The following is a 115,343-nucleotide window of genomic DNA, read 5'->3' as shown; positions in this document are numbered from 1 at the left end:
ACAATGAACTAGGTATTGAACAATTATTGAAAATTATAAAAAAAGAGAATGTTGGCTCTGTTGTAATAGGTTTACCTAAAAATATGAACAATTCTATTGGATTTCGAGGCGAGGCTTCGTTACAATACAAGGAGCAACTTCAAGAAGCACTGCCATCTGTAGAGATAATTATGTGGGATGAACGATTAAGTACCATGGCTGCAGAACGTTCTTTACTGGAAGCAGATGTTTCTAGACAGAAACGAAAAAAAGTAATAGACAAAATGGCAGCAGTTTTTATATTGCAAGGCTATTTAGACTCTATTCAATAAAAAGGAGCGTTTAATAATGACAGAACAAAATAAAGATGCAGAATTAGAAATCAACAACGAAGAGGAATTATTAACACTATATGATGAAGAAGGTAATGAAGTTTTATACCGTAAAGTTCTAGAATTTTTCCACCCAGAATTCAAGAAAGAATATGTCATTCTTGCTGAAGAAGGCGCTGAATCTGATGATGAAGATTTAATTGAATTAGTACCAATGATCAACGAACCAGACGAAAATGGTGAAGGTGGTAAATTCTTACCAGTTGAAACAGATGAAGAATGGGATATGATTGAAGAAGTAGTTAATACTGAAATGGATGATCATGACCACGATCATAATCACGAATAAAATAATTATAGAGGCCACATATAGCCTTGTGTAGCGATAAAGAAAGGATGATTTCTAGTGAAATCATCCTTTCTTGCTGTCAACAAACGTGTGAGGTTTTGTTGACAGCTTTTATATTGTTGGCATAAGTACGAGTTCAGTTAATAGTCTAAACAAATGCTTTCAATGTTTAAAACAACAATATAAGTGTTGTACTACTTTAAAGCGCAATTTACACTTATATTTTGTGCGAGTTTATGGTAAAATATATAAAGTTAATTTCAATCGTACGTTTTGTATATTTATGGTATATCTATATAGAAATACTTGAACGCGTACCCTTATAAAAAGCTAGTAGCGATTACTTTTATTACAGACAATCAGTCAATTTATTCTGACTGATTTATTTTATTATTTAAATAAAAAGTGTCATTTTACAACAAAGGAAGTTATGAAAATGGATAATAATCAGTTATATTTATTAAATTTGCATAAGCAAACTGATAAAAATATTGAATCATTAAGAACCTATGCAGAGGAAAATCAAGTGCCCATCGTTGATAGGCTCACTTTAGAAATGATAAAACAAATTATTAGATTACATAAACCTATTAATATCTTAGAAATTGGAACTGCAATTGGTTATAGCGCAATGCAATTTGCTTCTATTTCTGAGAAAATTAATGTGACTACAATTGAGCGTAATGTAGAAATGCAAGATAAGGCGAAAGAAAATATTGAGTTATTTCAATATTATAACCAAATTAGATTAATTAAAGGCGATGCATTAGAGCAATTTGAAAATGTGAGCGATTGCAGTTATGATCTGATATTTATTGATGCAGCTAAGGCACAATCTAAAAAGTTTTTCGAACTATATACGCCGTTATTAAAAGTAGAGGGGATCGTTGTTACTGACAACGTACTTTACCACGGATTTGTATCTGACATCACTGTCGTTCGTAATAGAAATGTCCGACAAATGGTAAAGAAAGTGCAAGATTATAATGAATGGCTAATGAACCACCCGGGCTATACTACGAATTTTTTGAATATGGATGATGGTTTGGCAATTTCAATTAAAGGGGAATCAAAATGACAGAATTATTAGTAACACCAAAATCTGTTGAACATATTGAAACATTAATTGAAAAAGGTGCTGATGCTTTTGTAATTGGCGAACAAAAATTCGGCTTAAGGCTCGCAGGTGAATTTAATAAAGATGACATGATAAAAGCTGTGGATTTAATACATAGTCAAGGCAAAAAAGCTTATGCAGCTGTTAATGGCATTTTTCATAATTATCATCTGAACGCGTTAGAGTCTTATATTAATTTTTTGCATGAAATTAAAGTAGACCGTATTATATTTGGTGACCCAGCAGTGGTTATGTTTGTAAAACAGCAAGAACTTCCAATCCCTTTAAATTGGGCTGCTGAAGCACTAGTTACCAATTACTTTCAATGTAATTATTGGGGTGAAAAAGGTGCTCAACGTGCTCAATTAGCTAGAGAACTTAGTTTAGAAGAGATTATCAATATTAAAGAAAACGCTAATGTTGAGATTGAAGTTCAAGTGCATGGAATGACTTGCATGTTCCAATCCAAACGTATGTTATTAGGCAATTACTATATATTTCAAGAGCGACAAATGAAAATAGAAAGAAATAAAGAAGCAAATGAATTATTATTATACGATGAGGAACGTGATAATAAATATCCCGTTTATGAGGACTATAATGGCACGCATATCATGTCACCTAATGATATATGTCTAATTGAAGAGCTAGAACCACTTTTAGCAGCAGGTATAGATACATTGAAAATAGATGGTGTATTACAATCAGAAACATATATTAACGTATGTACAGAACAATATAGAGAAGCCATTGATTTATATAAAGAAGATCCTGAAGTTTATGAAGATGAAAAATTTATGCTTGTCGATCCAATTGAAGCTATACAACCAGAACATCGTCCATTTGACGAAGGCTTTTTATTTAAACAAACAGTATATTGATGGAGGTTTAACAGTGAAAGTTTTAGAAGAAGTTAAATTACATAATAAAACTAAAATGAATAAACCTGAACTTCTTGCTCCTGCTGGTAATTTGGAAAAATTAAAAATTGCAGTACACTATGGGGCAGATGCTGTGTTCCTTGGTGGACAAGAATATGGTTTAAGATCAAATGCAGATAATTTCACAATGGATGAAATTAAAGAAGGCGTTGAATTTGCACAACGCTATGGTGCTAAAATTTATGTCACTACGAATATCATTGCGCATGATGAGAATATAGATGGATTAGATACTTATTTGCGTAATATAGCCTTAACTGGTGCAACGGGCATTATCGTTGCTGATCCTCTTATTATTGAAACATGTAAACGTGTAGCACCTAAATTAGAAATACATTTATCTACACAGCAATCACTTTCAAATTATAAAGCTATTGAATTTTGGAAAGAAGAAGGATTAGATCGAGTGGTATTAGCCCGTGAAACTGGCGCAATGGAAATGAAAGAGATGAAAGAAAAAGTAAATATTGAAATCGAATCTTTTATACATGGTGCGATGTGTATTGCTTATTCAGGAAGGTGTACTTTAAGTAATCATATGACTGCGCGCGATTCCAATAGAGGTGGTTGTTGTCAAAGTTGTCGTTGGGATTATGACTTGTTACAAGTAGATCAAGACGGTGAGTTAGATTTATTTTATGGCGATAATGAAGTTGCACCATTTGCAATGAGTCCTAAAGATTTAAAACTAATCGAAGCTATACCAAAAATGATGGATATTGGCATTGATTCTTTAAAAATTGAAGGACGTATGAAATCGATTCATTATATTGCGACAGTTGTTTCTGTGTATCGTAAAGTTATCGATGCTTATGCGGAGGATCCAGAACATTTTAAAATCAAGCCAGATTGGTTAATCGAATTAGATAAATGTGCCAATAGAGATACAGCTTCCGCGTTTATTGAAGGCACGCCAGGATATGAAGAACAAATGTTTGGCCAACAAAATAAAAAGAATGCTTCATTTGACTTCTGTGGTTTAGTATTAGATTATGATAGTTCTACCCACATAGCCACAGTGCAACAACGTAATAAATTTGAACCTGGACAAGAAATCGAATTTTTTGGTCCTGAAATTGAAACATTTAGACAAGTTGTGGATACAATTTATGATGAAGAAGGTAATGAACTTGATGCTGCACGCCACCCATTGCAAATCGTGCAAATCAAAGTCGATCATCCAATTTATGCCAACAACATGATGAGAAAGGAAATTGGATAATGAATAGTACGACAATTATAGGAATTGCAGGCGGCTCCGGATCAGGGAAAACATCAGTAACAAATGAAATTATGAAGAATTTAGAAGGTCATAGTGTTGCACTATTGGCTCAAGACTATTATTATAAAGACCAATCACATTTAACTTTTGATGAACGCTTGGAAACCAATTATGACCATCCATTCGCATTTGATAATGATTTGCTAATCGAGAATTTGAATGATTTGAGAAACGGGAAACAAATTGAAGTGCCAACGTATGATTATTCAAATCATACGAGAAGTGATAAAACGATTGCATTTGAGCCAAAAGATGTTATTATCGTGGAAGGTATATTTGCGCTTGAAAACAAAACATTAAGAGATTTAATGGATGTCAAAATTTATGTTGATACTGATGCTGATTTGCGTATCTTAAGACGGTTACTTCGAGATACTGAAGAAAGAGGCCGTACTATGGATTCTGTTATAAATCAGTATTTAAATGTGGTGCGACCTATGCATAATCAATTTATAGAACCAACTAAAAGATATGCAGATATTATTATTCCAGAAGGTGGCAGTAATAAAGTAGCAATCGATATAATGACGACAAAGATTCAAACTTTAGTAAGTAAACAATAGTATGTATATGTAAAGGAAGATGACATAATGGAAAATCAAAAACAATATCCAATGACTCAAGAGGGTTTTGAGAAACTAGAACATGAGTTAGAAGAATTAAAAACAGTTAAACGACCAGAAGTCGTTGAAAAAATTAAGGTAGCACGTTCTTTTGGTGACTTATCTGAGAACTCAGAGTACGATGCTGCTAAAGACGAACAAGGATTCATCGAACAAGATATTCAACGTGTAGAACATATGTTACGTAATGCACAGATTATCGAAGATACTGGTGATAACAATGAAGTTAAAATTGGAAAAACAGTAACAATTGTAGAATTACCAGGTGAAGAAGAAGAAGAATACCAAATTGTTGGTTCAGCTGAATCTGATGCATTTAATGGTAAAATTTCTAATGAATCACCAATGGCTAAAAGTTTAATTGGTAAAAAATTAGAAGATGAAGTACGTGTCCCATTACCAAATGGTGGCGAAATAAACGTTATTATTAAAAATATTAAATAAAATGAATCCCCCTAAACATTTATATATGTTTAGGGGGATTTTACACTATATAAAAGCATTTATATACTTGTTAGTAATATTTTGTTAACTTTATGATAAGAATAAAATTTTAGAATAATATTGCTGTTTTATTTACTAATATACTTTGTTTAATAAACCTTTAGTTATTATTAGTAATAACTTTTTAGTATTAAACACAATTTTAAGATAAATGATATACTATCAATAGCATGTGCACAATATAGTTTATTTGAAGATAAACTGTGTTATAAATGTAATAAAGGGGGCATAATCTTTGAATTATAAATTAATTAATGAACAAACGATTATGATTTATTTTGAAGAGCGTATTGATCCTGATACGTTTCAAAAGGTACAACGCGTTGAACAATATATTAAATCACAAAGCAATCGAGCTATTATTGAAGTAGTTTCTTCATATCGTGCAATTATGTTAACCATTGATATCAGTAAAAGTGATTTATCTCAGATAATTAAAGAACTTAATTTAAATCAAATGGACATAACAAAATTTAAAAATCCAGCTACACAAACACAAACGGTTTATATACCAGTATTATATGGAGGTATTTATGGACAAGATATTCAAGAAGTTGCGTCACACAACCATTTAACTTCTAAAGAGGTTATACGTATACATACTGAAAATATTTATTTAATTTATATGCTAGGATTTATGCCTGGTTTTCCTTTCTTAGGAGGATTAGATAATCAATTACATACGCCAAGACGTCAAGAACCAAGAACAAGCATTCATGCTGGTTCTGTAGGTATTGCTAATAATCAAACAGGTCTATACCCAAAACAATCGCCTGGTGGTTGGCAAATTATAGGACGTACACCAATTAAAGTGTTTGATATTCATAGAGAACCTATGTGTCTATATGGCGCAGGAGACTATATAAAATTTTATGCTATTGAAGAAGAAACATACCATCATATATTAGATGAACAACAATATGACGATTTTGATATAGAAAAGTGGGTGAAAATTTAATATGTCTATAAAAATTTTAAATCCTGGATTATTTAGCACAATACAAGATCAAGGTAGAATTGGTTTTCAAAACCAAGGATTTTCGAATGCAGGCGTATTAGATCAATATGCATATAGATTAGGTCAAACACTTATTGGAAATGAAGGACCTGCAATTGAATGTACAATCATTGGTCCAACACTCCAATTTTTAGAAGATAATACTTTTATTATCACTGGTGCGCAATTTAATGCCAAGATAGATGGAAAGGTGATTGATGTTCAAACAGTAACTTCAGTGAAAAAGGGCGATGTATTGGAAATAGGTGCCGTAGTTAATGGTGCGAGAGGTTATATTTTGTTTGGTAAACCACTTGATGTCCCAATAGTAGCTGGTAGTTATGCTACTCATACACGCAGTCATATCGGAGGATATAAGGGACGTGCTTTGAAAGGAGATGATGTGATTTTGTGTAAACAAGATGATACATACCTTTCTAAAGTAGGGTACAGTTTAGAATTAAATCCTGAGTTATTTAATAAAGATATAATTCAAATAATCGAAGGGCCACAAATAAATCGTTTCACTCAAGATGCGCAAGATAATTTAATAGCAGTTGATTTTAAAATTTCAGAAAAATCAGACCGCATGGGGTATCGATTACAAGGTAAGACAATTTCACCAATAGATTCTGCTGATATCATTTCTGAGCCAGTAGCTTTAGGTAGCATTCAAGTTCCAAACGATGGTAATCCAATTATTTTATTGAATGATAAACAAACAGTCGGTGGTTATACAAAAATTGCTACAGTATGTGCTTCAGATTTACATATTTTAGCACAGAAACAACCGGGGGACTTGCTACATTTTGAATGGACAACGATTGATGAAGCAACAGAAAAATTAAAGAATCAAGAATTAGATTTCAAGAAAGTACTAGAAAATACAATCGATACACCTATTTATAATATGTCTCAATTCAGACCAACGGCTTCACGTATCAAAAAATTACTAAAAGGGGAATTATAATGAATTTTGAAAAAATCGAACAATTAATTAAATTAGTAAAAGAAAATGAAGTTAAAAAATTTGAATACAAAGATAGTAAAAGTGAAATATCTATAGACTTTAATGATAATAAAGTACATTCATTTCCTTCTGATAAAAATGTACAAACTGTAGCAAGCCAAGAATCTAATCAAAATCAAAGTGTGGAAGATGGTCAAACAAAGACCCATGACAACTTTAAAGAAGTCAAATCTCCAATGGTAGGTATGTTCTTCCTACAAGATGAAAAAGAGCTTACTGAGCCAATCATTAGTGTTGGGGATGAAATAAATAAAGGTGATACGATTGGTTTTATTGAAGCGATGAAAGTGATGAATGAAGTAAAAAGCGACGTAGATGGTGTAGTGAAAGAAATCATAGTAGAACATGGTGCGAATGTCGAATATAATCAGACGATTATTAAAATAAAATAAGTGGAAGAAAGGGGTGTTTGCTGTGTATCGTTGTTTAATAGCAAACAGAGGAGAGATAGCTGTTAGAATTATCCGAGCGTGTAGAGAGATGGATGTTGAAACAGTGGCTATATATGCATTAGGGGATGAAACGAGTTTACATGTCAGTTTAGCTGATCAGGCTATTTGTATTGGTGAAGCAAATCCACTGGAGAGTTATTTGAATCAGGAGAGAATTATTAGTGCCGCCAAAATCAGTGGCGCTACTGCAATACATCCAGGATATGGCTTTTTATCAGAGAGTACTTCTTTTGCACAAAAAGTAGAAGAAAATAATATAGATTTTATTGGTCCAACACGATTGACGATGGAAATGATGGGTGATAAAATCACCGCACGTCAAACAGTTGATGATGCGGGTGTGCCAATCATTCCAGGTTCTACGAATGCTGTGGAGTCAATTGACGAAGTGAAAAAAATATCACAAGATGTTGGTTTTCCACTAGTTTTAAAAGCCGCTAGCGGTGGCGGTGGTAAAGGCATTAGAATCGTTAAAACAATTGATGAATTGGCTAAAGCTTTTAAAGAAGCCAAGAGTGAAGGCGAGAAGTATTTTGGTGATAATCGTGTTTATGTTGAATCGTTTATTCCTGTAGCGAAACATGTAGAAGTTCAAGTCATTGGTGATGGTAAGAATAATTACATACATTTGGGAGAAAGAGATTGTTCTGTACAAAGAAAAAACCAAAAATTAATTGAAGAATCACCTTGTGCAGCAATATCTGAAGAGACGAGAAATGCAATGTGTAACGATGCTGTCAAAGTCGCAAAGGCTTCGAATTATAGAAGTGCAGGTACAATCGAATTTTTAGTAACAGACGAAGCATATTATTTCATTGAAATGAATGCTCGTATTCAAGTAGAACATACTGTGACTGAAATGAGAACGAACAGGGATTTACTACAAGATCAACTATACTTGATGATAAATGGTGAATTGCCTTTCACACAGGAAGATATAGTTTTTAATGGACATGTAATCGAAGCACGAATTAATGCAGAGAATCCAGAACGACAATTCCAACCTTCACCAGGCAAAGTAGAAGTATTACATTTACCACAAGGATTTAACGTACGTGTAGATAGCTTACTTTATCAAGGATATACTGTCTCCCCTTACTATGATTCTTTAGTAGCAAAAGTGATTGTAAAAGCACCCGATAGACAACGCGCAATCAAAAAATTACAAGTCACTTTAGATGAAATGGTGATAGACGGTTTTACAACAACTGCTGACTTTTTATATGCAGTATTATCTTATCCATTGTATGCAGATGGGGATGCAAAAGAAGTAGATATAAAATTCTTAGATAGGCACCAAATTATCAAGGGGGTATCTTAATGCAAGTAGACTTAAATTGTGATCTCGGTGAATCATTCGGTAATTACTCATTTGGAGGGGATGAACATATCATTCCGCTTATTACTTCAGCAAATATTGCTTGTGGTTTCCATGCTGGTGACCAACATGTAATGAATGAAACAATAAAATTAGCCAAAGCACATGGTGTAGGTATTGGTGCTCATCCAGGATTGCCGGACTTACAAGGATTTGGACGTAGAAACATGGATTTATCACCAAGTGAAATTTATGATATTGTTGTTTATCAAATTGGTGCGTTGAGTGGATTTTGTAAAATTCATAACGTGAAGATTAATCATGTAAAACCGCATGGTGCACTTTATCAAATGGGAGCAAGAGACAAAGATATAGCTCGTGCAATTGCACAAGCAGTATTTGATATTGACAAGACCCTAATATATGTGGGATTATCTAACACGTCATTAATTTCTGAAGCCAAATCAGTTGGTTTAACAACAGCCTCAGAAGTTTTTGCAGATAGACGTTACGAAGACGATGGCCAACTTGTAAGTAGGAAAGAGCACGATGCATTAATTACGGATATAAATGAAGCAATAGAGCAAGTAGTTAACATGGTGAAATCACAAACCGTTGTCGCAAAAAGCCAAAAGACCATTAGCATAGAAGCTGATACAATTTGTGTGCATGGAGATGGTGCACATGCTCTCGAGTTTGTAACACAAATTAGAGAAAGATTAACGAAAGAAGGCGTTTCTATAAAAAGTCTAGGGGGCTAACCTATGAAAGAAAGATTAGGTTCTGAAAAAAAAGATTTTGAGTTCACAAAAAACCATAAAAGATTATTATTAGGTTCGGTATTTTTAATGGCAACATCTGCTATAGGACCAGCGTTTTTAACTCAAACTGCGGTATTTACTGCACAATTCGCTTCAAGTTTTGCATTTGCTATTCTATTATCTATTATTATAGACATTGGTGCGCAAATAAATATTTGGAGAGTATTAGTAGTTACAGGTAAACGTGGTCAAGAAGTAGCAAATGAGATTTTCAATGGACTTGGTACAATTATTTCAATATTGATAGCCATTGGAGGATTAGCTTTTAATATCGGTAATATAGCAGGAGCTGGACTTGGTTTAAATGCCATTTTCGGTTTAGATGTGAAAATTGGTGCTGCAATTACAGCAGTCCTATCCATCGGTATCTTTATTAGTAAAAGTGGTCAAAAGGTTATGGACGTTGTCACAATGTTTTTAGGAATGCTCATGATTGTAGTCATAGCGTTTGTAATGTTTAAGGCAAACCCGCCATATGCAGAAGCGGCTAAGCATTTAGTCATGCCTGAACAACCATTTGCACTTGTATTGCCGATTATTACTTTAGTAGGTGGCACAGTTGGTGGTTACATTACTTTTGCTGGGGCACATAGAATTTTAGACTCTGGAATTAAAGGTAAAGAATATTTGCCATTTATAAACAAAGCCGCTATCTCTGGCATATTGACTACCGGCGTTTTAAGAAGTTTACTATTCTTAGCGGTCCTGGGTGTGGTTGTTACAGGTGTTACTTTAAGTTCAGAAAATCCACCAGCTTCAGTCTTTGAACATGTACTCGGACCAGTTGGACGTAGTATCTTTGGTGTCGTATTATTTGCAGCTGCAATGTCATCTGTGATTGGTTCTGCTTATACGAGTGCGACATTTTTAAAAACACTACATAAATCGGTATATAATAAAACCAATTTAATCGTAATTAGTTTTATTGTTGTTTCTACACTAGTATTTTTATTCATAGGTCAACCAGTTACTTTATTAATTGTTGCTGGAGCACTTAACGGTTTTATTCTACCAATCACTTTAGGTACGATTTTAATAGCGAGTAAACGAAAATCGATTGTCGGAGATTATCATCATCCGACATGGATGTTAGTCTTCGGTATAGTGGCAGTGATAGTTACAATTGCTGCAGCATTATTCTCACTACAAAGCTTATCAGGTTTATTTGGTAGCTAATATATCAATAATTTATCACTCTGAACGATACACAAGGATAATGTATTGTTCAGAGTTTTTATTTAGAAAAATAAGTAATTCAAATGTATAGAAAAAGTATTATTAATTACTTAAAAACAGGGAAAATATCATATAGAATTTAATATAAAAAGTTGAACAATGATCGAGCTATGAACATAAATGTGGTAGAATAACTAAGGCTAGGATTTTAATATGAGGTGAATTATAATGATAGGTATTATAGGTGCTATGGAAGAAGAAGTAGCAATCTTAAAAAGTAAACTTGTAACATTAGAAGAAATAAAAATTGCGCATGTAATATTTTATAAAGGTCGTTTACATGATAAAGAGGTAGTACTTTCACAAAGTGGTATTGGTAAAGTGAACGTTGCAATTTCTACGACATTATTAATTGAGAAATTCAGTCCTGATGTAATTATTAATACGGGATCTGCAGGAGCTTTAGACAAATCATTAAATGTTGGTGATATTGTTGTCAGTGATATGGTTTCTTATCATGATGCAGATGCAAGCGCATTTGGTTATCAATTAGGACAAATACCGCAAATGCCAGCACAATTTATTGCTGATGAGCATTTAATTAAAAAGGCAACAGATGCAATTAATGAACAACAACTTATTGCTAAAACTGGATTAATTGTGAGCGGAGATAGTTTTATTGGTACAACTGAGCAGCGTGCGACGATTAAAACGAATTTTCCACAAGCAATGGCTGCAGAAATGGAAGCTACTGCAATTGCACAAACCTGTTATCAATTTAATTTACCATTCATAATTACACGTGCAATTTCAGATTTAGCTGACGGCGATGCTGGTATTACGTTTGATGCATTTTTAGAAAAAGCAGCAATATCTTCTAGTGAAATTGTTGAGCGTTTAATTAAAACTATATAAAAAGGTGAAAATAAATAATGGGTATAATAAAAAACTATTTTATGCCAAATGAATATGTGCAGTCTGTTTTTCAAATCGACATTGATAAACTTGCAGCTTCTGGCGTGAAAGGAATTATTACAGATTTAGATAATACACTTGTAGGATGGGACGAAGCAGACCCCACTGCTGCAGTAAAACAATGGTTTGAGAAAGCAAATGCATTAGGTATTACAATTACGATTGTTTCTAATAATAATGAAAAACGTGTTGGTAGTTTCTCAAAATCATTGAATGTTGATTATATCTTCAAAGCCAAAAAACCAAGAGGTCGCGCTTTTAATCAAGCTGCACAATTAATGAACTTACAACCTGCTGAAATTGTAGTAATTGGTGACCAAATGCTTACAGATGTATTTGGAGGTAATAGACGTGGACTCTTCACAATTATGGTTGTACCGGTGAAACAAACAGATGGTTTTATTACGAAATTCAACCGAATGATTGAACGAAGATTACTACAACACTTTAGAAAAAAAGGCTATATTAAATGGGAGGAAAATTGATTGACTGAAATTTTAAAATGTATCGGATGTGGTGCACCACTACAATCTGAAGATCCAGATGCGGCAGGCTATGTGCCAGAGCATAATTTACATCGTGAAGATGTCATATGTAAAAGATGCTTTAGACTAAAAAATTATAATGAAGTTCAAGATGTTGGATTAGACAGTGAAGACTTTTTAAATTTGTTGAATGGTTTAGCAGATGAAAAAGGAATTGTAGTAAATGTCGTAGATGTTTTTGATTTTGAAGGATCTTTCATTAATGCAATCAAACGCATTGTAGGAAATAAAAAAATAATTTTAGTAGGCAATAAATTAGATTTATTGCCTAAACAGATTAATAAACGCCGTGTTAAAGAATGGTTGAAGAAAACAGCTAGAAAATATGGTTTAGAAACTGAAGATGTTGTATTAATATCTGCAGAAAAAAATGAAGGCATAGATGATTTATTAGCATCAATTAACACATTACGTAATAACGACAATGTGTATATTGTAGGAACTACAAATGTTGGTAAATCTACACTTATAAATAAATTGATTGAACGCAGTGTTGGTGAAAAAGATGTCGTTACTACTTCTAGATTCCCAGGAACAACGCTAGATATGATTGACATACCGTTAGATGATACATCATTTATGTTTGATACTCCAGGTGTAATCCAAGCACATCAAATGACACATGTGGTAACGGATGATGAACTTAAAACGATTATGCCTAAAAAAGAAGTTAAGCAGCGGGTATATCAATTGAATGAAGGTCAAACTTTGTTCTTTGGTGGGATAGCGCGTATTGACTATGTTAGTGGTGGCAGACGTTCATTAGTATGTCATTTTTCAAACGAACTCAATATCCATAGAACTAAAACTGAAAATGCCAATGAATTGTGGAAAAATCAGTTAGGTGCATTATTGTCACCACCTCATAACCCTGATAATTTTGAATTACAAAATGTTAAAGCAGTAAGATTAGAAACGGGTAAAGAGAAGCGAGATGTGATGATTTCAGGTTTAGGTTTTATCACGATTGATGAAGGTGCCAAGGTTATAGTTCGAGTACCTAAAAATGTAGATGTTGTATTAAGAAATTCAATAATGTAAGGTGTGTTTAATATGAAATATGCAGTAATAGGCAATCCTATAGATCATTCTTTGTCACCCGTTATGCATAATGCTAACTTTGAGACTTTAAATGATGCTTCGACATATGAAGCGATTAATATTCCTGAAGAACATTTTCATCTTATTAAAGAAATCATAGAAGACAAAATGCTTTCTGGATTTAATGTTACAATACCTCATAAAGAACGTATTTTACCTTATTTAGATGAGATTGATGACCAATCTAAAACGGTTGGTGCAGTTAATACAGTTAAAATTGAAGGCGGAAAATGGATAGGCTATAATACAGATGGCATAGGCTATGTTACAGGTCTTAAAGAGGCTTATACGGATTTACAAAATGCTTATATACTTATTTTAGGTGCAGGCGGTGCCAGTAAAGGTATTGCAAATGAACTAAATAAACACGTTCGACCTAAGTTAACCGTTGCTAATAGAACTATGAGTCGCTTTGATAACTGGGATTTAGATATAAATAAGATTAGTTTATCAGATGCAGAAAAATCATTGTCTGAATTCGACATTATTATTAATACTACACCTGCAGGTATGAATAAAAACAAAGATGTAGCCATAAGTCTCAATCAATTAGCGTCACATACATTAGTAAGTGACATTGTTTATATTCCTTTTAAAACGCCAATTTTAGAAATAGCAGAAAAAAATGGCAATCCTATACACAATGGATTGGACATGTTTGTATATCAAGGCGCAGAAAGTTTTGAGATTTGGACTGAACGAACACCAGATATTAAAGTAATGAAAGAAGCAGTACTAAAACATTTATAAAAGGAGCATATTATGCTAACAGGTAAACAAAAAAGATTTTTAAGAAGTAAAGCAAATAACGTAGATCCAACTTTTCAAATAGGAAAATCAGGTATTAATGATAATATGGTTAGTCAAATTAACGATATTTTAGAAAATAGAGAGTTAATTAAAGTACATGTTTTACAAAATAACTATGAAGATAAAAATGATTTAGCACAAAGCTTAAGTGATGCGACAAGAAGTGATGTCGTACAAGTAATCGGGTCTATGATTGTATTGTATAAAGAATCTCAAGACAATAAACAAATTCAATTACCATAATGACTGAGTCAATTGTATTATATGGTGGGCAATTTAACCCGATTCATACAGCTCACATGGTTGTTGCAAGTGAAGTGAATAATGTAATAAAACCAGATAAGTTCTATTTTATACCGAGCTATATGTCTCCATTAAAAGATCATAATGATTTTTTAGACGCACAGTTTAGAATAGATATGATTCAGTGTGCTATTAATGAACTTGGATTTGGTACAATTTGTCTTGATGAAATTGAACGTAAAGGGCAAAGCTACACTTATGATACAGTAGAGCATATTTTAAATCAGCATCCTCGATCTAAGCTATACTTTGTTATAGGTACTGACCAATACAATCAACTTGAAAAGTGGTATAAAATTGATGAGTTGAAATCATTAATTACTTTTATAATTGTTAATAGAGATAAATCAGCTCAAGAAGTGGAGCTTGGTATGTTAGCAATAAAGATACCGCGTATTGATATTAGTTCAACATTAATCAGGAATAGAATTAAAAACGATGAAAATATTCAAGTTTTAGTTCCTCCTAGTGTAGAACAATATATCCGAGAGGAAGGATTATATGAAAATTGATCAAGCAGTTACTTTAGTTAAAGATAAATTACCTGAGAAAAGGTTTGACCATTCATTGAGAGTTGCAAAAACTGCTGTGAAATTAGCAGAAATCTATGATGGTGACAAAGACAAGGCTGAACTTGCAGGTATACTACATGATTACTGTAAATATGATGATTTAGGATCAATGTATCAAATCGTTACACAGAATGAATTAGATAGTAATTTACTGAGTTATGGTTCTGAAATATTACATGGCCCAGTAGCAGCTATAATAATGAATCAACAGTTTAATGTCACTGATAAAGAAGTCTTGCTAGCGATTAAAAATCATACAACTGGACGCGCTCAAATGACAAAAACTGAGAAGTTGATATTCATAGCAGATTATATAGAGCCAGGTCGTCAGACCCCAGGCGTTGAAGAAATTAGAGATTTAGCATACAATCAAGGTAGCTTAGATAAAACCATTTATGAAATTTCTAAGCGAACAGTTCTATACTTAATTAATAAAGATATTAATGTTTATGAAGCAACGATTGCATGCTTGAATTATTACAACTACAGTGACGAAAGAGTAAAGGATGATTAAATGAATTCAGATCAATTATTAAACATTGCTGTCGAAGCAACAGAGAATAAAAAAGCAGAAGATATTATTTCTTTAAAAATGAAAGGCATTAGTGACATGACTGATTATTTTATAGTTTGTCATGGTAATAACGAAAAACAAGTTCAAGCTATTGCTCGTTCGGTAAAAGATGCAGCAGGCGAAGCTGAAATCGAAGTAAAACGAATGGAAGGTTTTAATGATGCCAGATGGATTCTTATTGATCTATCTAATGTAGTTGTTCACGTATTCCATAAAGATGAACGTGATTACTATAATATTGAGAAATTATATCGTGATGCGCCTCTTGAGAGTTATAGACAGGTTGTTTATTAATTATGGTGCAATATGAAGAAATGAGCTTGTTTTATGATCAACTAACGTTAGATCAACCCTATGAATCGTGGTTAGAAATTGTAAACCATTTTGCTGAAAATAGGACATCTATATTAGATATTGGTTGTGGCACAGGGAGTTTAACATCATTGCTAACAGACTTTGACCAAATCACAGGTATGGATTTAAGTGTTGATATGCTTTCGATAGCAACACAAAAATCTAACAAAGTGAATTGGATAGAAGGTGATATGACTGAATTTGAATTGAATCAGAAATTTGATGTAATTACAATTTTTTGTGATTCTTTAAATTATTTACCTGTAAAAGATAACGTCTTCACCACATTTAGTCATGTTTTTAACCATTTAGAAATAGAAGGTGTGTTTATGTTTGATGTTCATACACCTTTTAAAATGAATACATTATTTAATAACCAAAGTTATATCGATGAATCTGAAAAAGTTTTTCTTGGTTGGGAAGCCGTGCAAGGTGAGGAACCACTGAGCGTTTGGCATGATATGTCATTCTTTATTAAACAAGATGACAATCAATATGCAAGGTTCGATGAATCACACTATCAGCGTACTTACACAGAATCAGATTATATTGAAATGCTTAATAATGTAGGGTTTAGACAAATTACTACGTTTGTCGACTTTGATATTAAGAATAATAGTAATGAAGGACATCGACTGTTTTTCATTGTCAAAAAATAAAAAGTAAAATCACTCCCTTGTACGTGTATAGTACAAAGGAGTGATTTTTTATTGTTAGATCAGTGGAACAATCTAAAAGAAATCATTTGTAAGTACAAAGCAGTTGCTATAGCAATTTTAATTCTCGTGGTGTCTCTGATAGTTTGGTTGCTGCATAGTAGTTTTACAAACGAAAATAATCACAATATAATAAATTCGAATGACGACATTACCACAACTGCACAATCACAATTAGAGACCAATGTAAGGCATATGAAAAATAGTTCTGAACAACCAAAGAAGATTAAAACAGAAGACATTTTTGTGGACATCAAAGGTGCAGTGAAGCATCCTGATATTTATAAAATGAAATCTTCTGATAGAATTAAGCAGCTTCTAGATAGGGCAATTGTTACTGATGATGCTGATTTGTCGAAAATAAATTTAGCTGAAAAATTAGTAGATCAAAAATTAATTTATGTGCCGAAGAAAGAGGAAACAATAAATTTAAATCAACAAGCGAATGAAAATATTAATAATAGTACTAATAGAAGCACAAGTTCAAACTCAACAAAAGTTAATGACAATAGCACTAATAAGGAGAAAATAAATATTAATAGTGCTACAGAAACGGAGCTGTTAACCGTTCCGGGCATCGGTCCTACAAAAGCTAAATCTATTATAGAATATAGAGAACAAAATGGTGCTTTTGAATCTATCGAGCAATTAACAGAAGTTAAAGGAATTGGAGCAAAGACACTTGAAAAATTCGAAGCATATTTTACGATATAAATTTTTATTGCAATATAACTCAATACAAATTAACCTATAGATACTTATAAAATAAATAATTACTATTAATGGAGGTATAACATCATGGATCGCATTAAATGGGAAGAATACTTTATGGCTCAAAGTCATTTATTGGCGTTACGTTCCACTTGTCAACGATTATCTGTTGGCGCAACAATTGTTAAAGATAACAGAATCATCGCTGGTGGCTACAATGGCTCAGTTTCAGGAGAAGTTCATTGTATAGATGAGGATTGTTTATTAGAGGATGGTCATTGTATACGTACAATTCATGCTGAAATGAATGCGTTACTACAATGTGCTAAACAAGGGGTGTCCACAGACGGAGCAACGATATATGTTACACATTTCCCTTGCTTAAATTGTACGAAATCAATCATCCAAGCTGGTATTCAAACAATTTATTACGCTGAAGACTATCACAACCATTCATATGCGTTAAAGTTATTAAAGCAATCAGGTATCGATTATAAAAAAATACCATTTAATCAAGAACATGTAGCACAATACCTTACCAATAAATAATCACTGATTTACTATGCAATTGCCTATCTAGTCGGTATCCTATGGCTACATGTTAAATTATTATCGATATTTTTATGTGCTATTTTAATTTTTTTAGTAATACGCAAAAGATTAAAGTGGTTTCAAATTTTATTTCTTTTAATCGTACCATTCATTAGTTATTTGATGCTTCAGAGTAATTTAGTAAGTGAGAATAAAGCACGTGCAGCCTACTTAAATCAAAATATTGAAGTAGATGCACAATTTGTGACTAAACCTATTTTGAAACATCAAAAACTACAAGGTAAAGCAAAAATCAATAATAAAAAATATAACTATTACTTTTATGTTAATAACAACATTAACAGTAATAAATACATACAGTTCTATCAAAAGACATGTAATGTGAAAGCAATATTAAAACCGTTAAATCAGTCCCCATATAGCCCTATTTCACTTTTTATTAATACAATAGATTTCGAAAGTTGCAAACTAAACAATTCGAATTATTATGCTATTTTAGATAGGCATAAACAATATATTTTCGAACGTTTAGTTCATACCAAAGTCAAGCATCCAGAGAGAGTTATTGCATTAATTAATGGAGATACCTCGAAAATTAATAATAATGAATTAGATAAATTTAAAGAAATTGGCATATATCATTTATTAGCAGTAAGTGGCACACATATTGCAACGATTATAGGCATTTTAATATATGTATTAAACATTTTTAAGTGTCCGTTAGCTTATATCAAAATAGTATTATTTATCTTACTACCAATATATGCTTTTTATACTGATTTAGCTCCTAGTGCAGTAAGATCAATTTTAGCAGCTTTAATAATCATTTTAATTCCTAAAACAATTATAAAGAATTCAATGAATATACTCGCACTTTTATTTATAATATTAACGATTATATATCCTGCTTATGTCTATAATATAGGCTTCCAATTTTCATTTTTAATGACATTTTTCATACTTTTTTCATTACCATTAATAGCTCAATCCTCAATGGTAAAATCGCTTCTAATTATTACTATAATAGCTCAGTTAGGCTCATTTATGATTAGCGCTATTAACTTTAACCAGATCCAATGGATTGGTTTTTTAGCAAATCTTATTTTTGTTCCTTTTTATACCATAATACTCTTCCCACTCGCAATTTTATTTTTTATTGTAAGTCACTTTCCATTTGAAATCGTACCTTTAACTTATTTGCTTAATTTAATTTTAAAAATACATGATTTTATTTTGGATATGTTTGTTGATTTAAGCTCATACAAATGGTATATACCTGAGTTAAAGGATTTAAATATTACTTTAGGGTTTGCGCTTTTATTTGCGTGTTTAATATTATTTACGCATAAATTTTATAGCTTATTTATTTGTTCATTTCTTTTATTATATATAGTCGTTACGGTATTGCCATTATCTAATGATTATAAATTGACAATGCTTGATGTTGGTCAGGGAGATGCTATTTTATTTGAGACAAACAGACAAGAGAGTTTATTGATTGATACGGGGGGCAAGTTATTACAAGAAGGAGAATCAAGCCAACATAATATATCAAAATTTCATATATTACCGACTTTGAAAAAGCATGGTATTAAAAATATAGATTATTTAATTGTTACTCATCCACATATAGATCATATGGGAGAACTTAACTTTTTGATTGAGAATTTTTCTATAAAAAATCTAATAATTAATAAAAATAGTTACCACTTGAAAGAACTGAAATCATTAGTTAATATATGCAAAGGTTTTAACATAAAATTATTAGACTTTAAATCAATACAAAGTTTTTCACTTAACAAAGCGAAAATCAAATTATTAGATGCCACAATTACAGCATCGGATGATTTAAATGAACAATCAATTATTACATTAATTGAATATGATAAATTCAAGATTTTACTTATGGGTGATGTTTCAAAAAATAACGAACAGTTGTTGTTGAATAAGTATCGCATTGAAAATATTGATATTTTAAAAGTAGGACACCATGGTAGTAAAACAAGTTCTAGCGCATCTTTTATAAATACACTTCACCCGAAAATAAGTTTGATTTCTGTTGGTAAACATAACAGATATAAATTACCCAACGAAGAAATAGTAGATCGTTTGAAAAATATAAATTCTCAAGTTTTACAAACAAGTGAAGTTGGAGAAATTTCTATTACATTAAATTCAAATTTTAATCTTAGTGCTAATATAAATCAATGATTTTATGTAGAGAGATAAAGCACTGCATGATATAATGATTAAATGTGTAATAGTGATGAAAGGGTGCTACATATGAGCGATAATATAATTACAATATACGGAGAAGTGCCTGAATTAATTGAAAAGAAATCTACAGAAGTAATAGAAAAATATTTAGATACTCCAAAAGATGATTTCAATTTTGTTAAATACAACCTATATGAAAGCGATTTATCTCCAATAATAGAAGAAGCTTTAACGATGCCATTTTTTTCAGATAAAAAAGCAGTGTTAGTACAAAATGCATATGTATTCACTGGTGAAAAAGCGCCTAAAGATGTAAATCATAATATAGATCAACTCATGGAATTTATAGAAAAATACGATGGCGAGAGTATGATTGTATTCGAAGTTTACCATTCTAAACTTGATGAACGAAAAAAATTAGTGAAAACTTTGAAAAAGAATGCTCAATTGAAAAAAATTGAACAAATGTCTGAAGATGAAATTAAAAATTGGATTAAAAATGAATTACATGGAAATTATAAAGATATAAAACAAGATGCTTTAGATTTATTCATAGAATTAACAGGTATTAATTTCAATATAGTAAAACAAGAAATTGAAAAATTGATTCTTTTTCTAGGAGATAGACCAACGGTAAACAAACAAGATGTCCAACAAATTGTAAACAGGAGTCTTGAACAAAATGTGTTTTTACTGACAGAATACATCCAAAAAAATAATAAGGCTAAAGCAATGCGATTAGTGAAAGATTTGATTGCAATGAAGGAAGAGCCTATTAAATTATTAGCACTTATTACGAGTAATTATCGTTTATTTTATCAAAGCAAAATATTGAGTCAAAAGGGTTATAGTGGACAACAAATTGCAAAAACAATAAATGTACATCCTTATAGAGTGAAATTAGCATTGAATCAGGCAAGGCATTATCAGTTGGAAAGTTTATTGAATATTATTGATAACTGTGCGGAGACAGACTATAAATTAAAATCTTCTTATATGGATAAGCATTTAATATTGGAATTATTTATTCTATCACTTTAATTTTAAATGCTTGCATTAATATTTTTCGAAAGTTAATACAAATTTAAAATCATATAATAATACAAAAAGCCTGAAACCATAGTGGTCAGACTTTTTTGTTATACATATAATCATTTATTTATGTAAATAAAAAAAGTTCAAGCCAAGGCTTGAACTTTTTTATTATTTAGCAACTGTCATAAGTGAAGATTTGATACGACCAGCTTTGTTTGTGTGGATTAAGTTGCGTTGAGCAGCTTTATCTACTTTTTTCAAAGCGAAGTTTACTAAGTCAGCTTTGTTGTCAGCATTTGATTCAATTGCTGTGTGTGCTCTTTTTACTGCTGTACGCATTTCATTTTTTTGTGAAATGTTACGCTCTTCAGCAGTACGGTTTGTATTAACACGTTTAATTGCAGATTTGATGTTTGGCATGTGTGTCACCTCCTAATAATGATTTCGCTATCAAAATGAATTTGATTACAACAAGAAATATTTTATCAAAACGAGCGCCTTTCTGCAATCATTTATTTATCGCATGCGCATAGAATCGATGAAAATGGTACAATACTATTTGGAAAAGAAGAACATTCACTCTATAATGCAAAGTAGAATATAATATCAAGTATAGCAATGATTTATAGAAAATAGTAAAAAATCGTAGTAAGTTTGCAATTACCTAGTAAAAACGTTATTATATCAAAGAATGTCATACATATTTACGGGCTAGAATTATGAAAGTGAGAAGGATAATACATGGATAAACAAGACCGTTTCAATAAACGCGAAAATATTAGGAACTTTTCTATTATCGCACATATAGACCATGGTAAATCTACGTTAGCTGATAGGATTTTAGAAAATACGAAATCAGTTGAATCGAGAGAGATGCACGCACAATTGCTAGATTCCATGGATTTAGAACAAGAACGTGGTATTACAATTAAATTAAATGCAGTTCGCTTAAAGTATGAAGCTAAAGATGGTGAAATATACACATTCCATCTTATTGACACACCTGGACACGTAGATTTTACATACGAAGTGTCTAGATCATTAGCCGCATGTGAAGGTGCAATCTTAGTAGTTGATGCAGCGCAAGGTATTGAGGCACAAACATTAGCTAACGTATACTTAGCTCTAGATAACGAATTAGAGTTACTGCCTGTAGTTAACAAGATAGATTTACCTGCAGCAGAGCCAGAACGTGTGAAACAGGAATTAGAAGATGTCATCGGTATCGATAAAGAGGAGGTTGTGCTAGCAAGTGCAAAATCTAATATTGGTATAGAAGATATTCTTGAAAAAATTGTTGAGGTTGTCCCTCCACCACAAGGCGATCCTGAAGCACCTTTGAAAGCACTTATTTTTGATTCTGAATATGACCCTTATAGAGGCGTTATTTCATCTATAAGAGTTATGGAAGGTACGGTTAAACCTGGAGATCGCATTAAAATGATGGCTACAGATAAAGATTTCGAAGTTACTGAAGTTGGTATTAATACGCCAAAACAGTTAGCAGTTGAAGAACTTACAGTCGGCGATGTAGGATACATTATAGCTAGTATTAAAAATGTTGATGACTCACGTGTTGGTGATACAATCACGCATGTAAACCGCCCTGCAGAACAAGCACTACAAGGTTATAAAAAAATGAACCCGATGGTATTTTGTGGTTTATTCCCTATAGATAACAAAGATTACAATGATTTACGTGATGCATTAGAAAAATTACAGTTAAATGATGCCTCATTGGAATTCGAACCTGAATCATCACAGGCATTAGGCTTTGGTTATCGTACCGGTTTCTTAGGTATGCTTCATATGGAAATTATCCAAGAACGTATTGAACGTGAGTTTGGTATTGCACTTATCGCAACGGCACCGTCAGTAATCTATCAATGTATTATGAAAACAGGTGAAGAAGTTACTGTTGATAATCCAGCTAATATGCCTGAAAGAGATAAAATTGATACGATTTACGAACCATTTGTTAGAGCTACTATGATGGTACCTAATGATTATGTTGGTGCTGTAATGGAATTATGTCAGCGTAAACGTGGACAGTTTGTAAATATGGAGTACATGGATGATATTCGTGTAAATATTATTTATGAAATTCCATTATCAGAAGTGGTCTTTGATTTCTTCGATCAACTTAAATCTAATACAAAAGGTTATGCTTCTTTTGATTATGAATTTATTGATAACAAAGAAAGTGACTTAGTAAAAATGGACATATTGTTAAATGGCGAAAAAGTAGATGCTTTAAGCTTTATAGTACACAAAGAATTCGCATATGACCGTGGTAAAATGTTAGTCGAAAAATTAAAAACACTTATTCCAAGACAACAATTTGAGGTGCCTGTTCAAGCAGCAGTTGGCCAAAAGATTGTTGCACGTACAAATATTAAATCGATGGGCAAAAACGTATTATCTAAATGTTACGGCGGCGATATCAGTCGTAAGAAAAAATTACTAGAAAAACAAAAAGCAGGTAAAGCTAAAATGAAATCTGTAGGTAATGTTGAGATTCCTCAAGATGCATTCCTAGCAGTCCTTAAGATGGATGAAGATTAATATAAATTAAACATTGGGGCCTTAAATCCATTCGATTTATGCCCCAGTTTTTTGTTGTGTTCTCACATCTTCAAAAAAAGAAAGTAGGTGAACGCAATATGGAAGTGAAAAGTGCTTATATCCATATTCCTTTTTGCGTGAGGATTTGTACGTATTGTGATTTCAACAAGTACTTTATACAAAACCAACCAGTTGATACGTATTTAGATTGTTTAATCACAGAAATGAAGCAAAGTGAAGTAAGAAAATTAGAAACAGTTTTTGTTGGCGGTGGCACGCCTACAGCACTTGATTATCAACAACTCGAAAAATTATTAGTAGCTATTACAGATACTTTTGAAATTAAAGGTGAATTTAGCTTTGAAGCAAATCCCGATGAATTAACAATTGAAAAAGTTCAATTACTTAAAGATTACGGCGTCAATAGGTTATCTATGGGTGTTCAAACTTTTAAACCAGAATTATTAGAAATACTTGGTAGGACACACAAAACAGAAGATATTTATCAATCTGTTGCTAATGCTCGTCAGGTTGGCATTCCGTCTATTAGTTTAGATTTAATGTATCATTTACCGAACCAGACTCTAGAGGATTTTCAAGATAGCCTAGAAAAGGCTTTGTCGATGGATATTGATCATATATCTAGTTACGGTTTGATATTAGAACCCAAAACAAAATTTTATAATATGTATAGAAAAGGCCAATTGAAAGTTCCTAATGAAGATATTGGTGAAGAAATGTATGAATATCTATTAGGAAGAATGGAACAATCAGAGATGCATCAATATGAAATATCCAATTTTGGTAAAGTTGGACATGAATCCGAACACAATAAAGTATATTGGAAGAATGAAGGTTATTATGGCTTTGGTGCTGGTGCAAGTGGTTATGTAAATGGAGAGCGTTACAATAATGTAAATCCAGTAAATCATTATATTAAAAAAGTACAAAACAATGAAAGACCAGTATTAGATTCAACGTTTCCTACTGAAACAGAGCAAATGGAAGAAGAAATGTTTTTAAGATTAAGGATGAATGTTGGTGTTGATAAAGAAAATTTTTCACAAAAGTTTGGGAAAACCTTAGAAGAAGTATATGGTCAAACTATAGAAGACTTAATTCAACGAGAACTCTTAGTTGATCAAAACGGACATATCACGATGACTGAACGTGGAAAAGTCATTGGAAACATTGTCTTTGAATCGTTTTTATTAAATGTATAAAAAGTTTAAAATTTGAGTGCTTTAACATTGACTTACTTTGACCAATTTGATAAATTATAATTAGCACTTGGAACAAAAGAGTGCTAATGAGGTGAAAACATGATTAGCGATAGACAATTGAGCATACTTAATGCAATTGTTCAAGATTATGTTGATTTAGGTCATCCAATTGGTTCAAAAACACTGATTGAACGACACAAATTGAATTTTAGTCCTGCAACTATTCGAAACGAGATGAAACATCTCGAAGATCTTGAATTGATTGAGAAGACACATACTTCATCAGGGCGATCACCATCACAGTCAGGCATCAGATATTATGTGAATCAATTATTGCAACAAACATCTCATCAACAGCAAACAAAAATTCAACGTTTGAGTGATTTACTAATTGATAATCATTACGACATTTCCTCAGCACTGAGTGAATTTGCAAATGAACTTTCAATTGCGTCTCAATATACAACGTTGGTAATGCGCCCAAATCACAAAAAAGATATAATTAATAACATTCATTTGATTCGAGCAAATGCCTACTTGGTTATAATGGTAGTTGTGTTCACATCCGGTCATGTAGAACATCTGCATTTAGCATCCGAAGTTCCGTTATCTAATGACGAACTGACAAAAGTTTCGAATTTTGTTACTGCTAAATATGATGAATGGAATCATCATCGTTTTGAAAATGAGTTAGATGCTTTTGTTAATTCTGAATTAGAGAAGCATTTTATCAAAGATATGCTAAGCACAATCGAGATTCATTTTGATAATCAAAGTAATGGCATTTTTATGGGCGGAAAGGTTAAACTAATTGATGCGTTAAATGAAACGAACGTGTCATCGATTCAACCTATTTTGCAATATATAGAATCGAATAAAATCACACAATTGCTTGATGATATGTCTAATTCGGCAATAAACGTCAAAATTGGACATGAAATAGAATCAAGTTTGAGTGGTATTTCTATCGTCACAAGTCAATATCACATTGACGATAAATTAAAAGGTCAAATTGCGGTTATCGGACCAACAGCAATGAATTATCAGAACGTAATACGATTACTAAATACGATTTGGTAATTAAGTATTGTATTGGAGGGCGGAAAATGACAGAAAAAAATGAATCAGTATTTGATCAAGAAGCAAATGAAGATGTAACTGATAACGAGAAAAATACATCTTCTGTAAATACTGATGAAACTACAGAAGCATCACAAGATAATCTGCAGGAGAACGATTCACAAGAAACATCAGAAGACGTAGATCCTAAAGATGAAGAAATTCAACAATTAAAGCAAGATGTTCAAGAAAATGAAGAAAAGTATTTAAGATTATACGCAGAGTTTGAAAATTATAAGCGTAGAATCCAAAATGAAAATCAAACAATGAAAGCATATAAAGCGCAAGATGTGCTTAATGATATTTTACCAACAATTGATAACATTGAGCGTGCGCTACAAATTGAAGGCGAGAATGAACAATTCCAATCACTTAAAAAAGGTGTAGAAATGATTCATGAAAGCTTAATTAATGCATTAAAAGAAAATGGTTTAGAATTAATTGAAACAGAAGGTCATCAATTTGACCCGAACTTTCACCAAGCTGTAGTTCAAGATGACAATCCTGATTTTGAATCAGGCGAAATCACTCAAGAGCTACAAAAAGGTTATAAACTGAAAGAACGTGTATTAAGACCTTCAATGGTTAAAGTAAATCAATAGGATTTAACATTGATGAAAACACCAATTTATATAAACAAACAGGAGGAAATTATTTATGAGTAAAGTAATAGGTATTGACTTAGGTACAACAAATTCATGTATTTCAATTTTAGAAGGCGATGAGCCAAAAGTAATCCAAAACCCCGAAGGTGCTAGAACTACACCATCAGTAGTTGCATTTAAAAATGATGAAACTCAAGTAGGTGAAGTTGCTAAACGTCAAGCAATCACAAACCCTAATACGATTCAATCAATTAAGCGTCATATGGGTACGAATTACAAAGTTGATGTTGAAGGTAAATCATATACACCTCAAGAAATCTCAGCAATGGTATTACAAAACCTTAAAAGTACAGCTGAAGATTACCTTGGTGAAAAAGTAGAAAAAGCAGTTATTACTGTTCCTGCATATTTCAACGACAGTGAACGTCAAGCAACTAAAGATGCTGGTAAAATCGCTGGTTTAGAAGTAGAACGTATTATTAACGAACCAACTGCAGCAGCTTTAGCATATGGTTTAGACAAAACAGAACAAGAAGAAAAAGTATTAGTATTTGACTTAGGTGGCGGTACGTTTGACGTTTCAATCCTTGAATTAGGTGACGGCGTATTCGAAGTACTTTCTACTGCAGGTGACAACAAACTAGGCGGAGATGACTTTGACGAAGTAATCATTAACTATTTAGTTTCTGAATTCAAAAAAGAAAACAGCGTAGACTTATCTAAAGATAAAATGGCTTTACAACGTCTAAAAGACGCTGCTGAAAAAGCTAAAAAAGATTTGTCTGGCGTATCTCAAACTCAAATTTCACTACCATTTATTTCAGCTGGTGAAAATGGTCCATTACACTTAGAAATTAATTTAACTCGTGCTAAATTTGAAGAATTAGCTGATGATTTAATCAGAAGAACAATGGTACCAACTCGCCAAGCAATGAGCGATGCTGGCTTATCAAGTTCAGAAATTGATGAAGTTATCTTAGTTGGTGGTTCAACAAGAATCCCAGCAGTTCAAGAAGCTGTTAAAAAAGAAGTAGGTAAAGAGCCTAATAAAGGTGTTAACCCTGATGAAGTTGTTGCTATGGGTGCAGCGATTCAAGGTGGCGTAATCACTGGTGATGTTAAAGACGTAGTATTATTAGATGTTACACCATTATCATTAGGTATTGAAATTATGGGTGGACGTATGAATATACTTATCGAAAGAAATACAACAATCCCAACATCTAAATCACAAGTATACTCAACAGCAGCAGATAACCAACCAGCAGTTGATATTCACGTATTACAAGGTGAACGTCCAATGGCATCAGACAATAAAACACTTGGTAGATTCCAATTAACTGATATTCCAGCAGCTCCACGTGGTGTACCTCAAATCGAAGTTACTTTCGATATCGATAAAAATGGTATTGTAAACGTTACTGCTAAGGACTTAGGTACAAACAAAGAACAAAATATTACAATTCAATCTAGCTCTTCACTATCAGATGATGAAATCGATCGTATGGTTAAAGATGCTGAAGAAAATGCTGACGCTGACCAAAAACGTCGCGAAGAAAGTGATACAAGAAACGAAGCAGACAGCTTAGTATTCCAAGTTGAAAAAACGATCACTGATCTAGGCGAAAACATCAGCGAAGAAGATAAACAAAATGCTGAAGATAAAAAAGAAGCATTAAAATCAGCACTTGAAGGCGAAGATATTGAAGATATCAAAGCTAAAAAAGAAGAATTAGAAAAAGTAGTTCAAGACTTATCAACAAAAGTATATGAACAAGCTGCTCAAGCTCAACAACAAGCACAAGGTGAAGAAGCAAATGCTTCAGAAGATAGTGATGTTGAAGATGCTGATTTCAAAGAAGTAAAAGATGACGACAACCAAGACAACCAAAAATAAGTATAGTCATTGACTAATTAATTGTTATTAATAGAAAAATATGACACAATTGCTTAGCCAAATTAAGTCAAAGTCAATTGAACATTGGCTTTGACTTTTTCCTTTTTTTAAAATGATTTAATAATACAGTAAAAGGAGAGATATTAGTGGCCAAAAAAGATTATTATGAAGTCTTAGGTGTCAGCAAAGGCGCTTCTAAAGATGAAATTAAAAAGGCTTATCGTAAATTATCAAAGAAGTATCACCCAGATATTAATAAAGAAGAAGGTTCTGATGAGAAGTTTAAAGAAATCTCTGAAGCCTATGAAACATTAAGTGATGAGAATAAACGCGCAAATTATGATCAATTTGGTCATGATGGTCCTCAAGGCGGCTTTGGCGGTCAAGGATTCGGTGGACAAGACTTTAGTGGATTTGGTGGCGGCGGTTTCGAAGACATATTCAGTTCATTCTTCGGTGGCGGACGTCAACAACGTGATCCTAACGCCCCAAGAAAAGGCGATGACTTGCAGTATACGATGACAGTGACATTTGATGAAGCTGTCTTTGGTAGTGAAAAAGAAATTTCAATCCGTAAAGATGTGTCTTGTCACACTTGTGATGGTGCAGGCGCTAAACCAGGAACTAAAAAGAAAACTTGTCAATACTGTAGTGGTGCTGGACATGTGTCTGTAGAACAAAATACAATACTTGGCAGAGTTAGAACTGAAAAAGTTTGTCCAGTATGTAGTGGTTCTGGCCAAGAGTTTGAAGAACCATGTCCAACATGTAAGGGTAAAGGTACTGAGAACAAAAATGTTAAAATTAATGTCACAATACCTGAGGGTGTTGATAACGAACAACAAATTAGATTAGCTGGTGAAGGTGCTCCTGGAGAAAATGGTGGACCTCAAGGTGATTTATATATTGTATTTAGAGTTAAACCTTCGGAAAAATTCGAAAGAGATGGCGATGATATTTATTATTCACTTGATATCAGTATCGCTCAAGCATCACTAGGCGACGAGGTTAAAGTGCCGACGCTTAATAGTAGCGTAGTGTTAACAATTCCAGCAGGTACACAAACTGGAAAACAATTCCGTCTAAAAGAAAAAGGAATTAAGAATGTTCATGGCTACGGCTATGGTGACTTATTTATAAATATAAATGTTGTAACACCAAGTAAAATGAGCGATCGACAAAAAGAATTATTAAGAGAATTTGCCGAGATTGATGGCGAAGACATTTCTGAGCAAACATCAAATTTTAGAGACAAAGCTAAAAGATTCTTTAAAGGAGATTAGAATATGAACTGGACCGAGGTATCAATCATTGCTAATCATGAGGTAACGCCTATAATCACTAATATATTAGAAAATTTTGGTTCTAATGGTGTCGTTATAGAGGATTCCCAGGACTTAAATCATGACTTTGAGGATAAATATGGCGAACTATATGCGCTTAATGCCAATGATTATCCTAAACAAGGGGTTAGGATAAAAGCGTATTTTAATGAACTGAAATACACTGAAACGTTTAGAAAAGAGCTTTTAAATGAAATTTCGCAAGTTGAATCTATAGATAATATTATTTTCAACTGCGAAGAGCAAATGCTTCAAGAACAAGATTGGGAAAATGAGTGGAAAAATTATTTTCATCCATTTCGCGCATCAAAACAATTTACGATAGTCCCTAGTTGGGAAACGTACCAAAAAGAAGATGATAGTGAATTGTGCATAGAATTGGATCCAGGTATGGCATTCGGTACAGGCGACCATCCTACAACGAGCATGTGTTTAAAAGCAATTGAAACTTATGTGAAACCGAGTGATTCAGTCATAGATGTTGGTACAGGTTCAGGGATATTAAGTATTGCTTCACATCTTTTAGGTGTTAAACGTATTAAAGCATTAGACGTTGATGAAATGGCAGTAAAAGTTGCTAAAGAAAATTTTTCAAAAAATAATTGTGACAAGGCAATTGAAGCAGTTTCTGGTAACTTATTAACAGAGGAAACTGAAAAATTTGATGTTGTTGTCGCCAATATTTTAGCTCACATTATTGATGAAATGATCGAAGATGCCTATAATGTTTTAAACAAAGATGGTTATTTTATAACTTCTGGTATTATAGAAGAAAAATATGAGTCTATTGTAAATCATATGAAGCATAGTGGTTTTGAAATTATTTCTATTAATCACGATAACAGTTGGGTTTGTATCGTTGGACAGAAAGTGAGCGAATAACAATGCAAAGATACTTTATTGACCAAAACGCTGATGCAAATCAGCGTTTTTTCATTACTGATAAAGGTGACATACATCATATATCTAATGTGATGCGTCATCAGACTGGCGATAAAATAATCATTACATTTGTGGATCAGAACGTATATAAATGTGAAATTATCGATATAGCTACTGAAGGTGTTGAACTTTCATTGGTTGAAAAAATTGATATTGATACTGAATTGCCACAATATATTACAATTTGTAGTGGTTTAATTAAAGCTGATAAATATGAGTGGATGCTCCAAAAATCGACGGAATTAGGCGCAAATCATTTCATAGCTGCTGGTATGAAACGTTCAGTGGTTAAATTAAATGATAGTAAGATTGATAAAAAATTAGAGCGTTGGCAAAAGATTATTAAAGAGGCAGCTGAACAAAGCTACCGATTAGCTATACCATCCATAACTTATGAAACAAGTTTAAATGTAGTTTATAATTATATTGATGAATACGATTATGTACTCATCGCTTATGAAGATGCTGCCAAAACAGGTGAAACGTATAATTTTAAGTCTGTAGTTCGTGAAATGAAACCTAGTGCGCGTGTGTTAGTTATTTTTGGACCAGAAGGTGGCTTATCAGAGGAAGAAGTAGCATTGTTTGATGGTAAGGCATATCAAATTGGTCTAGGTCCTAGGATTTTAAGAGCAGAAACTGCACCACTTTACGTATTAAGTGCTGTAAGTTTTCAAAAAGACTTATTAGATTAATATTAAAAATGATAGTGTATTAAGTAATACAATACTTACATTTTAGTACAAATTTCGCTTTAAATTAAAAAAATGTAAATTTTACTAATTGACCGCTTTAATCAGATATATTATACTGATTAATACATGGTCATAACCATGAAATGATAATAAAGTTTCGTTGATATTTGGAGGGAGGGAAATACACATGTCTAAAACAACAGTTAAGAGTAATGAATCACTTGAAGATGCGTTACGTCGTTTCAAACGTACAGTTTCTAAAAGCGGTACAATTCAAGAAGTTCGTAAGCGTGAATATTACGAAAAACCTAGTGTTAAACGTAAGAAAAAATCAGAAGCTGCGCGTAAACGTAAATAGCATTTACTAACGGTAGCTTGCACGTAAACGAATATTCTAATAATTAATTGTGTCGTTGACTCCCTCAACACCAACATTAATTATAAATAGTAATAGCCTTAGTTGTTGAACAACTAAGGCTATTTTTTATAAATTCAGGTTCATGATTTGAAAAAAATTAATATAATTAACATTTATGCTATAAACGCTATAATCATACATTCATTTCATGTATAATTAAGTTGAGAGCGAGGTGATAGAGTGATTCCTTCGAGTAGTATACATACAATATTTTCAGTCAACTTTGTTGAAAAAGGAAATTGGATTGATAATGTTGCAAGCGTTATCGTCAGTCCGTTTGGGGCTTTGATTTTAACTTGTATTATCTTCCTAGGATTTTTATTTCAATTATACTCTAATAAGATAAATATTGTGGGTATTGTTGCCACATTAGCCTTATTGATACTCTTTTTAGGGTTTTTTGTAAAAGGCGATGTCAACTTGTATTCAATCATCTTATTTGGAATCGGTGTCATATTGGTAATAATAGAACTTTTTGTTGTTGGTGCGATTATCGGTATGATAGGTATGGGACTAATAATTTTTAGTATTATTACTTTAGGTGACAATTTAATTTATATGATTGCTAGTGTGGTTGTAGCATTGATATTATCAATCATAGAGTGGGTGATACTAGTGAAAATTTTCAAACGTAAGATACCGTTTTTAGATAAAGTAGTTTTGAAGGATTCTACAAATGCAGAGGCAGGCTACACTTCACATGAAGATCGCTCTCATTTAGTTGGTCTTACTGCTAATACATTAACAGATTTAAGACCAGCAGGAATCATTACCCTCAATAACGAGCGTATCGATGCAGTTTCTGATGGATCATTTATTTTGCGAAATAAATCAGTGACCATTTTAGAAGTTGAAGGTACGAGAGTTGTTGTTAGAGAAAACGAATCATAAAGGAGAGAAAGTATGATCGGATTAGTTGTTATCGTCGTCATAGTAGTAATAGCTTTGTTATTACTATTTTCATTTGTTCCAGTCGGATTATGGATTTCAGCAATAGCTGCAGGCGTTAAAGTAGGTATTGGAACATTAGTTGGTATGAGACTTCGTAGAGTTTCACCACGAAAAGTTATCTCGCCATTAATTAAGGCACATAAAGCTGGTTTGAATTTAACAACAAACCAACTTGAATCACATTACTTAGCAGGAGGAAACGTTGACCGAGTTGTTGATGCTAACATTGCAGCACAAAGAGCGGACATCAATTTACCATTTGAACGTGGTGCAGCTATTGATTTAGCTGGCCGTGACGTATTAGAAGCTGTTCAAATGTCAGTTAACCCTAAAGTAATAGAAACACCATTCATCGCAGGTGTAGCGATGAACGGTATCGAAGTAAAAGCTAAAGCGCGTATTACTGTTCGTGCTAACATCGCTCGTTTAGTAGGTGGTGCTGGTGAAGAAACAATTATTGCGCGTGTTGGTGAAGGTATCGTATCAACAATTGGTTCTAGTGAACACCATACACAAGTTTTAGAAAACCCAGATAATATTTCTAAAACAGTACTTAGCAAAGGTTTAGATTCTGGTACAGCGTTTGAAATCTTATCAATAGATATTGCTGACGTTGATATCAGCAAAAACATTGGTGCAGACTTACAAACTGAACAAGCACTTGCTGACAAAAACATTGCACAAGCTAAAGCAGAAGAACGTAGAGCAATGGCTGTAGCGCAAGAACAAGAAATGAAAGCTAAAGTTCAAGAAATGCGTTCTAAAGTTGTTGAAGCAGAAGCAGAAGTTCCGCTTGCTATGGCAGAAGCTTTACGTTCTGGTAACTTAGGCGTTAAAGATTATTATAATCTTAAAAATGTTGAAGCAGATACAGGCATGAGAAACTCAATCAACGAACGTACGAACCAAAAAGATGATGAATCACCGGAAAATTAATTAGGGGTGATTAAATGAATATAGCTATTATTATCTTTGTAATATCTGTGATTGTTACAATAGTCAGCGCTATTAGCGATAATAGTCATAAAGAAAGAAAAAACCAAAAACCACCAATTAACAATCAACCTAATCGAAATGGTCAGCCACCTAAAAAAGGCGGTTTTCTTGAAGAAATTGGTAAAGCATTCAAAGAAATCGAACAACAAATGAATGAAGGACCAACGAGTAAAGATATTGAACAACAACCGCAAAAACGTGCGGAACCTACAAGACCAGTTGAAACTAGAGTTGAAAAAATGGAATCGCCAAATCCTCAACAATCGACTCGAACAATGCGTACAGATAACGAGACTGAAGCAGAAAAGCTAAAGCGTTCGCAAGAGCAAAAAGAGGATAAACTGCGAAAAGAACTTGAAGCAGATTTAATGGGCGAATTACAAGATGTGCGTACAGAAATAGATCGTGAAAACGAGAAAAAACTGAAGAGAACTGAAAGACGAGCACGTGCTATTATTTCAGATAAATATTTATCTGAGAGAACAAAACGTTTTCGTTTAAAACAGTTAATGGATGCACAGTCAATTCAGATTCCAATTACCAATGAAAAATACAGGTTTGCAGAAGATGAAGTTGTAAATGGTATTATTTGGTCAGAAGTATTAGAAAGACCAAAAAGATTATAGCACAGTATAGTCTATAAATTAAACGCCTTATGGAGTCGATATATGATAACTCTGTAAGGCGTTTTTGTGTTTTTACAATAATTTCAATGAAAATATAACCATGATAAATTAAACTAATAGCTCACGACTAATAAAAATGTAAACTTCATGTAAAATTTGATAAATGAGTCTCTATTTTAATACACTTTGAAATAATATATAGTTAATTCGTGATACAATGATGGTGTAATCATCAATATATGATTGAATTGTTAAATGTTTAAAATAATATAGTGAATGATAATAATTTTTGTAAGTTAAAATCTAACAAGATAAAATAAGAGAAACGAATATATTTGTAAAGGAGCACCTATATGCCTGGAATTATTCAAATAGATGACATCAATGAAGCTCAAGCGCTCATTGGTAATAACGATGATCACCTTAAATTAATTGAGGAAGGGTTTGATGTCATTGTACATGCTCGAGGTCAAGAAATTTCCGTAAAAGGAGAGCAAGTAGAGCATGTTAAAAAAGCAGAATCAGTACTCATTAACCTTTTGAAAGTCATTCAACAAGGTATTTCAATCTCTTCAAAAGATGTTGAAGCAGCAGTGAAAATGGCGAATAATGGTACGATTCAATACTTATTAGATTTATATGAAGAAGAAATAACTAAAGATGCATATGGAAAGACCATCCGTGCAAAAACAATGGGACAACGTATGTATGTAAATGCTATGTATCACAATGATTTAGTGTTTGGCGTAGGACCAGCTGGTACTGGTAAAACCTTCTTAGCTGTTGTTTATGCTGCGAAACAGTTAAGAAAAGGAAATGTTAAACGTATTGTACTAACAAGACCTGCAGTGGAAGCAGGAGAGTCTCTAGGCTTCTTACCAGGAGATTTAAAGGAAAAGGTAGATCCATACTTAAGACCTCTATATGACGGTTTAAACACTGTTTTAGGAAGAGAACAAACAGCTCGCTTTATAGAAAGAGGCATCATAGAAATTGCGCCCCTAGCTTATATGCGCGGAAGAACATTAGATGATGCTTTTGTTATTTTAGATGAGGCACAAAATACTACACAAGCACAAATGAAAATGTTCTTAACGCGACTAGGTTTTGATTCGAAAATGGTAGTTACTGGAGACCAAACTCAAATAGACTTACCTAAAGGAGTTAAAAGTGGTCTTAAAGAAGCAGTTAAAAAATTAAAAGAAGTTAAAGGTTTAAGTGTGCATTATCTAGATCAAAGTGATGTTGTACGTCACCCATTAGTAAGTAAAATTATTGAACGCTATGAAGGAGAAGAGTAAATGTTTACAATAGACTTTAGTGATCACACTGAAATAGTTAAAAGTGAATGGTTAACTCAAATTGACAAACTCCTCACTTTTGCAAAAGAACAAGAACAAATTGATAGTGATGCGGAGTTATCCGTAACTTTTGTAGATAAAACTGAAATTCAAGAAATTAATAAAATATATCGTGATAAAGATAAAGTAACAGATGTTATCTCATTTGCTTTAGAAGAAGACGAACCAGAAATTATTGGTCTTGATATGCCAAGAGTATTAGGCGACATTATTATTTGTACTGACGTAGCTCAGGAACAAGCTGATTCTTATGGTCATTCTTTCGAAAGAGAATTAGGCTTCCTTGCGCTCCATGGTTTCTTACATCTATTAGGTTATGATCATATAGATGAACAGGACGAAAAAGAAATGTTTGGACTACAAGATCAAATTCTAAATGCTTATGGTTTAACAAGGGATTAGAGGTAGACATGAAACGTTTTAAATACGCTTTTCAAGGTATGTTAGTACTATTAAATAAAGACAGTAAATTTTTAATGCATCTTTTATTAGGGCTTGCCACTGTCATTTGTGGTGTTGTTTTTGGTATTAGTCAATTAGAGTGGCTTTTTATTATTATAGCGATAGGTATTGTACTTGCTTTTGAAGCTATCAATACAGCAGTAGAATATGTGGTTGATTTAGTTACAGGTGATTATAATATATTAGCAAAAAAGGCTAAAGATATCGCTGCTTTTAGTGTTGTGATAGCTTCTATTACTGCACTTGCTGTTGGACTCGTGGTTTTTTTACCATATGTGTTCTAAATTGTAGTGCAATTTTATAGAATTTGTTTATACTTAAAGAACAAAGTAATTAAACATTAAACAGATAATAAAGTGGATTTTTTTAAATAACACTTAATATTTGAATAGGAGCGTGTTAACTATGGCTTATCAATCACAATATTTTACAGAAGTAAGAAATGCTCAAGCCAATTCGTATTCACCATATAGTAATTTTAAAGTTGGTGCATATTTAAGAACTAAAGACGGTAAAGTTTATCATGGAGCAAATGTTGAAAACGCAGCATACTCAATGGCAATTTGTGCAGAGAGATCAAGCTTGGTTGCTGCAATATCAGATGGTTATAGACCAGGTGATTTTGAATCAATAACAGTTACTGTTGATGCAAGTTCGCCAGCTTCACCATGCGGCGAATGTCGTCAGGTGTTAAAAGAATTATGCGATGATGATATGCCAGTATATATGACTAATCATAAAGGCGATATGATAGAATCAACCGTAAATGACTTATTACCATTAGGATTTTCTGGAAAGGATTTAAATTAATGACAAGACATAAATCAGGATTTATATCAATTATAGGTAGACCCAATGTTGGGAAATCTACGTTTGTTAACCGTGTAATCGGACATAAGATAGCTATTATGTCTGATAAAGCACAAACCACTAGAAATAAAATTCAAGGCGTTATGACACAAGAAGATGCTCAAATCATTTTCTTAGATACACCTGGTATTCATAAACCGAAACATAAATTAGGAGACTATATGATGCGTGTCGCTACGAACACGTTATCTGAAATAGATGCTATTATGTTTATGGTAAATGTAAATGAAGATATAGGTCGTGGTGATGAGTATATTATGGATATGCTTAAAACGATTAAAACACCTGTCTTTTTAGTATTAAATAAAATTGATTTAGTACATCCAGATAAACTTATGCCAAGAATTGAAAAATACAAAAAATATATGGATTTCACTGAAATTGTACCGATTTCAGCACTAGAAGGTTTAAATGTAGATCATTTTATAAATGTAATAAAATCATATCTACCAGAAGGACCTAAGTACTATCCAGACGATCAAATCTCTGATCACCCAGAACAATTTGTTGTTGGAGAGTTAATTCGTGAAAAGATTTTACATTTAACGAGCGAAGAAATCCCTCATGCTATTGGTGTAAACGTAGATCGCATGGTTAAAGAAGATGAAGATAGAGTTCGAATTGAAGCAACGATATTTGTTGAACGAGATTCACAAAAAGGTATTGTTATTGGTAAAGGCGGTAAAAAACTTAAGGAAGTTGGTAAACGTGCACGCCAAGATATCGAGATGTTACTAGGATCTAAAGTTTATCTAGAACTTTGGGTGAAAGTTCAAAAAGATTGGCGCAATAAAGTTAACTTCATCCGTCAAATGGGTTATTTAGAAGATCGAGATTAATTTGGGAGTCGGTGAGCTAATGTGTTAATCAAGCAAAAAGGTATCATTATTAAAACGGTTGATTATGGCGAATCCGATAAAATTATCACAATTATAAATGAGCATGGTGCAAAAGTACCGCTAATGGTGCGAAGAGCTAAAAAAAGCAAAAGTGGTTTACAAGCTAATACACAATTATTTGTGTATGGCTTATTTATTTATTCTAAATGGAAGGGCATGGGAACACTGAGTTCTGTTGACGTAATAGACCAAAATTACAACCTTCGTTTAGACATTTATGAAAGTAGCTTTGCGAGTTTAAGCGCTGAAACAATTGACCGCTCGATTGAAAGTGATGAAATTTCTCAATATAGCTATGATTTATTACATTTTGTATTGTCGAAAATTAAAGATGGTGTATCTGCCCAACTCATGTCAGTCGTTGTTCTATTAAAATGTATGACAACATTTGGTTTCAATGCAATTTTTGACAAATGTGTAGTTACTGATAATAATGATCAATCTATTTTAATTGGTTATAGTTTTAAATTTGATGGTGCTATTTCCGCGAATGTACAACATCAAGATCCACATGCACTAATTTTAATGAATAAAACACTTTATCTATTGGATATATTGCAAAAATTGCCAATTAGTCAAATGAGTTCTTTGAGTATTCATGATGATGTGGTAGATGAAATGTCAGAATTAATGATTATGCTATATAGCGAATATGCAGGTATGTTTTTTAAAAGCCAAAAGTTAATTAACCAGCTGCATAGATTAGATAATAATCTGTAATTATCTATGTATTAGGAGAACGTAAATTTTAAAAAGAGTGCACCTTGGATTTTATTCAAGGTGCACTCTTTTTATATTGATAATATAAATTATTTCAGTTTGTTGAATACATGAAAAATGATGAATTCTATTGAATTAAAATAGAATTCATCATTTTATTATTTATCAGTTATATCACAGATGTGTATTTTATTATAAATTTAGAATTTCACTTTTTCTGTTAAGAATGCTTCTAATTCTGAAATTGGCATACGTACTTGTTCCATTGAATCACGGTCACGTACTGTAACTTGTTGATCTTCTAATGAATCAAAGTCAAATGTAATACAGTAAGGTGTACCGATTTCATCTTGACGGCGGTAACGTTTACCAATAGATTGTGATTCATCGAAATCTATTGCAAAGTTAGCACTGAGTTCTTCAAATATTTTAATTGCTTCACTAGATAATTTTTTACTTAATGGCAAGATAGCCGCTTTATATGGAGCTAGAGCAGGGTGGAAGTGTAATACAGTTCTAGAATCTTTACTTCCTTCAACGCCTTCCTCACTATATGCATCACATAAGAAAGCTAATGTAACACGATCAGCACCTAAAGAAGGTTCGATACAATATGGAATATATTTTTCGCCAGATTCTTGATCGTGGTATTGGAAATCTTCACCTGAATGTTCACTGTGTTGTTTCAAGTCGAAGTCTGTACGACTTGCGATTCCCCATAATTCACCCCAACCGAATGGGAAACGATATTCAATATCTGTTGTAGCATTAGAATAGTGAGATAATTCATCTGCGTCATGATCACGTAAACGTGTAGCTTCTTCGCTTAAATTCAAGTCTTTTAACCATTGACTTGCAAATGTTTTCCAATAGTTATACCATTCAATTTCTTCACCAGGCTTACAGAAGAATTCTAATTCCATTTGCTCGAATTCACGTGTTCTGAAAATGAAGTTACCAGGTGTAATTTCGTTACGGAATGATTTACCAACTTGACCAATACCAAATGGTAATTTTTTACGCATTGTACGTTGTACATTTTTATAGTTTACGAAAATACCTTGTGCAGTTTCTGGACGTAAGAAAATTTCATTTGTTGAACTTTCAGTTACGCCTTGGAACGTTTTGAACATTAAATTAAATTGACGAATATCAGTCCAATTGGCTGTACCACTTACAGAACAAACAATACCTTCTTCATCGATAATACGTTTCATTTCGTCAAAACTTAAACCATCAGCTACAAAGTTTTCATCGCCTTTAACATTTGCCATATGATCTTCAATAATTTTGTCAGCACGATAACGAATCTTGCTGTCTTTGTTATCGATCATAGGGTCATTAAAGTTACCTAAGTGACCTGAAGCTTCCCAAGTTTTTGGGTTCATTAAAATGGCTGCATCAATACCAACGTTATATGGTGATTGAGTGATGAATTTTTGCCACCAAGCTTTTTTAATATTGTTTTTTAATTCTACTCCTAGTGGACCGTAATCCCATGTATTTGATAAACCACCATAAATATCACTACCAGGGAATACAAAACCTCTATGTTTCGCTAATGAGACAATTGTTTCCATATCTTTTGTCATAAAAAACACTCCTTTTTAACATAAAAACGCCCCAAGACAAAGAAAAAGCCAAAAAAACTTAATCATTGTCTTGGGACGAGTTAATCATTTTTAATCACATATAAAATATACATGTTTACTTAAATTATTCTTGATAACCCGCGGTTCCACCCAACTTAGTGTGTACACTCGCTTTTATCTGTCATTTAATTGTGGCCAATGAGTCTTGTTAAGCTTTCACTATCCCTAACTCGCTTTGATTTTAATATTAATGTATTGTGTGCTTATTAGCAAGTAATTATACGTATTTGTAGCAATTAAAAATTCCATGTATAATTAAGAAGAATGAGTGAAGGGGTGAAGTACAATAGAACTAAGTAAAAGACAACAGCAAATAGTTGAAATTGTCAAAAACAACGGTCCTATAACTGGTGAGCATATAGCAGAAAGACTTAGTTTGACACGTGCAACATTAAGACCTGACTTAGCCATTTTAACAATGTCCGGTATTTTAGAAGCTAGACCACGTGTGGGTTATTATTATTCTGGTAAGCCAAAGAATAAATTGTTAGCTGATCAATTAAAACAATATATAGTGAAAGATTATGCATCGCATCCTGTTGTGGTTAAAAATGAGATGTCAGTTTATGATGCAATATGTACAATATTTTTAGAAGATGTCAGTACGTTATTCGTAATCAATAGTAATGGAGATTTTATTGGTGTTTGTTCGCGCAAGGATTTACTAAGAGCATCAATGATTGGTGAGGATATACACACAATGCCTGTAAATATTATGATGACACGTATGCCGAATTTAAGCTTTGTTCTTGAAGATGAAAGGGTCGTTTTTGCAGCCAATTTAATGATTGAAAAAGAAATTGATTCATTACCCATCGTAACAAAAAAAGAAAATGGAAAGTATGAGGTCAAAGGACGTATATCAAAAACTACAATCACAAAAATCTTTGTATCATTATTAAACGAATAGGTGGTATTTAACTTATGGAAAATATAAAAATGATAGTCGCATCAGACTCGGTAGGAGAAACAGCTGAACTTGTTGCAAGAGCGTGTATTTCACAATTTAATCCAAAACAATGCGATAGTGAAATTAATAGATATCCCTATATTGAGACTTTAGAAAATGTAGATGAAGTTATCCAAGTAGCCAAAGATACAGAAGCTATTGTTGTTTACACACTAGTTAAACCTGAAATAAGAAAATATATGGAATCAAAAATTAAAGAAGAGGAAATCAAATCTGTAGATATTATGGGTCCACTAATGAATATCCTCTTAGACAAAATTGATGAACAGCCTTATTTTGAACCAGGTTTAGTACATCAATTAGACGAAGCCTATTTCAAAAAAATTGATGCAATTGAATTTGCTGTAAAATACGATGATGGCAAAGATCCAAAAGGACTAACAAAAGCTGATATCGTGCTCCTAGGAATATCTAGAACTTCAAAAACCCCACTATCACAATATCTTGCTCACAAAAGTTATAAAGTGATGAATATACCTATCGTCCCAGAAGTAACACCACCCGATGATTTATTTAACGTGGACCCATCAAAATGCATTGCTTTAAAAATAAGTGAAGAAAAACTAAACCGTATTCGCAAAGAACGTTTAAAACAACTCGGTTTAGGTGACAGTGCTAGATATGCAACTGAGCAACGTATTGAAGAAGAATTAAATTACTTTCACGAACTCGTGGATAAGATAGGGTGTCCAGTTATTGATGTTTCTGATAAAGCGATAGAAGAAACTGCAAATGATATTATTAGCATTATTGAGCAAAATAGTTTCAAAAATCAATAAAAAAAGCTATAATGTTGTAATTAATGTCTAATAGGTGATTAAGTTGCGAATAGAACAATCAACAATAAATGAAATAAAAGATAAGACTGACATACTCGACTTAGTAAGCGAGTATGTCAAATTAGAAAAAAGGGGACGCAATTATATTGGTTTGTGTCCTTTTCATGATGAAAAAACACCGTCATTTACAGTGTCAGAAGACAAACAAATTTGTCATTGTTTTGGTTGTAAAAAAGGTGGGAATGTTTTTCAGTTTACTCAAGAAATTAAAGATATACCTTTTACAGAAGCAGTAAAAGAATTAGGTGAACGTGTAAACATTGAAGTTGAAACTGACCAAAGTGCTTCAGGGCAAGATGATACACATCAAGTCGCGTCTGAAGATTTGCAAATGATTGAAATGCATGAACTTATGCAAGAATATTATCACTATGCATTGAAGAAAACAGTTGAAGGTGAAGCAGCTTTAAATTATTTAAAAGAACGTGGATTTACAGATGCATTAATTGATGCAAGAAAAATTGGATATGCACCAAAGAATTCTCATTTCTGCCATGATTTTTTACAAAAGAAAGGTTACGACATTCAATTAGCTTATGAATCGGGTTTATTGTCTAGAAATGAAGAGAACTTTAGTTACTATGATCGATTTAGAGATCGAGTTATGTTTCCACTGATGAACGCTCAAGGTAGAACAGTAGGTTATTCCGGTAGAACATATACCAATCAAGAACCCAAGTATCTTAATAGTCCTGAAACACCCATCTTCCAGAAAAGAAGATTGTTATACAATGTTGATAAGGCTAGAAAGTCGATACGAAAAAATGATGAGATTATATTATTAGAAGGATTTATGGATGTTATTAAAGTTGACCAAGCAGGAATCAAACAAGTCGTTGCCAGCATGGGTACACAAATTTCACAAGAACATATTGCCTTCATAAAAAAACTTACATCTAATGTAACTTTAATGTTTGATGGCGACTTCGCAGGTAGCGAAGCAACATTGAAATCAGGTCAAGCATTATTAGAACAAGGGTTTAATGTTTTTGTGGTACAACTTCCAAAAGATATGGATCCAGATGAATATATTGGGAAACACGGCGCTGATGCATTTAACTATTATGTAGAACATGAAAAGAAATCATTTATTTTATATAAAGTGCATATACATCAAGATGAAATAGACAATAATGATTTATCTTATGAAAGATATTTAAAAGAGATAACAAATGACATATCACTCATGAAGTCATCGATACTTCGTAAAAAGATATTGCAAGAAGTATCGGAATTGTTTAAAGTTAGCTTGGATAGTCTAAATAATGAAGTAGGACAGCAACAAGATTATTATCAACCTCAAGTGTATCAATTACCAACAGTCCCACAATTTAATAACTTAAACAAAAACGAAAAAGCAGAACGTGCTTTATTAAAACATTTTATGAATGATAAAGACACTTTCTTGAATTATCACAAATTACTTCAAGTAGAAGACTTTACAAATGAGTATTTTAAGCGTATATTTAATATTTTACACCAGTTTTACTCTGAGAATGATATATTTAATATTAGTGACGTTTTACAGTACATTGATTCCAATGAAATCAAGGAAGCATTTATATCATTAGACAACTATATGATAAATGAAGAACCATTTGAATATGAAATTGATGACTATGTAAATACACTAACATCTAATAGAAATGAAGAAACGATAGAATCGCTTAATCATAAGCTACGGGAGGCTTCAAGGTTAGGTGATTTAGAATTGCAAAAATATTATTTAGAAAAAATTGTAAATCATAATAAAAATAGAATGAATTAATTCAATAATGAATGTATGTGTATATTAATAGGATTAACAGCCTGTATACTAAAATGTGATTTTAATTCAGTTTTATAAATTTTGACTATAAAATATTTTGGTATCAAGTTGATATTATATATTCGGGAGGCCTTTTCATGTCTGGAAATAAAGTTAAAGTTAAAAAACAAACCATCGACCCATCTCTAACTTTAGAAGATGTAAAAAAACAATTGATTGAAAAAGGTAAAAAGCAAGGACACTTGAGTCATGAAGAAATTGCTGAAAAAATGCAAAACTTCGAAATGGATTCTGATCAAATGGACGAACTTTTTGACCAGTTAACAGATAATGACATAAGTTTAGTTAACGAAAAAGATAGTTCAGACAAAGATTCAAAATTAAATCCCAATGATTTAAGTGCACCTCCAGGTGTGAAAATAAATGATCCAGTCCGTATGTATTTAAAAGAAATCGGACGAGTAAATTTATTGAACGCACAAGAAGAAGTTGAATTGGCTAAAAGAATTGAAAAAGGCGATGACATTGCTAAATCACGTTTAGCTGAAGCAAATTTACGTCTCGTAGTAAGTATAGCCAAAAGATATGTAGGCCGCGGTATGCTCTTCCTTGACCTGATACAAGAAGGTAATATGGGACTTATTAAAGCCGTGGAAAAATTCGATTTCAATAAAGGTTTTAAATTTTCAACATATGCAACATGGTGGATACGTCAAGCTATTACGCGTGCAATTGCTGACCAAGCACGTACGATTCGTATACCGGTTCACATGGTTGAAACAATTAATAAATTAATCCGTGTACAAAGACAATTATTACAAGATTTAGGCCGTGATCCAGCACCAGAAGAAATTGGTGAAGAAATGGATTTACCACCTGAAAAAGTAAGAGAAATACTGAAAATAGCTCAAGAGCCAGTTTCTTTAGAAACACCTATAGGTGAAGAAGATGACAGTCATTTAGGTGACTTCATAGAAGACCAAGAAGCCCAAAGCCCTTCAGATCATGCAGCTTATGAGTTGTTAAAAGAACAGTTAGAAGATGTGCTTGATACACTAACTGACCGTGAAGAAAATGTATTACGCTTACGTTTTGGATTAGATGACGGTAGAACTCGTACATTAGAAGAAGTTGGTAAAGTGTTTGGAGTAACTAGAGAACGTATTCGTCAAATCGAAGCTAAGGCACTTAGAAAATTAAGACACCCAAGCAGAAGTAAACGTCTAAAAGACTTTATGGACTAACTTTTTAGCTCTTTTGTACAACGTTGTACAAAAGAGCTTTTTACATATACATAGAGGAGAACTTTTATGATTCCATTAAATCAAAGATTAAAAAAAGTAAGTACTTATATACAAGGTTATTGTCTAGCGGACATCGGTTCAGACCATGCATATTTACCAATTTTTGCAATTGAAAATAACTTAACGCAAAAAGCAATTGCTGGTGAAGTAATCAAAGGACCGTTTGAAGCATCAAGGCGCAATGTCATTGAACAACAACTACATTCAGTTATTGATGTTAGACTCGGTGACGGTTTATCTGTAATTCAAACTAGTGATGATATTTCATCGATTACTATTTGTGGAATGGGGGGGCCTTTAATTGCTAAAATACTAGATGAAGGTTCTGAAAAATTAACAAATCAACCAAGATTAATTTTGCAAAGCAACATCCAATCTAGTGCTATACGAAAACAACTTATCAAAATGAATTACAGTATTATAGCTGAGGATATATTAGAAGAAAAGGGCCATATATATGAAATTATTGTTGCAGATTATTTAGAAGGTGTTGAACCTTTATCATCACAAGCATTGAAATTTGGTCCTGAATTATTAAAACATAAAAATAATTTGTTTTTTAAAAAATGGAAACGCGAACGAGAAGCATTATATACAATACAGCAGAATTTAAATCCGCAACATCACGCCGAACGCTTAAATGAAATCAATCATGAAATTAATTTAATCAATGAGGTGATATAAATGAATATTGAACAATTACTTCACAATATTAATAAGCATATACCATTGAATACGGCTGAATCATGGGATAATGTGGGCTTACTTATTGGTGATACATCTTCTACAGTTACAGGAGTTCTGACTGCGCTTGACTGTACTGATGATGTAGTTGAAGAAGCATTGACAAATCAATGTAATACAATAGTTTGCCATCACCCGCTTATATTTAAAGGCGTTAAAAGTATTACACAGCAAGATGGTTATGGTGCTATCATACGTAAGTTAATTCAAAATAACATTAACCTTATTGCCTTGCATACAAATTTAGACGTCTATCCAAAAGGTGTTAATGCGATGCTTGCCAATAAAATCGAATTAGGCAACCAACATATTTTAAATCCAGAAACAATTCCGTATTTTAAAGTCCAAGTGTTTATTCCAAAAGTGAATTTAGAAACTTTCAAAAAAAGTCTGAGTGAAGCTGGTTTAGCACAAGAAGGCGAATATGAGTATTGCTTCTTTGAAAGCCCGGGGGATGGACAATTTAAACCCATAGGTAATGCGAATCCACAAATTGGTGAATTAGGTTCTGTAGAACATGTTGAAGAGTATAAATTGGAATTTATGATTGAAGAAGATCAACGTGTTTTAGCACAACAATTAATCGCACAGTATCATCCATATGAAACACCGGTTTATGATTTTATAAAAATGGAAAAAGAGGCAAATTATGGTTTAGGTATGATTGGTGAACTTAAAGAATCTATATCAGCAGAATCATTTGTGAAGCACGTTAAAACAAAATTGAAAATGCCAAGTGTCCGATTTACTGGTGACTTAAATTCACACATCAAAACGGTCGCTGTTATTGGTGGATCGGGTATTGGTTTTGAGTATATTGCAGCTAATAAAGGCGCAGATATATTTGTGACTGGAGATATTAAACATCATGATGCTTTAGACGCTAAAATTGCAGGTGTTAATTTATTAGATATTAACCATTATAGTGAATATGTGATGAAAGATGGATTGCGTCAACTTTTAATAACATGGTTAAACGACGAAGAAATTGATTTCAATATAAACGCATCCCAATTAAATACTGATCCATTTGAATATATATAATACGTGAATAACTCGAATTTACTTATGACAAGTAGGTTCGAGCTATTATTATTTACAATAAATGATTACGATATGCAGTATGATTAAATAATTTAGTTCAAAATTATAAGCTAATGCTTTATAATAGATAAGATGAAGATTTAAGGAGGCCAAGACATGGCGAATCACCCATTTGAGAAATTTAATTTAGAACCAAGTCTATTAGACGCTGTGAAGGATTTGAATTTTACTCAACCAACTGAAATACAAAGTCGAGTAATTCCAAAAATATTGAAACAGGTAAATTTAATAGGTCAATCACAGACTGGTACAGGAAAATCCCATGCATTTTTATTACCATTAATGAATGCAATCAATACAGAATATAAAGAACCACAAGCAATTATCGTAGCCCCTACAAGAGAGCTAGCACAACAATTATTTGATGTAGCTAGTCACTTAGCCAAATTTAAAAATGAAGTCTCTGTAAAGCTATTTATTGGTGGTACAGATATAGAAAAAGACCGTAATCGAGCAAAAAACCAACCACAACTTATTATTGGCACGCCAACACGTATAAATGATTTAGCTAAAAATGGGGATTTACATGTTCATTTAGCTTCCTATTTGGTTATTGATGAAGCAGATTTAATGATTGATTTAGGTTTAATCGAAGAAGTAGATTATGTGGCTACAAGATTAGATGAGAATGCACATATTGCAGTTTTTAGCGCCACTATACCCAAATCATTACACCCATTTTTAAACAAATACTTAGAAAACCCTGAGTATGTTGAAATTGAAAATACTCAAAAAAATAAAAGGAATATAGAATTTTATTTAATTCCAACAAAAGGTGAAGCAAAAGTTGAAAAAACTTTAAAACTTATTGATATTTTAAACCCTTATCTATGTATAATTTTTTGTAATAGTCGTGATAGTGCGGACGAATTAGCAAAACAATTAGCTGCGTCTGGTTTGAAATTAGGGATGATTCACGGTGGTTTAACACCAAGAGAACGTAAGCAACAAATGAAACGTGTTAGAAACTTAGAATTTCAATTTGTTATAGCAAGTGATTTAGCTTCACGTGGTATAGACATCGACGGTGTGAGCCATGTAATTAACTTTGATGTGCCAAGAGATATTGATTTCTTTACCCATCGTGTAGGACGTACTGGACGTGGGCAATATAAAGGTGTCGCAATTACATTATATAGCCCAGATGAAGAAGAAAATGTCACTTTGATTGAACAACGTGGCTATGAATTTGAAAATGTTGATATCAAAGATGGTGAATTAAAAGCTGTAAAAGCCCACAACACCCGTCGAAAACGTAGAAATAAAGATGATCATTTAACAAACGGATTAAAACATAAAGTAAAAAGTAATAAGAAAAAGGTTAAACCTGGTTATAAAAAGAAATTTAAACGTGATTTAGATGATTTAAAAATTAAAGAGCGTAAACAATTTAGTAAACAAGAAAGTCGACAACAGAGGAAAAATAAAAAAGGATAGGTGACTAGTATGTTATTGGGATCTCATGTATCTATGAATGGTAAAAAAATGTTAGAAGGTTCAGCTGAAGAAGCACATAAATTGGGCGAATCTACTTTTATGATTTACACAGGTGCGCCTCAAAATACTAGAAGAAAGCCCATCGAAGAATTAAATATTGAAAAAGGTCACGAAATTATGGAACAACATGGTCTTTCAAATATTGTTGTTCATGCGCCATATATTATTAATATTGCTAATACTATAAAACCACATGTTTTTGATTTAGGTGTGGAATTCTTACAAAGTGAAATTGAACGTACACAAGCGCTAGGTGCAAAGGATATCGTACTTCATCCTGGGTCACATGTAGGTGAAGGCGCTGATGTAGGTATTAAAAAAATCATTGAAGGCCTTAATGAGGTCCTAACTAATGATAATAATGTAAGAATTGCTTTAGAAACAATGGCTGGTAAGGGTTCAGAAGTTGGAAGAAATTTTGAAGAAATAGCTCAAATTATCGATGGCGTTAATCATAATGAAAGATTATCAGTGTGTTTTGACACTTGCCATACGCACGATGCAGGATACAATGTTAAAGAAGATTTTGATGGCGTACTAAATGAATTTGATAAAATTGTAGGCGTGGATAGAATTAAGGTTGTACACGTGAATGATAGTAAAAACGATATTGGTGCTCATAAAGATAGACATGAAAATATTGGTTTTGGTTATATTGGTTTTGACGCTTTAAATTACATCGTTCATCATGAGGCGTTTAAAGATGTACCTAAAATTTTAGAAACACCTTTTGTAGGCGAAGATAAAAAAAGTAAAAAACCTCCTTACAAACTAGAGATTGAAATGTTGAAACAACAACAATTTGATCCTGAATTACAAAACAAACTTTTAAATCAATAAAATTAATATAAAGTACGAACACTTTTATTTAACAAAAGTGTTCGTTTTTTTAATAAGTCGTAAAGATTACTATTTACATAATTACATCTACGTTGTATAGTATAAAACGAGGTGAAAACATGTCTACGCCAGTATTCGAATTAAAAAATATTGATTATTATTTTGACAATAAACAAGTACTTGAAAATATAAATATTAAAATTAATCGCGGTGAATTTCTAGCAATTGTCGGCCCAAATGGGGCAGGGAAATCAACTTTGCTAAAAATTATACTTGGATTATTGTCTATACAAAAAGGACAAATTTATGTTGATGGTAAAGATTACAATGGAAAACAGTCTATGCTAAAAATCAGTTATGTTTCCCAGAAAGCGCAAGCTTTTAAAGCTGGTTTCCCAGCAAGTGTGAAAGAGGTTGTAATTAGTGGTCTAACTAAACGTAAAAAAATGCTTCAATGGTTTAATAAAACTGATGAAGGCAAAGTGAAAAAAGTATTAAAAAGATTGAATATTGAACACTTGATAGATAAAAACATAGCTGAACTCTCAGGAGGACAACAGCAACGTGTATTAATAGCTAGAGCGCTAATTAGCGAGCCGTCAGTGTTGATATTAGATGAACCTACAAGTGGAATCGATGCCAAGCATGTAAGTGAATTTTATGAAACACTAGAGACACTTAAACATGAAGGTGTAACAATAATTTTAGTGACGCATGATATTGGCGTTGTTGCTGATACAGCTACTGAAGTAGCGTGTCTAAATAAACATTTACATTTTCATGGTTCTACTGAAGATTTCAAATCATTGGATGAAGTTGAAATATCGAAGATATATGGACACCCTATTCAATTTGTAGATCACCAACATAGTAGGGAGTGTTGTTCATCATGATAGAAGCGTTACTCAATTTTGATTTCATGCGGTACTCTTTAATAAGTGGTGTCCTTATTGGTCTTATTGCACCATTAATCGGTGCTTTTATTGTTGTACGAAGGTTATCACTTATTGCTGATGCATTAAGTCATGTCACTTTAGGTGGTATTTCATTTGGCATGTTTGTAGTTACGATTATACCAGCTTTCACATTTATAAATCCTATGTGGTTTGGTATTCTTTTTGCTATTATAGGAGCACTATTAATTGAAAACCTTAGAACTTCTTACAGTAATTATCAAGAAATTGCAATTCCTATCATTATGAGTGCAGGTATAGCACTGAGTGCGATTTTTATTTCTCTTGCTGATGGTTTTAATCAAGAGATTGTTGGTTTACTCTTTGGTTCAATTAGTGCAGTAACTGAAAGTGATTTAGTTACTATAGTTGTTATTGTAATCATTGTGATTGCCTTCATATTATCTTTTTATAAAGAATTATTTATATTGTCATTTGATGAGGAGTACAGTAAAGTCATTGGTATCCCTAAATGGATACAGTTTCTATTTATAATTATTGTGGCTATGGTCATATCAGCTTCAATGCGTGTCGTAGGCATCTTATTGGTAAGTGCGTTAATCACATTACCTGTAGCTATCGCAATGCGCATGACGAAAGGTTTTAAACAGTTAATCATCTTAAGTGTTGTTATTGGAGAACTGTCAGTCATAGGAGGGTTAATCTTAGCATTTTATATGAACATTTCTCCTGGTGGTGTGATTGTAGTGTTACTTGTGCTTATCCTTGCAATAACGATGATGTACCAGAAATTTAAAATAAGAGCGGTAAAAGGGGCTGTTAAAAATGAAAACTGAAGAAGCCATTGATATAATTAAAGCAAACGGTCATAAGTATACAAATAAAAGACGAGAAATGGTAGATATCTTCGTTGCTGAAGACAAATATATTAATGCAAAGCATATTCAACAAAAAATGGATGAAAATTATCCGGGTATTTCTTTTGATACCATATATCGAAACTTACATCTTTTTAAAGATTTAGGAATTGTAGAAGGTACAGAACTTGATGGAGAGATGAAATTTAGAATTGCTTGTACAGATCATCACCATCATCATTTTATTTGCGAATCATGCGGTGACACTAAAGTGATTGATTTTTGCCCAATTGAACAAATTAAAGCTTTTTTACCACAAGTAGATATTCATACACACAAATTAGAAATTTATGGTGTTTGTGAATGTTGCCAAAAAGCTTAAGTTAATTTTAAACTAACTCAGAGTATAAAAAATAAGCCAATGTTAATAAAGACATTTGGCTTGTTTTTTAGTTTGAAATTATTATTCTAAGTTGATTTATAAGGAATTTAATGGTCTGTATATTTAATTATCGTTATTTATGTGCTAGGTAAACAGGAATGAATAAATTACACAATAGAAAATCCTACAAAAACGAATTATTTATAACTTGTAAAAAATCACAAAATAATTCTTTGTACTAAAAATTAGTTGATTAAATATAGGCCGTTAGTATGAATTAAATTGAATTTTTAAAATAGTTCGTCAAAGATGTTTAAATAGGTCTGATTTGAGATATACTAATAAAGGAACTAAAGATGACAAATATTATTTTATGGCGATATATATTGCTTTCACAAGCATATTAATTGTTGTCATTAATATAACTTGTTATGCTTTATTTAAGATTAATTAGGAGGATGATTATTTATGGCTTTTGAATTACCAAACTTACCTTATGGTTTTGATGCATTGGAACCACACATTGATCAACAAACAATGGAGATTCACCATGGCAAACACCATAACACTTATGTAACTAAATTAAACGCAGCAGTTGAAGGAACTGATTTAGAATCTAAATCAATCGAAGAAATTGTTGCAAACTTAGACAGTGTACCAGAAAACATTCAAACAGCTGTTCGCAATAATGGTGGAGGTCACTTAAACCACTCATTATTCTGGGAATTATTAACTCCAAACTCTGAAGAAAAAGGTACTGTTGTTGATAAAATTAAAGAACAATGGGGTTCTTTAGATGCATTCAAAGAAGAGTTTGCTAACCAAGCTGCAGCACGTTTTGGTTCAGGTTGGGCATGGTTAGTTGTAAACGATGGTAAATTAGAAATCGTTACTACACCTAACCAAGATAACCCATTAACTGAAGGTAAAACTCCTATCCTAGGCTTAGATGTTTGGGAACATGCTTATTACCTTAAATACCAAAACAAACGTCCAGACTATATCAGTGCATTCTGGAACGTTGTAAATTGGGAAAAAGTTGACGAATTATATAACGCTGCTAAATAATTAAGCAGGCGATTATGACGGCCTTTTCAAAGGTCGTCATTTTTTTTAACTAAAATAATAGAAATATTGTCTGATTTCATATATCATTTGTAGTGAGAACTTTTGAATAGAGGTATGTTGTTTTGCTAAAAAGACTAAAAGAAAAATCAAATGATGAAAAGATTAGAAATACAATGAATAAAAGAATCAGTTTTATTTTTGGTGTTATTGTATTCATTTTCGCAGTAATTGTTTTAAGATTGGGTTATTTACAAATTGCTGAAGGATCTCGTTATGAGCAACTTATTAAAAATAGTGAGAATTTAACTGTTAATGAAGCTGTGCCAAGAGGTCGCATTTTAGATAGAAATGGTAAAGTTCTCGTTGATAATGCATCTAAAAAGGCGATTACATATGCAAGGGGCCGAAAAACAACCCAATCAGAAGTTTTAAAAATTGCTAAAGACTTGTCTCGCTTAATTGAAATGGATACAGATAAAATTACAGATAGAGATAAGCAAGATTATTGGATTCAAATTCACCCTAATAAAGCTGGAAATTTGATGAAAGAAGAACAAGCGTTATTAGAAGATGGTAGTATTTCTCAAGATGACTATGATGATTCATTATATAAAAAGATTGGTGCTAAACAAACCGATTCATTAACTGATGAAGATTTGCAGATTTTATCTATATATAGAGAAATGATGTCTGGATCGGCTTTAGATCCACAAATGATTAAAAATGAAGACGTTAGTGACGAAGAATATGCAGCAGTATCTCAAAAATTATCAGAATTGCCAGGAGTAAATACTACGATGGATTGGGATAGAAAATACCCATATGATGATACATTGAGAGGGATATTTGGTGATGTTTCTACAAGTGAAGAAGGAATACCTAAAGAATTAACAGAAAAGTATTTATCTAAAGGGTATTCACGTAATGACCGAGTAGGTAAATCTTATTTAGAATATCAATATGATGACATTCTAAAAGGTAAGAAGAAAGAAATGAAATATACTACGGATAAATCTGGAGATGTTATTGACTCGAAAGTTATAAATCCGGGCTCACGTGGTGATGATTTAGTTCTTAGTGTTGATATAGAACTGCAGCAAAAAACTGAAGAGTATCTAGAAAAACAAATTGACAAATTGCGTAGTGAAGGTGCTAAGGATATGGATAATGCAATGATTGTAGTCCAAAATCCCAACAATGGTGATGTCTTAGCAATGGCGGGTAAACAAATTGATAAAAATGGCGATTTAACAGATTATGACATCGGTGCATTCACTTCACAATATGCAGTAGGCTCATCTATAAAAGGTGGTACGCTATTAGCTGGATACCAAAATGGTGCAATTGATGTAGGCGATGAAATGATTGACCAGCCATTAGAATTTTCTGGTGGACTTAAGAAAAGTTCTTACTTTAACCAAGATGGTAAAGTGACTATTAATGATAAAGAAGCATTGATGCATTCTTCCAACGTCTATATGTTTAAAACAGCATTGAAAATCGCTGGATCTGCTTATACACCAAACATGACATTGCCTTCAGATATTTCGGAAGCAGGTCAAAAATTACGTAAAGGTTTAAACCAAGTTGGATTAGGTGTTAAAACAGGTATTGATTTACCTAACGAGACAAATGGACAAATTGAACCTTTAACTAATAATCCAGGTAACTTTTTAGATTTAGCAATTGGTCAGTACGACACATATACACCGTTACAATTATCACAATACGTTTCTACGATTGCTAATGATGGCTATAGAGTACAACCACATATTGGTTTGGAAGTAAGGGATGCTACTAATAAAGACACACTTGGTCCAGTAAAAGAGAAATTCAAAGGTGATGTGCTTAACAAGGTTAATAATACCGAAGAGGAAGTTAACCAAGTGCAAGAAGGGTTTAAAATGGCATTTAATAAAGAAGAAGGTACAGGGTATGCAAGCTTTAAGGATACCGTAGTTCCTTCTGCTGGTAAAACAGGAACAGCAGAAGTATTCCAAGATGGCAAGCCTAAAGTGAATGCAACATATGTTGGCTATGCACCAATTAAAAATCCAAAATTAGCATTTTCAATCGTATATACCAATCAACCCGTACCTGAACCTTGGTTAAACGGAGGAGATTTAGGTAAAGATGTAATAAACTATTATTTTAAAGAAAAAGACAAAAATTAAATCATCTTAAGGCACTATTTATCAAAAATACCGACATAGTGGTGTTTATTGAAAAATTAATACTTTTCAATTTTATAACTAAATGGTATGATTAGTAGGTCGTATTTTGAAAAGGTAAGGAGGAATTAGCATGCGCGTAAACGTAACTCTAGCTTGTACTGAATGTGGAGAAAGAAACTACATTACTACAAAAAATAAACGTACTAATCCTGAACGTATAGAAATGAAAAAACATTGTGCTCGTGATAATAAACACACTATGCACCGTGAAACAAAATAATTTATATTTTGAACCAGATTCTTTGATTAGAATCTGGTTATTTTTTTATGCAGACTAAATTAATTATTTTTTTAAAAAATGCAGTTTAATGACATTGTAATTCATTAACGTTATAATAACAGGAGTATAATAAACGGGAAGGTGTATGTTATGAATAAAAAAGTATTACGCCAAGATAAAATTGGATTAATGAAATCTTTTATGTCGAATAATCAAAAAAACGCTTCAGATGAATATCTTGCAAATCATTTATTTGATACGAGTGAATATAAATCAGCAAAGTGTGTAGGCATTGTATTATCTATGCCACATGAAGTAAATACATATTCTATCATTGAACAAATGCTTAATGAAGGTAAGACTGTTTTTGTACCTGAAACAAACTATCAAAGTAAAGAAATGACATTTAAAAATGTAGATAGACTTGACCACATCGGGCCAGATGATAAAGGTATTAATCATGTAGAAGCTGATACGAAAATTTCAAATCAATTAGATTTATTAATTGTACCTGGCGTAGTATTTAATCATAGTGGGTATCGCATTGGATACGGAGGTGGATATTTTGATAAGTTTTTAAGTCAAAATACACAACCGACGATAAGTTTACTTTATGACTTCCAACTTGGTGACTTTGAGGTTGAAACACATGATCAGCCCGTTGAAAAATTAATAATAGCAACAACTTAATTATGGAGGCAGAAATGATTACAGAAAAACTTTATTGGAAGTGTATCTACACTTGGATTAAATATTTTAATTATCATATTGTTCATCGTAATCAAGATGATAGTGAAATTTGGTTAGCAAACAAGAAAAAACAATCTGTTGTTATCTTTGAAGTTGGTGCTAATTCCTCTCAAGAAGTTAGGTTTGCTAAAAGTAGAATTCAAGAAAACGAAGAGAATATCGTTTCATTTTTAGATTTTTTACCTAAAAATTATGAATTATACATATTCACTGATAAAGCTTTTACTGATGAAAATTTAAATGAAATACAACCACTTAAATTTAAAGTGAAAATTATTAGAGAAGCAAGTCACGCTGAAAGAATTATGCCGAATTTCATAATGAAGAAAATTTATAATCGAGATAGTAAACTTACAAAATATCAATATAAACAACGTGCATTAAATAATAATCCTATTGAGAAACATATGTTGAAGTTTTCTCCTGTTACCTACACATTAATTGCAATCAATATTATCATCTGGCTTGCAATGGTTCTATTTTTAAATCGATTTTCAGACTTGAAAATGTTAGATGTAGGTGGACTTGTGCACTTTAATGTGGTGCATGGTGAATGGTATAGATTGATTTCATCTATATTTTTACATTATGATTTTGAACATATTTTAATGAATATGTTGAGTTTATTCATTTTTGGTAAAATTGTGGAATCAATCGTAGGTCATTGGCGAATGTTTGTCATCTACATTGTTGCCGGACTCTTTGGTAACTTTGCATCATTGTCATTCAATACTGACACTGTTTCTGCAGGTGCGAGTGGTGCAATATTCGGATTGATTGGCTCTATATTTGGATTTATGTATGTAGGGAAACAGTTTAATCGTAAACTTATTGGTCAGTTGCTAATTGTTCTTGTAATAATGATCGGATTATCTTTATTTATGCAAAATATTAACATTGTCGCACACATAGGTGGCTTTGCAGGTGGCCTTTTTATTACATTAATCGGCCATTATTATAAAGCGAATCAAAATCGCTTTTGGTTCTTGTTAATTCTAATGCTTATATTGTTTATTGCAGCACAAATTCGTATTTTTACGATTAATGAAGATAACATATATAATACAATTATTTCGAATGAAATGAAGCAAGGTCAATATAATGAAGCTAAAGATATGGTTGAAGATACGATAGATAAGCACTATGCAGATGATGAAACGTATTATTTGCATGGACTAATTATTGCAACTCTAAACTCAAAATCTGAAGGTGTCGCAACTTGGGAAAGAGGTTTAAGGTATTTTCCTGACTCCGGTCTATTAAATTATCAACTAGCGATTGCAAGTAGGTCTCTTGAAGATAATGATAAAGCAAAAAAATATATTAAAGCTGCGCTAAAGGCAGATTCAAGTAATAATGATTATATTAATTTAAATAAAGAATTGAGCGATGATAGTGAATCAAAAGATTAATAATTTTTATGATGTACTTCAGCTTTTAAAAAAGTTTGGCTTTATTATATATTTTAAAGACAAAAATGATATGTATGAAATGATGGAACAAGAAATAAAATCATTGCACGATTTTAAATTATTAACAAATGATGAATATTTGAAATGTATATTAATTATAAATCAAAGAAGAATGAATAAATAAGATCCCCCCGGCAACCACTGTGCTTATGGGGGTTTTAATTTGTTTATGGATTAAAAAGACGTAATTTGTTACTAGATATGCTTTCTAGATTTTTAATCAAATGTTTGTTCATTTTTCATATAACAGAAGTATATATTTGTAGCGTTGTCTTTTCGTGCGTATGATTTATACATTTTACAAGTAAACGAATAAGAGTGAGGCTGAATGTATGTGATGTAACGCTTTTATTTATGTCTAATTTCAACATATCCTCTTTTTGAGAGGCTTTATTGAATAGTAAGTGGCACGGTTAGCACGAAGTGTTACTTATAATATGCTAAATGCTTCAGACATAATTCCTTCATAAACTGATTGAACAGAGTGATATAATGCAGAAAACGATGGACGAAATCATATAATTTTTGAAGAAATATTCAAAGTGATTTTTGTAAAATATAAAGGTGAACAAGATAGATAGATGGTAGCTAATCTCATTATAAATGGAGTGATACTTATGAAATATGGTTTAACTGCTAGAAATAAGTAATATTTTAGAAATATAAGATAGTGATTTGTAAAAGTTAATATACGAAAAGGAGATGCTCATCAGCAATTACTCTATTTGTATGAAGTTAGATAAATATTAGTAAAGTCCTACCTAGTTAAATAGCTGGGTTTTGTTCATTATAATTGCAATTGAGAATTGATTAAGATTAAAATGTATATAAGGAAATATCTAATGATATTTTAAGGGCAAAAAAGGGCGTATTATTTTAAAAACGGTAAAAAATCATGAGTACATATTGGTGTAAAATCTCCAAAACCCTTGATGTATAAGCGCTTTTGAACTACAGTGAAAGACAGCAAACCCTTTCAAAAAAACAGAGAAGGATGAATAAATAAATGAATAAAATCATATTAGCAGCAGATATTGGTGGAACAACATGTAAATTAGGTGCTTTTGACGAAAATCTTGATCGCCTAGCAAAATGGTCAATTGATACTGATACGTCTGATGCTACTGGCTATTTACTACTAAAAAACGTTTATGATTCTTTCGTAAATTATATAGACGAATCTGAATATACTTTTTCAAACGTCATTGGTGTTGGTATAGGTGTCCCAGGTCCAGTGAATTTCGAAACGGGTGAAGTAAATGGAGCAGTTAATTTATATTGGACTGAAAGTGTTAATGTACGACATATATTCCAACAGTTTATAGATTGCCCAGTTTACGTTGATAATGATGCAAATGTTGCAGCATTAGGTGAAAAACATAAAGGTGCTGGAAATGGTTCAGATGATGTTGTGGCTATAACACTAGGAACTGGCTTAGGTGGCGGTATTATTTCTAATGGAGAAATTGTACACGGTCATAACGGTTCTGGTGCAGAGATCGGACACTTTAGAGTAGATCATGATCAACGTTTCCGTTGTAATTGTGGCAAGTCAGGTTGCATTGAAACCGTAGCGTCTGCAACTGGCGTAGTTAATTTAGTCAATTTTTATTATCCTAAGTTAACATTTAAATCATCAATTTTGCAATTAATTAAAGATAACGAAGTAAGTGCAAAAGCGGTATTCGATGCAGCTAAGGCTGGAGACCAATTCTGTATTTTCATTACTGAGCGTGTAGCAAATTATATTGCCTACTTATGTAGTATTATTAGCGTTACAAGTAACCCTAAATATATTGTTTTAGGTGGTGGCATGTCCACAGCTGGCTTGATATTAATTGAAAATATTAAAACAGAGTATCATAATTTAACATTTACACCAGCACAACAAGGTACAGAAATAGTTCAAGCACAACTTGGAAATGATGCTGGTATCACCGGAGCAGCTGGGTTAATTTATACTTATATAATTGAAAAGGATGGTGTTAAATAATGGCTATTGTTGATGTAGTTGTTATACCAGTTGGTACAGATGGTCCAAGTGTTAGTAAATATATTGCAGAAATACAAACAAAATTAAAAGAATATAAAGCCCAAGGCAAAATAGATTATCAATTGACACCTATGAACACATTAATCGAAGGTGACTTAAAAGATTTATTTGAGGTTGTTCAAGCAATTCATGAATTACCTTTTGATAAAGGCTTAGACCGTGTCTGCACGAATATAAGAATTGATGATCGTCGTGATAAATCTCGTAAAATGAATGATAAGATAAAAGCTGTCCAAAATCATTTGGAAAATGGAGGCAACTAGGGTGAGGATTTCGAGTTTAAGCTTAGGTTTAGCTGATACAAACACGTATTTTATTGAAAATGATAAGCAAGTTATTTTAGTAGATCCTGCTAGTGATAGCGAGTTAATTATTAAAAAACTAAATCAAATTAATAAATCGCTAAAGGCCGTATTGCTAACACACGCACATTTTGATCATATTGGTGCGCTAGATGATATTATAAAACAATATGATGTACCAGTTTATATGCATAAATCAGAATTTGATTTTTTAACAGATACAGAAAAAAATGGTTCTGAAAACTTCAAACAATATGGCATGCCCATAATAAAGAGTAAAGCGACACCGATAGAACTTAAAGAAGGTAAAGTACAAATCGCTGACTTTAATTTCGAAGTTCTTCACACGCCTGGACATTCTCCAGGTAGTTTATCATTCGTTTTTAATGAATTTGCGGTTGTTGGTGATACATTGTTCAATCAAGGCATAGGCAGAACTGATTTATATAAAGGGGATTATGAAACTTTAGTTAATTCAATACTAGAAAAATTGTTCGAACTAGACGATGATTTACCATTATTCCCAGGTCACGGGCCACATACTACAGTAGAGGATGAGCAATTAAATCCTTATTTACATGGTTAATATATCGTCTTGTTAATTAAGATTATAAAATGGTTGAAAAATAAAATAAATAAAGTAATTCTATCATCTCCTACGTGTTTATAAGTAGGAGGTGATTTTTTTGAAGTTATTATTCAACAATATGCTTGAGAAAGCAATTCAGAGAAATGCTACTGATATACACTTTATACCTTCTGAAAAGGAAGTGCATATCAAATTTAGAATTCAGGAAGAACTAATTTTTATTGAGTCGATTCAGATACATGTTTATAGAAAACTACTTACTTATATGAAATATCACGCTGGATTAGATGTATCAAAACATAATTCTGCACAAAGTGGAAGATACATATATAAACTAAAACAAATATTTTATTTAAGAATCTCTACGTTACCATTGTCTCTCGGTAATGAAAGTTGCGTTGTTAGAATCATTCCTCAATATTTTCAAAAGCAAAATATCTCCCATAATATTGAAAAATTGTATACATTAATGAATAAAAAGCAAGGTTTAATACTATTTAGTGGTCCAACTGGATCTGGTAAAAGCACGTTAATGTATCATATGGTTTTGTATGCAAAAGAAAAGTTGGGTTTAAATATCATAACAGTAGAAGATCCGGTTGAGCAGTTAATTGAGGGTATTACTCAAGTTTCTATCAATGAAAAAGCAGGTATTAATTATGAGAGTTCTTTTAAGGCTATACTAAGGTGTGATCCAGACATTATACTTATTGGAGAAGTTAGAGATTCTACGATAGCAAAATATGTAATACAGGCAAGTTTAAGTGGTCACTTGGTACTAAGTACAATACATGCTAACAATTGTAAGGGCACGTTATTAAGATTATTAGAAATGGGAATAACAAAACAAGAAATTAATCAATCTATTTTGAGTGTGTTAAATCAAAGATTGATTACAACGTACAACAGTGAAAGAAAATTAATTTATGAACAGTTACTGCAACATGAAATAAGTTATTTTTTTAATAATGATTACACATTACCAAAGCATTTTCATAATTTATCATTTCATTTAAACCAAATGTCTAAAGAAGGTATGATTTGTGAAGAAACTGTTGATCGCTATATTTAAAATACCTAAATATAAGATAATAACCGAGAAAAATCAAATAGAACTTTTAATAAGATTGAAAGATTTACTAGAACATGGATTCACTCTTTCTGAAGCCTTTAGCTTTTTATTAAAACATATTAAAATTAAATCACCTAAAGTAACTGCATTAATTGAAGAAGAATTAAAAAAAGGTGCAAACTGTCACCAAATACTTCACATATTAAAGTATCCACAACCTGTTGTGATGCTTATTTATTTCTCAGAGATATTTAGTGATTTACCTATGAGTTTAGCTCATGCACATGATTATTTATCGAGAAATTATAATGCTAAAAAAGCGTTATTAAAAACACTACAATATCCATTATTATTATTAACAGTATTCATAACAATGTTAATCGTTTTAAATCACACTATTATTCCAGAATTCCAAAATCTATATAATAATATGAATGTCCAAATATCGACTTTACAACAATTTTTAGCGACATTTATTGTTTATTTTCCTACTTTCATAACTTACCTTATTATATTTCTATTATTTACTTCAATAGCATTAGTTCTTTATTATAATACTTTATCAATACAGCAAAAACATAAGTTTGTTTTAGCAATACCTATCATACGTAAATTTTTCAAACTTTATAAAACATATCGAATTGCTTCTGAATTCTCTTTGTTTTATAAAAATGGAGTGAACTTACAAAAAATAGTGGAAATTTATGCGCAACAACACAATGATAATTATTTAAAATTTTTAGCTGAACGAATAGCATTTGGAACACAAAACGGATTAACACTCAGTAAAATTTTAACTAGAATCTCTTGTTTTGAAAAAGGGTTAACAGAATTTATAGAAGAAGGCGAGAAAAAAGGTAGAGTTGAAATAGAATTAAAATTATATAGCGAGATGGTTATTGTACAAATAGAACGTTATTTGCACCTCCTCATAAAATTCATCCAACCTTGTATTTTTACATTATTAGCTTTTCTCATCGTATCTTTATATCTCGTTATTATGTTACCAATGTTTGATTTAATGCAATCAATTAAATGAAAAGGAAAGAGGCATATGCATTTTTTTAAAAACTATAAAAAACTATTTAATAAAGAAGCATTTACACTTATTGAAATGTTGCTTGTTTTATTAATCATAAGTTTATTACTTATTTTAATCATACCTAACATTGCAAAACAATCTTCACATATACAATCTACTGGTTGTGAAGCTCAACTGAAAATGGTAGACAGTCAAATTGAAGCTTATTCATTAAAATATAATAAAAAGCCAACATCAATTAATGATCTTGTATCAGAAGGATATATTAACGAAAGTCAAAAGCGATGTAAAACCGGTTCAACTATTTCGATAAATAATGGTGAAGCAGTTGCTGACTAGTAAGGCGTTTACTTATATAGAAATGATATTGGTTTTAGGTATAGTGAGTTTGTTATTACTTTTACAAGTAAGACACATCTCTATAAATAATTCCTCACTCCAATCAAATAATCATTCTATGACTAATCTAATTATGCAATTTAATTATTTAAAATCAAAAGCAATTAAAGATAATAAACCAATTACTTTAATATTTAACACTTTTTCCTCGAAAATTATTGTTAGAGAACCTCAACATGAAAATTTTCCTATAAAATTAACTAAAAATACTTATATTCATCCGAAAACAAATATAAACTATTTAACCTTTGATAAAAATGGAGACACTAATAAATTCGGAACACTTTACCTATCTAGAAACAACCGATTATATAAAATTATTTTCCACATTGAAAAAGGAACGATAAGATTTGAAAAAATATAATGTCAATGCTTCATTATTTTTAGATGCTATTATCTCTTTCTCAATCATCACTACTATCTGTATATTGTTTTTACCAATGTTATTACAACTAAATCAAGCTACAAAAGAAAAATTATCAGAAATTGAAATGAAAAGAATCCTATTACTTTCAATTCATAACTACAGTACATCTGAATTAAAAAGAGGTATAATTTTGGACGTATATAGTTTAACTCTGAAAGAAAATAAAATTTGTATAATAAAAAAGGAAACAAAAAATGAAATTTGCTATTATAAAAAAATAATGCTTTCACTTATATCGAGGTGCTTTTTGCATTAATGATAACTATATTATTACTAACTATAATGCCCCCATTATTCAAATCAACTACAGCCTTTAGTGTTCTAAATAATGATCATCTTAATATAGAAAGTGAATTTTTTGCGAGAGATTTAACTCAAGATTTAATGGATAAAAGGGCTGATATAATTACAGATAAATCAAAAGAAACTCAACTTTTGATTAAAGAGAAAAATAAACTTATATCTTATAACTTTAAAAACAACAAAATTATTAAGTCCATTAATGGAAATGGAAATATCACGTTACTTAATAACGTAAAGACCATAAAATATCGAATTTTAAAAAATAAATCTTTACTTGTTAACTTGAAAATATTTGATAAGGACAAGACATTTGAAAAACAAATTTATTTTTAACATATCGGGCTACATATATCCTTTTGTGATGGTAATATTTATGCTATATTTATCTTTAATAGCAAACTACACTTTTCAATTTAGCATTCAGCTAAAAACGTTAGACAATATTGAATCTTATTATGAAAAACAAATCAACTTATTTATAAAAAAGGAAGATATTTTTGAAAAATAACATTTTAGAGCCAATTATCCTTATAGGATTTATGGGGACTGGCAAAACAACTTTAGGTAAATATCTTGCTAAAGCTGATCATCTCACTTATGTTGATTTAGATGCCTATATCATTCAACAAGAGAACAAAACAATTCCTAATATTTTTGATCAACTAGGTGAAAGTGGTTTTCGATCACTAGAATATAAGTATTTAAAACAATGTATAGATTGTTTTGATATCATTTCTACTGGTGGTGGGATTATAGAAGGCGATAAATCATATGCTTTTTTAAAGCAACAAACTAAGATTGTTTGGTTAGATTGTGATTTGACAATTGTTTACAATAGAATCAAGAATGATAACAATAGACCGAATGCTAATAATAAATCACTTTTCGATTTAAAAAGCTTGTATTCATCTAGGGTTTCAAGATATAATGAAATCGCATTCATAAAAGTGAATAGTAGTAATTCTCTTTCAGATTTACACAAAGAAATTATGGAAGAGTTAACATGCGAATGACCAGTATTAGAGAGAATGGCAGGTTATATTATATATAACATTAGACCATCGCCGAAGGTGCAAGTTTAACGAAACTCTCAGGCAAAAGGATAATACTGTGACGCATTCCTGGAGTATCTTAAACAGGGTAGATTAATCTACCCTGTTTTTTTTTATAAAATTTTTAGGAGGTTTCTTCATGTCTAACGAACTAAAACATACACCGCTTTATCAAAATTTTGTTGATAGCGGGGCTAAAATCGTGGAATTTGGTGGCTGGGCAATGCCAGTTCAGTTTTCAAGTATAAAAGAAGAGCATAATGCAGTAAGAACTGAAATTGGCTTGTTTGATGTAAGTCATATGGGAGAAATTATTATTAAAGGTTCTGAAGCAAATGTATTAGTGCAATATCTTCTTTCAAATGATATTGAAAACGTAACTACTACTAAAGCTCAATATACCGCGCTATGTAATGAAAACGGTGGAATTATTGATGATTTAATTACTTATAAATTAGATGAAAAAGTTTATCTATTAGTAGTAAATGCTGGCAATACAGATAAAGATTTTGAATGGATGAAAGAAAATGCTACAAATTTTGATGCAGAAGTGATTAATGTGTCAAATGATTATGGTCAATTAGCAGTTCAAGGTCCAAAAGCACGTGATTTAGTTAAACAACATGTCAACGTTGACATAGCAGAAATGAAACCTTTTGATTTTAAACAAAACGTTGAATTCTTTGGAAAGAATGTAATTCTTTCGCAGTCAGGTTATACAGGTGAAGATGGGTTCGAAATTTATTGTAATGCAGAAGATACATCTTACTTATGGGAAAGAATTCTTGAATTCGATGTACAACCTTGTGGCTTAGGTGCAAGAGATACATTAAGACTTGAAGCTGGACTGCCCCTACATGGTCAAGATTTAACGGAGTCTATAACACCATATGAAGCTGGTATTGCATTTGCTGCAAAACCATTAATCGAAGCTGATTTTATTGGTAAAAGTGTACTAAAAGATCAAAAAGAAAATGGTTCTAAACGCAGAACTGTTGGTTTAGAAATGATAGACAAAGGTATTCCAAGAACTGGTTACACAGTCTATGATTTAGATGGCAATGAAATTGGTGAAATCACTTCTGGTACACAGTCGCCATTGAGTGGTAAGTCAATTGGACTAGCTTTAATCAATCGCGATGCTTTTGAAATGGGAAAAGAAGTGATTGTGCAAGTTAGAAAAAGACAACTTAAAGCTAAAATTGTTAAGAAAAACCAAATTACTAAATAATCCAAAGGGGTGTTACTATGAGTCACCGTTATATTCCATTAACAGAGCAAGATAAAAAGGAAATGTTAGATACTATTGGAGCTAGTTCTATTGAAGAACTTTTTGGAGACGTTCCAAAAGATATCTTACTGGGAAGAGAATTAGCTATACCTGATGCTGAATCAGAAACAACATTAAGTAAGAGATTGAGCAGAATTGCAAACAAAAACGTTACTAAAGAAACGCATTCATCATTTTTAGGCGCAGGGGTGTATGATCATTATGCTCCAGCAGTTGTTGATGCAATGATTTCACGTTCAGAATTTTATACCGCGTATACACCTTACCAACCAGAAATCTCTCAAGGTGAATTACAAGCAATTTTCGAATTTCAAACGTTAATTTGTGAATTAACTGATATGGATATAGCTAACTCATCAATGTATGATGGCATTACAAGTTTTGCGGAAGCATGTATTTTGGCGTTCAACCAAACACGCAAAAACAAAGTTGTTGTATCAAAGGGGCTACACTATCAAGCTTTAAAGGTATTAAGAACTTATGTTAAAACACGTGAAGAATTTGAAATCGTTGAAGTTGATTTAGATGGTACGATTACAGATTTAGATAAACTAGAAGCAGCGGTTGATGATGATACTGCAGCAGTTGCTGTACAATATCCAAATTTCTATGGTTCTGTTGAAGATTTAGAAAAAATTAATTCATTTATTGAAGATAAAAAGGCTTTAATGATTGTATACGCAAACCCACTTGCTTTAGGTTTATTAACGCCTCCAGGTAGTTTCGGAGCAGACATTGTTGTTGGAGATACACAACCATTTGGTATACCTGCACAATTTGGTGGGCCGCATTGTGGTTTCTTCGCAACAACTAAAAAATTAATGAGAAAAATACCTGGCCGTTTGGTAGGGCAAACTGAAGATGGAGATGGCAATCGTGGTTTTGTATTAACTTTACAAGCACGTGAACAACATATTCGTCGTGATAAAGCGACATCAAATATTTGTTCAAACCAAGCATTAAATGCTTTAGCTTCCTCAATCTGTATGTCAGCTCTAGGTAAACAAGGTATTTATGATATCGCGGTAAGAAACTTTGAAAATGCTAATTATGCTAAAGATCAGTTCAAACAAGCTGGTTTTGAAGTTGCTAAAGGCACATCTTTTAATGAGTTTGTAGTTAAATTCGATAAACCAGTTAAAGCAGTTAACGATGCACTAATTGAAGAAGGAATTATTGGAGGATTTGACTTAAGTGAAGCTTCTGGAGACTTTAATAATCATATGTTGATTGCGGTAACAGAATTAAGAATGAAAGATGAAATAGACACATTTGTTAAGAAAGCGGGTGAATTAAATGGTAGTAAGTAAATCTAGTCCCCTAATTTTCGAACGTTCTAAAAAGGATCGTTATGCATATTCGTTACCACAAAAAGAAATTGATAATGGTGCTGTGAATAAATTACTAGATGATAAATTCATCAGAAAAAACAAAGCAGAGTTACCAGAAGTTGCAGAATTAGATTTGGTACGTCATTATACCGAACTCTCAAACAAAAACTTTGGTGTTGATTCAGGATTTTACCCATTAGGTTCATGTACGATGAAATATAACCCTAAAATTAATGAGAAAATTGCTAGAATACCAGGATTCGCAGAATCACATCCATTACAAGATGAATCACAAGTACAAGGTTCATTAGAAATTATTCATAGTTTGCAAGAAGAGTTAAAAGAAATTACAGGTATGGATGAAGTTACATTACAACCAGCTGCTGGTGCGCATGGTGAATGGACTGCATTAATGATTTTTAAAGCCTATCATCAAAAAAATGGCGAAGGTCACCGTGACGAAGTGATTGTTCCTGACTCAGCACATGGTACAAACCCAGCTTCAGCTGCATTTGCAGGATTCAAAGCAGTTACAGTTAAATCAAATGAACGCGGTGAAGTTGATATTGATGATTTAAAACGTTTAGTTAATGAAAAAACGGCAGCAATTATGCTGACTAACCCTAATACTTTAGGTATTTTCGAAAAAAATATTATGGATATCAGAAATATCGTTCATGAAGCAGGAGGCTTATTATACTACGATGGTGCAAATTTAAATGCAATTATGGATAAAGTAAGACCAGGTGACATGGGTTTTGACGCTGTACACTTAAACTTACACAAAACATTCACAGGTCCTCACGGTGGCGGTGGACCAGGCTCAGGTCCAGTAGGTGTTAAGAAAGAACTTGCTAGTTTCTTACCAAAACCTATGGTTATCAAAGAAGGTAATGAATATAAATATGATAATGATATTGAAAATTCAATCGGGCGTGTTAAACCGTTTTACGGTAACTTTGGTATTTATTTAAGAGCTTATACTTACATTCGTACAATGGGTAATAAAGGTCTTGAAGAAGTTTCAGAAGCCGCTGTTTTAAATTCTAACTATATTAAAGCTCGATTAAAAGATCACTTTGAAATTCCATATGAACAATATTGTAAACACGAATTTGTTTTAAGTGGTTCTAAACAAAAAGAACACGGCGTGCGTACATTAGATATGGCTAAACGTTTACTAGACTTCGGTGTTCATCCACCTACAATTTATTTCCCGCTTAACGTGGATGAAGGTATGATGATTGAACCGACAGAAACTGAATCTAAAGAAACTTTAGATTATTTCTGTGATAAAATGATTGAAATAGCTAATGAAGCTAAAGTAGATCCGGACAAAGTATTGGAAGCACCACATACTACAATTATAGATAGATTAGATGAAACAAAAGCTGCACGTCATCCAGTATTGAAATTTGAAAATTTACGTTCAGAAAAAGAATAGAACGTCTGAGTAATGAATGCTCATTTTCATAAAAAAAGTGCTACTCCGTTAAAAACATAATAGAGTAGCACTTTTTTATTATTAAAATCCTATGCTTAATCAAAATCGTTTCATTATAAAACTTTTTAGATACATTTATAGATATTAAAAATAGCTGATTATTCACCCAATAAGGTCAATAATCAGCTATAAAAATAAGTATGTAGAGTTAACTTAATGTAAATAAATTCTATAAACTTAATAATTGTTTATAAAATTTATTTTTTTGACTTAATCTTACCAGTCCACTTTTTATATCCACCTTTTAACATATAGATATCTGTATAACCATTCTTCTTTAATGTTCTAGCAGCACGATAACTTGCAATGCCATTTGCATCACATAGATAAATAGGTTGATCTGTTCTCAATCCCTGATATCTTTGCTTAAACGTTGTAATTGGAATGTTACGTGCACCGTTAATGTGTCCGTAATCATAATCAACTTTTTCTCTTACATCAATAACCTGAGCTTTGCGCAGACCATTATGGAATTCATTTTGGCTTAATTCTGTGACTGCTCTCTTGTTAAGAAGATAATTGATTAGCATGTAAGCGATGATTATTATTAATGCTGCTAACGCTATAAACCAAAAATTACTCATCTTGCATCCTCCCTCATTAACCGATATTATATATTATAAGACTGTTAGCACAATTTATCAAAATTTTTCCATTAAATTTATTGGATAGTGCTGACAAACTTAGACAATTAGTGCAAACGATAACACAAAATGAGTGTTAGCACAATTTAATTTATTGATTGGGGTTTTTAGTGTGACTGAATCTTGGAATTTTATAAATACAGGAAGTAACGATCCATATTTCAACATGGCAATGGATGAAGCGCTGCTTAATTTTGTTTCTAGAGGAGAAATTGATCCGGTTATTAGATTTTACACGTGGAACCCAGCAACATTATCTGTCGGATATTTCCAAAGATTGATGAAAGAAATAGATATAGAAAAAGTACAAGAAAAAGGATATGGTTTAGTTAGACGTCAAACAGGCGGTAGAGGCGTGCTACATGACAAAGAACTTACATATAGTGTTATCGTACCAGAATCTCATCCGGAGATGCCTTCGACCGTAACAGAGGCATACAGAGTGATATCTGAAGGTTTGTTACAAGGTTTTAAAGCTTTAGGTTTCGAAGCATCCTTTTCGATTCCACGTTCGAAAGAAGAACGAGAAAAATTAAAACAACCAAGAAGTGCTGTATGTTTTGATGCTCCTAGTTGGTATGAGTTAGTTGTAGAAGGACGTAAAATAGCAGGTAGTGCGCAGATACGTCAAAAAGGTGTCATTTTACAACATGGTTCATTGTTACAAGACGTCGACATTGATGATTTATTCGATATGTTTCTTTTTAAAAATAAGCGTTTAAAAGATAAAATGAAAGAGTCTTTCGTAGAAAAAGCAGTGGCAATTAACGATATTTCAGACCGACATATTACAATACCTGAAATGGAAGAGGCGTTTGAGATAGGTTTCAAGAAAGGGTTGAACATTGATTTTAAACCACTAAATTTAACGCATAAACAACAAGAAGAAGTGAATGAACTCATTGAAAAATATAAAGCTGACGAATGGAACTATCGTAAATGATATGTTTGAAATCAAAAAATGTGAGGATACAGTCTTTAATGACTGCATCCTCACATTTTTTTGATTACATATAAAGTTAGATAGATTTGAATAAAAGTTTTAAAAGTAAGATAGCACAATAAAATTATTTTTTTCTATTGCGTCTTTTATATTTTCTTTGTGCTCGTTTATACTTTCGTTGATCTTCTGTTAAAAAGAAGAAGTAATATATCGCATATATAATCCCTGCAAATACAGCAAAACTAATTGCCATACTTACAAAACTAAAGATAAACGCATCTAAATTGAGGATTAACCCAATTGCTGCGATTGCGATTATTATATAAAATAATGCTCGTTTCAATTTATAACACTCCTATTTAGTTGTTAACTTTGTTTATTATCGATACTAATAGTTGATAAGGCTTTTTGTCCTTTTTTAAGTTTCTTCTGATCTTTCTCGCTATAACCATCTCTAATATCATTCATTGCTGAACTAAGATCCTTATTTAATTTAGTGATGTTTTTCTTTTTAATCTTGTCTTCATCATTCATTTTATCTTTATCAATATCATTTTCATATGTAGTGTGCGCAGAATCGATTTTATTAGTAATGTCAGTCAACTTATCAAGAATCATTTTATCATTTTTATTTTTTGTTACATCACTTTCAATATCATTATACTGATCAATTGCTTTTACTATATTTTGATAATATTTAGAAGATGCTTTTAAATTTGTTACTTTCTCTTTATTACTTTTAGCCTGCTTAATGTTTTCTTTGTCTTTCTTTAGTGAAGTAACGCTTGTTTTTTCTTTGTCGATAGTTTGTTCTAATTCTTGAATGTTACTTTTTAATTTATGATTTTCATCACGGAGTTGTGTGGTCTTTTCTTCTAAAGGACCTAAATTTTGACTACCACAACCTGCTAGTAAACATGAAGCACTTAATATAGCTACAATTTTTTTCTTCATAATTTTCTCCTAATTTTCTCCTAATTCAAAAACTATATATTAACATAATAATTATGCTATCATTTTAATGTATAAAAAGAAAATGTACAAATTTATTGAATGGGAGGAAGATGGATGACTAGAGTAGATAAACTGAATTCTGCCTTAGAAACAAAGCATTTGGAAGCAATTGTTGTATTAACCGATTTTAATAGAAGATATTTATCAGGATTTACAGGCACGAGTGGTGCACTTGTTATTACGAGAGATAAAAACATATTAATTACAGACTTTAGGTATATAGAGCAAGCAACTTCCCAAGCTACTCAATTTGAGATTATTAAACAAAAAGGTGGTCTCATAGAAGAAGTTAAAGCACAATTAGAAAAGTTAAACGTGCAGAATGTTGGCTTTGAAGGTGATTTAGTCAGCTATGATACTTACTTACAATTAAGCAAATCCTACATCAGCTTAATCAGCGTTTCAGGTTTGATTGAAAAAATCAGAGAAGTAAAAGATGATAGTGAGATTAAACTTATTCAAAAAGCTGCTGAAATTGTAGATGAGACGTATGAATATATCTTAACTATTGCAAAAGCAGGTATGACTGAACAGCAATTAAAAGCTAAATTAGAAAGTAAAATGTTAGAACTAGGGTCAGAAGGTACTTCATTTGATACAATTGTTGCCTCAGGACATAGAGGTGCATTACCACACGGGGTCGCAAGTGATAAAGTTATTCATCAAGGAGAACTGATTACTTTAGATTTCGGTGCGTATTATAAAGGCTATTCATCTGATATCACACGTACGTTTGCTATAGGTGAACCAGATGCTAAACTCAAAGAGGTATACAATATCGTCTTAGAAGCTAATATTAAAGGCATTGAAGCTGCTAAACAAGGTATTACAGGCAAAGCTTTAGATGCTGTCGCTAGAGATTATATTACTGAACAAGGATATGGTGAAGCGTTTGGTCATTCCCTTGGACATGGGATAGGGTTAGATGTACACGAAGGACCCAATCTATCTAGAAAATCAGAAGTTAAATTGGAGATAAATAACTGTGTTACAATTGAACCTGGTATTTATTTAGATGGATTAGGTGGCGTTCGCATTGAAGATGATGTATTAATAACAGAAAATGGTTGTGAATGCTTTACTAAATGCGCTAAAAACCTTATTATTTTATAGAAGACCTTATAATTGAGGAGGAAACTGAATGATTTCGGTCAATGATTTTAAGACAGGCTTAACAATTGCGGTAGATAATGGTATATGGAAAGTAATAGATTTCCAACACGTAAAACCAGGAAAAGGATCTGCATTTGTGCGTTCAAAATTACGTAATTTAAGAACTGGTGCTATTCAAGAGAAAACATTCAGGGGCGGCGAAAAAGTCGAAACTGCTATGATTGAAAATCACCGCATGCAATATTTATATGCAGATGGTGATACACATGTTTTCATGGATAATCAAACATTTGAACAAATAGAATTAGAAGCCGATTATTTAGAAAATGAATTGAATTTCTTAAAAGCTAACATGGAAGTTCAAATTCAAATTTACGAAAGTGAAACACTTGGCGTTGAATTACCAAAAACTGTGGAACTTACAGTAACAGAAACAGAACCTGGTATAAAAGGTGATACTGCTAACGGAGCAACAAAATCAGCTACAGTAGAAACTGGTTATACTCTAAATGTGCCGTTATTTGTAAATGAAGGCGATACACTTATAATTAACACAGGTGACGGTAGTTATATTTCAAGAGGTTAAAACTTAAAAAATGATTATAGTTATTATTTTTTAGTTTATACCATATCTATTAATAACCTTTCCAATTCATGAAGTGTTGGAAAGGTTATTTTATTTTTTCATTTTATAATAAAACAAATGACTGTTATAGTAGTGTTATTCAAAAGAATTTAAAATTAATATCAATTATTTACAATAACATGGCCCTATTCCATAAAAAAAACGTTATAATAAATAGAATTATCATTAAATTATATCTATATAGTACTCTATAATAGATAAATACTTTATTATTGAAAGCATGTATATGCTTGAATTGAACATTTCACTAAAGTAAAATAAACTAGGTAAATGAAAACAATCTGAAGGAGTCAGTACTTATGAATTTTAAAGAAATTAAAGAATTAATAGAAATTCTTGATCAATCTAGCTTGACTGAAATTAATATAGAAGATAAAGGCAACATTGTTAATTTAAAAAAAGAAAAAGAAACTGAAATCATTACACCTCAAATTTCACAACAACCAATGCAACAAGTTTTACCGCAACAAGGTGTAATGTCAGCTCCTGTAAACACGCAAAGTTCAGAGGAAGTAAATACAAACGCAGTGGAAGACAACTTACTAACAATCAATGCACCAATGGTAGGGACATTTTATAAATCACCATCACCTGAAGAAAGTGCATATGTGCAAGTTGGAGATTCAGTTACAAACGAATCAACAGTGTGTATATTAGAAGCAATGAAATTGTTTAATGAAATACAAGCTGAAGTAACTGGAGAAATTGCTGAAATTCTAGTAGAAGACGGTCAAATGGTAGAGTATGGCCAACCGTTATTTAAGGTGAAATAATGAATAAAATATTAATTGCAAATAGAGGAGAGATTGCGGTAAGAATCATTCGTGCATGTCACGATTTAGGATTACAAACTGTGGCTATTTACTCTGAAGGAGATAAAGACGCATTACATACTCAAATTGCTGATGAAGCATATTGCGTTGGCCCAACACAATCCAAAGATTCTTATTTAAATATCCCAAACATTTTATCTATCGCAACTTCCACAGGTTGTGATGGGATACATCCTGGCTACGGATTTTTAGCGGAAAATGGTGATTTCGCTGAACTATGTGAGGCTTGCCAACTGAAGTTTATTGGACCAAGTTATGAATCTATCCAAAAGATGGGTATTAAAGACGTTGCTAAAGAAGAAATGAAACGTGCTGAAGTACCTGTTGTCCCAGGTAGCGAAGGTCTTGTAAAAGATATCAACGATGCAAAAGGCATTGCCGATAAAATCGGTTATCCTGTTATTATTAAAGCAACTGCTGGCGGTGGCGGTAAAGGTATCCGTGTCGCTCGTAATGAAAAAGAATTGGAAACAGGCTTTAAAATGACGCAACAAGAAGCAGAAACTGCATTCGGTAATAGCGGACTTTATCTTGAGAAATTCATCGAGAATTTCAGACATATAGAGATTCAAATAATGGGTGACAGTTTTGGTAACGTTGTCCATTTAGGTGAACGTGATTGTACAATACAACGTAGAATGCAAAAACTTGTAGAAGAAGCGCCATCTCCAATTTTATCTGAAGAAAAACGACAAGAAATGGGTAATGCCGCAGTCAGAGCAGCAAAAGCTGTTAATTATGAAAACGCAGGTACAATTGAATTTATATATGATTTAGATTCTAATGATTTTTACTTCATGGAAATGAATACACGAATCCAAGTTGAGCACCCAGTAACAGAAATGGTTACAGGTGTAGATTTAGTTAAATTACAATTGAAAGTTGCAATGGGCGAAAAATTGCCTTTCAAACAAAAAGATATCAAAATAGAAGGTCATGCGATGGAGTTCCGTATCAACGCAGAAAATCCATATAAAAATTTCATGCCTTCTCCAGGTCAAATCACCCAATATTTAGCACCAGGTGGCTTCGGCGTAAGAATTGAATCAGCATGTTATACTAATTATACGATTCCACCATATTATGATTCAATGGTTGCTAAACTCATTGTACATGAGCCAACTAGAGAAGAAACGATTATGACAGGTATACGCGCGTTAAGCGAGTTTCTCGTTTTAGGTATAGATACTACAATTCCATTCCATATTCGTTTATTAAACAATGAAATTTTCAGAAGTGGAGAGTTTAATACTAATTTTCTTGAAAAATATAATATCATGGATGATCAAACTAAATAGGAGGTATGTGAAATGGTTAAAGTATCAGAAACCTCACATTCCAATTTAGGAAAAATAGAAATTGCACCTGAGGTATTAACAGTTATAGCAAGTATTGCAACAGCTGAAATAAAGTGCATACAAGGTCATTTCAAAGAATTAAAGAATAGTAGTATTGAAGGATTTACTAGAAAGCAGCTGAGCAAAGGTGTTAAAGTTGATACAAGAGAAGATGGTATCTATATCGATGTATATTGTTCATTGTCTTACGGTATCAATATTTCAGAAACAGCGAAAACAATCCAAAGTACTATTTTTAATTCTGTAACAACAATGACCACAATTGAACCTAGCCAAATCAATGTTCATATTACACATATTGAACCAACAAATTAAAATTATATAAGCAAATTTACTTTAAATACATTTTGTAGGAAAGTAATAGCGAATATTATAATATATTTGTTATTACTTTCCTCAAATGATTTACAAAAATACAATGCTTGAAGGAGTTTATAATGAGTCGAAAAGAATCCAGAACACAAGCCTTTCAAACTCTTTTTCAACTTGAAATGAAAAATAGCGAATTAACAATTGAAGAAGCAATTAGTTTTATTAAAGATGAAAACCCAGATTTAGAATTCGATTTTATCAGCTGGTTAGTAACTGGAGTAAAAGATCATGAAACGATTTTAGATGAAAAAATCCAACCAAACTTAAAAGACTGGACGCTAGACCGTTTATTGAAAACAGATCGCATTATCTTAAGAATGTCTACTTTTGAATTGTTACATAGTTCAACACCACAAAAAGTAATTATAAATGAAGCTGTTGAATTAGCGAAACAATTCAGCGATGATGATCATTATAAATTTATCAATGGTGTATTGAGCAATATTGAATAAAAGAGTGATATAAAATGGCAGACTATTTAAGTGTTTCCGCATTAACTAAATATATTAAATATAAATTTGATCAAGACCCACATCTGCAATCTGTATTGATTAAAGGTGAACTGTCTAACTTTAAAAAGCATAGTAGTGGTCATCTTTATTTTAATGTCAAAGATAAAAACAGTGTCATTAGTGCAATGATGTTTAAAGGCAGTGCTTCTAAAATTGATTTCGAACCTAAAGAAGGTGACGAAGTATTGCTAGAAGCACGCGTTTCTGTTTATGAGCGTAGAGGTAATTATCAAATTTATGTTAATAAAATGCATATTGATGGGATAGGTAATTTATACCAAAAATTAGAACAACTAAAAAAGAAATTAACTAAAGATGGTTTTTTTGAACAAAATCATAAAAAGTTAATTCCTAAATTCCCCCAAAAAATAGCAGTGTTAACTGCAGGTACTGGAGCGGCAATTAGAGATATTCATACTACGATAAATAGTCGATATCCACTAGCTGAACAAGTTCAAATTAATACTTTAGTACAAGGTGAACAAGCTAAAAATGATATAGTTGAAAAGATACAACAAGCTGATCAATTAAATGTTGATACAATTATCATAGGTCGTGGTGGTGGTTCTATAGAAGATTTATGGAACTTTAACGAAGAAGATGTAGTACAAGCGATATATTTTTGTGAAACGCCAATCATATCCGCTGTTGGACATGAAACCGATTTTACGTTAAGTGACTTCGTAGCTGATGTACGTGCTGCTACGCCAACTCAAGCAGCAGTAATGGCTACACCAGATCAATATGAATTACGTCAATATTTAAAGCAAACGAACCTTTCGCTCACTCGTTTTATCAAACAGCATATGCTACAACAAAGAAAATATTTGGAACATGTGTCTTCATATTATAAATTTCAAACACCAACATTGTTATATGACCAACAAATTCAAAAACGTGATGATTTAGAAAAGCAGTTAAGCTTAGCAATGAATTTAAGAATTAAAAATGAACAGCAACAATTACAACTATTAACTAATAAGTTTAACTTGAGGAATTTTAAACAAAATATTGATAGAGAACAATTAACAAATAATCAAAAGCGCACAGATTTAAATAAAGTCATGAATAATTTTATTGACAATCAACAAAATAAACTTGCTAGTAAACTAGAAAGTTTAAATAATCTAAGTCCAACAAACACAATGTTACGTGGATATACAATTGTGAATAAGGATGATGATGTAATAACGAGTACGAACGACTTAGCTGAAAATGATAACATTGTATTAACAATGAAAGATGGCGTTGTTGATGCACAGGTTAAGAAAGTAAGGTGTAAAGATGAGTAATAGTAATACACAAAGTTTTGAAGAAATGATGAAAGAACTCGAAGGCATCGTTCAAAAACTTGATAATGAAAATGTATCATTAGAAGAATCTTTGAATTTATATCAACGTGGTATGAAATTATCTGCAACTTGTGATGAAACATTGAAAGATGCTGAAAAGAAAGTCAATGAGCTCATGACTGATGAAAATGTTAAAAATGAGGAGACGATTGATAACGATGGCGAATAACAAAATGAATGATTTAAAAGAAGAAATTAATCAAAAGTTATCTACAACTGTTCCAGAGTCTTCATTCAACACTAATATAGAAAAGAGTATGCGTTACTCTTTAGAGGCAGGCGGTAAACGAATAAGACCTGTCTTATTATTATTAACTTTAGATATGTTATCAAATGAATATAAATCCGGATTATCATCTGCCTTAGGATTAGAAATAGTCCACACATATTCATTAATTCACGATGATTTACCACCGTTTGACAACGATGATTATCGTAGAGGCAAGCTTACTAATCATAAAGTTTTTGGTGAATGGAAAGCGATACTTGCTGGAGATGCACTACTTACAAAAGCTTTTGAAATCATTTCCAATGACTCTAATTTAACTGATACTGTTAAAATTAAGCTGATTAAACGTTTATCATATGCAAGTGGTCACTTAGGAATGGTAGGTGGGCAAGCATTAGATATGCAAAGTGAAGGCTCATCCATAGATTTAAATACACTTGAAAAAATTCATAATGCTAAAACTGGGGAGCTACTTAAATTTGCAATTATGGCTGCAGTTGATATTGCTGAACCAGAGCAATCTGTGGCAGATCTTTTAGAAACATATAGTGAACATTTAGGCTTAATGTTTCAAATTAAAGATGATTTGCTGGATGTCTATGGCGACGAAGCAAAATTAGGAAAAGCGGTTGGTAGTGATATCGAAAATGATAAAAGTACTTACGTATCTTTATTAGGTCAAACTGGTGCAGAAGAGAAGTTGAAGTTTCACACTGATGCTGCATTTCAGTGCTTAAATGAATTGCCAAAATCATATAATATTCAAGATCTTGAAAGTATTATTGAATTATTTAATGATCGTGAATCATAATACGATGCTTTAGATAATTATTTATAACGATTTTCCATCTTTAATATATGTTCAGTTAATAAATTACTTAACACCCAATAAAAAATCATGCTACGTATATGTAGCGTGATTTTTTATTGGGTGAATATATATTATTCAATAATTATTCACTCATTTAATAATTCTTTAAATAATATGATGAATTTTTACAATAATTATATGTATAACTTATAGTGACATTTTGTTGATGTATTGCATAATTAACGTAATATATTTAGCGCTATTTGAAATTAACTTTAGTAGTAGAATTCACAGGCTTGTGGTAAAATAAATGTATAAATATTCGTTTACAGAGGTGCTATACATGGCTAAAAAATCAGTGAGACATATAAAAATACGAGAAATCATTTCAAATGAAAAGATAGAAACACAAGATGAATTAGTAAAGCGTTTAAATGAGTACGAATTGAATGTCACTCAAGCAACAGTTTCAAGAGACATTAAAGAGTTACAACTTATAAAGGTACCGACTCCTGCTGGACAATATGTCTATAGTTTGCCAAATGATCGAAAATACCATCCTTTAGAGAAATTAGGACGATATTTAATGGATTCTTTTGTAAACATTGACGGAACCGACAATTTATTAGTCCTAAAAACATTACCTGGTAATGCTCAATCAATCGGCGCAATTTTAGACCAAATTGATTGGGAAGAGGTTTTAGGAACTATTTGTGGCGATGATACTTGTTTAATTATCTGTAGAGATAATTCTGCGAGCGAAAAAATTAAGACACGCATCTTTAATTTATTATAAGTATAAGGAAGTGATATAAGGATGCTACAAACTTTATCTATTAAACAATTTGCAATCATTGATGAATTAGAAGTGCATTTTGGAGAGGGCTTAACAGTATTAAGTGGTGAAACAGGTGCAGGGAAATCAATCATCATTGATGCCATTGGCCAACTCATTGGCATGCGTGCTTCTTCAAATTATGTGAGACATGGTGAAAAGAAATCAATTATAGAAGGTATCTTCGACATCGATGAGAGTAAAGAAGCCATTTCCATATTACGTGATTTATCAATTGATATAGACGAAGATTTTTTATTAGTTAAAAGAGAAATCTTTAGTTCTGGAAAAAGTATGTGTAGAGTTAATAATCAAATTGTTACACTACAAGACTTGCGAAAAATAATGCAAGAATTGTTAGATATACATGGTCAACATGAAACGCAATCATTATTAAAGCAAAAATATCATTTACAATTATTAGATAACTATGCAGAGGATACATATAAATCTTTGCTTGATGATTATGTATCTACTTTTGATCAATATAGAGCTAAAAAGAAAGAACTTGAAGATTTGGAAACTGCAGATCAAGCGCTACTTCAACGATTAGATTTACTTAAATTTCAATATGAGGAATTACAGGAAGCACAATTAACGGATGGAGAAGTTTCACAACTTGAAACAGATATTAAACGCATTCAGAACTCTGAGAATTTAAGCTTAGCACTAAACAATGCACATCTAACATTAACTGATGAACACGCAATTACCGACCGTTTGTATGAATTAAGTAATCAACTTCAGTCAATTAGTGAGATCTTGCCTGATAAATATGATCGACTTAAAGAAGAGGTAGATCAATTTTATTACACTTTAGATGATGCGAAACATCAGCTATATGATGAACTCACAAACACTGAATTTGACGAACAGTATCTTAATGAACTAGAAGCTAGAATGAACGTATTAAATAGCTTAAAACGTAAATATGGTAAAAACATTAGTGAACTCATTGTTTATCAAGATAAATTGGACAATGAAATCAACAAAATTGAGAATTATGAAGAAAGTACTTCACAATTGCGCGAAGAAATAGAATCACTTTATGATATAGTTTTCAAGTTAGGTAGAAAATTATCTCAAGAACGTCATGTCGTAGCTCAATCGCTACGAGACAATATTGTTGATGAAATTCAAAACTTACAAATGAAAGACGCGAATTTAGAAATTTCCTTTAAACCATTAGATACACCCAACCGTGAAGGTATTGATTTTGTAGAATTTTTAATTAGTCCTAATAAAGGCGAGCCGCTTAAAAGCTTAAATAAAATCGCTTCTGGAGGAGAATTATCTAGAATTATGCTGGCGCTCAAAACAATTTTTGTGAAAACAAGAGGCCAAACAGCAATTTTATTTGATGAAGTAGATTCTGGTGTTTCAGGTCAAGCAGCACAAAAAATGGCTCAGAAAATGAAAGATTTAGCACAACATATACAAGTAATCTGCATTTCTCACTTACCACAAGTAGCGACAATGAGCGATCAACATTTATTTATTAGTAAAGCTTCTAAAGATGATAGAACAACTACTCATATCAAAGAATTATCTGGTGAAGAACGTATTGATGAAGTAGCTAGAATGATTTCTGGAGCAAGTGTTACTGAGCTTACACGTCAGAATGCTAAGGAAATGATAGAACAAAATCACCTTAATGATTAATAATGCGAACTTATAAATACTACTTTACTTATAGGGAAAGGTGTTGTTTTTCATGCAATATCAACATTTAATTGATCCGTCTATAACTTTAAAAGGTAATATAGCCATTTTATATGCAAACGATGAAAAGATGCTCTCAGTCGTGTTAGAAGCACTTACTTTAACAGATATAGAAGTATTTTTATATGACACACATGATCCAACCGAAATCATAAGATCTTTTAATATAGATGCACGATTATTAAATAGAATTCACATTTATACATTTTATGATGAAAATGAATTATTTAAACAATGTGCACAAGATTTATCACGCGGTAAAGTTTCGATATTAATGAAAGGTGATTTAACGTCTTCATCATTACTATCTTTTGTCTTAAGTAATAAAAATTTTATAGAAAATCATGGCTTTCTAAGTCATGTCGCATGTTTCGATATACCAAATTATCATAAAACATTAATGATGAGTGATGTTTCTTTAAACATTTCACCTTCAGTAGAAGAAAAAAGAAAAATCATTAAAAATTTATCAGTATTTAGTAAGGCATTAGGTTATGAACAGTTTAAAGTAGGTTTATTATCATCTGTCGAAAAAGTTACAAGGAAAATCCCATCTTCTACAGATTCTGAAAAAATTAAAAATATTTTTATTAGAGATTCAGATGATTATTTAATTGTTGACGGTCCTCTAACTTTTGATAACGCAATAAGCATGGAAAGTGTTATTAAAAAGAATATAAAGTCTACTGTAGCCGGCGACGTCGATGCATTGCTTGTATCGCATATTGATGTTGGCAACACGTTATACAAGTCATTCACATACTTTGCTAGTGCACGTGTAGCAAGCCTAGTTTTAGGCGCAAAATTTCCAATTGTACTTACTTCTAGAGCTGATAATAAACAAAACAAACTCGATTCGTTATTGTTAGCCTTAAAAGTTTTAAATTAACCTTGTTATGAAAGACTCTTTTTGCTTGATGCAATAAAAAATAGGTTATTTATTTTATATTTTGTCTATTTGATGTAAAATATAAGTGGATATTATAAATAGTTTATTGTAATACTTTTATGTGCGATAACTTTTCAATATTGACGCTTATTTCAACTTTGACGCCGTTAAACTAACCGTTGTAGAATAATGAATCTATGTTCCATGAGCAGATAAAGTTGATAACTTTCTATTTTATTTTCAATAATGAAGGTGAGGCAATGTCTCAAATTTTAGTGCTAAATTTAGTAAGCGCATCTTCTAAGGTTGCTATTTATACAGATGTGTATTGCAATTACAACTAAGCAATACGGCATGACTATGAAATTACTTCCTTAAATCTGATAGAACAAATCAAACATCGACGATTTGAAATTGAACGTTTTGTAAAAAAGTAGCTGACTTACTTTTTAGTGACTTTGATGGTATTTCGTGTAGAGGAGGCTAATTAAAGCCTATACGTGGTGGCGTCTTTACAATCAATGAAACGATATATAATGACCTTCGAATATTTAAATACGGCGACCATGTATCTAATTTAAGTGGTATTATCGGTTGCGTATTAAGGCAATATCTTCAAATGCCTGTGTTTACAATTGACCCTGTAGTTTTAGATGAATTAATGGATATTGTTAGAGTTACAGGTATCAATGGTATAAAATGAAGGAGTATTTTTCATACATTAAATCAAAAGTCTGTTGCAAGCTTATAAGCAAATTTATCAATTAGAACATACCAACAAGTTAACGTTTTTGTTGCTCATATGAGCGGTGGTATAACTGTTGGAGCACATAAACAGGGGTTTGTGGTTGATGTGAACGAAGGCTTGCTAGGTGAAGTCCTTTTAGTTCTGAACGGGTAGGTTCTATATCATATAATTTGTTATATGAATATGGTGATAAATGCAATTTTACTCCGCAAGAAAAGATCACTTATTAAGCAAAGAGGCGTTCTTGTAAATATGTTTAAACGAGATGATATAAAAGTGGTATCACTTAAATATGAATCGTATAGTGATGTGAAATTAGCGTTTGATACTTTAGCATATCAAGTTGCGAAAGCGATTGGCGAACGTGCAACTGTTTTTAAAGGAAATGTTGATCAAGTTATCCATGCTGACAGACTGAGTTATAATAAAACATTAACACCCTTATTCCAACCTTATGTCGATTAGATAGCACCGTGGTAATTTATTCCGATGAAAAAGAAATGGACCTTTAGCGACTCGCACATCGCTTGTTTTAAAAAATATAGAAAGTAACAAAGTTTATAGTTAGGAGTGCAAACATGTCAGAAGAAAAATATGATTTAGTAATATTAGGCGGAGGTACAGCTGGGTATGTCTCGGCAATCCGAGCATCTCAACTAGGAAAAAAAGTTGCACTTGTAGAAAAGTCTTTACTTGGGGGAACTTGTTTACATAAAGGATGTATCCCGACAAAAGCACTTTTAAAATCAGCTGAAGTTATGCATACAGTTAAAAATTCAAGTGAATTTGGCGTTGATATAAACAATTTTAAATTGAATTTTTCACGCGTTCAAGAACGTAAACATGAAGTCGTTAATCAAATGTTTAAAGGGGTAAAACATTTGATGGACCATAATAAAATTGATGTGTTTAATGGTACTGGTCGTTTATTAGGACCTTCAATTTTTTCACCTCAAAGTGGTACAGTTTCAGTAGAATTTGAAGATGGTGAGTCAGAGTTAATTCCGAATAATAACGTGCTGATTTGTACAGGTTCTCAACCAATGGAACTACCATTTTTGCCATTTGATAATAATATTGTTCTTTCTAGTGATGACATTTTAAATCTTGATCATTTACCAAGTTCAATCGCAATTATTGGAGGCGGTGTAATTGGTTTAGAATTTGCATCATTGCTTGTAGATTTTGGTGTCGAGGTATCAGTGATTGAAGCTGGAGAACGTATTCTACCAACTGAAAGTAAATCAGTAGCAAAAGTATTAAAACAAGAATTAACTGAGCGAGGCGTAACATTTTATGAAAATACGCAACTAGGTGAAGAAAATATTGTAATTAATGAAAATAAGATTACAATAACACTGAATGAAACGTCAGTTAGATTCGACAAAACACTCGTTTCGATAGGTCGTAAACCGAACACTGATGATATCGGCCTACTTAATACTAAAATCAAGTTAACTGATAAAAACCATATCATCGTTAACAAATATCAACAAACTGAGGATAAGCATATATACGCTGCTGGTGATTGTATCGGTAAATTGCAACTTGCACACGTGGGTTCAAAAGAAGGGATTATTGCCATTGAACATATGTTTGACGCATCTCCATTACCTGTAGATTATCTAAAAATGCCAAGATGTGTTTATAGTCAACCAGAAGTAGCGAGCATTGGCATAAATTTAGAAGAGGCCAAAGCAGAAAATATTAAGGCACGCGCAGTAAAAGTACCGTTTAAAGCAATAGGTAAAGCTGTAATTGAAGACACACAAAATCAAAGTGGTTTTTGTGAAGTCGTAATCGATCAAAAAAATGATACTGTATTAGGGCTGAATATGATTGGACCTCATGTCACAGAACTGATTAATGAAGTATCATTATTCCAATTTATGAATGGTTCAACATTAGAACTCGGTTTAACAACCCATGCACATCCTTCTCTTTCTGAAGTGTTAATGGAATTAGGATTAAAAGTTGAGAATAGATCGATTCACGTTTAATAAGGAGGTAATAAAATGTTTGATTATAAATCAGTAGGTTTAGAAAAAGAAGACCTACAAGCAATGTACAAATGGATGGACTTAGGTCGTAAAATAGACGAACGTATGTGGTTATTAAACCGTGCAGGCAAAATCCCCTTTGTCATTAGCTGCCAAGGACAAGAAGCAACACAAATAGGTATGGCTTACGCTATGCAAAAAGGTGATATTTCCTCACCTTATTATAGAGATTTAGCGCTCGTAACTTATTTAGGTATGACACCTCTAAATTCTATGTTAGCCGCTTTTGGTAAACGTGATGATATCAACTCAGGTGGAAAACAAATGCCTTCTCATTTTGGTCAAAGTGACATAGGCATGCTTTCTCAAGGTTCTCCAGTAGGAACTCAAATTTTGCACGCTGTTGGTGCTTCTTTAGCCTTAAAAATGGATAACAAACCGAACATAGCAATGACAACTGTCGGTGAAGGTAGTTCAAACCAAGGGGATTTTCACGAAGGCTTAAACTTTGCAGGAGTACATAAATTACCGTTTATTTGTGTAATTGAAAACAATAAATATGCGATTTCAGTTCCTGACTCACTTCAATATGGCGCTGAAAAACTTTCTGACCGTGCTATTGGCTATGGAATACATGGCGAGCACGTGGATGGAAATGATCCAATAGCTATGTATAAAGTAATGAAAGAAGCTAGAGAACGTGCTTTAAACGGTGGAGGATCAACACTTATAGAAGCTATGTGTACGAGAATGACTGCCCATTCATCTGATGATGATGATAAATACCGTTCAAAAGAAGAACGCGATGAACTTAAATCTTTAGATTGTAACCTTAAATTCAAAACATTTTTACTTGAAGAAGGTTTTATTGATGAAAGCTGGTTAAATGAACTAGAAAAAGAGCATAAAGAAATAGTCAATCAAGCAACTAAAGAAGCTGAGCAAGCACCTTATCCATCAGCGGAAGAAACTTATACACATGTTTACGAAGAAGGAGGCTCAAACAATGGCTAAATTATCCTATTTAGAAGCTATCCAGCAAGGGCTAGACCAATCAATGGAAAAAGATAATGACGTTTTCGTATTAGGAGAGGATGTCGGCATAAAAGGTGGCGTATTTGGGGTCACTTTAGGATTACAAGAAAAATATGGTGAAGCGCGTGTTTTAGACACGCCATTAGCAGAATCTAATATAGTTGGTACAAGTATAGGCGCTGCAATGTTAGGTAAACGTCCTGTTGCTGAAATTCAGTTCGCTGATTATATTTTACCAGCTACAAACCAAATCATTAGTGAAGCTGCTAAGATGAGATATCGTTCCAATAATGATTGGCAATGTCCGATTACAATTCGTGCGCCGTTTGGTGGCGGAATTCATGGTGCGCTTTATCATTCACAAAGTGTTGAAGCGATATTTGCATCGACACCTGGTTTGACTATTGTTATACCTTCTACACCTTATGATGCAAAAGGTTTACTATTGTCATCAATCGAGACGAATGATCCAGTGCTATTCTTTGAACATAAAAAGGCATATCGATTACTAAAAGAAGAAGTACCAGAAGACTATTACACTGTGCCTATAGGTAAAGCCGATGTTAAACGTGAAGGCGATGATATTACTGTTTTCACTTATGGTTTATGTGTGAATTACTGTATCCAAGCCGCAGATATGTTATCTGAAGATGATATTAATGTAGAAGTTGTTGATTTACGTACAGTTTACCCGTTAGATAAAGAAACAATTATTGAACGTGCTAAATTGACTGGCAAAGTATTATTAGTTACAGAAGATAACTTAGAAGGTAGTATTATTTCTGAAGTATCTGCGATTATATCTGAAAACTGTTTATTTGATTTAGATGCACCTATAATGAGACTTGCGGGACCAGACGTTCCATCAATGCCATTTGCACCAACACTCGAAGACGAGTTTATGATCAATCCAGATAAGATAAAAATTAAAATGCGAGAACTCGCAGAATTTTAAGGAGGCACAATCATGGAAATCAAAATGCCTAAACTCGGTGAAAGTGTGCACGAAGGAACAATAGAACAATGGCTTGTATCTGTAGGTGATACTGTTGAAGAATATGATCCATTATGCGAAGTTATCACTGATAAAGTGACAGCAGAAGTGCCATCTTCATTTTCAGGAACAATTAAAGAAATTATAGTAGAAGAAGGCACAACAGTAGCGGTAAATGAAGCCATATGCCTTGTTGATATTGGTGATGAATCACAAGAAACAAACAATTCAAATACACAACAATCAACAGAATCTAATGAAGTTCAAGACGTTGCTTCAAATGATATAGATAATAATGTAAATAGTGCTTCAAATGTAGATAAACCCAAAAACAACGGTCGCTTTTCACCAGTGGTATTTAAACTTGCTTCAGAAAATCAAATCGAGTTATCTGAAGTAATTGGTACTGGTTTTGAAGGTCGAGTTTCTAAAAAAGATATTGAAAAAGTAATTAAAGAAGGCACGAACAAAACGCCTTCAACGGTTGTAGCACCAAAAGATTCACCTAAAGTTACAAAACAAGCGTATTACAATGAACCTTCTCCAGGATCATCAATTCCAGTTAATGGCGTGCGTAAGCAAATCGCTCAAAACATGGTAAATAGTGTCAATGAAATACCGCATGCATGGATGATGGTAGAATCGGACGCTTCAAATTTAGTGAAAACACGTAATTATCATAAACAAAGCTTCAAAGATAGTGAAGGATATAATTTAACTTTCTTTGCATTTTTCGTAAAAGCTGTAGCGGAAGGCTTGAAAGCGTATCCGTTATTAAATAGTAGCTGGTCAGATTCAGAAATCATTATGCATAAAGATATAAATATTTCTATAGCTGTCGCAGATGAAGATAAATTATATGTCCCTGTAATTAAAAACGCAGACGAAAAATCAATTAAAGGTATTGCTCGTGAAATTAATGAGCTTGCAAATAAAGCGCGTAATAAAAAATTACGCTCTGACGATATGCAAGGTGGTACATTTACTGTGAATAATACAGGAACTTTTGGTTCTGTTTCATCTATGGGTATCATCAACCATCCTCAAGCGGCAATATTACAGATTGAATCTATTATTAAAAAACCTGTCGTTATCGATGATATGATTGCAATTCGCAATATGGTTAATTTATGTCTATCGATTGATCACCGTATATTAGATGGCCTTCAAGCTGGTAGATTCATGAATTTTGTAAAAACACGTATTGAACAATATTCAATTGAACATACAAGCATATATTAATATATTTAGCGCTGTAGTCTAATTGATTTTCAAGTTTAAAAAACGAGTGTGAGACAAACGTTTCACACTCGTTTTTATTTTATTTGTTGATTTTACACGTGTTTCATCAACTGTCCGCGATATAATTTTTATGAATTTAAGCAATATTATTATACATAATAAACACACATGTTGAAGTATTGCGCATATATTAGTAGAATAAAAGTAAGAATTCAGAAATGAAAGGTGACGTTATTATGGATTTAAATTTTGATTTATATATGACAGATGTTGTTAATCAAGCAAGAAATGAAATAGAACAAGCTGGATACGAGCAATTAACATCTCCAGAAGAAGTAGATAAAGTAATACAACAAGAAGGAACGACACTTGTGATGGTTAACTCAGTATGTGGTTGTGCTGGCGGTATTGCTAGACCAGCGGCAACACATGCTTTACATTACGATAAAACACCTGACCGCCTTGTAACTGTATTTGCTGGCCAAGATAAAGAAGCAACGCAACAAGCAAGAGATTATTTTGAAGGTTATGCACCATCAAGTCCATCGTTTGCATTAATCAAAGATGGTAAAATCACCCAAATGGTAGAACGTCACCAAATTGAAGGTCATGACGTAATGGATGTCATCACTCAATTACAAAACACATTCGACACTTATTGTGACGAAAAATAGAGGGACTAACACATGACACGTTTGAATCCATACCGCATCGGATTTAGAACGATAAAGACTGCAATTGGAATGGCACTGGGTATTATTATTGCAAAATTAATCGGTTTAGATAATTTTGCATCTAGTGCCATTTTAGTGGTACTTTGTATTAAACATACAAAGGTGCATTCGCTACAAGCAATTGTATCTCGTTTTGTATCTTGTCTTATGATACTCGCACTTGGCTCTATTGTTTTTAATTTATTAGGACAAAACGCAATTGTTTTAGGTATCATTGTATTACTTTTTATTCCTTTAACTGTTGTATTTAAAGTTCAAGAAGGTGTTGTTACAAGTTGTGTTATTTTACTTCATGTGTTCAATGCTAAAACGATTGATATAGATTTATTTTTCAATGAAATTATCTTATTAATTGTTGGGCTAGGCATCGCATTCTTAATGAACGTTATTATGCCAAGCTTAGATAGTAATTTAAAACAATATAAACAACAAATCGAAAACCAATTTACGGAAATTTTTCAAATGTTCAGTAAGGCTTGTAAAAACCCAAGCCCAAGTTTAGACATATCCTTTGAGAAGTTAAAAGTTACGATTCGCAAAGCTAAATCAATCGCATTTAGAGATGTTAAGAATCACTATGTTAGAAATGAAAACTCTTATTATCATTATTTTGATATGCGGGAAGAACAGTTAGAACTATTACGAAGAATGGCTCTAATCCTTCAAAATATTGAAACAAAAGATTGCTTATTATCCAAAATATCTAATTTATTTGCTGAAGTAGGGACAAATGTAAATAGTAATGATTATACTGTATTAAGATTGCATTCGTTATATGAAATTCGAATAGAATTAAATGAATTAGACTTACCTGCATCACATGAGGCTTTTCGAACACGTGCCAATTTATTACAACTTTTAAATGAGCTTGAATCATATTTATTATTAAAATCACAATTCGGCTCTTTAAGATTACATAGTGATCCTAAAATCGCAACATCCTAATAAATATAAAAGCCATACAAAATTCTTATGAGTTAAGGATCTTGTATGGCTTTATTCATTTTCAACTATACAAATATTAGTGGTTTATCACTTTCAATAATAAAATAATTTTTAATTAAGAATTGATACTTTCAAATACCATTATGATTAATTCACTAATGGAACGACACTAGTCAATACCAATGCGAGTATAACAGCTACTAACATGACTATAATAATGACTCTTAGAACTTTGTTGTTACTCAAAGATGATTCCTCCAAATCTAGAATATGGAATTAAAATATAGATTAAACACACTGTATATATCAATATAATTCAATCATAACACATTCAATTTCAAACTATTTTATCATATTATTTTATCATACAAACCCTCTAGAATTGAAACATATTAGTTTTGAATATGGACACATTCCGTTACACTTAAAGGTACGGCATATAAATAATGGAATGGAGATTTTCAAATGATAAATAAACAACGACTCCTAGATACTTTTTTGGAATTAGTACAAATTGATTCTGAGAGTGGAAATGAGAATGAAATTCAACAGTTACTCAAATCTAAGTTTGAAAAATCTGGATTAAAGGTAGTGGAAGACAATGCTGGCCAACATGAAAATTTAGGAGCAAATAATTTAATTTGCACATTAAAGGCTACGACAAATGATGAAAACATAGATAATATTTATTTCACAAGTCATATGGATACAGTTGTACCGGGCGTTAATGTAAAACCGATAATTAAAGATGACGGTTACATCTATTCAGATGGAACTACAATTTTAGGCGCTGATGATAAAGCTGGATTAGCTACTATTTTAGAGTTAATTTACATATTAAATGAACAAGACATACCACATGGTAACATTCAATTTGTACTTACTGTTTCTGAAGAATCTGGTTTGGAAGGTGCAAAAGTACTAGATACTTCTTTACTCGATGCTAAATATGGCTATGCTATTGATGCAAGTGTAGATGTTGGAACAACTGTTATTAATGCACCCACGCAAATGAAAATCAACACTACAATTCATGGTAAAAAAGCTCACGCGAGTGTACCTAACAAAGGTGTGAGTGCGATTAATATTGCCGCTAAAGCTATAAGTGCGATGAAATTAGGTCAGATAGACGAATATACAACAGCAAATATAGGTCGTTTTGAAGGTGGATCTGCAACTAACATTGTAGCTGACAAAGTAACACTTATGGCTGAAGCTCGATCACACTCAGACGAAAGTATAAACGCTCAAGTGGCTCATATGAAATCTGTTTTTGAAGAAACAGCAGAAAAATATGGTTGCTCGGCTACAGTTGAAATTATTAATAGTTATCCTGGCTTTAAAATTTCACAAGATGCCACAGTTACTAACGTAGCTAAAGCCAGTGCAATTGCATTAGGATTAACACCGAACACAGTTATGGCTGGCGGCGGGTCTGATGGTAATATTATTAATCAATTAGGTATTCCTACAGTTATCTTAGGTGTAGGTTACGAGCACATCCATACAACTGAAGAACGTATGTCAATTGACGCTTTAAATCTTTTAGCAGAACAGCTTTTAAAAATAGTTGAAATAATTACTCAAAAATCTGAAAACTGATTAAGTGAATATGAGTGATGCTTTATGATACAATATATGAGAAAACTTTAATAAGAGAGGTTAGTTAAATGACACAACAAATTGGTGTAGTAGGTTTAGCCGTAATGGGTAAAAACCTTGCTTGGAATATTGAATCACGAGGATATAGCGTTTCAGTTTTTAACCGTTCATCTTCTAAAACAGATGAAATGGTAACTGAATCAGAAGGTAAAAATATACATCCGACGTACTCTATAGAGGAGTTTGTGAATTCTCTAGAAAAACCCCGTAAGATTTTATTAATGGTTAAGGCAGGATCAGCAACAGATGCAACAATCGATAGTTTATTACCATTACTAGATAATGATGATATTTTAATCGATGGTGGTAACACTAATTATCAAGATACAATCAGACGTAATAAAGCACTAGCTGAAAGTGGTGTTAACTTCATCGGAATGGGCGTTTCTGGTGGTGAAGTTGGCGCGCTTACTGGTCCTTCATTAATGCCTGGTGGGCAACAAGAAGCATTTGATAAAGTAAGTGATATTGTAGAAGCAATCTCTGCTAAAGCTGAAGATGGCGCTGCATGTGTAGCTTATATTGGACCTAATGGCGCCGGTCACTACGTTAAAATGGTACATAACGGTATTGAATATGCAGATATGCAGTTAATTGCTGAAAGTTACGCAATGATGAAAGACTTACTTGGTATGTCTCATGAAGAAATTTCACAAACATTCAAAGATTGGAATGCTGGCGAACTTTCAAGTTACTTGATTGAAATCACAGGTGACATCTTCACTAAATTAGATGATGATGGTAATGGTCCATTAGTTGAAAAAATCATGGATACTGCAGGACAAAAAGGTACAGGTAAATGGACTTCTATTAATGCTTTAGAATTAGGTATCCCATTAACAATTATTACTGAATCAGTATTTGCACGCTTTATATCTTCAATCAAAGAAGAACGTGTGAATGCTTCTAAACAATTAAATGGACCAAGTACTAAATTTGAAGGTAATAAAGCAGAATTCCTTGAAAAAATCCGTAAAGCACTATATATGAGTAAAATTTGTTCATACGCACAAGGCTTTGCTCAAATGAGAAAAGCTAGTGACGACAATGAATGGAATTTAAAATTAGGAGAGCTTGCTATGATTTGGCGTGAAGGTTGCATTATTCGTGCGCAATTCTTACAAAAAATTAAAGAAGCTTATGATAATGATACAGAATTACAAAATCTGTTATTAGATCCGTACTTCAAAGATATCGTAACAAACTATCAAGATGCATTACGTGATGTTGTAGCTACTGGTGTACAAAATGGTGTTCCAACACCAGGTTTCTCTGCAAGTATTAACTATTATGATAGTTATCGTTCAGAAAACTTACCAGCTAACTTAATTCAAGCTCAACGTGATTATTTTGGTGCACATACTTACGAACGTAAAGACCGTGAAGGCGTATTCCATACACAATGGATTGAAGACTAATATTCATTTGTATATAACATTACAAAAATCACGATACTTTTTTCGTGTTTGGAACTACCAACAAAACCCTAGGGCCTTTGTTGGTAGTTTTTTTACAATTTTTTCAATTACAGTCTTAGTATGACGTTAATTTCCCAATGAATAGTATTTTCAAAAGAAATCTTAACTCATGGTTGTAGAGAAAAAAACAACTTTATGCAATCGTTTGCACAAATACCTTTGACTTTCCCTATATACTTATTTATCATTATAAATATATCTTTGAAAGCGCTTTAATTATAAACATTAAAAGGATGAGCCAACTTGGTAACTATAAAGGATGTTGCAAAAGCAGCAAACGTATCACCATCGACAGTTTCACGTGTCATTAGTGGTAATAATCGTATAAGCGATACTACTAGGGTAAAAGTATTATCGGTGATGAAAGAATTAGATTATCAACCAAATCATGCAGCACGAACATTAGTTACAAAACAATCTAATACAGTAGGTATCATTCAAAAAAGCGAGAACAAAGAAACAAGGCAAAATCCATTTATCATAGATGTCCTTGCGGGTATATATAAATCATGTAAAGCACAAGGTTATGCAACAATATCAACCACAAGTGAGCAATACGAAAATATAGAATTAGAAGTGAGTCACATGATTTCTTATCATGCAGTAGATGGCTTTATTTTATTATATTCAAAAGAAAACGATATGATAGAACAATTACTCGCCCAACATAATATGCCGTACGTCGTTGTGGGGAATCCTTTATTGGATCAACAAGTCATTCATATAGATAATAATAATGTTGAAGCAGCGGAGCAATTAACGCGCTATCTTGTAAGTATTGGTCATACTAATTTTTTATTTTTAGCTGAATGTGGAAATTATGAAGTTGTAAAAGATCGAATTAAAGGATTTTCCAATATACTTAAACAACAAAAGCAAACAGCTCTTATCGAATATTTTGATATGAACTACCAAAGCATAAAATCATATTTCCATCATTTAATCATACATAATGCACTACCTTCTGTCATTATTACATCAGATACGATGCTCAATCATATTTTGTTAAGCGTATTGTATGAATTACAGCTTCATGTACCAACAGATATTCAGACAGCAACATTCAATGATTCTTACTTAACTGAATTTGCAGCGCCCCCACAAACTGCAGTCGATATACATCCTGACTTATTAGGTGAAGTAGCAGGCGACTCAATCATCCAATTAATGCGTAGAGAACATATCATCAATTTTAATAAAGTTATTCCAACAGAGATTATTAAACGGGTCTCAACTCAACTAATAAAAAGGGAGCAATAATATGAATAAACAGTGGTGGAAAGAGGCAGTAGCATATCAAGTTTATCCTCGAAGCTTTAATGATTCAAATAACGATGGTATTGGAGATTTACAAGGGGTTATTGAAAAGTTGGATTATATACAAGATTTAGGTATCGATATCATCTGGTTAAGCCCTATGTATAAATCACCAAATGATGATAATGGTTATGATATTAGTGATTATCAAGATATAATGGACGAATTCGGAACGATGGAAGATTTCGATCAATTATTAGATGGTATACATCAACGTGGTATGAAACTCATTTTAGATTTAGTAGTCAATCATACATCGGACGAACATCCATGGTTTATAGAATCTAAATCTAGTAAAGATAATCCAAAACGTGACTGGTATATCTGGGAAGATCCAAAAACTGATGGATCAGAACCTAATAATTGGGAAAGTATTTTTAATGGTTCTACATGGGAATATGATAAAACAACAGGTCAATATTATTTTCATTTATTTAGTAAAAAACAACCTGATTTAAATTGGGAAAATAAAGACGTTAAAGCAGCTGTATTTAACATGATGAACTGGTGGTTTGAAAAAGGTATTGATGGCTTCAGAGTGGATGCAATTACGCATATTAAGAAAACATTTGAAGCAGGGGATTTACCAATTCCTGAAGGAAAAACTTACGCACCTGCATTTGATGTAGATATGAATCAACCTGGCATACATGATTGGTTACAAGAAATGAAGGATGAATCCTTAAGTAAATACGATATTATGACAGTGGGAGAAGCAAATGGTGTAAATCCTGACACTGCTGATGAATGGGTTGGCGAAGAAAAAGGTAAGTTTAATATGATTTTCCAATTTGAGCACTTAGGTTTATGGAATACTGGTGATATTAAATTTGATGTTAAAGCATATAAAGATGTATTAAATAGATGGCAAAAAAACTTGAAGATGTAGGCTGGAATGCATTATTTATAGAAAATCATGATCAACCTAGACGTGTATCTACATGGGGAGATGATGAAAAATTTTGGTATGAATCTGCTACAAGTCATGCGGTTGTATATTTCTTACAACAGGGCACTCCATTTATATATCAAGGTCAAGAAATCGGTATGACCAATTATCCATTTGAAAGCGTGGAAACATTTAATGATATTGCTGTAGTTAATGAATATAATATCGTTAAGAATCAGGGGGGCGATTTAACCGAACTGTTAAATAAACACAAAATGGAAAATAGAGATAATTCTCGTACACCAATGCAATGGACTAACGCTACAAACGGTGGTTTTTCTGAACATGAGCCTTGGTTCCCAGTTAACCCTAATTACACTGAAATTAATGTATCATCACAGCAACAAGATTCTGATTCAATATTGAATTTTTACAAATATCTGATTCAAGTAAAAAAATCACATGCTATTTTTACATATGGTACTTTTAATTTGATAGATGCTGAAAATGAAAGTGTATTTGCCTATATTAGAGAATTAGATGGTAAACGTGTACTTGTAATAGGAAACTTAACTGATAAGACAGCCTCATTGGAATTCAATGAAATTATAAATGAAAGTAATATTGAACTCCACAATTATAAAGATAACAAATTGAATTTAGATGCATTACGTCCGTTTGAAGCCTTTGTAATAGGTTTATAAAAAATTAATATACTTAACTCTAAAAACACCTCTAACGATATTTGAATTATTTTAAATTCAAATTATGTCAGAGGTGTTTTTAGAGTTCGTTGTTATGATATTGTTCTTGATCTACAGGCATCCATAGCTGAACTTTAGTGACAGCATCATCAAATGATAATTCCAAAGGATAAACTTCCACATACAGGCTGTTATGCTCATATGGCAGGGTCATTTGAAGGCTTGTTTCAATATAATACCAAGCTTCGTTAATGACATAGTCTAAATCACCTTGTAAGTTAAATTTAGCATATTGCCTTTCTGGTAGGAAACGACTTTCTAAGTGTGCAGGGTATCTTTCACTTGGTACACCGACAAATATTTCCATACCTTGATCTAATGGACAATTGACTACAAATAACTCGTGTGGACTTACATCATTATAACGTTGAAGCTCTTTTATTTTTCCATCGACTAATAAATCTTCTAAAAAATCAGGTACTTTATATGGATTTTCTAATTCATCTGCTTCTAAAAATTGATTGTAACCAACTAATGACAGGCCTCGCGTATCTTCTAATCTGTAATTATAAGGTGCAGTTTCTGTTGTTGTCAGTTTTATGTAAAGTCTTGGCTGCATTTTAAGTTCGTCACGTTTGGTATTCACTTGGATGGGTGACACACCGTGAAAATCACTGAAATCATTTGCGAATGTATTTGTATCACTATAACTGTATTTTTTAGCTACATCCATTAAGCGACTTGAACCACTAATAATCTCTTTTGCTGCTAAAGTCATTCTACGTGACCTCGCATACCCACTTGGAGGCTGGCCAACGATCATTTTAAATGATTGGTCAAGATGATAAGGTGAAAGACCAACGTAATCACTGAGTTCTTGCAAATGAAAAGGCTCTAGCAAATGATCTTCTATATAAACAATTGCCTGTTGTATTTGCTTGATAACGTCCAAAACCTTCACTCCTAATTTTCAAATGACTCATTCGCCATCATTGCTTTTAAATTTATTGTTGGAAAACGTTAGCATCGTTTACCTAATAAATTATATTCTACATCATTTTACTTATACTTACATCTCAAAAATATTGAATAGAGTAAAATGTAAATAAGTAAAATTGCAAATATTACTTTATTTGCTCAATAAATTAAATCATAACACAAAAAAAGGTTAAGAAAAAAGCAACAACAGAAGTGGTTTTTTACACTCGTGTTGTTGCTTCATGTTATAGAACGATAAACATATTAATGAATATCGTCCCACCAATGGAAACCATCTCTACTTAAGAGTAATTCACTTTCTAATGGACCATTTGATCCCGCTTCATAATTAGGGAATTCAGGTTCATTTTGGTCCCACTCTTCTTGTATTGCATCTACAAATTTCCAAGTAGATTTTAACTCTTCCCAATGGGTGAAGTTAGTAGCATCACCATTTAAACAATCAAACAATAAATTTTCATAAGCATCGACAGTATTCATTTTATCTTGTGCACTCATTGCATAAGATAATTGAACAGGTTCTGTTTCAATACCTTGAACATTTTTCTTCGCATTTAAATGTAATGATACACCTTCATTAGGTTGGATGTTGATGACAAGTAAATTTGAATCTAATTTTTTATCTGTTTCATAATATAAATTCATAGGCACTTCTTTAAACTCAACAACAACTTGAATCGTTTTACTCTTCATTCGTTTACCTGTTCTAATATAAAATGGAACGCCAGCCCATCTAAAGTTATCGACAGTCAATTTACCTGAAACGAAAGTAGGGGTTGTTGAATCTTCAGCAACACGGTCTTCATCTCTGTAACGTCTTACTTTTTGACCATCAATTGTACCTTCGTCATATTGTCCACGAACAAAGTTTTGACGAACTTCTTCTGATTCTAATTTACGTAGTGATTTAAGCGCTTTAACTTTTTCAGCTCGTATATCTTCACTGTGTAAACTAATTGGTGCTTCCATTGCTAATAATGCAACCATTTGTAACATATGGTTTTGAACCATATCTTTTAAAGCACCACTTGATTCATAGTAACCACCTCTATCTTCAACACCTAATACTTCTGAAGATGTTACTTGAATGTTAGAAATGTATTTATTATTCCATAATGGTTCGAACATCGCATTAGCAAAACGTAGTACTTCTATATTTTGTACCATGTCTTTACCTAAGTAATGGTCAATACGATAAATTTCTTCTTCTTTAAATGAACGACGTAATTGTTCATTTAATTGTTCTGCTGACTCTAAATCAGTACCGAATGGTTTTTCGATAACTAAACGTTTGAAACCAGCAGTCTCAGTTAATCCAGATGATTTCAAATAATCAGAAATCACACCGAAGAAATTAGGAGCCATAGCTAGGTAGAATAATCTATTACCCTGAAGTTGGAACTCAGTATCTAATTTATTACTCACTTCTAGTAGTGATTGATAACTTGCTTCATCACTAACATCATGTTTATGATAAAATACATGCTCCATAAATTTATCAAGATGTTTTGTATCTTTAACATGTTCTTGAATTGATGATTTCACTTGACTACGGAAATCATCGTTTGTTAAGTCTCTTCTACCTATCCCAATAATTGCAACTTGTTCATTCAAGTTTTCTTGTTGATATAAATGGAATAATGATGGGAATAATTTTCTGTGACTAAGATCACCAGTTGCTCCAAAAATTGTTATTAAGCATGGAATATCTTTGTTTCTAGTATTCAAGATCAAAACCTCAATTCTTTTTATAAATCTCTATTTATTATAGACCAATATTCAGTATTATTCCTACAATTTTGCTTGGAAGTATTTAATTTTAATATATTTCTTATTCTTTTGTGTGATAAAATATGAATAAGAAGAGGAGGCATATGCATGGAAATCACATTTTTTGGCACGAGTGCAGGTCTACCAACCAAAGAAAGAAACACCCAAGCAATTGCATTAAATTTAGAACCTTACTCAAATAATGTTTGGTTATTTGATGTGGGGGAAGGGACTCAGCATCAAATACTGCATCATTCAATCAAATTGGGTAAGGTTGATCATATTTTTATTACGCATATGCACGGGGATCATATATTTGGTTTACCCGGACTATTAACGAGTCGTTCATTTCAAGGTGGAGAAGGTAAGCCACTCACAGTAGTTGGACCAAAGGGTATTCAACAATTTATAGAGACGGCATTACAACTATCTGAATCCAGATTAAATTATCCAATTACATACATAGAAATTGAAGATCAATTAAATTATCATCACAACGGCTTTAATGTGAACGCATATCTATTAAATCATGGCATTACATCTTATGGCTACAGAATTGAAGCGCCGTATACGCCAGGTAAAATTGATGTTCAAGCTTTAAAAGAGATTGGTTTGGAACCAGGACCTAAGTATCAAGATATTAAAATTAATGAAACTTTTGAACATAATGGATTAATTTATGATTCTAATCAATTTAAAGGAGATGCTGTTAAGGGTCCTGTTATCGCTATATTTGGCGACACGATGCCTTGTAAAAATGAGTTGTTAATTGCTCAAGATGCAACAGTAATGGTACATGAAAGTACTTATATAGAAGGTGATAAAATGTTAGCAAACAATTATCATCACAGTCATATTGACGATGTGTTTGAGTTAATTCATGAAGCCCAAGTTGAATATAGTTTAATTACACACATAAGTAATCGCTATACAAAAGAAGAAGTGGAAACTATCAGTCAGTCATTAAAGTCACGAGATACAACACCACCATTCATGTTTGTTAATGATTTTGATTCATGGTCATTTTAACTGTAGATAATTAAAAATAGTAGTATAGGTATATCACGAAAGCGTAAGTTCTTTATATAGGAATTTGCGCTTTCAACCTATTTACAATACCTTTAATATAGATTGATAATATGTTGTTTCATGTTGAGTGTACACATTCAGTGAGCTTAATCACAATATAAAGTGTTAAAAGATTGTAAAATTAAAATAACACCCATTCATACGTAAAATGCAATGAATGGGTGTTATTTTTTATATTTATAAGTTAGTTAAAATAGCGCTTGTATTCATGCTTTAATTCAACTAATCGTCATCTCGACTTGATAATTCAATACTTCTATCAACAGCAGCGCGTAAACAATCTTCGAACACACCTTCAATATCATGTTCTGATAAAGCATTTAAGCCTGCTTGGGTAGTGCCACCTTTAGAAGTTATATTTTTTCTCAATTGCTCCATACTCAATTCAGATCGTTCAATCATTTTACTTGTGCCTATAATTAAATTACGGATAGATTCTTCAACTTGAGATTTCTCTAAACCAAGTTGCGTGCCCGCTGTCACATATTGTTCGAATACGTGATATAAAAAGGCTGGACCGCTTCCTGTAATTGCAGTAACTTGATGTAAGTTATCTTCAGAAACTTCTATTGCTGACCCAAATGCATTAATTAAATCATCAACTTCTTCTTTAGATTTTGGTCCAAAATTATTAGAAAAACTGATACCCGTTACAGAATGACCTACATGCGCATTTGTATTTGGCATAATACGAGCAATTGGATTATCAACACCTATTTTTTCACGAATATAGCTTATAGGTAAACCAGCCATAATAGAAATAAATTTATTATTTTCTGTTACGTTCGGTCTAATTCGGTCAGATAATACATCAAAATCATAAGGTTTTGTACCTAAAAATACATAATCAGCATCTTTTAATAATGCTTCGTCATCATAACTATAATTCACACCTAATTTTTCTGCATAATCTTTAAGTGCAACTTCGTTAGAGCGATTTGTTAAATAAATATTGTTAGAATCAATCACTTTTGAATTAACGATACCTGTAAAAATGGCATGAGCCATGTTACCAGCACCATAAAATACTAGTTTCATGTGAATACTTCACTTCCTCTTAGTTTTTATGTTTCTATACTAACATAGATTTATAATATAACTAATATTTATATTATATGCATGACATATCATAGCCATTTCAATTATACTGACTATACATTGATAAAGGGTAGGGATAATTATGATTGGCAAACATTATATTTTAACTGGTGGAACGAGTGGTTTAGGTAAAGCAATATTAAAGATATTGTTAAAGAAAAAGGTGTTTGTGACAGTAATCGTGCGCAATCCACAAAAACTAGATGACATTATTGCGCAATATGGTGTGGAGCATTTGTCTATCATACAATGCGACTTACAATCACAAGCTCAAATTCTAAAGCTTAGTCATTATTTTCAAGGGCAATCAGTTGATGGTTTAATTTATTCATCTGGTTTAGGTTATTTTAAAGCAATAGGCCAACATAGTCTTGATGAAATGTTAGAAACTTATACTTTAAATGTAGTGAACTTTAATATACTTTTGACTACAATACAACCATTTCTAAGGACTAATCCATCCATCGTTGGTATTGGTAGCCAGTCTGCTTTTTTAACACAAGCTTATGCCGCACATTATGGGGCAAGTAAAGCCGCTTTTAACCAAGTCTTGAATGCCCTTCGCATTGAAAGGCCTAACTATCATGTTCTAACTGTAAATACTGGTCCAATTGCTACACCATTTCATGAAAAGGCAGATCCATCATTAGCATTTGCACAAAAATATAAAAGTATTATGTTAGATTCAGATAAATTAGCACAGCAAGTCATAAAAGGAATGCTTACAAGCAAAACAGAAATCAACGAACCTAAATGGATGCATTTTATGTTAAAGATTTATCAACTTGCACCACGCTTTATTGAAAAGCATTTCACTATATTCTTTAAGAATAAAACTTAATTACTACTATTCTGTTTATCTATTATTGAAATTAAATTGCAATATAAAAAAGAGTTAGTTGAACTCAAACGATAATAGATGATGAATATGACATCTACTTTCATAAGTATCAAACTAACCCTTTTATTTAATGGTGTGATTTTTTATTTTAAATGTTGTGTATATTCTAGATTCTTAACACGATTACGTGCAACTTTTAGTTTTTCTAAACTAATTTCTTTTGATAATTCGTAATTTTTCACATTTTCATCTAATTGGTCGATACTGCTTGCCCCCATAATAATAGAACCTAAAGCATCATGTGATGTAAGATAGTTAAATGTTAAACCAGTTAAATTATTTTCAATCTCTTTAATAGAAGCTATTGTCGCACCTAATTCTTGGTAAGTATAATCAAATATACCTTCTTTAAATTTAGAATCTAATACTTGATTACTATTAGTAGTTAACAAACCTTTGAAAACAGGCCCGCGTGCAAGAACTTTAACCTTCTTAGCATGCACATCATCTAATAATACTTCTGGTCTATTATCAATTAAGTTAAATTGAGACATTAAAGTTTCGATGTCGCTGTGTTTTAAATAATAATCAATGACATTAGGTCGAATTGAAGATATGCCATATGCACGAACAATACCTTCTTTTTTTAATTCATCAAATGCACTAATTGTTTCATCTAGTGGATCATCAATCGTGCCACCATGTAATTGATATAAATCTAAGTGATCTAACCCTAGTCTTTGTAAAGAGTCCTTCACAGCAGCTTTGATATATTTTTTAGAAGGATCCCAAAATGTAGTACCATCATCAGCTAAATGATTACCTACTTTTGTGCCAATAACAATATCATCTCGATTTTGATATTTTTTCAAGGCTTTTCCTACAATATCTTCGTTTACACCTTTATCATAAATATCAGCTGTATCAAAATATGTGATACCTTGTTCAACCGCACGTTCTATAATTGGTTCTGCTTTTTCATAATCTGTGCCTAAACTCATACAACCTAAACCTAATTCTGAGATTTCAATACCACTTTTTAAAATGTTTTTTTGCATGTCGTTTCTCCTTTCGATACACTTGATGATAGGGCATAGACGTAACAAAGTAAGTCGTTATGAATTACTTATATGCATTGCGTAAAAACTTTAAATATTCATGAAATATTAGCACTTATATTTCCATGAGCATTGTTTTTTTATCGCTTTCGCTATTCCTTGAAACACTATCATGTTAATATTAACAATATCCTAATCCAAATAAAAGGAACGTGATTATAATGAATCTATTCGAGAAAACATTACATAAAGAGTCCATTTACAAAGGTGCAATTATTGATCTAGAAGTCCATGACGTAGAATTACCCGATGGACAAACGTCAAAACGTGAATTAGTCTACCATAATGGGGCAGTTGCAGTATGTGCAATCAACCCAGAAAACCAAGTGATTCTCGTCAGACAGTATCGCAAACCTGCTGAAAAAACATTATTAGAAATACCAGCTGGAAAATTAGAAATAAATGAAGAAAGAGAATTAGCGGCCAAAAGAGAATTAGAAGAAGAAACGGGCTATATTGCCGAAAATTTAGAATTGATTACTGAAATGTTTGGTTCCCCTGGCTTCTCAAATGAAAAGATCTCCATTTATCTTGCCAAAGACCTTAAAATAGGTGAAATGAATTTAGATGATGATGAATTTATTGAAATCGAAACATATAATATTGAAGAAATAACACCCATGCTCCAAAATCAAGAAATCGAGGATGCTAAAACGATTATTGCTTTACAATATCTATTACTTAATTATAATCATTCCAAATAACTTGCCTACACACTTGCGTATTTTATCAATTATTGGTATTTTATATATAAATCATTATGTAAATTGAAATGATTATAATTATTAGTAGGGGAGTGAGGCTTCCGTGGAAGAACGATTAAATCGCGTGAAGCAACAATTACAACAATCATCTTATAAATTAACTCCGCAGCGCGAAGCAACGCTAAGAGTTTTAATTGAAAATGAGAAAGATCATCTAAGCGCTGAAGACGTTTATTTAAAAGTTAAAGATAAAGCACCTGAAATAGGACTTGCGACTGTCTATCGTACGCTAGAATTATTAGCAGAATTGAAAGTTGTGGATAAAATTAATTTTGGTGATGGTGTTGCCCGTTTTGATTTACGTAAAGAAGGCGCTAAGCATTTCCACCATCATCTTGTTTGTATGGAATGCGGTAAAGTAGAGGAAATCGAAGAAGATTTATTACCTCAAGTGGAAGAAAAAGTAGAGCAAGATTTTAACTTTAGAATTTCAGACCATCGCTTAACTTTCCATGGTGTATGCTCAGATTGCCAAGCTCAAGGTAAGTAAGCTCAACATCATACACTATTTTATAAATAGAGGTGGTTCCATTGGATACTATAATTGAAGAATATTTGAGATTCATCCAACTAGAAAAAGGGTTGAGTTCAAATACAATTGGCGCATATAGAAGAGATTTAAAAAAATATGCTACATTTTTAGAAGAACAAAAAATAGGGCATATAGATTTTGTAGACAGACAATTAATCAATCAATGCCTTGGTTTTTTACACGATGATGGTGCTTCTGCAAAATCATTAGCACGTTTCATATCTACAGTACGCAGTTTTCATCAGTTCGCATTACGAGAAAAATATGCTGCAAAAGATCCAACTGTATTAATCGAAACACCAAAATATGATAGAAAATTACCGGACGTCTTAGAACTAGATGAAGTACTTACTTTACTTGAGACTCCGAACTTATCAAAAATTAACGGCTATAGAGATCGTACTATGTTAGAACTATTATATGCTACAGGCATGCGCGTTTCTGAACTTATACACATTGAGCTTGAAGATATCAATTTAATTATGGGCTTCGTCAAAGTATTTGGTAAAGGGAACAAAGAACGCATTATCCCATTAGGTGATGCAGTAATAGAATATTTAAATACATATTTAGATACAACACGTCCTCAATTATTGAAGCGTACTGTGACAAATGTATTGTTTTTAAATATGCATGGTAAACCTTTGTCAAGACAAGCTATTTGGAAAATGATTAAACAAAATGGCGTAAAAGCGAATATTAATAAGACTTTGACACCACATACATTAAGACATTCGTTTGCTACACATTTACTTGAAAATGGTGCTGACTTACGTGCTGTACAAGAAATGTTAGGTCATTCTGATATTTCGACAACTCAACTTTATACACACGTCTCAAAATCACAAATTCGTAAAATGTATAATGAATTTCATCCACGTGCATAAACACAAACCAGTTTATTCGTTGAATAGCTAGCTTGTGTTTTTTGTTTGCGTCGTCATTTTAATATGACTTGGTTTATTCATTTAACTTAAGTTTATTCTTTTTTTGAACGACGTATATCAAGTGCTTGTTGTCGCGCTTTGTCAACTTCTGAACGATCTCTTTCTAAATGATGATTTACAATATAACTATCTTCAATCATTTGTGGTGCTCTGACAAAATCAGGATATTTTTTTAAAATATCCTGTTCCATTTCTTTTGTTATTGGTAATTGAATTGGCACAAATTGATTTGCATTAGCCACAGACTGAATTAATTCTATAAGGAGTTTTTTATATTCATCTGTATAGATACCTAAATCGATGAATTGTTCACTTTGTTCAATGACACTTAACGCTTTTTTAAAAGATCGTAACGCGCCAACATTGTTATGTCTGCGATAATGATAGCAGCCTGTTGCTAACAAAATCAAACTAACAATCGCATCATCTTTACTAAATTGCGGATTTTCTTTCCAAGCTTCTTCTAAAATGTCATGACATAAAAAATAATGTTGTTCAGTATGAAATTGATAATAAAAATCTTGCAATGCATTTTTCATAATTAAAACCGCTCCAAATTTAAATGTTTTCATTAAACATGCTATAATATTTTAGTGAAATACGCACATAACTTGCTATATGAGGTAGATACTATGTATGAAGTGAAACTAGATGCTTTTAATGGTCCTTTAGATTTATTATTGCATCTCATTCAAAAAATTGAAATTGATATTTATGATATTCCCATGAAAGAATTAACAGAACAATATATGCAATATATACATGCGATGAATCAATTAGAGATTAATATTGCTAGTGAATATTTGGTTATGGCGTCTGAACTGCTTATGATTAAAAGTAAAATGCTGTTACCTCAATCAGAAGAAGTCGACGAATTAGAAGAGGATCCACGTGAAGGTTTAGTGGGACGATTAATTGAATATCAAAATTATAAAGAATATACTGAGATTTTAAATGAAAAGAAATCTGAACGTGCTTTTTACTTTTCAAAGCACCCAACTGATTTAACACACCTAGAATCTAATGAAACATGGGATTCAAGTAATACAATTGATTTAACAGAATTAATCATCGCTTATCAAAAAGTTAAAAATCGCGTTGAATTCAATACGCCCAAAACTGTAGATATCCGTAAAGAAACGTTTACGATTCAACAAGCAACTTCTCAAGTTAATGCGCGTTTACAACAACATGATTCGTTTAATTTTTTTAGTTTGTTTAATTTTACAGAACCTGTTGAAATGGTAGTCACACATTTTCTAGCAATACTTGAAATGTCTAAATCGGGCATTGTAAATATAGAACAACACCAAAATTTCGACGATATCAATATTTTAAGAGGGGTAAACTATGGCATTGAACGATAAAGGTATACTAGAAGCATTACTTTATACAGCAGGTGACGAAGGTTTAGATGAAAAACAATTACTCGAAATTTTAGACATTGACCAAACACAGTTGTCACTACTTGTTTCTGAATACATATCAGATGGCTTAGAAATTCAACATTTTGGTCAAACTTATGTACTTACGACAAAAAAAGATGCAGCAAATTATATTGAAAAATTAATAGAACAAAAATCAAAAATGAAATTATCTCAAGCAGCAATGGAATCATTATCTATTATTGCCTACAATCAACCTTTATCACGAAGCGATATCGAGATGATTAGAGGTATAAATTCTGATGGCGCTGTTAAAACTTTAATCGCTCGAGGGCTGATAGAAGCTAAAGACGAAGCGGATTCCAGAAGCCAACAACTCTATACCACGGAACTATTTTTAAACGTATTTGGCATTGAACATTTAGATGATTTACCAACTACTGATGAGGAAGCTGAAGAAATAGAAGCTTTCTTCAGTAATTTAGTAAATCAAAAAGGAGAAAATAATGAATAAAGAGACAGAAAGATTACAAAAACGTATTGCAAACAGTGGGCACACGTCACGTAGAAAAGCAGAAACATTAATTACAGAGGGCAAAGTATTAGTCAATGGCTCAGTTGTAACAGAGTTAGGTACAAAAGTTAAACCTTCGGATACGATTGAGGTTGAGGGTATTAAGTTAGAACAACAAGATAAACTATATATTTTATTTTATAAACCGGCACAAGTTATCACTAGTGTATCTGACGATAGAGGTAGAAAAGTAGTTACAGATTACTTTAAACAAATTAAAACAAGAATTTATCCAGTGGGTCGTTTAGACTATGATACGTCAGGATTACTTTTATTAACTAACGACGGCGAATTTACTAATTTAATGACACATCCGAGTTATAAAATCAAGAAAAAATATGTTGTTAAATTAAAAGGCTATTTAATGCGTGAAGAAGTTAAAGCTTTAGAACATGGAGTTGAACTAGAAGATGGTCATACACAACCAGCTACTGTAAAAGTAAAGAACCAAGATAAGGATAAAAATTCAACACTTGTTGAAATTACAATTACAGAAGGACGCAATAGACAAGTCCGTCGCATGTTTGAACACTTTGGCCACGAAGTTACAAAATTACAACGTATTGAAGTTGGACCACTTAACCTTAAAGGGCTTAATGCAGGTGAGGGCAGAGTCTTAACACCTCATGAAGTAAAAGTGATGCGCCAACTTGCAGAACATGGTAAATAATTGTTATTACGTTTAGCTTGATTTAAATCATGAGAAAAGTTTCACAATCTTTTTCTTCGCAATCACTTTTCCTGTTAAACGTATGATATAATGTCATTAAATTGAAAGTTAGCAGTGTGGGAGGTACATACGTATGTCAAATGAAATACTTATCGTAGATGATGAAGATCGAATCAGAAGATTATTAAAATTATACCTTGAAAGAGAGTCTTTTGAGATACATGAAGCAAGTGATGGTAATGAAGCGTATAAAATGGCGATGGAGCATGATTATTCATGTATTTTATTAGACCTTATGCTTCCAGAGATGGATGGTATCACTGTAGCTTCACGACTCAGAGAACACAAAGAAACACCAATTATTATGTTGACTGCTAAAGGTGAAGAAACAAATAGAGTAGAAGGATTCGAATCTGGTGCAGACGATTATATCGTGAAACCATTTTCTCCTCGTGAAGTGGTATTACGTGTCAAAGCGTTGTTAAGACGTACACAAGTAGCGCATACTGAACAAAGTGAACCTCATGCGCGTGATTTAATTGAATTTGACCACCTTGTCATTGACAACGATGCACACAGAGTGTTAGCAGATCATAACCAAGTTAATTTAACACCAAAAGAATATGAGCTGTTAATATTTCTAGCTAAAACACCTAATAAAGTCTTTGATCGTGAACAGCTTCTAAAAGAAGTATGGCATTATGAATTCTACGGCGACTTGCGTACTGTAGATACTCATGTTAAACGTTTAAGAGAAAAATTAAATCGAGTATCTGATGCAGCAGCTCAAATGATTCAAACTGTTTGGGGCGTCGGTTATAAATTCGAGGTTAAGTCTAATGATGAATCGGCTAAATAATGTAGTAATAAAACTGTGGTTAACTATTATTTTAATAGTAACGACAGTTTTAATTTTACTAAGTGCTGCCCTCATAACATTTATTCAGTCCTATTTCACGCAAGAAACCGAAGATTCATTACTCAAAGATGCGCAGCGTATCAGTCAATTGGTGGAAAGTGCAGATGATAAAGTTACAGCTATTGAATACAGTCGTAAATTAATAGAAAACCCAGATGGACTTATTATTATGAATGATAAGCACATGGTGAGCCAACACAAAGATAAAATTAAAGACAAGATGTTTAAAGAAATTAAAAACAATAAAGATTATAATCAAGTGTTTGATAAAGGGAAACAGATTTCAGAACACGTTACTGTTAAAATCAATGGGCAACAACGGACTTATGTATTAATTGGTTATCCTGCTAAAATCTTGAATGAGAAAGATAATAATCGGAATATTAACTACAGTGGTGTATTTATTTATCAAGATTTAAAAACAATCGAAGAAACCAATAATGTAATTACAGTTATTATTTTAATTATTGCTATTATCTTCTTAGCAATTACAACCGTTTTTGCCTTTTTCTTATCATCTCGTATAACCAAACCGTTACGAAATTTGCGGACACAGGCTTTGAAAGTTTCTAAAGGGGATTATGCCCAAGTCGTACCCGTCAATACGCGTGATGAAATTGGTGAATTATCTCGTACGTTTAATACGATGAGTTCTGAAATCCAACAACATATCGATGCCTTGTCATCTTCTAAAAATATTCGTGACAGCTTAATCAATTCTATGATTGAAGGTGTATTAGGATACAATGATAAAAAAGAAATTATAATTTCTAATAAAATGGCTCAAAACACCCTTCAAATACTTGATGGACATGAACTGAAAAAGCTTGATAAGCAAAATGAACGTACTTTCAAAAACAAGCAAACTCAATTTGAAGAATATGAAATAAATACACGTTATTTAGTAATAATAACGAGTTACATTGATCAAATTCAACCAGATGGTCGTAGTGGTATCGTCGCTATTATTCGTGATATGACTAACGAACATAACATAGACCAAATGAAAAAAGACTTTATCGCTAATGTTTCACATGAATTACGTACGCCTATTTCACTATTACAAGGATATACTGAGTCTATTGTGGATGGCATCGTCACAGAGCCCGATGAAATACATGAATCACTATCTATCGTACTAGATGAAACCAAGCGCTTAAATCGACTTGTAAATGAGCTTCTCAGTGTTGCACGTATGGATGCTGAGGGCCTAACGGTAGAAAAATTTGTTCAGCCTATTGATACATTACTAAATAAAATGCAACAAAAATATCAAAGTCATGCAGAGAGTCTAGGTTTAAGCATCAATTTAAATCCAAACACGCACGAACAGCTATGGTATTATGATTTAGATCGAATTGAACAAGTCTTAACTAATTTGATAGACAATGCAACGAGGTATACTGAAACAGGAGATGCCATCACTATCAGTTATGGAGAGTCAGCGACAGAGAACATATTATATATTACAGACACGGGATCTGGCATTGCACCAGAGCATCTACAACAAGTGTTCGAACGTTTTTATAAAGTTGATTCCTCACGTAAACGTGGTAAACAGGGTACAGGTTTAGGTTTATTTATATGTCGAATGATTGTAGATGAACATGGTGGCAGTATTGACGTTAAAAGTAAACTAGGTAAAGGAACAACCTTTATTATCAAATTACCAAAGTTAGCTAATAATGAAATGCTTTAGAAAATTCTTGAATGGTTACTGCTTTAAGTAACTGATCAAACATATATAAAGACCGACGAAATCATTATTGTTATTTCGTCGGTCTTTATTATTGATAATGCTTATAGACATAATAAAAAGTATATATTTCATTTAATTCAGTCCTTTTCAGCATATTTAGAGCAATAATATTGTTTTTACCAGAGTAATAAGCTATGATATATTTATAAAAATTTGAGATATTCATCTTCGGGGTAGGGTGCAATTCCCAACCGGCAGTAATTAAAGCCTGCGACCCATTTATTTTCATTTAAATAAATGGCTGATCTAGTGCAAATCTAGAGCCGACAGTAAAGTCTGGATGGGAGAAGATGGAGGGTTATTTGTTGTGCTGTTAAATCCTCCTATTCGATAAAAGATGAATGGAAGGAGATAATTTAATATGCAACAACAAACAAAACGACTTATTACGATAAGTATGTTAAGTGCGGTTTCTTTTATTTTGATGTTTATAAAATTTCCAATACCATTTTTACCGCCTTATTTAACTTTAGACTTTGGTGATGTGCCTGCACTATTAGCTACATTCACGCTTGGGCCAATAGCTGGAATCGTTGTAGAATTTATTAAAAATTTATTGAACTTCTTATTCAATATTGGAGATCCAGTTGGTCCAGTTGCTAACTTTTTAGCAGCATCCAGTTTTTTAATAACAGCTTATTATGTCACTAAAAACAAATTTAACCTTAAATCACAAATCATAGGCCTTACTGTAGCAACTATTGTGATGACTATTATTCTAAGTATCTTAAACTACTTTGTATTGTTACCTTTATATGGCATGATTATGAATTTATCTAATGTTGTAGAAAACGTTAAGATTGTTATTGTATCTGGCGTTATTCCATTCAACATTATTAAAGGCGCTATTATTTCTATAGTGTTCATTGTTTTATTTAAACGTTTGAAAAATGTATTACCAAAATAAATTTAAAAACATCTGAAAATTAACACTCAGATAAATAAAAACAGAGTGATTTCTATTGAAATAATACAGAAATCACTCTGTTTTTTAATTACTATTATTAATTTAGAATCATCTTAGGCATAAAAAGTAGCATGTTCCATGTAATGTGAACACGCTAACCTTAAACGTAGCCATTAGCAAATATAGTTAGTAATCACTATATTTAGGCAAACGCTTATTATATATATTATTAAGTATAAATTGCATACTTACTTGTATAGAACAAATCTTGATTTTATTCAAATTTTAATGCATCACCATCAAATGATTCTTCTTCAATTTTAATTGAATCAGTAGGACAACCATCTAACGCATCTTCCATATCCTCATATAATTCTTCCGGCACCTCTGCTGTACCTTTGTTGTCATCTAGTATCACATAAGCAATACCTTCATCATCATAGTCATATATATCAGGGGCAGCGGCACCACAAGCACCACATGCAATGCATGTATCCATATCAACAATTGTATATTTAGCCAATTTCTTCGCCTCCTTTGACAAAAATGCTACACTAATAGCACAATTATTATTGTAGTCACTGTTTTAAGATTTTTCAAATGTTTTTGTTTTATAGAATGAGGGAGTAAACATGTATAATATAATCCAATTTGCACAAACACATGCACACAATTACAAAACTGAAAAAAGTATATTTAATATTATCACAGGGAAAAAGTCACATCAAACTTTTTTTGATGCCTGTAGTCAACAACTCTTGTCATTATATCACAGCATGCCTAACTTGAAATATCAGTCGTTTGAGCGATATTTCAATCAATTTAATGATCAAGATAATAGCTTTCAAAATATCGCTAATCATCCGAGACATACGTTTGATAGTTTAACCAACACATTTAAAGCCATACAATTATTAACTCAGACCCTATCTAATACCAAACATAAGGTCTATCAATTCGTACCTATTACTCAACATAGTACTGTACACCAACAAGTTAAATTTGTATATAAGCAAATTATCAACAAACAATTACAAGATCAATTCATCGAAGAACTTTCGACATTATTTCAATCTATGATGAATAAAAATAATACAATATATATTCACTATTACCTACAAGGTTTTGAAGAAAGTATGTATACACGGCTACAAATCAGTTTAATAGAGGACATACCACAAGAACACTTATTCGAATTAGAATTAACAGATTTAGTCACATTAATGTACGAGATTGAGAATGCATCTAACTATCCACTATTAAACAAACTTATTGTGCTACCATCATTATTAAATAAAACAGAGCAAACTTACGCAGGTTTACAAAATGGATTAAACTTCGAACAACTAGCTGCACAACAAAACGTTAAACCTAATACGATAGATGATCATATTTTAGAGTTATTTATAAAAGGCTACATATCGAATTATGAAGATTATTTAACACATTCAATTTATACTGATTTCATGACTTATTATATTTCAAATCGTAGCGAAAGGTTACGCAATTATAAAGAAATATTTTCTGACCTCAGCTATTTTGAATTGAAATTGATTATCGTTGGAATAGAGAGAGGTGAAATCAATGTTACAGCATGAGCTAAAAAAGTGGTTTGGATTTGAGACTTTTAAACCTGGACAACAAGAGATTATAGAAAGTGTATTGAACAATGAAGATACATTAGGTATTTTACCTACAGGAAGTGGCAAAAGTCTTTGTTATCAATTACCAACCTACATACGTCAACAACCAACACTAATTATTTCACCACTCATTTCTTTGATGGATGACCAAGTCATGCAACTCAAACTACATGGCGAACATCATGTTTGTTGTATTCATTCAGGTATGGATGAAAATGAGAAGAAAAGGAACATTGAATCACTAACAAAAAGTCGATTTATCTATTTAAGTCCAGAATTTATATTGCAACCTCAAAATTTCAATCTCATTAAAAATTTGAATATCGGAATGGTCGTACTAGATGAAGCGCATTGTTTATCTGAATGGGGATATGATTTCAGACCGCACTATGCACTTATAGGTAAAATTATTGCACGATTTCCGACAGCAACCTTGCTTGCTCTGACTGCAACAGCACCGAATTATTTAACTTATGATTTAAACACTATGTTAAAAAAATCTTTTCATGTCATTAAAACAAGTATGAATAGAGACAATATTTTTTTAACACATAAAAATTTTGCAGACGATGAAGCCAAATTAAAATGGTTACTTCCAGCATTAGAAAATTCAGGACCTACAATTATATATGTTTCTTCTAAAAAAGTGTGTCTTACATTAGCAAAAGAAATATATAACTACGGTTTTTTAACAGGGATTTATCATGGAGATTTATCTTATCAAGAACGGCACACAGTTCAGCACCAATTTTTAAATAATGAAATACCTATCATCGTGGCAACCAGTGCATTTGGTATGGGCATTAATAAAAAAGATATACGTTCTATTTTTCATTACCACCTATCGACCAGTCCATCAAACTACATGCAAGAAATTGGCCGTGCTGGCCGTGATGGGGCAGACAGTCAAGCAATTAGTCTGTTTCAACCTGATGATAGTTTTTTACTAGAAACGCTATTATTTACGGATATGATTACCACTGAGGATGTAAATGCCTTTGAAGTAGGTTCCTTTGTAACTCCTGATAAATTTGAAATATTAGAAATATTAAATAGCTATTACTCATTTACTGAGTTGCGTACGATATTCGACAGGACATATCAACGAAAACGCCAAGGTTATATACATATGCTAGGATACAAAAATCTAGACCAATGCCGACGTACTTATATGATGGAATTCTTCGGTGAAACGTTAAATAGAAGGCCTGATCAATGCTGTGATAATGATTCTGATTTAAATGTAATAAATTTAATTAATAGAAAAAAAGTAAAAAGAAAAATGGATTTTAATGAAAAAATACAAAATTTGTTTAAATAATAGACAAATACTTTACTTCACTTTTTCAAACAAGCTATAATACTACATATATACTAGTTTAATAGTGATTTTTGAATGAAAAGTTTTACATGTTTACTTATTTTTAGGGTATAACAATATATACTTAAATTAAAACGAGGAAGGATGATGAATTTGTCTAACAACAATTTTAAAGATGATTTTGAAAAAAATCGTCAATCCATTGATCCAAAAGAACATCAAGACAATACAAAGGAGTCCGTTAATGGTTCAGTTGACAACGTAAAAGAGGAAGTTTCTGATAAGACAGACGAACAATTCCCTCCTAGAAATGCTCAAAGAAGACAGCGTAGACGGGACACAGCAACAAATCAAGATCCAAATAATCAGCCTGAACAAGATAAAGATGTAGTTCAAGGCGAAAATCAATCACTAGAAGATAACAATTCATCAGAACCAGATTTTGAAAATAACTCAACAAAAGATCCTTCGAAGAATAATGATTTAAACCATGGATCAACAAATAATCAAAATACAAAAGAAAACCAAAATGATTCCAATGAAAATATTGAATCACAAAAAGATAATGAATCCAATAAGAATGGTGCTGCTGTAGCTGGAGGCGCTGCTGCAACTGGTACAGGTGCTTATGCTACTGGCAAACACAACAATAATAAGGATTCAGAAAATGACTTAAATAATAATGAACAAAATATCAATAAATCAGATAGCGAACAAGTAGACAAATCAGACGATGCTTCGCATTCTGAAAATGATAAAAATAGTTCTAAGAAAAAAGGTGCTGCTGTAGCTGGAGGCACTGCTGCAACTGGTTCAGGTGCTTATGCTGCTGGCAAACACAACGATAATAAGAATTCAGAAAATGACTTAAATGATAATGAACAAAATATCAACAAATCAGATAGCGAACAAGTAGACAAATCAGACG

At 32.2% G+C, this 115,343-nt stretch carries 121 protein-coding genes, 2 pseudogenes and 2 riboswitches (1 of these 125 only partly in view); of the genes and pseudogenes, 111 read left to right on the top strand and 12 right to left on the bottom strand.

Annotated elements, in window-relative coordinates; genetic code table 11:
- The 26 genes from ruvX to holA form a co-directional block, all read left to right on the top strand.
- Nucleotides 1–311: the 3' portion of a Holliday junction resolvase RuvX gene (gene ruvX / locus ACA31_RS05475; RefSeq protein WP_057512349.1), read on the top strand. 118 nt of this gene lie to the left of the window's left edge; only the last 311 of its 429 coding nucleotides appear in the window; its start codon lies off the left edge, out of view; it ends in the stop codon at nucleotides 309–311.
- Nucleotides 312–327: 16 nt separating this feature from the next.
- Nucleotides 328–660, top strand: coding sequence for a DUF1292 domain-containing protein (locus tag ACA31_RS05470; protein WP_057512348.1), 333 nt, complete (start codon nucleotides 328–330; stop codon nucleotides 658–660).
- A 436-nt stretch (nucleotides 661–1,096) separates the two neighbouring features.
- Entirely contained in the window at nucleotides 1,097–1,738 is a 642-nt protein-coding gene (locus ACA31_RS05465; RefSeq protein WP_057512347.1) for an O-methyltransferase, read from the top strand.
- Nucleotides 1,735–2,658: a peptidase U32 family protein gene (locus ACA31_RS05460; protein ID WP_057512346.1), complete on the top strand. Its 924-nt coding sequence runs from the start codon at nucleotides 1,735–1,737 to the stop codon at nucleotides 2,656–2,658. The genes ACA31_RS05465 and ACA31_RS05460 overlap by 4 nt, the downstream gene beginning before the upstream one ends.
- A 13-nt stretch (nucleotides 2,659–2,671) precedes the next feature.
- Nucleotides 2,672–3,940, top strand: coding sequence for a peptidase U32 family protein (locus tag ACA31_RS05455; protein WP_057512345.1), 1,269 nt, complete (start codon nucleotides 2,672–2,674; stop codon nucleotides 3,938–3,940).
- Nucleotides 3,940–4,563: a uridine kinase gene (udk, locus tag ACA31_RS05450; RefSeq protein ID WP_057512344.1), complete on the top strand. Its 624-nt coding sequence runs from the start codon at nucleotides 3,940–3,942 to the stop codon at nucleotides 4,561–4,563. The genes ACA31_RS05455 and udk overlap by 1 nt, the downstream gene beginning before the upstream one ends.
- A gap of 27 nt (nucleotides 4,564–4,590) precedes the next feature.
- Complete coding sequence (gene greA / locus ACA31_RS05445; RefSeq protein WP_046465479.1) at nucleotides 4,591–5,067, top strand: transcription elongation factor GreA; 477 nt, start codon at nucleotides 4,591–4,593, stop codon at nucleotides 5,065–5,067.
- 295 nt (nucleotides 5,068–5,362) lie between these two features.
- Nucleotides 5,363–6,085: a 5-oxoprolinase subunit PxpB gene (gene pxpB, locus ACA31_RS05440; RefSeq protein WP_082587052.1), complete on the top strand. Its 723-nt coding sequence runs from the start codon at nucleotides 5,363–5,365 to the stop codon at nucleotides 6,083–6,085.
- A gap of 1 nt (nucleotide 6,086) precedes the next feature.
- Nucleotides 6,087–7,094, top strand: a complete 1,008-nt coding sequence (locus tag ACA31_RS05435) for a biotin-dependent carboxyltransferase family protein (RefSeq protein ID WP_057512343.1) — start codon at nucleotides 6,087–6,089, stop codon at nucleotides 7,092–7,094.
- Nucleotides 7,094–7,546 (top strand): acetyl-CoA carboxylase biotin carboxyl carrier protein, encoded by a 453-nt coding sequence (locus ACA31_RS05430; RefSeq protein WP_057512342.1) that lies wholly within the window; start codon nucleotides 7,094–7,096, stop codon nucleotides 7,544–7,546. The genes ACA31_RS05435 and ACA31_RS05430 overlap by 1 nt, the downstream gene beginning before the upstream one ends.
- Before the next feature lie 22 nt (nucleotides 7,547–7,568).
- Nucleotides 7,569–8,927: an acetyl-CoA carboxylase biotin carboxylase subunit gene (locus ACA31_RS05425; RefSeq protein WP_057512341.1), complete on the top strand. Its 1,359-nt coding sequence runs from the start codon at nucleotides 7,569–7,571 to the stop codon at nucleotides 8,925–8,927.
- Entirely contained in the window at nucleotides 8,927–9,685 is a 759-nt protein-coding gene (pxpA, locus tag ACA31_RS05420) for a 5-oxoprolinase subunit PxpA (protein WP_057512340.1), read from the top strand. The genes ACA31_RS05425 and pxpA overlap by 1 nt, the downstream gene beginning before the upstream one ends.
- A 3-nt stretch (nucleotides 9,686–9,688) precedes the next feature.
- Nucleotides 9,689–10,921, top strand: a complete 1,233-nt coding sequence (locus ACA31_RS05415) for an NRAMP family divalent metal transporter (RefSeq protein ID WP_057512339.1) — start codon at nucleotides 9,689–9,691, stop codon at nucleotides 10,919–10,921.
- 228 nt (nucleotides 10,922–11,149) lie between these two features.
- The gene (mtnN, locus tag ACA31_RS05410) at nucleotides 11,150–11,836 is read left to right on the top strand and encodes a 5'-methylthioadenosine/S-adenosylhomocysteine nucleosidase (RefSeq protein WP_057512338.1); all 687 of its coding nucleotides are present in this window, start codon (nucleotides 11,150–11,152) and stop codon (nucleotides 11,834–11,836) included.
- Between the two features lie 17 nt (nucleotides 11,837–11,853).
- Nucleotides 11,854–12,381, top strand: coding sequence for a YqeG family HAD IIIA-type phosphatase (locus tag ACA31_RS05405; protein WP_057512337.1), 528 nt, complete (start codon nucleotides 11,854–11,856; stop codon nucleotides 12,379–12,381).
- On the top strand, nucleotides 12,382–13,482 hold the full coding sequence (yqeH, locus tag ACA31_RS05400; protein ID WP_057512336.1) for a ribosome biogenesis GTPase YqeH: 1,101 nt from the start codon (nucleotides 12,382–12,384) through the stop codon (nucleotides 13,480–13,482).
- 12 nt (nucleotides 13,483–13,494) lie between these two features.
- The gene (gene aroE / locus ACA31_RS05395) at nucleotides 13,495–14,292 is read left to right on the top strand and encodes a shikimate dehydrogenase (protein ID WP_057512335.1); all 798 of its coding nucleotides are present in this window, start codon (nucleotides 13,495–13,497) and stop codon (nucleotides 14,290–14,292) included.
- Between the two features lie 12 nt (nucleotides 14,293–14,304).
- Nucleotides 14,305–14,595, top strand: a complete 291-nt coding sequence (yhbY, locus tag ACA31_RS05390; RefSeq protein WP_002507455.1) for a ribosome assembly RNA-binding protein YhbY — start codon at nucleotides 14,305–14,307, stop codon at nucleotides 14,593–14,595.
- Nucleotides 14,595–15,167: a nicotinate (nicotinamide) nucleotide adenylyltransferase gene (gene nadD / locus ACA31_RS05385; protein WP_057512334.1), complete on the top strand. Its 573-nt coding sequence runs from the start codon at nucleotides 14,595–14,597 to the stop codon at nucleotides 15,165–15,167. Before yhbY ends, nadD begins: the two co-directional genes overlap by 1 nt.
- Nucleotides 15,157–15,741, top strand: coding sequence for a bis(5'-nucleosyl)-tetraphosphatase (symmetrical) YqeK (gene yqeK / locus ACA31_RS05380; RefSeq protein WP_057512333.1), 585 nt, complete (start codon nucleotides 15,157–15,159; stop codon nucleotides 15,739–15,741). Before nadD ends, yqeK begins: the two co-directional genes overlap by 11 nt.
- Entirely contained in the window at nucleotides 15,742–16,095 is a 354-nt protein-coding gene (rsfS, locus tag ACA31_RS05375; protein WP_057512332.1) for a ribosome silencing factor, read from the top strand.
- A gap of 2 nt (nucleotides 16,096–16,097) precedes the next feature.
- Nucleotides 16,098–16,814: a class I SAM-dependent DNA methyltransferase gene (locus ACA31_RS05370; protein ID WP_057512331.1), complete on the top strand. Its 717-nt coding sequence runs from the start codon at nucleotides 16,098–16,100 to the stop codon at nucleotides 16,812–16,814.
- Nucleotides 16,815–16,865: 51 nt separating this feature from the next.
- The gene (locus tag ACA31_RS05365) at nucleotides 16,866–17,585 is read left to right on the top strand and encodes a helix-hairpin-helix domain-containing protein (protein ID WP_057512330.1); all 720 of its coding nucleotides are present in this window, start codon (nucleotides 16,866–16,868) and stop codon (nucleotides 17,583–17,585) included.
- Between the two features lie 84 nt (nucleotides 17,586–17,669).
- The gene (locus ACA31_RS05360; protein WP_057512329.1) at nucleotides 17,670–18,131 is read left to right on the top strand and encodes a ComE operon protein 2; all 462 of its coding nucleotides are present in this window, start codon (nucleotides 17,670–17,672) and stop codon (nucleotides 18,129–18,131) included.
- A 246-nt stretch (nucleotides 18,132–18,377) separates the two neighbouring features.
- Entirely contained in the window at nucleotides 18,378–20,345 is a 1,968-nt protein-coding gene (locus ACA31_RS05355; protein ID WP_253721364.1) for a DNA internalization-related competence protein ComEC/Rec2, read from the top strand.
- Between the two features lie 72 nt (nucleotides 20,346–20,417).
- A complete protein-coding gene (holA, locus tag ACA31_RS05350; RefSeq protein ID WP_057512327.1) occupies nucleotides 20,418–21,392 on the top strand; it encodes a DNA polymerase III subunit delta in 975 nt (324 codons plus the stop codon).
- A 162-nt stretch (nucleotides 21,393–21,554) separates the two neighbouring features.
- On the opposite strand, the gene rpsT is transcribed toward holA, so the two are convergent.
- Nucleotides 21,555–21,806 carry a 30S ribosomal protein S20 gene (rpsT, locus tag ACA31_RS05345; protein ID WP_057512326.1) on the bottom strand — a complete coding sequence of 84 codons (252 nt, stop codon included), beginning with the start codon at nucleotides 21,804–21,806 and terminating at the stop codon, nucleotides 21,555–21,557.
- Nucleotides 21,807–22,127: 321 nt separating this feature from the next.
- On the opposite strand from rpsT, the gene lepA reads away from it, so the two are divergent.
- The 18 genes from lepA (at nucleotide 22,128) to recO (ending at nucleotide 39,078) form a co-directional block, all read left to right on the top strand.
- Nucleotides 22,128–23,951 (top strand): translation elongation factor 4, encoded by a 1,824-nt coding sequence (gene lepA, locus ACA31_RS05340; protein WP_057512325.1) that lies wholly within the window; start codon nucleotides 22,128–22,130, stop codon nucleotides 23,949–23,951.
- A gap of 98 nt (nucleotides 23,952–24,049) precedes the next feature.
- Nucleotides 24,050–25,174, top strand: a complete 1,125-nt coding sequence (gene hemW / locus ACA31_RS05335; protein WP_057512324.1) for a radical SAM family heme chaperone HemW — start codon at nucleotides 24,050–24,052, stop codon at nucleotides 25,172–25,174.
- 99 nt (nucleotides 25,175–25,273) lie between these two features.
- Complete coding sequence (gene hrcA / locus ACA31_RS05330; protein WP_057512323.1) at nucleotides 25,274–26,254, top strand: heat-inducible transcriptional repressor HrcA; 981 nt, start codon at nucleotides 25,274–25,276, stop codon at nucleotides 26,252–26,254.
- Between the two features lie 26 nt (nucleotides 26,255–26,280).
- Nucleotides 26,281–26,895, top strand: a complete 615-nt coding sequence (gene grpE, locus ACA31_RS05325) for a nucleotide exchange factor GrpE (RefSeq protein WP_057512322.1) — start codon at nucleotides 26,281–26,283, stop codon at nucleotides 26,893–26,895.
- Between the two features lie 55 nt (nucleotides 26,896–26,950).
- Nucleotides 26,951–28,795, top strand: coding sequence for a molecular chaperone DnaK (gene dnaK, locus ACA31_RS05320; protein WP_057512321.1), 1,845 nt, complete (start codon nucleotides 26,951–26,953; stop codon nucleotides 28,793–28,795).
- A 146-nt stretch (nucleotides 28,796–28,941) separates the two neighbouring features.
- Nucleotides 28,942–30,078, top strand: coding sequence for a molecular chaperone DnaJ (gene dnaJ / locus ACA31_RS05315; protein WP_057512320.1), 1,137 nt, complete (start codon nucleotides 28,942–28,944; stop codon nucleotides 30,076–30,078).
- A gap of 3 nt (nucleotides 30,079–30,081) precedes the next feature.
- Nucleotides 30,082–31,020, top strand: coding sequence for a 50S ribosomal protein L11 methyltransferase (gene prmA / locus ACA31_RS05310; RefSeq protein WP_057512319.1), 939 nt, complete (start codon nucleotides 30,082–30,084; stop codon nucleotides 31,018–31,020).
- Nucleotides 31,021–31,022: 2 nt separating this feature from the next.
- The gene (locus tag ACA31_RS05305) at nucleotides 31,023–31,775 is read left to right on the top strand and encodes a 16S rRNA (uracil(1498)-N(3))-methyltransferase (RefSeq protein ID WP_057512318.1); all 753 of its coding nucleotides are present in this window, start codon (nucleotides 31,023–31,025) and stop codon (nucleotides 31,773–31,775) included.
- Nucleotides 31,776–31,962: 187 nt separating this feature from the next.
- Complete coding sequence (gene rpsU / locus ACA31_RS05300; protein ID WP_002507473.1) at nucleotides 31,963–32,133, top strand: 30S ribosomal protein S21; 171 nt, start codon at nucleotides 31,963–31,965, stop codon at nucleotides 32,131–32,133.
- A gap of 240 nt (nucleotides 32,134–32,373) precedes the next feature.
- Complete coding sequence (locus ACA31_RS05295) at nucleotides 32,374–33,084, top strand: NfeD family protein (RefSeq protein WP_057512317.1); 711 nt, start codon at nucleotides 32,374–32,376, stop codon at nucleotides 33,082–33,084.
- Between the two features lie 12 nt (nucleotides 33,085–33,096).
- A complete protein-coding gene (floA, locus tag ACA31_RS05290) occupies nucleotides 33,097–34,080 on the top strand; it encodes a flotillin-like protein FloA (protein WP_002507475.1) in 984 nt (327 codons plus the stop codon).
- 14 nt (nucleotides 34,081–34,094) lie between these two features.
- The gene (locus tag ACA31_RS05285; RefSeq protein WP_057512316.1) at nucleotides 34,095–34,766 is read left to right on the top strand and encodes a hypothetical protein; all 672 of its coding nucleotides are present in this window, start codon (nucleotides 34,095–34,097) and stop codon (nucleotides 34,764–34,766) included.
- A gap of 353 nt (nucleotides 34,767–35,119) precedes the next feature.
- Nucleotides 35,120–36,067 (top strand): PhoH family protein, encoded by a 948-nt coding sequence (locus ACA31_RS05280; RefSeq protein ID WP_057512315.1) that lies wholly within the window; start codon nucleotides 35,120–35,122, stop codon nucleotides 36,065–36,067.
- Nucleotides 36,068–36,529 carry an rRNA maturation RNase YbeY gene (gene ybeY, locus ACA31_RS05275; RefSeq protein WP_057512314.1) on the top strand — a complete coding sequence of 154 codons (462 nt, stop codon included), beginning with the start codon at nucleotides 36,068–36,070 and terminating at the stop codon, nucleotides 36,527–36,529.
- An 8-nt stretch (nucleotides 36,530–36,537) separates the two neighbouring features.
- Nucleotides 36,538–36,873 (top strand): diacylglycerol kinase family protein, encoded by a 336-nt coding sequence (locus ACA31_RS05270; protein WP_057512313.1) that lies wholly within the window; start codon nucleotides 36,538–36,540, stop codon nucleotides 36,871–36,873.
- Nucleotides 36,874–36,994: 121 nt separating this feature from the next.
- A complete protein-coding gene (gene cdd, locus ACA31_RS05265) occupies nucleotides 36,995–37,399 on the top strand; it encodes a cytidine deaminase (RefSeq protein WP_057512312.1) in 405 nt (134 codons plus the stop codon).
- Nucleotides 37,399–38,298 carry a GTPase Era gene (gene era, locus ACA31_RS05260; protein WP_057512311.1) on the top strand — a complete coding sequence of 300 codons (900 nt, stop codon included), beginning with the start codon at nucleotides 37,399–37,401 and terminating at the stop codon, nucleotides 38,296–38,298. Before cdd ends, era begins: the two co-directional genes overlap by 1 nt.
- A 21-nt stretch (nucleotides 38,299–38,319) precedes the next feature.
- The gene (recO, locus tag ACA31_RS05255) at nucleotides 38,320–39,078 is read left to right on the top strand and encodes a DNA repair protein RecO (RefSeq protein ID WP_057512310.1); all 759 of its coding nucleotides are present in this window, start codon (nucleotides 38,320–38,322) and stop codon (nucleotides 39,076–39,078) included.
- Nucleotides 39,079–39,278: 200 nt separating this feature from the next.
- Here recO and ACA31_RS05250 read toward each other — a convergent pair whose 3' ends face one another.
- Nucleotides 39,279–40,670, bottom strand: coding sequence for a glycine--tRNA ligase (locus tag ACA31_RS05250; protein ID WP_057512309.1), 1,392 nt, complete (start codon nucleotides 40,668–40,670; stop codon nucleotides 39,279–39,281).
- A 346-nt stretch (nucleotides 40,671–41,016) separates the two neighbouring features.
- Here ACA31_RS05250 and ACA31_RS05245 point away from each other — a divergent pair, with 346 nt between their 5' ends.
- The 29 genes from ACA31_RS05245 (at nucleotide 41,017) to gcvPB (ending at nucleotide 68,998) form a co-directional block, all read left to right on the top strand.
- Nucleotides 41,017–41,640: a helix-turn-helix transcriptional regulator gene (locus tag ACA31_RS05245; protein WP_082587051.1), complete on the top strand. Its 624-nt coding sequence runs from the start codon at nucleotides 41,017–41,019 to the stop codon at nucleotides 41,638–41,640.
- 14 nt (nucleotides 41,641–41,654) lie between these two features.
- Nucleotides 41,655–42,479 carry a pyruvate, water dikinase regulatory protein gene (locus ACA31_RS05240; protein WP_057512308.1) on the top strand — a complete coding sequence of 275 codons (825 nt, stop codon included), beginning with the start codon at nucleotides 41,655–41,657 and terminating at the stop codon, nucleotides 42,477–42,479.
- Between the two features lie 43 nt (nucleotides 42,480–42,522).
- The gene (dnaG, locus tag ACA31_RS05235; protein WP_057512307.1) at nucleotides 42,523–44,307 is read left to right on the top strand and encodes a DNA primase; all 1,785 of its coding nucleotides are present in this window, start codon (nucleotides 42,523–42,525) and stop codon (nucleotides 44,305–44,307) included.
- A gap of 137 nt (nucleotides 44,308–44,444) precedes the next feature.
- Entirely contained in the window at nucleotides 44,445–45,551 is a 1,107-nt protein-coding gene (gene rpoD / locus ACA31_RS05230) for an RNA polymerase sigma factor RpoD (RefSeq protein WP_057512306.1), read from the top strand.
- A gap of 66 nt (nucleotides 45,552–45,617) precedes the next feature.
- A complete protein-coding gene (locus ACA31_RS05225) occupies nucleotides 45,618–46,295 on the top strand; it encodes a tRNA (adenine(22)-N(1))-methyltransferase (protein WP_057512305.1) in 678 nt (225 codons plus the stop codon).
- Entirely contained in the window at nucleotides 46,296–47,399 is a 1,104-nt protein-coding gene (locus tag ACA31_RS05220) for a Nif3-like dinuclear metal center hexameric protein (protein WP_057512304.1), read from the top strand. It abuts the gene before it with no gap.
- Nucleotides 47,400–47,555: 156 nt separating this feature from the next.
- Nucleotides 47,556–48,896, top strand: coding sequence for a DEAD/DEAH box helicase (locus tag ACA31_RS05215; RefSeq protein ID WP_057512303.1), 1,341 nt, complete (start codon nucleotides 47,556–47,558; stop codon nucleotides 48,894–48,896).
- A 9-nt stretch (nucleotides 48,897–48,905) separates the two neighbouring features.
- A complete protein-coding gene (locus tag ACA31_RS05210; protein WP_057512302.1) occupies nucleotides 48,906–49,796 on the top strand; it encodes a deoxyribonuclease IV in 891 nt (296 codons plus the stop codon).
- Nucleotides 49,797–49,915: 119 nt separating this feature from the next.
- The gene (locus tag ACA31_RS05205; RefSeq protein ID WP_057512301.1) at nucleotides 49,916–50,689 is read left to right on the top strand and encodes a metal ABC transporter ATP-binding protein; all 774 of its coding nucleotides are present in this window, start codon (nucleotides 49,916–49,918) and stop codon (nucleotides 50,687–50,689) included.
- Nucleotides 50,686–51,546: a metal ABC transporter permease gene (locus tag ACA31_RS05200; RefSeq protein ID WP_057512300.1), complete on the top strand. Its 861-nt coding sequence runs from the start codon at nucleotides 50,686–50,688 to the stop codon at nucleotides 51,544–51,546. Before ACA31_RS05205 ends, ACA31_RS05200 begins: the two co-directional genes overlap by 4 nt.
- The gene (locus tag ACA31_RS05195) at nucleotides 51,536–51,949 is read left to right on the top strand and encodes a Fur family transcriptional regulator (protein WP_057512299.1); all 414 of its coding nucleotides are present in this window, start codon (nucleotides 51,536–51,538) and stop codon (nucleotides 51,947–51,949) included. The genes ACA31_RS05200 and ACA31_RS05195 overlap by 11 nt, the downstream gene beginning before the upstream one ends.
- A 468-nt stretch (nucleotides 51,950–52,417) precedes the next feature.
- The gene (locus ACA31_RS05190; protein ID WP_057512298.1) at nucleotides 52,418–53,017 is read left to right on the top strand and encodes a superoxide dismutase; all 600 of its coding nucleotides are present in this window, start codon (nucleotides 52,418–52,420) and stop codon (nucleotides 53,015–53,017) included.
- A gap of 122 nt (nucleotides 53,018–53,139) precedes the next feature.
- Entirely contained in the window at nucleotides 53,140–55,191 is a 2,052-nt protein-coding gene (locus ACA31_RS05185) for a peptidoglycan D,D-transpeptidase FtsI family protein (protein ID WP_057512297.1), read from the top strand.
- A 130-nt stretch (nucleotides 55,192–55,321) separates the two neighbouring features.
- On the top strand, nucleotides 55,322–55,471 hold the full coding sequence (gene rpmG / locus ACA31_RS05180; RefSeq protein ID WP_002483181.1) for a 50S ribosomal protein L33: 150 nt from the start codon (nucleotides 55,322–55,324) through the stop codon (nucleotides 55,469–55,471).
- A 150-nt stretch (nucleotides 55,472–55,621) separates the two neighbouring features.
- Nucleotides 55,622–56,161, top strand: a complete 540-nt coding sequence (locus ACA31_RS05175) for a 5-formyltetrahydrofolate cyclo-ligase (protein ID WP_057512296.1) — start codon at nucleotides 55,622–55,624, stop codon at nucleotides 56,159–56,161.
- Nucleotides 56,162–56,175: 14 nt separating this feature from the next.
- Entirely contained in the window at nucleotides 56,176–57,633 is a 1,458-nt protein-coding gene (locus ACA31_RS05170; protein WP_057512295.1) for a rhomboid family protein, read from the top strand.
- Complete coding sequence (locus ACA31_RS05165; protein ID WP_057512545.1) at nucleotides 57,617–57,817, top strand: YqgQ family protein; 201 nt, start codon at nucleotides 57,617–57,619, stop codon at nucleotides 57,815–57,817. The genes ACA31_RS05170 and ACA31_RS05165 overlap by 17 nt, the downstream gene beginning before the upstream one ends.
- Nucleotides 57,818–58,699: 882 nt before the next feature.
- Nucleotides 58,700–59,686, top strand: a complete 987-nt coding sequence (locus ACA31_RS05160; protein ID WP_057512294.1) for a glucokinase — start codon at nucleotides 58,700–58,702, stop codon at nucleotides 59,684–59,686.
- Nucleotides 59,686–60,009: an MTH1187 family thiamine-binding protein gene (locus ACA31_RS05155; RefSeq protein ID WP_057512293.1), complete on the top strand. Its 324-nt coding sequence runs from the start codon at nucleotides 59,686–59,688 to the stop codon at nucleotides 60,007–60,009. Before ACA31_RS05160 ends, ACA31_RS05155 begins: the two co-directional genes overlap by 1 nt.
- Before the next feature lies 1 nt (nucleotide 60,010).
- Nucleotides 60,011–60,634, top strand: a complete 624-nt coding sequence (locus tag ACA31_RS05150; RefSeq protein ID WP_057512292.1) for an MBL fold metallo-hydrolase — start codon at nucleotides 60,011–60,013, stop codon at nucleotides 60,632–60,634.
- A 100-nt stretch (nucleotides 60,635–60,734) separates the two neighbouring features.
- Nucleotides 60,735–61,709 (top strand): competence type IV pilus ATPase ComGA, encoded by a 975-nt coding sequence (gene comGA / locus ACA31_RS05145; RefSeq protein WP_057512291.1) that lies wholly within the window; start codon nucleotides 60,735–60,737, stop codon nucleotides 61,707–61,709.
- Nucleotides 61,681–62,748 carry a competence type IV pilus assembly protein ComGB gene (gene comGB, locus ACA31_RS05140; RefSeq protein ID WP_057512290.1) on the top strand — a complete coding sequence of 356 codons (1,068 nt, stop codon included), beginning with the start codon at nucleotides 61,681–61,683 and terminating at the stop codon, nucleotides 62,746–62,748. Before comGA ends, comGB begins: the two co-directional genes overlap by 29 nt.
- A gap of 15 nt (nucleotides 62,749–62,763) precedes the next feature.
- The gene (comGC, locus tag ACA31_RS05135) at nucleotides 62,764–63,090 is read left to right on the top strand and encodes a competence type IV pilus major pilin ComGC (protein ID WP_057512289.1); all 327 of its coding nucleotides are present in this window, start codon (nucleotides 62,764–62,766) and stop codon (nucleotides 63,088–63,090) included.
- Nucleotides 63,068–63,514, top strand: coding sequence for a competence type IV pilus minor pilin ComGD (gene comGD / locus ACA31_RS05130; protein WP_057512288.1), 447 nt, complete (start codon nucleotides 63,068–63,070; stop codon nucleotides 63,512–63,514). The genes comGC and comGD overlap by 23 nt, the downstream gene beginning before the upstream one ends.
- Before the next feature lie 318 nt (nucleotides 63,515–63,832).
- Entirely contained in the window at nucleotides 63,833–64,213 is a 381-nt protein-coding gene (locus ACA31_RS05120; protein ID WP_172793151.1) for a competence type IV pilus minor pilin ComGF, read from the top strand.
- Between the two features lie 164 nt (nucleotides 64,214–64,377).
- Entirely contained in the window at nucleotides 64,378–64,893 is a 516-nt protein-coding gene (locus ACA31_RS05110; protein WP_057512284.1) for a shikimate kinase, read from the top strand.
- Nucleotides 64,890–64,996: riboswitch (glycine riboswitch) on the top strand. (Overlaps the previous gene by 4 nt.)
- 75 nt (nucleotides 64,997–65,071) lie before the next feature.
- A complete protein-coding gene (gcvT, locus tag ACA31_RS05105; RefSeq protein WP_057512283.1) occupies nucleotides 65,072–66,163 on the top strand; it encodes a glycine cleavage system aminomethyltransferase GcvT in 1,092 nt (363 codons plus the stop codon).
- Between the two features lie 17 nt (nucleotides 66,164–66,180).
- Complete coding sequence (gene gcvPA / locus ACA31_RS05100; protein WP_057512282.1) at nucleotides 66,181–67,533, top strand: aminomethyl-transferring glycine dehydrogenase subunit GcvPA; 1,353 nt, start codon at nucleotides 66,181–66,183, stop codon at nucleotides 67,531–67,533.
- A complete protein-coding gene (gene gcvPB / locus ACA31_RS05095) occupies nucleotides 67,520–68,998 on the top strand; it encodes an aminomethyl-transferring glycine dehydrogenase subunit GcvPB (protein WP_057512281.1) in 1,479 nt (492 codons plus the stop codon). The genes gcvPA and gcvPB overlap by 14 nt, the downstream gene beginning before the upstream one ends.
- A gap of 257 nt (nucleotides 68,999–69,255) precedes the next feature.
- On the opposite strand, the gene ACA31_RS05090 is transcribed toward gcvPB, so the two are convergent.
- Nucleotides 69,256–69,642 carry a rhodanese-like domain-containing protein gene (locus ACA31_RS05090; RefSeq protein WP_057512280.1) on the bottom strand — a complete coding sequence of 129 codons (387 nt, stop codon included), beginning with the start codon at nucleotides 69,640–69,642 and terminating at the stop codon, nucleotides 69,256–69,258.
- A gap of 172 nt (nucleotides 69,643–69,814) precedes the next feature.
- Between ACA31_RS05090 and ACA31_RS05085 the strand changes: the two genes are divergently transcribed.
- A complete protein-coding gene (locus ACA31_RS05085; RefSeq protein ID WP_057512279.1) occupies nucleotides 69,815–70,645 on the top strand; it encodes a lipoate--protein ligase family protein in 831 nt (276 codons plus the stop codon).
- 124 nt (nucleotides 70,646–70,769) lie between these two features.
- On the opposite strand, the gene ACA31_RS05080 is transcribed toward ACA31_RS05085, so the two are convergent.
- Both ACA31_RS05080 and ACA31_RS05075 read right to left on the bottom strand, forming a co-directional pair.
- The gene (locus ACA31_RS05080; RefSeq protein ID WP_057512278.1) at nucleotides 70,770–70,988 is read right to left on the bottom strand and encodes an SA1362 family protein; all 219 of its coding nucleotides are present in this window, start codon (nucleotides 70,986–70,988) and stop codon (nucleotides 70,770–70,772) included.
- Between the two features lie 23 nt (nucleotides 70,989–71,011).
- The gene (locus tag ACA31_RS05075; protein ID WP_057512277.1) at nucleotides 71,012–71,599 is read right to left on the bottom strand and encodes a hypothetical protein; all 588 of its coding nucleotides are present in this window, start codon (nucleotides 71,597–71,599) and stop codon (nucleotides 71,012–71,014) included.
- Between the two features lie 114 nt (nucleotides 71,600–71,713).
- Between ACA31_RS05075 and ACA31_RS05070 the strand changes: the two genes are divergently transcribed.
- From ACA31_RS05070 to ACA31_RS04980, 19 genes are all read left to right on the top strand, one after another.
- Nucleotides 71,714–72,772 carry a M24 family metallopeptidase gene (locus ACA31_RS05070; protein ID WP_057512276.1) on the top strand — a complete coding sequence of 353 codons (1,059 nt, stop codon included), beginning with the start codon at nucleotides 71,714–71,716 and terminating at the stop codon, nucleotides 72,770–72,772.
- Between the two features lie 28 nt (nucleotides 72,773–72,800).
- On the top strand, nucleotides 72,801–73,358 hold the full coding sequence (gene efp, locus ACA31_RS05065; protein WP_057512275.1) for an elongation factor P: 558 nt from the start codon (nucleotides 72,801–72,803) through the stop codon (nucleotides 73,356–73,358).
- Between the two features lie 359 nt (nucleotides 73,359–73,717).
- A complete protein-coding gene (gene accB, locus ACA31_RS05060) occupies nucleotides 73,718–74,191 on the top strand; it encodes an acetyl-CoA carboxylase biotin carboxyl carrier protein (protein WP_057512274.1) in 474 nt (157 codons plus the stop codon).
- Nucleotides 74,191–75,549, top strand: a complete 1,359-nt coding sequence (gene accC / locus ACA31_RS05055) for an acetyl-CoA carboxylase biotin carboxylase subunit (protein WP_057512273.1) — start codon at nucleotides 74,191–74,193, stop codon at nucleotides 75,547–75,549. The genes accB and accC overlap by 1 nt, the downstream gene beginning before the upstream one ends.
- Before the next feature lie 12 nt (nucleotides 75,550–75,561).
- Nucleotides 75,562–75,924: an Asp23/Gls24 family envelope stress response protein gene (locus tag ACA31_RS05050; RefSeq protein WP_057512272.1), complete on the top strand. Its 363-nt coding sequence runs from the start codon at nucleotides 75,562–75,564 to the stop codon at nucleotides 75,922–75,924.
- A gap of 122 nt (nucleotides 75,925–76,046) precedes the next feature.
- The gene (gene nusB, locus ACA31_RS05045; RefSeq protein ID WP_057512271.1) at nucleotides 76,047–76,433 is read left to right on the top strand and encodes a transcription antitermination factor NusB; all 387 of its coding nucleotides are present in this window, start codon (nucleotides 76,047–76,049) and stop codon (nucleotides 76,431–76,433) included.
- A 14-nt stretch (nucleotides 76,434–76,447) separates the two neighbouring features.
- Nucleotides 76,448–77,785: an exodeoxyribonuclease VII large subunit gene (gene xseA / locus ACA31_RS05040; RefSeq protein ID WP_057512270.1), complete on the top strand. Its 1,338-nt coding sequence runs from the start codon at nucleotides 76,448–76,450 to the stop codon at nucleotides 77,783–77,785.
- Nucleotides 77,778–78,014, top strand: a complete 237-nt coding sequence (locus ACA31_RS05035; protein WP_057512269.1) for an exodeoxyribonuclease VII small subunit — start codon at nucleotides 77,778–77,780, stop codon at nucleotides 78,012–78,014. The genes xseA and ACA31_RS05035 overlap by 8 nt, the downstream gene beginning before the upstream one ends.
- Nucleotides 78,004–78,885 (top strand): polyprenyl synthetase family protein, encoded by an 882-nt coding sequence (locus ACA31_RS05030; protein ID WP_057512268.1) that lies wholly within the window; start codon nucleotides 78,004–78,006, stop codon nucleotides 78,883–78,885. Before ACA31_RS05035 ends, ACA31_RS05030 begins: the two co-directional genes overlap by 11 nt.
- 343 nt (nucleotides 78,886–79,228) lie before the next feature.
- Nucleotides 79,229–79,681: a transcriptional regulator AhrC/ArgR gene (gene ahrC, locus ACA31_RS05025; protein ID WP_057512267.1), complete on the top strand. Its 453-nt coding sequence runs from the start codon at nucleotides 79,229–79,231 to the stop codon at nucleotides 79,679–79,681.
- A gap of 21 nt (nucleotides 79,682–79,702) precedes the next feature.
- The gene (gene recN / locus ACA31_RS05020; protein ID WP_057512266.1) at nucleotides 79,703–81,382 is read left to right on the top strand and encodes a DNA repair protein RecN; all 1,680 of its coding nucleotides are present in this window, start codon (nucleotides 79,703–79,705) and stop codon (nucleotides 81,380–81,382) included.
- A 52-nt stretch (nucleotides 81,383–81,434) separates the two neighbouring features.
- Nucleotides 81,435–82,331, top strand: a complete 897-nt coding sequence (locus ACA31_RS05015; RefSeq protein WP_057512265.1) for a phosphate acyltransferase — start codon at nucleotides 81,435–81,437, stop codon at nucleotides 82,329–82,331.
- A 1,000-nt stretch (nucleotides 82,332–83,331) separates the two neighbouring features.
- The gene (locus ACA31_RS13460; RefSeq protein ID WP_253721363.1) at nucleotides 83,332–83,544 is read left to right on the top strand and encodes a hypothetical protein; all 213 of its coding nucleotides are present in this window, start codon (nucleotides 83,332–83,334) and stop codon (nucleotides 83,542–83,544) included.
- 113 nt (nucleotides 83,545–83,657) lie between these two features.
- Nucleotides 83,658–85,079 carry a dihydrolipoyl dehydrogenase gene (gene lpdA, locus ACA31_RS05005; RefSeq protein ID WP_057512264.1) on the top strand — a complete coding sequence of 474 codons (1,422 nt, stop codon included), beginning with the start codon at nucleotides 83,658–83,660 and terminating at the stop codon, nucleotides 85,077–85,079.
- A 15-nt stretch (nucleotides 85,080–85,094) separates the two neighbouring features.
- Complete coding sequence (locus ACA31_RS05000; RefSeq protein ID WP_057512263.1) at nucleotides 85,095–86,093, top strand: thiamine pyrophosphate-dependent dehydrogenase E1 component subunit alpha; 999 nt, start codon at nucleotides 85,095–85,097, stop codon at nucleotides 86,091–86,093.
- On the top strand, nucleotides 86,086–87,069 hold the full coding sequence (locus tag ACA31_RS04995) for an alpha-ketoacid dehydrogenase subunit beta (RefSeq protein ID WP_057512262.1): 984 nt from the start codon (nucleotides 86,086–86,088) through the stop codon (nucleotides 87,067–87,069). The genes ACA31_RS05000 and ACA31_RS04995 overlap by 8 nt, the downstream gene beginning before the upstream one ends.
- Before the next feature lie 12 nt (nucleotides 87,070–87,081).
- Nucleotides 87,082–88,350, top strand: coding sequence for a dihydrolipoamide acetyltransferase family protein (locus tag ACA31_RS04990; RefSeq protein ID WP_057512261.1), 1,269 nt, complete (start codon nucleotides 87,082–87,084; stop codon nucleotides 88,348–88,350).
- Between the two features lie 236 nt (nucleotides 88,351–88,586).
- Complete coding sequence (gene brxB, locus ACA31_RS04985; RefSeq protein WP_057512260.1) at nucleotides 88,587–89,024, top strand: bacilliredoxin BrxB; 438 nt, start codon at nucleotides 88,587–88,589, stop codon at nucleotides 89,022–89,024.
- Nucleotides 89,025–89,036: 12 nt separating this feature from the next.
- Entirely contained in the window at nucleotides 89,037–90,029 is a 993-nt protein-coding gene (locus ACA31_RS04980) for an aromatic acid exporter family protein (protein WP_057512259.1), read from the top strand.
- A gap of 147 nt (nucleotides 90,030–90,176) precedes the next feature.
- On the opposite strand, the gene prli42 is transcribed toward ACA31_RS04980, so the two are convergent.
- The gene (gene prli42 / locus ACA31_RS13245) at nucleotides 90,177–90,275 is read right to left on the bottom strand and encodes a stressosome-associated protein Prli42 (protein ID WP_156393421.1); all 99 of its coding nucleotides are present in this window, start codon (nucleotides 90,273–90,275) and stop codon (nucleotides 90,177–90,179) included.
- Nucleotides 90,276–90,494: 219 nt separating this feature from the next.
- Here prli42 and ACA31_RS04975 point away from each other — a divergent pair, with 219 nt between their 5' ends.
- The 4 genes and pseudogenes from ACA31_RS04975 to ACA31_RS04960 all read left to right on the top strand — a co-directional run bounded on the left by ACA31_RS04975 (nucleotide 90,495) and on the right by ACA31_RS04960 (nucleotide 96,079).
- Complete coding sequence (locus tag ACA31_RS04975) at nucleotides 90,495–91,631, top strand: M20/M25/M40 family metallo-hydrolase (protein ID WP_057512258.1); 1,137 nt, start codon at nucleotides 90,495–90,497, stop codon at nucleotides 91,629–91,631.
- A gap of 68 nt (nucleotides 91,632–91,699) precedes the next feature.
- The gene (gene gndA / locus ACA31_RS04970; protein ID WP_057512257.1) at nucleotides 91,700–93,109 is read left to right on the top strand and encodes an NADP-dependent phosphogluconate dehydrogenase; all 1,410 of its coding nucleotides are present in this window, start codon (nucleotides 91,700–91,702) and stop codon (nucleotides 93,107–93,109) included.
- Nucleotides 93,110–93,412: 303 nt separating this feature from the next.
- A complete protein-coding gene (locus tag ACA31_RS04965; RefSeq protein WP_057512256.1) occupies nucleotides 93,413–94,429 on the top strand; it encodes a LacI family DNA-binding transcriptional regulator in 1,017 nt (338 codons plus the stop codon).
- 1 nt (nucleotide 94,430) lies between these two features.
- Nucleotides 94,431–96,079: pseudogene (locus ACA31_RS04960) on the top strand (glycoside hydrolase family 13 protein).
- Nucleotides 96,080–96,158: 79 nt separating this feature from the next.
- Here ACA31_RS04960 and ACA31_RS04955 read toward each other — a convergent pair.
- Together ACA31_RS04955 and zwf are read right to left on the bottom strand one after the other, a co-directional pair.
- Nucleotides 96,159–97,031, bottom strand: a complete 873-nt coding sequence (locus ACA31_RS04955; protein WP_057512255.1) for an AraC family transcriptional regulator — start codon at nucleotides 97,029–97,031, stop codon at nucleotides 96,159–96,161.
- A 290-nt stretch (nucleotides 97,032–97,321) separates the two neighbouring features.
- Nucleotides 97,322–98,806, bottom strand: coding sequence for a glucose-6-phosphate dehydrogenase (gene zwf / locus ACA31_RS04950; RefSeq protein ID WP_057512254.1), 1,485 nt, complete (start codon nucleotides 98,804–98,806; stop codon nucleotides 97,322–97,324).
- A 150-nt stretch (nucleotides 98,807–98,956) separates the two neighbouring features.
- Between zwf and rnz the strand changes: the two genes are divergently transcribed.
- Nucleotides 98,957–99,877: a ribonuclease Z gene (gene rnz / locus ACA31_RS04945; protein WP_057512253.1), complete on the top strand. Its 921-nt coding sequence runs from the start codon at nucleotides 98,957–98,959 to the stop codon at nucleotides 99,875–99,877.
- A 282-nt stretch (nucleotides 99,878–100,159) separates the two neighbouring features.
- Here the strand turns inward: rnz and proC are convergent, their stop codons facing one another.
- The gene (gene proC / locus ACA31_RS04940; protein ID WP_057512252.1) at nucleotides 100,160–100,975 is read right to left on the bottom strand and encodes a pyrroline-5-carboxylate reductase; all 816 of its coding nucleotides are present in this window, start codon (nucleotides 100,973–100,975) and stop codon (nucleotides 100,160–100,162) included.
- A 142-nt stretch (nucleotides 100,976–101,117) separates the two neighbouring features.
- Here proC and ACA31_RS04935 point away from each other — a divergent pair, with 142 nt between their 5' ends.
- Nucleotides 101,118–101,876: an SDR family NAD(P)-dependent oxidoreductase gene (locus ACA31_RS04935; RefSeq protein WP_057512251.1), complete on the top strand. Its 759-nt coding sequence runs from the start codon at nucleotides 101,118–101,120 to the stop codon at nucleotides 101,874–101,876.
- 143 nt (nucleotides 101,877–102,019) lie between these two features.
- Here the strand turns inward: ACA31_RS04935 and ACA31_RS04930 are convergent, their stop codons facing one another.
- Entirely contained in the window at nucleotides 102,020–102,934 is a 915-nt protein-coding gene (locus ACA31_RS04930; protein WP_057512250.1) for an aldo/keto reductase, read from the bottom strand.
- A gap of 221 nt (nucleotides 102,935–103,155) precedes the next feature.
- Here ACA31_RS04930 and ACA31_RS04925 point away from each other — a divergent pair, with 221 nt between their 5' ends.
- From ACA31_RS04925 to xerD, 3 genes are all read left to right on the top strand, one after another.
- The gene (locus tag ACA31_RS04925) at nucleotides 103,156–103,698 is read left to right on the top strand and encodes an NUDIX hydrolase (protein ID WP_057512249.1); all 543 of its coding nucleotides are present in this window, start codon (nucleotides 103,156–103,158) and stop codon (nucleotides 103,696–103,698) included.
- A 103-nt stretch (nucleotides 103,699–103,801) separates the two neighbouring features.
- On the top strand, nucleotides 103,802–104,248 hold the full coding sequence (fur, locus tag ACA31_RS04920; RefSeq protein WP_046465387.1) for a ferric iron uptake transcriptional regulator: 447 nt from the start codon (nucleotides 103,802–103,804) through the stop codon (nucleotides 104,246–104,248).
- Between the two features lie 41 nt (nucleotides 104,249–104,289).
- Nucleotides 104,290–105,177: a site-specific tyrosine recombinase XerD gene (gene xerD / locus ACA31_RS04915; protein ID WP_057512248.1), complete on the top strand. Its 888-nt coding sequence runs from the start codon at nucleotides 104,290–104,292 to the stop codon at nucleotides 105,175–105,177.
- 92 nt (nucleotides 105,178–105,269) lie between these two features.
- Here the strand turns inward: xerD and ACA31_RS04910 are convergent, their stop codons facing one another.
- Nucleotides 105,270–105,776 carry a DUF309 domain-containing protein gene (locus ACA31_RS04910; protein ID WP_057512247.1) on the bottom strand — a complete coding sequence of 169 codons (507 nt, stop codon included), beginning with the start codon at nucleotides 105,774–105,776 and terminating at the stop codon, nucleotides 105,270–105,272.
- Between the two features lie 93 nt (nucleotides 105,777–105,869).
- Between ACA31_RS04910 and ACA31_RS04905 the strand changes: the two genes are divergently transcribed.
- The 6 genes from ACA31_RS04905 (at nucleotide 105,870) to ACA31_RS04880 (ending at nucleotide 111,451) form a co-directional block, all read left to right on the top strand.
- Nucleotides 105,870–106,604 carry a segregation and condensation protein A gene (locus ACA31_RS04905; RefSeq protein WP_057512246.1) on the top strand — a complete coding sequence of 245 codons (735 nt, stop codon included), beginning with the start codon at nucleotides 105,870–105,872 and terminating at the stop codon, nucleotides 106,602–106,604.
- Nucleotides 106,594–107,136, top strand: a complete 543-nt coding sequence (gene scpB, locus ACA31_RS04900; RefSeq protein WP_057512544.1) for an SMC-Scp complex subunit ScpB — start codon at nucleotides 106,594–106,596, stop codon at nucleotides 107,134–107,136. Before ACA31_RS04905 ends, scpB begins: the two co-directional genes overlap by 11 nt.
- A complete protein-coding gene (locus ACA31_RS04895; protein ID WP_002507552.1) occupies nucleotides 107,129–107,866 on the top strand; it encodes a pseudouridine synthase in 738 nt (245 codons plus the stop codon). Before scpB ends, ACA31_RS04895 begins: the two co-directional genes overlap by 8 nt.
- A 133-nt stretch (nucleotides 107,867–107,999) precedes the next feature.
- Nucleotides 108,000–108,725 carry a response regulator transcription factor gene (locus ACA31_RS04890; protein WP_057512245.1) on the top strand — a complete coding sequence of 242 codons (726 nt, stop codon included), beginning with the start codon at nucleotides 108,000–108,002 and terminating at the stop codon, nucleotides 108,723–108,725.
- A complete protein-coding gene (locus tag ACA31_RS04885) occupies nucleotides 108,709–110,484 on the top strand; it encodes an ATP-binding protein (protein ID WP_057512543.1) in 1,776 nt (591 codons plus the stop codon). The genes ACA31_RS04890 and ACA31_RS04885 overlap by 17 nt, the downstream gene beginning before the upstream one ends.
- A gap of 220 nt (nucleotides 110,485–110,704) precedes the next feature.
- A riboswitch (FMN riboswitch) is annotated at nucleotides 110,705–110,840 on the top strand.
- Nucleotides 110,841–110,905: 65 nt separating this feature from the next.
- Complete coding sequence (locus ACA31_RS04880; protein WP_057512244.1) at nucleotides 110,906–111,451, top strand: ECF transporter S component; 546 nt, start codon at nucleotides 110,906–110,908, stop codon at nucleotides 111,449–111,451.
- Between the two features lie 274 nt (nucleotides 111,452–111,725).
- On the opposite strand, the gene ACA31_RS04875 is transcribed toward ACA31_RS04880, so the two are convergent.
- On the bottom strand, nucleotides 111,726–111,974 hold the full coding sequence (locus tag ACA31_RS04875) for a ferredoxin (RefSeq protein WP_002507556.1): 249 nt from the start codon (nucleotides 111,972–111,974) through the stop codon (nucleotides 111,726–111,728).
- Nucleotides 111,975–112,083: 109 nt separating this feature from the next.
- Here ACA31_RS04875 and ACA31_RS04870 point away from each other — a divergent pair, with 109 nt between their 5' ends.
- From ACA31_RS04870 to ACA31_RS04860, 3 genes and pseudogenes are all read left to right on the top strand, one after another.
- A complete protein-coding gene (locus tag ACA31_RS04870; RefSeq protein ID WP_057512243.1) occupies nucleotides 112,084–113,049 on the top strand; it encodes a helix-turn-helix domain-containing protein in 966 nt (321 codons plus the stop codon).
- On the top strand, nucleotides 113,036–114,415 hold the full coding sequence (locus tag ACA31_RS04865; protein ID WP_057512242.1) for a RecQ family ATP-dependent DNA helicase: 1,380 nt from the start codon (nucleotides 113,036–113,038) through the stop codon (nucleotides 114,413–114,415). The genes ACA31_RS04870 and ACA31_RS04865 overlap by 14 nt, the downstream gene beginning before the upstream one ends.
- Before the next feature lie 147 nt (nucleotides 114,416–114,562).
- A pseudogene (locus tag ACA31_RS04860) lies at nucleotides 114,563–115,343 on the top strand (elastin-binding protein EbpS); the annotation flags it as partial.

This window comes from Staphylococcus sp. NAM3COL9 (assembly GCF_001431205.1).
GTDB lineage: Bacteria > Bacillota > Bacilli > Staphylococcales > Staphylococcaceae > Staphylococcus.
The sequence above is the reverse complement of the archived record's forward strand: the minus strand, read 5'-3'. Positions and strand labels throughout refer to the sequence as shown.

Bases quoted from the DNA above. Each gene is read 5' to 3' on its own strand.
- rpsU (WP_002507473.1), top strand. From the start codon at position 31,963: ATGTCTAAAACAACAGTTAAGAGTAATGAATCACTTGAAGATGCGTTA.
- floA (WP_002507475.1), top strand. From the start codon at position 33,097: ATGATCGGATTAGTTGTTATCGTCGTCATAGTAGTAATAGCTTTGTTA.
- ACA31_RS05015 (WP_057512265.1), top strand. From the start codon at position 81,435: ATGCAATATCAACATTTAATTGATCCGTCTATAACTTTAAAAGGTAAT.
- hemW (WP_057512324.1), top strand. From the start codon at position 24,050: ATGGAAGTGAAAAGTGCTTATATCCATATTCCTTTTTGCGTGAGGATT.
- ACA31_RS05250 (WP_057512309.1), bottom strand. From the start codon at position 40,670: ATGACAAAAGATATGGAAACAATTGTCTCATTAGCGAAACATAGAGGT.
- ACA31_RS05465 (WP_057512347.1), top strand. From the start codon at position 1,097: ATGGATAATAATCAGTTATATTTATTAAATTTGCATAAGCAAACTGAT.
- brxB (WP_057512260.1), top strand. From the start codon at position 88,587: ATGGATTTAAATTTTGATTTATATATGACAGATGTTGTTAATCAAGCA.
- ACA31_RS05415 (WP_057512339.1), top strand. From the start codon at position 9,689: ATGAAAGAAAGATTAGGTTCTGAAAAAAAAGATTTTGAGTTCACAAAA.
- ACA31_RS05075 (WP_057512277.1), bottom strand. From the start codon at position 71,599: ATGAAGAAAAAAATTGTAGCTATATTAAGTGCTTCATGTTTACTAGCA.
- ACA31_RS05270 (WP_057512313.1), top strand. From the start codon at position 36,538: ATGAAACGTTTTAAATACGCTTTTCAAGGTATGTTAGTACTATTAAAT.
- udk (WP_057512344.1), top strand. From the start codon at position 3,940: ATGAATAGTACGACAATTATAGGAATTGCAGGCGGCTCCGGATCAGGG.
- aroE (WP_057512335.1), top strand. From the start codon at position 13,495: ATGAAATATGCAGTAATAGGCAATCCTATAGATCATTCTTTGTCACCC.
- ACA31_RS05120 (WP_172793151.1), top strand. From the start codon at position 63,833: ATGATAACTATATTATTACTAACTATAATGCCCCCATTATTCAAATCA.
- ACA31_RS05205 (WP_057512301.1), top strand. From the start codon at position 49,916: ATGTCTACGCCAGTATTCGAATTAAAAAATATTGATTATTATTTTGAC.
- gcvT (WP_057512283.1), top strand. From the start codon at position 65,072: ATGTCTAACGAACTAAAACATACACCGCTTTATCAAAATTTTGTTGAT.
- rnz (WP_057512253.1), top strand. From the start codon at position 98,957: ATGGAAATCACATTTTTTGGCACGAGTGCAGGTCTACCAACCAAAGAA.
- dnaK (WP_057512321.1), top strand. From the start codon at position 26,951: ATGAGTAAAGTAATAGGTATTGACTTAGGTACAACAAATTCATGTATT.
- ACA31_RS05240 (WP_057512308.1), top strand. From the start codon at position 41,655: ATGGAAAATATAAAAATGATAGTCGCATCAGACTCGGTAGGAGAAACA.
- ACA31_RS05070 (WP_057512276.1), top strand. From the start codon at position 71,714: ATGACTAGAGTAGATAAACTGAATTCTGCCTTAGAAACAAAGCATTTG.
- ACA31_RS13460 (WP_253721363.1), top strand. From the start codon at position 83,332: ATGTTTAAACGAGATGATATAAAAGTGGTATCACTTAAATATGAATCG.
- accB (WP_057512274.1), top strand. From the start codon at position 73,718: ATGAATTTTAAAGAAATTAAAGAATTAATAGAAATTCTTGATCAATCT.
- ACA31_RS05280 (WP_057512315.1), top strand. From the start codon at position 35,120: ATGCCTGGAATTATTCAAATAGATGACATCAATGAAGCTCAAGCGCTC.
- recN (WP_057512266.1), top strand. From the start codon at position 79,703: ATGCTACAAACTTTATCTATTAAACAATTTGCAATCATTGATGAATTA.
- holA (WP_057512327.1), top strand. From the start codon at position 20,418: ATGAGCGATAATATAATTACAATATACGGAGAAGTGCCTGAATTAATT.
- gcvPB (WP_057512281.1), top strand. From the start codon at position 67,520: ATGGTAGTAAGTAAATCTAGTCCCCTAATTTTCGAACGTTCTAAAAAG.
- prmA (WP_057512319.1), top strand. From the start codon at position 30,082: ATGAACTGGACCGAGGTATCAATCATTGCTAATCATGAGGTAACGCCT.
- ACA31_RS05430 (WP_057512342.1), top strand. From the start codon at position 7,094: ATGAATTTTGAAAAAATCGAACAATTAATTAAATTAGTAAAAGAAAAT.
- ACA31_RS05200 (WP_057512300.1), top strand. From the start codon at position 50,686: ATGATAGAAGCGTTACTCAATTTTGATTTCATGCGGTACTCTTTAATA.
- ACA31_RS05285 (WP_057512316.1), top strand. From the start codon at position 34,095: ATGAATATAGCTATTATTATCTTTGTAATATCTGTGATTGTTACAATA.
- nusB (WP_057512271.1), top strand. From the start codon at position 76,047: ATGAGTCGAAAAGAATCCAGAACACAAGCCTTTCAAACTCTTTTTCAA.
- ACA31_RS05220 (WP_057512304.1), top strand. From the start codon at position 46,296: ATGAATATTGAACAATTACTTCACAATATTAATAAGCATATACCATTG.
- ACA31_RS04910 (WP_057512247.1), bottom strand. From the start codon at position 105,776: ATGAAAAATGCATTGCAAGATTTTTATTATCAATTTCATACTGAACAA.
- ACA31_RS05175 (WP_057512296.1), top strand. From the start codon at position 55,622: ATGAATAAAAAAGTATTACGCCAAGATAAAATTGGATTAATGAAATCT.
- rpsT (WP_057512326.1), bottom strand. From the start codon at position 21,806: ATGCCAAACATCAAATCTGCAATTAAACGTGTTAATACAAACCGTACT.
- ACA31_RS05435 (WP_057512343.1), top strand. From the start codon at position 6,087: ATGTCTATAAAAATTTTAAATCCTGGATTATTTAGCACAATACAAGAT.
- ACA31_RS05460 (WP_057512346.1), top strand. From the start codon at position 1,735: ATGACAGAATTATTAGTAACACCAAAATCTGTTGAACATATTGAAACA.
- rpoD (WP_057512306.1), top strand. From the start codon at position 44,445: ATGTCTGGAAATAAAGTTAAAGTTAAAAAACAAACCATCGACCCATCT.
- ACA31_RS04995 (WP_057512262.1), top strand. From the start codon at position 86,086: ATGGCTAAATTATCCTATTTAGAAGCTATCCAGCAAGGGCTAGACCAA.
- ACA31_RS05160 (WP_057512294.1), top strand. From the start codon at position 58,700: ATGAATAAAATCATATTAGCAGCAGATATTGGTGGAACAACATGTAAA.
- ACA31_RS05210 (WP_057512302.1), top strand. From the start codon at position 48,906: ATGTTATTGGGATCTCATGTATCTATGAATGGTAAAAAAATGTTAGAA.
- lpdA (WP_057512264.1), top strand. From the start codon at position 83,658: ATGTCAGAAGAAAAATATGATTTAGTAATATTAGGCGGAGGTACAGCT.
- ACA31_RS05050 (WP_057512272.1), top strand. From the start codon at position 75,562: ATGGTTAAAGTATCAGAAACCTCACATTCCAATTTAGGAAAAATAGAA.
- era (WP_057512311.1), top strand. From the start codon at position 37,399: ATGACAAGACATAAATCAGGATTTATATCAATTATAGGTAGACCCAAT.
- ACA31_RS05470 (WP_057512348.1), top strand. From the start codon at position 328: ATGACAGAACAAAATAAAGATGCAGAATTAGAAATCAACAACGAAGAG.
- ACA31_RS04990 (WP_057512261.1), top strand. From the start codon at position 87,082: ATGGAAATCAAAATGCCTAAACTCGGTGAAAGTGTGCACGAAGGAACA.
- ACA31_RS05090 (WP_057512280.1), bottom strand. From the start codon at position 69,642: ATGAGTAATTTTTGGTTTATAGCGTTAGCAGCATTAATAATAATCATC.
- ACA31_RS04980 (WP_057512259.1), top strand. From the start codon at position 89,037: ATGACACGTTTGAATCCATACCGCATCGGATTTAGAACGATAAAGACT.
- hrcA (WP_057512323.1), top strand. From the start codon at position 25,274: ATGATTAGCGATAGACAATTGAGCATACTTAATGCAATTGTTCAAGAT.
- ACA31_RS05155 (WP_057512293.1), top strand. From the start codon at position 59,686: ATGGCTATTGTTGATGTAGTTGTTATACCAGTTGGTACAGATGGTCCA.
- ACA31_RS04865 (WP_057512242.1), top strand. From the start codon at position 113,036: ATGTTACAGCATGAGCTAAAAAAGTGGTTTGGATTTGAGACTTTTAAA.
- ACA31_RS05225 (WP_057512305.1), top strand. From the start codon at position 45,618: ATGATTCCATTAAATCAAAGATTAAAAAAAGTAAGTACTTATATACAA.
- ACA31_RS04935 (WP_057512251.1), top strand. From the start codon at position 101,118: ATGATTGGCAAACATTATATTTTAACTGGTGGAACGAGTGGTTTAGGT.
- greA (WP_046465479.1), top strand. From the start codon at position 4,591: ATGGAAAATCAAAAACAATATCCAATGACTCAAGAGGGTTTTGAGAAA.
- nadD (WP_057512334.1), top strand. From the start codon at position 14,595: ATGACTGAGTCAATTGTATTATATGGTGGGCAATTTAACCCGATTCAT.
- ACA31_RS05215 (WP_057512303.1), top strand. From the start codon at position 47,556: ATGGCGAATCACCCATTTGAGAAATTTAATTTAGAACCAAGTCTATTA.
- ahrC (WP_057512267.1), top strand. From the start codon at position 79,229: ATGGCTAAAAAATCAGTGAGACATATAAAAATACGAGAAATCATTTCA.
- yhbY (WP_002507455.1), top strand. From the start codon at position 14,305: ATGCTAACAGGTAAACAAAAAAGATTTTTAAGAAGTAAAGCAAATAAC.
- efp (WP_057512275.1), top strand. From the start codon at position 72,801: ATGATTTCGGTCAATGATTTTAAGACAGGCTTAACAATTGCGGTAGAT.
- ACA31_RS05170 (WP_057512295.1), top strand. From the start codon at position 56,176: ATGATTACAGAAAAACTTTATTGGAAGTGTATCTACACTTGGATTAAA.
- rsfS (WP_057512332.1), top strand. From the start codon at position 15,742: ATGAATTCAGATCAATTATTAAACATTGCTGTCGAAGCAACAGAGAAT.
- ACA31_RS04890 (WP_057512245.1), top strand. From the start codon at position 108,000: ATGTCAAATGAAATACTTATCGTAGATGATGAAGATCGAATCAGAAGA.
- ACA31_RS05000 (WP_057512263.1), top strand. From the start codon at position 85,095: ATGTTTGATTATAAATCAGTAGGTTTAGAAAAAGAAGACCTACAAGCA.
- ACA31_RS05405 (WP_057512337.1), top strand. From the start codon at position 11,854: ATGGGTATAATAAAAAACTATTTTATGCCAAATGAATATGTGCAGTCT.
- cdd (WP_057512312.1), top strand. From the start codon at position 36,995: ATGGCTTATCAATCACAATATTTTACAGAAGTAAGAAATGCTCAAGCC.
- comGD (WP_057512288.1), top strand. From the start codon at position 63,068: ATGGTGAAGCAGTTGCTGACTAGTAAGGCGTTTACTTATATAGAAATG.
- ACA31_RS04880 (WP_057512244.1), top strand. From the start codon at position 110,906: ATGCAACAACAAACAAAACGACTTATTACGATAAGTATGTTAAGTGCG.
- grpE (WP_057512322.1), top strand. From the start codon at position 26,281: ATGACAGAAAAAAATGAATCAGTATTTGATCAAGAAGCAAATGAAGAT.
- ACA31_RS04895 (WP_002507552.1), top strand. From the start codon at position 107,129: ATGAATAAAGAGACAGAAAGATTACAAAAACGTATTGCAAACAGTGGG.
- ACA31_RS05305 (WP_057512318.1), top strand. From the start codon at position 31,023: ATGCAAAGATACTTTATTGACCAAAACGCTGATGCAAATCAGCGTTTT.
- lepA (WP_057512325.1), top strand. From the start codon at position 22,128: ATGGATAAACAAGACCGTTTCAATAAACGCGAAAATATTAGGAACTTT.
- ACA31_RS04905 (WP_057512246.1), top strand. From the start codon at position 105,870: ATGTATGAAGTGAAACTAGATGCTTTTAATGGTCCTTTAGATTTATTA.
- accC (WP_057512273.1), top strand. From the start codon at position 74,191: ATGAATAAAATATTAATTGCAAATAGAGGAGAGATTGCGGTAAGAATC.
- yqeK (WP_057512333.1), top strand. From the start codon at position 15,157: ATGAAAATTGATCAAGCAGTTACTTTAGTTAAAGATAAATTACCTGAG.
- ACA31_RS05035 (WP_057512269.1), top strand. From the start codon at position 77,778: ATGAGTAATAGTAATACACAAAGTTTTGAAGAAATGATGAAAGAACTC.
- ACA31_RS04925 (WP_057512249.1), top strand. From the start codon at position 103,156: ATGAATCTATTCGAGAAAACATTACATAAAGAGTCCATTTACAAAGGT.
- rpmG (WP_002483181.1), top strand. From the start codon at position 55,322: ATGCGCGTAAACGTAACTCTAGCTTGTACTGAATGTGGAGAAAGAAAC.
- ACA31_RS05195 (WP_057512299.1), top strand. From the start codon at position 51,536: ATGAAAACTGAAGAAGCCATTGATATAATTAAAGCAAACGGTCATAAG.
- ACA31_RS04870 (WP_057512243.1), top strand. From the start codon at position 112,084: ATGTATAATATAATCCAATTTGCACAAACACATGCACACAATTACAAA.
- ACA31_RS04885 (WP_057512543.1), top strand. From the start codon at position 108,709: ATGAATCGGCTAAATAATGTAGTAATAAAACTGTGGTTAACTATTATT.
- pxpA (WP_057512340.1), top strand. From the start codon at position 8,927: ATGCAAGTAGACTTAAATTGTGATCTCGGTGAATCATTCGGTAATTAC.
- ACA31_RS05370 (WP_057512331.1), top strand. From the start codon at position 16,098: ATGGTGCAATATGAAGAAATGAGCTTGTTTTATGATCAACTAACGTTA.
- ACA31_RS04975 (WP_057512258.1), top strand. From the start codon at position 90,495: ATGATAAATAAACAACGACTCCTAGATACTTTTTTGGAATTAGTACAA.
- gcvPA (WP_057512282.1), top strand. From the start codon at position 66,181: ATGAGTCACCGTTATATTCCATTAACAGAGCAAGATAAAAAGGAAATG.
- xseA (WP_057512270.1), top strand. From the start codon at position 76,448: ATGGCAGACTATTTAAGTGTTTCCGCATTAACTAAATATATTAAATAT.
- comGC (WP_057512289.1), top strand. From the start codon at position 62,764: ATGCATTTTTTTAAAAACTATAAAAAACTATTTAATAAAGAAGCATTT.
- ACA31_RS05360 (WP_057512329.1), top strand. From the start codon at position 17,670: ATGGATCGCATTAAATGGGAAGAATACTTTATGGCTCAAAGTCATTTA.
- mtnN (WP_057512338.1), top strand. From the start codon at position 11,150: ATGATAGGTATTATAGGTGCTATGGAAGAAGAAGTAGCAATCTTAAAA.
- gndA (WP_057512257.1), top strand. From the start codon at position 91,700: ATGACACAACAAATTGGTGTAGTAGGTTTAGCCGTAATGGGTAAAAAC.
- ACA31_RS05190 (WP_057512298.1), top strand. From the start codon at position 52,418: ATGGCTTTTGAATTACCAAACTTACCTTATGGTTTTGATGCATTGGAA.
- proC (WP_057512252.1), bottom strand. From the start codon at position 100,975: ATGAAACTAGTATTTTATGGTGCTGGTAACATGGCTCATGCCATTTTT.
- ACA31_RS05030 (WP_057512268.1), top strand. From the start codon at position 78,004: ATGGCGAATAACAAAATGAATGATTTAAAAGAAGAAATTAATCAAAAG.
- ybeY (WP_057512314.1), top strand. From the start codon at position 36,068: ATGTTTACAATAGACTTTAGTGATCACACTGAAATAGTTAAAAGTGAA.
- ACA31_RS04930 (WP_057512250.1), bottom strand. From the start codon at position 102,934: ATGCAAAAAAACATTTTAAAAAGTGGTATTGAAATCTCAGAATTAGGT.